This is a genomic window from uncultured Stenotrophomonas sp. (genome assembly GCF_913778665.1).
Taxonomy (GTDB): domain Bacteria; phylum Pseudomonadota; class Gammaproteobacteria; order Xanthomonadales; family Xanthomonadaceae; genus Stenotrophomonas.
Window position 1 is genome coordinate 54,743 of the sequence record NZ_CAJYVQ010000001.1, and the last position, 93,444, is coordinate 148,186.

The window sequence follows — 93,444 nt, forward strand, 5'->3', positions numbered from 1 at the left end:
TCATCAGGTGAAAAAGAATGATCGGCTTCCACACGCCGCCGATCACCGACAGCGTGACTTCCACCGCGCAACCACTCTTGCCGTCCCAGCGCTTGCTACGCATGAATACTCCGGAAAAACATAGTACCTACGGAAAATCATCGTTCTTGTTGCGATAGTGGTGCGAGCCTAGCATGGGTCCATCCACTGAACGTGAGCCCTTCCCATGAGTTTCAAGGCACTACTGACCCGTAAAACCGGCGACGGCGTTTCCACCGAACTGGTCGATTTCGATGAAGCGGACCTGATGGACGGCGACGTGCTGGTGCAGGTCGAATACTCCACGCTCAACTACAAGGATGCGCTCGCCCTCACCGGCACGCGTCCAGTGATCCGGACGTTCCCGTTGATTCCGGGCATCGACCTGGCTGGCGTGGTACTGGAATCGAGCAATGCCGGTTTCCAGCCCGGTGACCGGGTCGTGTTGAACGGGTGGGATCTCAGCATGGGCCACCACGGCGGCCTCGCCCAGCGCGCCCGGGTTCGTGGCGAATGGCTCAACAGGATTCCCGGCAACCTGACCACGCGCGACGCCATGGCCATCGGCACCGCAGGCTATACCGCCATGCTGTGCGTACTGGCATTGGAAGATGCGGGTGTGAGACCCGATAAGGGCGACGTACTGGTCACCGGCGCCAACGGTGGCGTCGGCTCGATCGCGGTGGCGATCCTGTCCAGGCTCGGCTATCGCGTGGTGGCCGCGACCGGCCGGCTTGAGCATGCCGAGTACCTGCACAGCTTGGGCGCAGCGGAGATCATCGACCGCGCGCAGCTTTCAGAACCGCGGGCCAGGCCAGTGAGTGCCGAGCGCTGGGCAGGCGTGGTGGATGTGGCCGGCGGCCCTACCCTCGTCAATGCCATTGCGGAGACGAAGTATCGAGGCGCCGTCGCCGCCTGTGGAATGGCACAGAGCGATGCCCTGCACGGCTCGGTGCTGCCCTTCATTCTCCGCAACGTGACCCTTGCCGGCGTGGATTCGGTGAATGCGCCGCCGGAGGTCCGCCAGCGCGCGTGGGATCGACTTGCCACCGATCTGGATCCGCGGAAGCTGGAAAGCACCGTGCAGCAGATCGGTCTCGCCGAGGTGCTGAACGTCTACGAGCAGATCATTCCGGGGAAGGTGCGTGGGCGCATCGTTGTCGATGTGAACGCCTGAGTTGCGCGTTGAAGTGCGCTGCATACACGGCCCCTCCATGCTGCGCCGAATGATGAACGCGCAGTGAAACCCTGCAGGCGGCGGCGAGCTGAAGCCGCTGCCGCTCGCCTGCGCTCGGGTTCCGATCGCCGCCTATCAGCGCGCCAGGGCGGTGTGTGATCTGCTGGCGCGGAACTACAGGGACAACTGGGATTTCGATGCGCAGGATGCTTTGGCCGCATCGGCAGTGGATCTGGATGAGCGGGTCCGGCGCGGCGATGCGGTGGAGGTGCCGCCAACGAAGCGGGATCGCGCGTTCGAGTGACTCAGTGCTGCAGGTGAGGCCACACGCATCGGCAAGGGCCCTTATCATGTGGGCGTGGGGGCTCTACAAGCCCCATTGACGCTTGCAGGGCAGTATCTGGATGTCTATGGAATGGCGCCCCTCGGGCTGGGGCCGACACGTGACCCGCTCACCGGATTGGTGCCTGCGGCTGGATGGCGAATACGTCGAGTTGAGCATCTTCGGACGGCCCTACCGGCAGCGCGTGGATGACGATCATCGCGTGCAGGTCATTCCAGGGATCTTGTGGTCACGGGTTCAAATGCTGACCGGCAATGCGGGAGTGCTGTCGGTGGACGGGCTTCCGAATAGGCAGGCATCCCGGCTTGCGGCGGCCCTGCGTCAGATGCTCTCTGCGCATACCGCGCGCGGGCGCAAGGCCCTCTTTGACGCAACCCTGGAACAGATCCAGGCATGGCTGAGTGACGCCGACGCGCTCATCGACCGCAGCAATGCCGGTCGCCGCTGGATCACCCATGCGCAGCAGCAGGCACTGCTGGCCGAGCGCACGTGCGTGCGCCTGCAAGCTGCCGAGCTGGACGCGCTGTTCCTTGATGAAGACGTGCACGAAGATCTGCACTCGCACAGCCATCGTGCAGCGCTGGACGCATTGCGCGACTGGAACCTCGATTGGCCGGCAGCCTGGGCCGACGCAAATGAAGCGATGAGCCGGCGCGAGCAGCTGTTGGCCCGGGACTTCCTGGACCGCGTCGAGAGCCAACCGCTGACCGAAGAGCAGGCGCGCGCGGTCATCTGCTTCGACAACCGCGTGCAGGTCGTGGCCGCGGCCGGCTCCGGCAAGACCTCGACCCTGGTCGCCAAGGCGGCTTATGCCATTGACCGCGGCTTCGTCGAGCCGGAGCGGATCGTGATGCTCGCCTTCAACAAGGACGCCGCCCAGGAGTTGGAGGCGCGAGCACAGCGGTCATTCGAACGGCTCGGCATGGCCGGTAGCGTGGTCGAAGCGCGGACCTTCCACGCGCTCGGCCTGGCCATCACCGCCAAGGCAACGGGACGCAAGCCCGATATTCCGGAATGGGCCATCGACGCCACGCTGGGTTTCAACAAGCTGGCCGAACTGGTGGATGACCTCAAAGACCGCTCGACCCACTTCCGCACCCAATGGGACATGTTCCGCCTGGTGTTCGGCCGCGACCTGCCGCCGTTCGGTGCGGAAATGCTGGCCGATGGCTACGACCGCGATGGCACGCCCTACATCCGCTCCCTGCAGGGTGAGCGGGTGAAGAGCCTGGAAGAGTGCGTCATCGCCGATTGGCTGTTCTACAACGGCGTGGCGTATGACTACGAGCGCCGCTATGAATTCGACACTGCCACCGACACTCATCGCCAGTATCGCCCTGACTTCTATTACCCGGACGCGGCGCTGTATCACGAGCACTTTGCGCTGGATGCCGATGGCCAGCCGCCGAAGCACTTTGCCAACTACACCGAAGGCATGCAGTGGAAACGCCAGGAGCACGCATCGCGCGGAACCGCGCTTATCGAAACGACATCGTTTGGGCTGCGCAGCGGGCAGGCTCTGCACCATCTGGCTGAAGCGCTCAGCGGCGCCCACGTCGAACTCGACCCGAATCCAGACCGCGAACTGCCGGATGAGGGTGCCAGGCCCATGCCGGATGCCGATCTGATCGGCCTGATGCGGACCTTCATCGCCCACGCCAAGAGCAACTGCCTGACGCTTGAGGACATGGCCGGGCGCCTGCGCCAGATGCCGGAGGACCAGTTCAAGGAGCGTCACCGCCGATTCCTGGAAATCGCCGGCCCTGTCTTCCAGGCCTGGGACGATGCACTGGCCGGCGAGCGCGGCATCGACTTCGAAGACATGCTCAACATGGCCGCCGGGCTGCTGGAACAGGGCCGGTATGAGTCGCCCTATGACCTGGTGATGGCGGACGAATTCCAGGATGCGTCCCGCGCCCGCGCGCGCCTGTGCCGCGCGTTGGCCAGCGGCCAGGACCGCTTCCTGTTCGCGGTCGGTGACGACTGGCAGTCGATCAACCGCTTTGCCGGTGCCGACGTTTCGGTGATGACCGGATTCCGCGACTGGATGGGGCAAGGACAGGTGCTGAAGCTGGAGCAGACCTTCCGCTGTCCTCAAGCGCTCTGTGATGTTTCCAGCCGCTTCATCAGCCGCAATCCGGTGCAGATCACCAAGCAGGTCCGCTCGCGGGCACCGGCGATCGGTCCGGTGTTGCAGGCCTTCCAGATGAAGCGACGCGAGGAAGTGCAGGATGGCATCCGACAGTACCTTGCCAGGCTGCACCAGCAACTGCTGTCTGGCGCGGTGCCGCGGGGCCGCGATGGGCGCGTCTCCGTCTTCATCCTGGGGCGTTATCGGGCCGACGGCAATTCCGTTCCTTCGGACTGGAAGAAGACCTTCGGCAGCACGATGGAGGTGGAATTCCTCACCGCGCACCGTTCAAAGGGGCGCGAGGCGGATTACGTGATACTGCCGGCAATGGTGAATCGTGGATTCCCCAGCCTGCGGTCGGACGACCCGGTGCTTTCACTGGCGATGCCGGACGGCGATACCTATCCGCTGAGCGAAGAGCGGCGCTTGTTCTATGTAGCACTGACGCGTGCGCGGCGGTCGGTTGTCATGTTCACCCTGCTCGGCAAGCGTTCGCCGTTCTTGGATGAGCTGGTGGAGGACGGCGCGGTGAAGGTGACCAACCTGTCTGGCGAGACCATCAACGAAGAGCGCTGCCCGGTCTGCAAGGTGGGCGTGTTTGTGGACCGGAATGGCCCGCATGGGGCGTTCCGGTCGTGCTCGGGTTATCCGTTGTGTCATAACAAGCCGAAAGATGGCCGCCGGGGGTGAGTGTCTCCATGGCGTTCCCTCGCGATGCGCTGGCCCAAAGCGCTGAGCGAAAGCGGCGCGGTACTTCTTGAACAGGTTGGACGGATCATCGGCCAGTTCCTGCGGCAGTTGCTAACATCCCATACAGCAAGGCCAACGGGCAGGCCGGACCGCTCCTTGACCTCCCTGAACCGTTCCACATTGGTCGATCCGCCCTGCATCCAGATGCACTGCCAGGGCGTATGTGGGATGTCTGCACACCGCAGGCAACTTACCAAGGAACGCACAGTGAACACTCTTAAGCGCATTGCCGCCGCAGTGAGTCTCGCCGTACTCGTTTCAGCAGCTTCGTCCAGCTTCGCCGCCAGCCCAGTCATGGTCGGCGGTGCGGAGATGTATCCGACCAAGACGATCGTCGAGAACGCCATCAACTCCAAGGACCACACCACACTGGTCGCTGCGGTCAAGGCAGCAGGCCTGGTTGATACCCTCAACGGCGCCGGCCCCTTCACCGTTTTCGCCCCCACCAACGCGGCCTTCAACAAGCTGCCGGCAGGAACGGTGGATACGCTGGTAAAGCCAGAGAACAAGGCTCAGCTGACCAAGATCCTGACCTACCATGTGGTCCCCGGCAGCTACAGCTCCGCCCAGCTTATGGCGGACGCCAAGAAGCATGGCGGAAAGGCCACATTGAAGACGGTTCAGGGCGAGCCGCTCACCGTAGCGCTTCGTGATGGAAAGCTGTGGGTGGTCGACGCAAAGGGAGGCAAGGCAGGCATCAGCATTGCCGATGTTGGCCAGTCGAACGGCGTCATTCATGTGATCGACACAGTCTTGATGCCGAAGTAGTCCAGCGCGGGTCGTAGGCACCCCAAGGGTGCCTACGCCTGAGACGCAGGCCAGAAATCCGGCATGAATGGCTTGGCAAGATCCACGCCCTTAACTGTTCATGCTGTATGGTTGACGTATCCGGCTCCTCTCAGGCGCGAAATCCTTCGCTCCCGTGTCTAGCCTCCTACAGGCAAGACACATGACACCCTCAACTGCTTTCCGGGTCCTTAGGATCCGCCCATTGCTGCGCCTGAATGGCACGATCGACCGAATCGACACTCTCCAGGTGAAGTGTGGCGCATGCGGGGACGAATCGCGCATGTCGCGCGGCTGTGGGCTCTCAGATACCGAGAGTGGCGTGCAGCTGACGTGCCCGGCCTGCAATACGACGGGGATATTGACCGTCGATCAAGCATGGATCCTCTGGGGTGAGCAGATGAGAAGGGATAGGATCCTGGCGCTGGCAGGGCTGACGCCAGACGACCTAGATCGGCCCTAGATCTTGAATGACTGCTTTCCCCTCGCGCAGTGCGGCGGCCAAGGCTCCCACCAGCGCGTCTTCAGCGCTTGGACGCGAGGCCCGCCACGTGGCGCTCAACCGCAGCCATGCCGAGCTGCATGGCGTCCCCCTTGCTGCGGATCAGCCCCTCGGGCCGCAACTCAACTTCGACGCCGTCAACGGCAGCTGTGTATGAGAACACCTGGTGGTCGGCGCTGGTGATGGTCAGCACGAAACGGTAGCCATCGTGAAATCCGCGCAGGGTTCTATGACAGCCACGAATAGTCATGTGCCGAGCACGATAGAGGACATGCGCCACTGTACAGCTGAATGCGGAAAGCCAACAGCATCCAGTCTGGCGGCTGGCCCGCCGCTCACCGCTGTACCCGTACGCAACCTCACAAGCGGCAAGTCGCTGCTTCGCCCGGAGCGAGCGTGCTCGATACTCGCTTCCAGTGCTGCCGTCGCTCGATCGCGCGCGCCAGATGACCGGGAGCCCCCCCCCTTTATCTACGGAGAAATCAACGCCGGCCGTTTCCAGCGCTCTGTCGCATCGGTCGCCGGGCACTCTGGATGCAATCCGAGGTGCAGGACTGGGTTCGGCGGCAGATCGCGCAGAACCGACCTTTGCAGGTGAGTGGGTAAGCGGGCGGGCAGCGAAGGCTGTAGAAACGAAAAAGCCCCTGTTTCCAAGAGCTTTTTGCAAGGACTGGCGGAGAGAGTGGGATTCGAACCCACGGAAGGTTTAACCCTTCGCCGGTTTTCAAGACCGGTGCCTTAAACCGCTCGGCCATCTCTCCAATCGGGTCCCGGTCGCCCGGGCAGCGGCGTATTCTCGCACGTGAAGGGCGTTTGCCCAAGACCACCTTGCCCCCGCCCTCCGCATGCGGCACGGTGGGGCCTTCACCGCAACCGGAGCCCCCATGGCTCACCTCGATCTGGCCAACCTGCGCACCACCCTGCTGGACGATGCCCAGCTGGCCGCAGTGGCCCTGCACCGCACGTTCGCCGGCCATCTGCCGGTCAGTAGCGGGCAGCTGGTGGTCTGCGATCCGCTGGTCCAGGCCGACGCGCCTGCGCTGGCCGACTACACCGCTCCGGTCGGGCGGCATCCGGTGGAGATCATCGTCCACAGCGGGCGCCCGGCGCTGGCCGTGGCCTGGTTCACACCGCGCAAGGCGCTCACCGCGTCCGCCCTGCACTGGCAGATGGCGCGCTGGACCACGCAGGACCTGACCGGACTCGATGAAGACAGCTTCATCGGCTATCCGGTCGACGCGGGCATCGGCTGCTTCATGGACACCGACACTCAGCAGGCACTGTTGGCGCTGATCGAACGCGCCGATGGCGACGACGAAAGCGCGTGGTCGGATGCCCTGATCGACCACGAGGGCCTGGATCACGGTGCCGAGTATCGCCCCTGGGGCGAGGGCTCGCCGCACGGACTGGTGGTGTTCACCAGCGGCTGGGGCGATGGCGTGTATCCCAGCTACTGGGCGCTGGATACGTCAGGCCATCCGGTGGCACTGGTCACCGATTTCCTGTGCATCGAGGGTGGTGACGGGCGCGACGAGCGCGAGATTGCCGATCAGGCCTACCGCGATAGCCTGCCCGCTGCAGAAGCGGAGGCCCTGGCGCGACTGGTGGCCGCAGTGGAACGCGACGACGCCGATGCCCTGCGTGAACTGCTGAAGGATGCGCCGCAGCGCGCCAACCAGATCGAGCCCGGCTGCGGCGGTACCGCGTTGCTTGAGGCGATCCGCCTGGACCGGCCACAGGCCTTGCAGGTGCTGCTGCAAGGCGGCGCGCTGCCGGCACTGCCCGAGCGCCTGCACATGAGCAAGGTGACCAGCTATCTGGAGTACGCGCGTTTCCTCAAGAGACCGCGCAGCACGGCATTGATGGCAGTTCTGGAGGCGCCGGTCATTGCAGTCCAGCCAGCTCCGGAACCACACCCGCGACGCAGCTTCTGGGACCGGTTGTTCGGGCGGAAATGATCGGCGCCGGACACAGCAACGCCGGGCATGGCCCGGCGCGGCCGTTGATATCGATCAGCCGGCATCCACCGCCAGCGCTCCCAGCGCACTGGCCTTGATCCGCTCCTTGGCCTTCTCGCAGGCACCATCGCAATGCAGGCGCGAGGCCTCCAGCTGCGGGGGCAGGTGCTCGGCCAGGAAGTCGATGAACACGCGCACCGCCGGCAGCAGGCCGCGACGCGAGGCGAACACGGCATGGCATACGCCCTGCGGCAGCGACCAGTCCGGCAGCACCACTTCCAGCTCGCCATTGCGCACGGCATCGGCGCACACGGTTTCCGGCAGCATGGTGATGCCGAAACCGTCCTTGACCATGCTCTGCAGCAGCGGGAAATCGAAACCGGCCACGCGCGGCTGCAGGTCGACCCGGCGCACTTCGCCTTCCGGGCCATGCAGCTCCCAGCGCTGGCGCGCTTCGTCTTCGCTGATGCTGAGGGTGACGTGCTGGGTCAGCTCCTCCGGGTCCTTCGGGCGGCCGGCACGGTCCAGGTACTTCGGGCTCGCCACCAGCAGTTCCTGCACCTGGCCGAAGCTGCGCATCACCAGGCTGCCGTCGTCGTCCAGCCGCGAACGCACGCGCAGGGCCACATCGTAGCCTTCATTGATGATGTCCACGCGGCGGTTGCTGATGTTCAGCTGCAGGCGGACCTTGGGATACTGCTCGAGGAACTTGGGCAGTAGCTTGGGCAGCTGCATCTGCGCCAGCGACACGGGCACGCTGGCGCGCACGACGCCACGCGGCTCGGCGCTGAGGCGGTCGACCACCTCGCGCGCGGCCTGGGCCTCGGCCAGCATGGTCTGCGCGTGGCGGTGCACGCTGGTGCCGACGTCGGTAACGGCGAAGCGGCGCGTGGAACGCTGCAGCAGGCGCACGCCCAAGTCGGTCTCAAGCTGGCTGATACGGCGGCTCAGGCGCGATTTGGGGATGCCCAGGGCACGTTCGGCGGCAGCGAAACCGCCGTGGTCCACGACCATGGCGAAGTAGTACAGGTCATTCAGGTCATGCATACCCGAGTTCCATATCTAGAACAATTCGTGGCATTGAACCACCTTTATCCCGCCCGTGCAACAACCTATCGTTCTCTCCGTCGGCGGCAAACACCGCCCCTTCCTTACAGAACATAGGTGACTGCCATGAAGCTTCTGCATCTCGACGCCAGCGTGCTTGGCGACAATTCCGTGTCCCGCCAGCTGACCGCTGCCGTGGTCGCCCAGTTCAAGAGCCAGATCGACGGCCTGCAGGTCGATTATCGCGATCTTGACGCCAATCCGGTACCTCATCTGCGCAGCAGTTCGCTGGCCGGTGTCGATCCCGCCGAGGCGACCGACGCTGAGCAGGTGATGCAGCAGTTCCTGGCCGCCGACATCCTGGTCATCGGCGCGCCGATGTACAACTTCAGCATCCCGTCCACCCTGAAGGCCTGGATCGACCGCGTTGCCGTCGCCGGCCGCACCTTCAAGTACACCGAGAACGGCCCGGTGGGCCTGGCCGGTGGCAAGCGCGTGATCGTGGTGAGCGCCCGCGGCGGCATCTACACCGATTCGCCGGCTGACTTCCAGGAGCCCTTCCTGCGCCAGGTGTTCGCCTTCATGGGCATCGACAACGTCGAGTTCGTCCGTGCGGAGGGCATCGCCTACTCGCCGAAGCACCGCGAAGACGCCATTGCCGGCGCGCTGTCGGCCCTGCCGTCGCACGCTGCCGAAGAAGTGGCTGCGTAAGTACCGCGTTCCAGCGATCGGCGTCCTCCCCCCTCCTCGTCGGGGCGCTGACTGCGGGCCGGGAGCCCCTCCCCCATCCCGGCCCATCCCAACGGCTCCGCATTGCGGGGCCGTTTTTTTGTTGTGCGGGGGCGGTAGCCTGGGGGTTATGGACTACATCGTGACGGCTGCACACCGCAGCGAATTTCCGCACCCGATCACCCTGCGCCGCGGGCAGGCGCTGGTGGTGGGCGAGCGTTATGAGGGGCCTGAGGGCTGGGAGGACTGGTTTCTGTGCCAGGCCGAGGGGCAGGAACCAGGGTTCGTGCCGGCGCCGGTGATCGGGCGCGATGCGCAGGGTGGCGCGTTTGCCACGGAGGATTACTGCGCGCGGGAGCTGGATGTGGATCCGGGGCAGGTGCTAAGCGGAGTTCGCACGCTCAATGGATGGGCATGGTGCGTGCCGGAGACGGGCGAGCCCGGGTGGGTGCCGTGGGAGAAGGTTCGGGTTTTGGGGTGAACCACGGACTGGGTCAGAGCCCTTTCCTTCGGAAAGGGAATCTGACCCCACACCCGCCGGGCATGGCCCGGCGCTACCGGGTTCAACCGATGGTTTCGACGCCACCCATGTACGGCCGCAGCACGTCCGGCACGGTGATGGTGCCATCGGCGTTCTGGTAGTTCTCCATCACCGCGATCATCGCGCGGCCGACCGCCACGCCCGAGCCGTTCAGGGTGTGCACCAGCTCCGGCTTGCCGGTGGTCGGATTGCGCCAGCGGGCCTGCATGCGGCGGGCCTGGAAGTCGCCACAGTTCGAGCACGAGGAGATCTCGCGGTAGGTTTCCTGCGACGGCAGCCAGACTTCCAGGTCGTAGGTCTTGATCGCCGAGAAGCCCATGTCGCCAGTGCACAGCAGCACCTTGCGGTACGGCAGGCCCAGCTTTTCCAGCACCACTTCGGCACAGCGGGTCATGCGCTGGTGCTCGGCGTCGCTGTCTTCCGGGCGGCTGATCGAGACCAGCTCGACCTTCTCGAACTGGTGCTGGCGGATCATGCCGCGCACGTCGCGGCCACCGCTGCCGGCTTCGGAACGGAAGCACAGCGAGTGCGCGGTCATGCGCAGCGGCAGGCGCTCGGCGTCGAGGATCTCGTCGCGGGCGATGTTGGTCAGCGAGATTTCCGAGGTCGAGATCAGGTAACGCTTCTGCTCACCCAGCTGGGTGATGAACATGTCTTCTTCGAACTTGGGCAGCTGGCCGGTGCCGTACAGGCTGTCAGCGTTGACGATCACCGGCACGTTGGTTTCCTGGTACTCATGCTCGCCGCTGTGCAGGTCGAGCATGAACTGGGCCAGGGCACGGTGCAGTCGAGCCAGCGGGCCGCGCAGCACGGTGAAGCGCGATCCGGACAGCTTGGCCGCGGTCTCGCCATCGAGCCACTTGTTGCGTGCACCGAGCTCAACGTGGTCCAGCACCTTGAAATCGAACTGGCGGGGCGTGCCCCAACGCGCCTGTTCGACGTTGTCGTTCTCGTCAGCACCGGCTGGCACGTCATCGGCCGGAATGTTCGGGATGCCCATCGAGATCGTGTCGATCTTCTCGCGCAGCGCGTCCAGCGCCACTTCCGAGGCCTTCAGCTCGTCGGCGAAGGCAGCGACCTCGGCCATGATCGCCGAGACGTCCTCGCCCTTGGCCTTGGCCTGGCCAATGGCCTTGGAACGGCTGTTGCGCAGGCTCTGCAGTTCCTGGGTCCGCACCTGGATGCGCTTGCGATCAGCCTCCAGGGACTCCAGGGCAGACACGTCGAGCTCGAAGCCGCGGCTGGCGCGCAGGCGTTCGGCGAGGTCGGCGGGCTGGTGGCGGAGCAGGGCTGGATCAAGCATGGCAGGTGTCGTGGTGGGTATCAGGGATGGGATTATCGCTTGTTATACGGATTTCTGCCGCCTGGTTCATTCCCGCCGTGGCAGAATCGGGGCATTCCGTACTGGTCCGGTCCATGTCTGCACCCCGCTCGTCGTCCGCGAAGTCGTTTACCGTGCATATCCCGCGCAACGCCCTGAAGATCGCCGGCATCGCCTTCGGCGTGGGCGTGCTGCTGTTCGTGGTGGTCTGGCTGACCGGCCGCGACAAGGAATTCTTCCGCGCCGACCCGGCCGCGCAGACGCCGCAGGAGACCGCCCAGATCGAGCCGCTGCCGGAACCGCTGGCCGCAGCGGCCGGCTCCAGCGACATGCCTGATGCCAAGCCGGCACCGGTGGAGGAAGATGCGCCGAAGCTGGTGGAAACCGCCCCGCCGCCCCCGGCCCCGCTGCCTGAAACGCCCCCGGCCGCGCCCACCCAGGCCCCGGCCGCCGGTGGCAACAGCCAGCCGATGCCAATCGCCAACCAGTCGCCGCCGCCGTCCTACCCCGCCGCCGCGCTACGTGCCGGCGCAACCGGCACCGTGGTGGTGCGGGTGGACGTGGACGCCACCGGCTACCCGAACAACGCCACCGTCATCCAGCGCAGCGGCTCACGCGAGCTCGACCGTGCCGCCACCGATGCCGTGCGCCGCTGGCGCTTCACTCCGGCACAGAGCAACGGCCAGGCCGTACCGGGCAGCATTGAAGTGCCGTTCGACTTCAAGACGCAGTAACTGAACGCTTCCCGGCAGGCAACCTGAACCCTGGCGAGGCGTTGACGCAACGCTGACACTTCTCGTCCGTGGCTCGCGCAACACTCTGCACGTCGTCAATTGACGGAAGGAGTTAGCGATGACTGCCACCACCCACGAAGACCTTCATTCGCCGCACCTGCCGCAGGAATCCAGCGAGCAGCACAAGCCTGTGTCGCCCTGGATGTGGATTGCGCTGATCGTGGCGATGTTTGCTGCAGCGTTGCTGTGGCTGCGTCACTCCGGCGAGGACGATGTGGCACCGGCACCGGTCGGCCAACGCCTGCTGTCGGCGCCCGCAGAGGCGCCCGTAGCCGATGCAGCGGCACCGGCAGCGCGCCAGGCGGCGCCGGCTCCGGGCCAGCGAAAGACTGCGCCAACGGTGCGCAATCGTGAGGCGCGTCCGCTCGCCAGCAACCGCATGCCGACCTACCCGCCGGCCGCGCTGCGCAGCGGCGTGCAGGGCAGCGTGATTGCCAGCCTGAACGTGGATACCCGCGGCAATGTCGCCACCGCTGCGATCGTCTCGCGCAGCGGTGAGCGCAGCCGCGATCTGGATCGGGCGGTTCTCAGCACGGTGCAGAACTGGAAGTTCCAGCCGGCCATGCATGAAGGCCGTGCGGTCGCCAGTGTGGTGCGGGTTCCGGTGGACTTCCGTACCGAGCAGCGTTGATCGCGGACGAGGGGTTCGTGATGTTTAGACGGAGGCTTCGGCCTCCGTCCTTTTCTCTGGCGCTTCGAATGTGGAGCCAAGTCATGCTTGGCTCTTCAGGATGTCCACCATGGAGTCAAGCATGGCTCGACTCCCCAGAGCCTTGCGGTCAGGCCAGATCGAAGCCGGCGCTGCGGGCCAGACCGTCGAAATCCGGGAACGAGGTGGCGACGTTGGCGATATCGTTGATGCGCACTTCGCCGTCACTGATCTGGCCGGCAATGGCGAACGCCATGGCAATGCGATGGTCGCCATGGCTTTCGATGGTGCCGCTGCCCAGGCGCACGCCGCCGTGCAGGGTGGCACCGTCTTCGGTTTCGTCCACCTGCATGCCCAGCGCGCGCAGGCCGGTGGCCATCGCAGCGAGGCGATCGGATTCCTTCACCCGCAGCTCTGCCGCGCCGCTGACCACGGTCTGGCCTTCGGCAGCGGCGGCAGCGACGAACAACGCAGGGAACTCGTCGATCATGTCCGGCACCAGCACCTCCGGAATCCGCGCGCCCTTCAGCGGGGCGTAGCGCACCACCAGATCAGCGACGGGCTCACCGCCCTGCTCGGCGGGGTTCTCTTCGGTGATGTCCGCGCCCATCAGGCGCAGCGCGTGCAGCAGGCCGGTGCGGCGCGGGTTCAGGCCAACCTGCTTCAGGCGCAACTTGGAACCGGGAATGATGCTGGCAGCCACCAGGTAGAATGCCGCAGACGAGAAGTCGGCCGGCACCACGATGTCCGTGGCGCGCAGGCGCTGGCCGCCACGCAGGCGGGCCTTGCCCGGTGAGAACTCGATGTCCACGCCGAACGCCGACAGCATGCGCTCGGTGTAGTCACGGGTCGGATGCGGTTCGGTCACCTGGGTTTCGCCCTGCGCGTACAGGCCGGCCAACAGCACCGCCGACTTGATCTGCGCGCTGGCCACCGGCGAGGCGAAGTCGATGCCATGCAGCAACTGACCACCATGCACGTGCAGCGGCGGCGTGCCATCACTCTCGGTATCGATCTTCGCGCCCATCTGCGACAGCGGGCCGGTGACGCGGCGCATCGGGCGACCGGACAGCGATTCGTCGCCGATCAGCGTGCAGTCGAAGGCCTGGCCGGCCAGCAGGCCAGCCAGCAGGCGCATGCCGGTGCCGGCGTTGCCGCAGTCCAGCGCCGCATCCGGCGCCTGCAGGCCATCGATGCCGACGCCGTGCACGATGCGCTGCGACGGACTGGGCGTTTCGATGCGCACGCCGAGCTGGCTGAAGATGCGCGCGGTGGCGCGGGTGTCTTCGCCTTCCAGGAAACCGTCGATATGCGAGGTGCCATCTGCCAGTGCGGCGAACATCACCGAACGGTGCGAGACCGACTTGTCGCCGGGAATGGTCAGGCTGCCCTGCAGCGGCTGGCCCTTGCGGGCAATCCAGTGTTGCGCGTTGCTCATCGTTCGATCATTCCGTAAACGCCGGCCACGCCGGCGATGCATCAGAGGGGCAGCGGGCACGGCCGCCGCGACAGCAGCACTCAGGGTACGGCCACCGGATAGGAGCCGAGCACCTTGATCTGCGCCGAGTGCGCTTCCAGTTCGGCCAGCGCGGCCTGCATCGGCGCGTCGTCGATATGGCCGGCCAGGTCGATGAAGAAGCCGTACTCCCACTTGCCGTGGTGCGACGGGCGCGATTCGATGCGGTTCATGCTGATGCCGTGGCGGGCGAACGGGCTGAGCACGTCGAACAACGCACCGGGCTTGTCATGGATGAACACCAGCACGGAGGTGCGATCGTGGCCGGAGGTTGGGAAGATGTTGCGGCCCACCACCAGGAAACGGGTGGTGTTGTCGGCATCGTTCTGGATCGGCTTGGTGACGACCTTCTTCAGGCCGTACACATGGCCGGCGCTCTCGCCGCCGATGGCCGCCGCGTCGTCGGCGTTGCGCGCACGGCGTGCACCCTCGGCATTGCTCGACACCGGGATCTTTTCGGCCTTCGGCAGGTTGGCACGCAGCCATGCCGAGGTCTGCATGAACGACTGCGGGTGCGCGTAGATGCGCTCGATGTCCTCGATGCGGCCGCTGCGCGACATCAGGTACTGCTGCACGCGCAGTTCCACTTCGCCACAGATCTTCAGGTTCGAGGTCAGGAACATGTCCAGGGTGATCTGGATGGTGCCCTGCCCTGAATTCTCCACCGGCACCACGCCGAAATCGGCGTTGCCCGCTTCCACTTCCTGGAACACTTCCTCGATGCTGGCCATCGGCAGGCCCAGCGCGGAACGTCCGAAGTGCTTGAGCACGGCTTGCTGGCTGAAGGTGCCTTCCGGGCCGAGGTAGCCGATCTTCAGCGGCTCCTGCTGGGCCAGGCAGGCCGACATGATCTCGCGGTAGACGTGCACCAGCAGCTCGTCGCTGAGGGGGCCTTCGTTGCGATCGACCACCATGCGCAGCACCTGTGCTTCGCGCTCGGGGCGGTAGTAGTCGACGGCGGCGGCCAGCTTGCCCTTGGCCTTGCCGACCTGGTGGGCGAAGCGTGCACGCTCGGCGATCAGGTTCTGGATGTCACGGTCGATCTGGTCGATCTTCGAACGCACATCGGCCAGCGCCAGCGGCGCCAGGGTGGGCGCCGGGTTCGACGCGGCCTTGGACGTGCTCTTGCCCTTGGCCGTGGTGGAGGCGCTGTCCTTGGCCGGTTCGGCCTTCTTCGGCGCCTTCTTGCTGGATTTGCTGCTTGCCATCGGAATTCCCTGTTGCGGGGCACGCACCCGACGGTGCGCGCCATTCATTGCTCAACCGTGACGCTGCTGGAAATCGGCCATGAAGGCGACCAGCGCCTCGGCCCCGGCCAGCGGCATGGCGTTGTACAGCGAGGCCCGGATACCGCCGACCACCTTGTGGCCCTTCAGTGCAAGCAGGCCGGTGGCCTTGGCTTGGGCCACGAAGCGGGCGTCGAGTTCGGCATCGGGCAGGAAGAACGGGATGTTCATCCGCGAACGGGCCGCATGTGCGACCTCATTGCGGTAGAAGCCGCCGGAGCCGTCGATGGCGGCGTACACCAGCGCGGCCTTGGCGGCGTTGCGCTTGGCGAACTCTGCCACCCCACCCTCGGCCAGCATCCACTTGAACACCAGGCCAGCCAGATACCAGTTCCAGGTCGGGGGGGTGTTGAGCATCGAGTCGCGGGCGACGTGCGAGCGGTAATCGAAGATGTCCGCGCGCGGCTGGCCACTGCGCTCGAGCAGGTCGCGGCGGATGATCATCACCGCGATGCCGACCGGACCGAGGTTCTTCTGCGCACCGGCGTAGATCACGCCGTAGCGGCGCACATCCAGCGGCTCGCTGGCGATGGACGAACTGAAATCGGCAATCAGCGGGACGTTGCCGGTGTCTGGCACATCACGGAACTCGACACCGTGGATGGTCTCGTTGGCGGTGATGTGCACGTAGGCCGCATCAGGCGAAAGCTGCCAGTCCGCGCGCGGCGGCAGCGTGCGGTAGCCCTCGGCCTCGCTGCTGGCGGCGATGTTGACGTCGACGTAGACCCCGGCCTGCTTGACCGCGGTCTTGCCCCAGTGGCCGCTGACCACGTAGTCGGCACGCTGGCCGGGGCTGGCGAAGTTGAGTGGGATCAGCGCCTGCTGGGTGGTGGCGCCACCGGACAGGAACAGCACCGCATAGTCGTCGGGGATGTCGAGCAGGCGCCGCAGGTCGGCCTCGGCCTCGGCGGCCACGGACATGAATTCCGCGCCGCGATGGCTCATTTCCACGATCGAAGCGCCGGACCCGTGCCAGTCCAGCATTTCCGCCTGCGCCTGGCGCAGGACCGATTCCGGCAGGGTCGCGGGGCCGGCACTGAAGTTGAACGCGCGCGTCATGTCACACCTGTGGGGCAAGACCCCTAGTATGCCGCAGTGCACCAGCCTTGCGGCCTTGTGCCGCAAGGGAAATTTGGTTTCATTGGAATCCATTTGCAGGCACTGGTGTGCATCGTTAGCTGCCAACATTGGTCGGCCTGCGGGGATCGCGCCGACCGAGGTCGGCACCTATCGGAAGCGGGTGGGCACGCGTCACAGAGGTCGCGCCGGGCCGCGCCCGGCGGAGGCAAGGCTCAGCGTGCGCCGAACCAGAGCAGCAGGCTGAGAACCGCCGCCAGCAACAAGGCGCTGGCCAGCAGCCACGGCCAGCGCCGGACCCGGCGCGGTGCAGCCGGAAGGGCCGGCGCCTGCTCGACGTCCTGGCTGGACTCATCCTCGACCGGCAGCGGTCGCCGGCGCGGATCATGTGGCACTTCCAGCACGAAACGATGCTGGCCATCGAACACCAGCTGATCGCCGGCCTGCAGCCAGCAGTGGCGCACGGCCACGCCGTTGACGCGGGTGCCGTCGGCACTGCCGAGGTCGCGCAGAAGCACGCGCTCACCATGCACTTCCACCCGCGCATGCTGTTCGGCGAAGGCCGGATCATCGATGGCGATGTCCGCTTCGCTGCCACGGCCGATCACGCGTGCCCGCGACAGGGTGAAACCCCGCCCATGATGCAGGCCACCGACACCGCGCAGCAGGCGCTGCTGCTCGTCACTGCCGTCCTCGTTCCTGGGCGCCGGCGCCTGCAGCAAGCTCTCGACCTCGCCCTGCAGCACCATTTCCACGCCATCCACGTACACCGCATCGCCTGCACGCAGCAGCGCCATGCGCCGCACGGGGCGGCCGTTCACGTGGATGCCACGGATGCCGTTGCCGACCTGCAGCCAGAGGCCGCGATCATCCATGCAGAACTGGGCCAGCAGCAGGGCGCCATTGCCACCGTCGCCCAGCCGAACGCTGCCGTTGGCCTGGCGCACGATGCGCTGCACCCCGGGCCGCAGTGGCTGGTCGGGCTGTTGTTGTTGACTGAAGTGAACAAGCAGGTTCTGCACGCGGCGCAGCCTAGCAGGTTGCTCGCCAACGCAGAAGAACCGGCGATGAGTGCTTGGCGCGAAGGCCCTCGATGCGCACAATGCTCGCCCTCATTGATCATCCCCGCCCTGCGCCAGGAGCCTGCATGTCCACCATCGATGTCCGCCACGCCCACGCCCTGCCCGACGTACAGGCGCGCGCCGCGATCGAACAGGTCGCCGCCAAGCTGTCCGAGCGCTTTGGCCTGAAGTCGTCCTGGAGTGCCGACGTTCTGAACTTCTCCGGCAGCGGCGTGGACGGTGCCATCGAGCTGCAGCCGGGTTCCGTGCGCGTGACCGCCAAGCTGGGCTTCCTGCTGTCGGCGATGAAAGGCATGGTCGAAAGCGAGATCCAGCGCGTGCTGAAGGAAAAGCTGGGCTGAATCTCGGCTCCGGCCATCACGGTCGTGCAACGCCCGTGCGCGCTACTCTCGGGGCAGGTCCAACTCCCACGGGAAGTGCGATGAACCGCTACCAAAACGATGACCACCGCGACGATGACGCCGCCTTCGGCGACCAGGCCGAGCGTTTTTCGCGCAAGTTGAGCGACTCCGCGCAGCAGGTCTGGCTCGCCGGGCTGGGTGCGCTGGGTCGTGCCCAGGCCGAAGGCAGCCGATTCTTCGATGGACTGGTGAAGGAAGGCGAAGCCTGGGAGTCGCGCCGCCGTCAACGCGCCGGCGAGCAGGGCCCCGGTTGGCGCGACAACGTGGAATCGTCGCTGGACGAAGCCCGCGAAAAGGCCTCCGGCACCTGGAACAAGGTCGAAAAGGCCTTCGACGACCAGGTCCAGGGCGTGCTCAAGCGCCTGCACGTGCCCACCGCCGATGAGATCACCGCGCTGGAAGCCCGCATTGATGCCCTGCATGCACGCCTGGCCAAGCTGGAAACCCGGGCCGCATCGGGCTCTGACGCACCGGCGCCGGGCAGCCATCAGGCGCCGGACAGCGTGCCCTGAGCGCCCGTTGTTGCAATGCAATAAATTTTGATTGAAAATCGCGAGCAACCCGCCAATCGCTTCGGCTGCCGTTTGTTCCCTCCCCTCACGGCTTCAGGATTGGCGGGTTTTTCGTGCCCGGCCTGCACCGATCTGAGCGCTCCATCACGCTTCCTGTCAGGAACCTCCTGACCCAGCGGGGCTACGCGGCCTTTACACTGTCGCCTTCCGCACTCGCCGCTTTCGCGCACCTCCTGCATGCTCCCCTGGATTCTGGCCCTGTTGTCGGCCCTGTTTACCTGTTCCCTGGCCGTTGTCTATCTGTGGTGGATCAAACGGCGGCAGAAGGAGATGCAACTCGGCCTGCAGGCGCTGGCCGGCATGCACTGGCGCGAATTCTCGGTACTGGTCCGGCGCATGCTGCGCGAACAGCGTGGCCTGCATGAACTCAGCGACACCACGGAAGAATCCCGCGAGCCGAGCAGTGACTTCCTGCTCAGCGATGGCCCCAACACCTGGCTGGTGTCGTGCAAGCACGGCCTGGCCTATCGCATCGGTACCGCCGCGGTGAACGAACTGGGTGCCGCCGCGCGCCTGGCCGGCGCCAAGGGGGGCGTGCTGCTGACCGAAGGCCGCATCGAACGCGATGGCCGCAGCGCTGCCGAGAAGCAGGCGGTGGAAGTCCTCGATGGCCCCCGCCTGTGGCCGTTGCTGCAACCCTACCTGCCAGCGGACATCGAATCGCGCGTGCGCACCCGCGCACGCCACGAAGCGCTGCGCCGGATCGCGATTGCCGCGCTCGGTTCGGTGACGCTGGGCCTGCTGGTCGGGCTCGGCCTGCAGGGCCTGCATGTGGAGAACACCGCGCCGGTGGCCGCAGCGCCGGTCGAGACTGCCCCCTCGACGGCGGATGCCGCTGCAGCCGAAGCAGCGCCCGAAGCGAGCGAAGCTGCAACGCCCTCCACTCCGGCGCCCACGCCGACGGCGGCGGTCACCGATGAACGCAGCAATCCCAATCCGGATGCGGCCACCCTGGAGCGCTTCCAGGCCGATCTGGCCCGCGCCCTGGCCGGCAAGCCCGGCATCGCCAGCGGCGTCTGGCTGACCCGGCAGACCCTGGCGATCAACCGCACCGGTGAACTGGAAGCCGTGTGGCCACGCGTGTGCGAGGAAGTGCTGCACTATCCCGCGCTACGCAACGTGCGCATCCAGCTCAATGCCCGCCCCGGCGTCGACGAGCCGGTGCGCTGGCGGCAGTGCGCTACGTACTGATGGGGCAGCATCCACGCATGGCGTGGATCGACCGGGGAACTCGGCTTACCCCTACCGCGCGCCCGGCGCGAACCGTGCCACCAGGTCCCAGGCATCTCCCAGGAAGACCTGCCGCACGCGGGTGATCGGCTGTTCGCCACGCCAGGTCAGGCGCTCGATCACCAGGCACGCGGTGCCGGGCTTCACGTCCAGCAGCCTGGCGCTGGCGGTGTCTGCGCCCCAGGCGCTGATGCGGTGCTGGGCGCGGGTCCACGACACGTTCTGCAGCAGCCAGCTGCCCGGCGCCGTGGTGTTGAAATCAATGTCCAGCACCTCGGGCACGCCCACCGGGCTGATCAGCCGATGTTCCAGCGCCAGCGGGCGGCCATCGGCCAGGTGCAGGCAGCGCATCGCCAGGAGCACTTCCCGCCCCGCCAGCTCCACTTCACCGGCATCGCTGGCATCGGCCAGGCGCAGCTCGCGCTGCAGCAGTCGGTAGCCATACTGATGCCCACGCGAGCCGACTTCCATGGCGATATCCGGGATCTCCAGCGCCACCTGCTCAAGATGCGGCGGCTGCCGCGCCACGAACGAGCCTGCACGGCGGCGGCGCTCGATCATCCCGCTCTCGGCCAGTGCGGTCAGCACCTTGTTCACCGTCATCCGCGAGCAACCGTACTGCTCCATCAGCTCGTGCTCGTAAGGGATACGGAATCCCGGCGCCCACTCCCCGCTGAGGATGCGGCTTTCCAGATCGCTGCGGATGCGCTGGTTGAGCGTGGCGGACTTGCTGGCCTTCACGTAATGGGATCTCGGTGGCGGGAGGCGATCAGCCCAGCACGCTCTTCAGGGCGGCGGCAAAGGCAGTAGTAATTGCCTCGCGCTGCAGGTGGCGGCCTTCGGCCACGCATTGGCGGCCATGCCGCCAGACTGATCGCAGCGCGCCATTACGTGCGGCGAACACCCAGCTGTCAAGCCATGCGTCATCCTGTCGCGCCCGAAGCGCGGGGTGCGCGGCGTCCAGTTCAACCAGATCGGCGCTGGGGCCGACCTGCAGCCCGGCAGCCACACCCAGCGCTTGCGCGCCGCCGTGCAGTGCACCTTCAAACAGGAAACGACCGGTGCTGCGGCGGGCATCCGGGGCCAGCACGTTGCGCCCGCGCAGGGTCAGGCGCTGGCCGTATTCAAGCAGGCGCAGCTCTTCGGTGGCATCGATCAGCACGTTGGAATCGGAGCCAACGCCGAAGCGGCCGCCCTCGCGCGCGAAAGGCTGCATCGGGAACAGGCCGTCGCCCAGGTTGGCTTCGGTGATCGGGCACAGCCCGGCCACAGCGCGGCTGGCCACGATGGCCGCGCGCTCGTCATCGGTGATGTGGGTGGCGTGCACCAGGCACCAGCGCGCATCCACCGGTGCATGGTTGTACAGCCACTGCACCGGGCGCTGGCCGCTCCAGGCCAGGCAGGCCTCGACTTCGCGCACCTGCTCGGCGATATGGATATGCACCGGGCCGTCGGTGAGCGGCAGCAGCGCGCCCAGCTCCTCGCCAGTAACCGCGCGCAGGCTGTGCGGGGCGATGCCCAGCACCGCATCGGGCAGCGCGGCCAACGCTGGCTTCACCGCGTCAAGCAGCTGCGCGAAGCCCTCGACATCGTGGATCAGGCGGCGCTGCGCTGCATTCGGCGGCGCGCCACCGAAATCGGCGTGGGCGTAGAACACCGGCAGCAGGGTCAGGCCAATGCCGGTCTGCGCGGCGGCGGCAGCGATGCGCGTGCTCATCTCGGCACGATCGGCATACGGTTGGCCGTCGGCATCGTGGTGCAGGTAATGGAACTCGCCGACGCGGGTGAAGCCACTTTCCAGCATTTCCATGTAGGCCTGGGCGGCGATGGCCTGCACCGCGTCCGGTCGCAGATGGGCCAGGAAGCGGTACATCAGCTCGCGCCAGCTCCAGAAGCTGTCACCGTCGCCGCCGCCGATCTCGGTCAGGCCGGCCATGCCGCGCTGGAACGCGTGGCTGTGCAGGTTGGGCAGGCCCGGCACCAGCAAGCCAACGCGGGTATCACCGTCCTGCGCGCCCTGCCCGGTGCTGATCGCGGCGATGCGGCCGTCCTGCACCTGCAGGCGGACATCACGGGCCCAGCCCTCGGCCAGCAGGGCGTGGGCGGCATGGAAGCAGTGCGGGGAACGCGAATCGGACATGGCTGGACAACCCGAAATGGACGCCTATATTGTATAGACATATAAGCACAGCCGCGTTGTGGATGCCATGCACGTCGATACCCTCTGGTCCAACGTCCACCTGATCACCCTCGATGGCGAGGGCCTGGGTGTCATCCGCGATGGCGTACTGGCCTGCACCGAGGGACGCATCGTCCACGTCGGCGCCGCCGGCAGCGATGCGCACCTGCAGCCGACCACCCGCATCGACGGTGAAGGGCGCTGGATCTCGCCGGGCCTGATCGACTGCCACACCCACCTGGTCTACGCGGGCAACCGCGCCAACGAATTCGAGCAGCGCCTGCAGGGCGTCAGCTACGCCGAGATCGCCCGCGCCGGCGGTGGCATCGTCTCCACCGTGCGTGCCACCCGCGCCGCCACACCCGAGCAGCTGGCCAGCGAAAGCCGCCCGCGCCTGCTGGCGATGCGCGCCGAAGGCGTGACCACGATCGAGATCAAGTCCGGCTACGGCCTGACCCTGGCCGACGAGCGCAAGCAACTGCAGGTGGCGCGCGCACTGGGCGAGGAATGCCGGGTCAACGTGGTCACCACCTTCCTCGGCGCGCACGCGATTCCGCCGGGTCGCGAGGCGCAGGAATACACCGACGAGGTGTGCAACGTGATGATTCCGGCCATCGCCGCCGAGGGCCTGGCCGAAGCGGTAGACGTGTTCTGCGAGAACATCGCGTTCTCGCCCGCACAGGCATGGCAGGTGTTCGAAGCGGCGCGCGCGAACGGGCTGGCGGTGAAGATCCACGCCGAGCAACTGAGCAACCAGCACGGCGCAGAACTGGCCGCCGGCTTCGGTGCGCTCTCCGCCGACCATATCGAACATCTGGATGACGCCGGCATCGCCGCGATGGCCGCTGCCGGCACCGTCGCCGTGCTGCTGCCCGGCGCCTTCTATTTCACGCGCGATACCACCCTTCCGCCGATTGCCGCATTGCGCGCGGCCGGGGTGCCGCTGGCGCTGGCCACCGACAGCAACCCCGGCACCTCGCCGCTGACCAGCCCACTGCTGGCGATGAACATGGGCGCCACTCTGTTCCGCCTGACCGTGGACGAGTGCATCGCCGGCTTCACCCGTGAAGCGGCGCGTGCGCTGGGCCATGGTGAGCGCATCGGCCGCCTGGCCGTCGGCATGGACTGCGACCTGGCGATCTGGGACATCGACGCCCCCGCCGACCTGGTCTATCGCATTGGATTCAATCCGCTGCACGCGCGCGTGGTGCGCGGTCAGCCCGACCTGCCTGCCTCCTGGAGCAACACATGAGCAACACCCTGGTTCTTCGCCCCGGCCATGTCACTCTCGCCCAGTGGCGGCAGGTCTATCGCGGTGCCCCGCTGTCGCTGGACCCGGCCGCGTTGCCGGCGGTGCGCGCCAGTGCCGCAGCCGTCGCTGCCATCGTCGCCAGGGGCGCGCCGGTGTATGGCATCAACACCGGCTTCGGCAAGCTGGCCAGCATGCGCATCGAGCGCGAGGACCTGGCCACCCTGCAGCGCAATATCGTGCTATCGCACGCTGCCGGGGTGGGCGAGCCGATGCCGGCCAGCGTGGTGCGGCTGATGATGGCGCTGAAGCTGGTCAGCCTGGCGCAGGGCGCTTCCGGCGTGCGCGAGGAGACCCTGCTGCTGCTCGAAGCGATGCTGGTCAAGGGCGTGCTGCCCGTTGTGCCGGCACAGGGTTCGGTCGGCGCCTCGGGCGACCTCGCGCCGCTCTCGCATCTGGCCAGCGTGATGCTGGGCGTCGGCGAAGCGTTCATCGCTGACCAGCGTCTTCCGGCCACCGACGCACTGGCGCGTGCCGGCCTGCAGCCGATCGAACTGGGCGCAAAGGAAGGCTTGGCGCTGCTCAACGGCACCCAGTTCTCCACCGCCTATGCGCTGGCCGGTCTGTTCGAAATCGAAACCGTGTTCCAGGCGGCGCTGGTCACCGGCGCGCTGTCGGTGGAAGCGGCCAAGGGCTCGGACACCCCGTTCGATCCGCGCATCCATGCCATCCGCGGCCAGCGCGGTCAGATCGCCACCGCCGCCACGCTGCGCACCCTGATGCAGGGTTCGGACATCCGCGAATCCCACCGCGACAACGACGTGCGCGTGCAGGATCCGTACTGCCTGCGCTGCCAGCCGCAGGTGATGGGCGCGGCGCTGGACATCCTGCGCCAGGCCGCGACCACCCTGGAAATCGAAGCCAACGGCGTGTCCGACAATCCGCTGGTGTTCACCGATACCGGCGAAGCGCTGTCCGGCGGCAACTTCCACGCCGAGCCGGTGGCCTTCGCTGCTGACATGCTGGCGATGGCGGTGTGCGAGATCGGCTCGATCAGCGAGCGCCGCCTGGCGATGCTGGTGGACCCGGCGCTGTCCGGCCTGCCGGCGTTCCTGACCCCGCGCCCGGGCCTGAATTCCGGCTTCATGATTCCGCAGGTGACCGCCGCCGCGCTGGTCTCGGAAAACAAGCAGCGCGCCTACCCTGCCAGCGTCGATTCGATCCCGACCTCGGCCAACCAGGAAGACCACGTCTCGATGGCCGCGCACGGCGCTCGCCGCCTGATGCAGATGGCCGAGAACGCGGCCAACGTGATCGGCATCGAACTGCTGGCCGCCGCGCAGGGCTGCGACTTCCATGCACCGCTGCGCTCCAGCGCCGCGCTGGAAGCCGTGCGCGCCACCCTGCGTGCGCAGGTGCCGACGCTGGAAGAGGACCGCTACTTCCATCCGGACATGGTGACCGCCACGAATCTGGTGCGCAGCGGCGCGCTGGCGCAGGGCCTAGGAGAGCTGCTGCCCACCGTGGAACCGCAGGCATGAATGCCCTTCCCGAATGGCTGACCGTGCACGAGGGCGATGCCCCGTTGATCGTCAGCTTCCCGCACACCGGCAGCGAACTGCCGCACGACCTGATCGGCCACTACCACTCGGCGTGGCTGGCGCGTCGCGATGCCGACTGGTGGGTGCATGAGCTGTACGACTTCGTGCGCGGCATGGGCGCGACCACGGTGCGTTCGGCGATCTCGCGTTCGGTGATCGACCTCAACCGCGATCCCAGTGGTGTCTCGCTGTACCCGGGCCAGAACACCACCGGCCTGTGCCCGCTGACCACCTTCGACAACCAGCCGCTGTACCACGCCGGGTGCGAGCCGAATGAGGCGGAGATCGCGCGCCGCCGCGACACCTATTTCCTGCCCTACCATGATGCGCTGGCGGCGCAGATCACGCGCCTGCGCGCGAAGTTCGGCACTGTCGTGGTGTACGACGCGCATTCGATCCGCTCGCATATCCCGCACCTGTTCGATGGGGAGCTGCCGCAGTTCAACCTCGGTACCGCCGGGCCGTCCGGCGCGCCCGATACGTCCTGCGACAACGCCTTGAGCGATGTGGTGGAGAACCTGCTGAAGATCAGCGGGATGAGCCAAGTGCGCAACGGCCGTTTCAAGGGCGGCTGGATCACCCGCCACTACAGCAACATCGCCGGCGGCGTACACACGCTGCAGATGGAGCTGGCCTGCCGCGGCTACATGCACGAGCCGCTGCCCGATCAGGTGGACGAACACAGCTGGCCCACCCCGCTCGACCCCGAACACGCCGCACCGCTGCGCCACACCCTGGCGCAGGTGCTCAACGCCTGCCTTGAATTCGCTACGAACCGGAGCGCCGCATGACCCGCAACGACCCGTCCCGCACCATCGCCGCGCCGATCGGCACCACGCTCAACGCCAAGAGCTGGCTGACCGAAGCGCCGCTGCGCATGCTGATGAACAACCTGCACCCGGACGTGGCTGAGCGCCCGCAGGAACTGGTGGTGTACGGCGGCATCGGCCGCGCCGCGCGCGACTGGGAGAGCTTCGATGCCATCGTCGAAACGCTCAAGCGCCTGGACGATGACCAGACCCTGCTCGTGCAGTCGGGCAAGCCGGTGGGCGTGTTCCGCACCCATGCTGATGCGCCGCGCGTGCTGATCGCCAATTCCAATCTGGTGCCGCGCTGGGCCAACTGGGACCATTTCAACGAGCTGGATAAGAAGGGCCTGGCCATGTACGGCCAGATGACCGCCGGCAGCTGGATCTACATCGGCGCACAGGGCATCGTGCAGGGCACCTACGAGACCTTCGTGGAAATGGGCCGCCAGCACTTCGGCGGCGACCTGACCGGCAAATGGCTGTTCACCGGCGGGCTCGGCGGCATGGGTGGCGCCCAGCCGCTGGCCGCCGTGATGGCCGGTGCTTCCTGCCTCGCCGTCGAGTGCCGCAAGAGCAGCATCGACATGCGCCTGCGCACCGGCTACCTGGATACCTGGACCGACAACCTGGACGAAGCGCTGCGCCTGATCGACGAGTCGTGCAAGGCGGGCACACCGAAATCGGTGGGCCTGCTCGGCAATGTGGCCGACGTGCTGGCCGAGCTGCTCAAGCGCGGCGTGAAGCCGGACCTGCTGACCGACCAGACCTCGGCGCATGACCCGGTGAACGGCTACCTGCCGCAGGGCTGGACGGTCGAGCAGTGGGACGACAAGCGTGTATCCGCGCCCAAGGAAGTGGAGAAAGCCGCGCGCGCCTCGATGGCCAACCATATCCGCGCCATGCTCGGCTTCCACGCACTGGGTGTGCCGACCGTGGACTACGGCAACAACCTGCGGCAGATGGCGCTGGAGGAAGGTGTTGAAAATGCCTTCGATTTCCCGGGTTTCGTGCCGGCCTATATCCGCCCGCTGTTCTGCCGCGGCATCGGCCCGTTCCGCTGGGCGGCACTGAGCGGCGATCCGGAAGACATTGCCAAGACCGATGCAAAGGTCAAGGAGCTGATTCCGGACAATCCGCACCTGCACCGCTGGCTGGACATGGCCGCGGAGAAGATCAAGTTCCAGGGCCTGCCGGCACGCATCTGCTGGGTCGGCCTGGGCGACCGTGATCGACTCGGCCTGGCCTTCAACGAGATGGTCGCCAACGGTGAACTGAAAGCGCCGGTGGTGATCGGCCGTGACCATCTGGACAGCGGCAGCGTGGCATCGCCGAACCGCGAAACCGAAGCGATGGCCGATGGTTCCGATGCGGTGTCCGACTGGCCGCTGTTGAACGCCCTGCTCAACACTGCCAGCGGTGCGACCTGGGTGTCGCTGCACCACGGCGGTGGTGTGGGCATGGGGTTCTCGCAGCACGCGGGCATGGTGATCGTCTGTGATGGCACGGACGCAGCGGCGAAGCGGATCGGTCGCGTGCTGTGGAATGACCCGGCGACCGGCGTGATGCGCCATGCCGATGCCGGCTACGAGATCGCGATCGACTGCGCAAAGCAAAAGGGGCTGGATCTGCCGGGGATTCTGGGCTGATCGCAGGGGTGCCGGTCTACGGCCGGCACTACCGCTAGGCACCTGTAGAGCCAGGCCATGCTCGGCTCAATGCGTCCGGGCCCACGATGCCTGACCCGAAGGCAGCCGCGCATGGGCTCGGCTCTACCGGTGCGACAGCCTCCCATACGGCACTCGTGGGTGACGTATTGTCCGCGACCTGTTAACTTGCGCGCCACTTTCGTGGTTTACAGCCTGTCCGCATGTCGCTCTCGTCTTACCGCCCCACCCCGTCGCTGCTGTTCCTGGCCGTCTCCCTCTGCCTTGCCTCCGCCGCCGCCGCGGCCCCCCAGGCCACCACGCTGGATGCGGTGCAGGTCACCGCCGCCGATGCCAGCGCGCAGGCCCGCGAGGCGCTCAAGCGCGTACCCGGCGGCGGCAATGTCATCGACGTCGCCAAGGCCGACAGTCGCCTGTCCAGCACCGCCGATGTGCTGGCCTACCAGCCCGGCATCAGCGCGCAGTCGCCGGGGAATGAGGGCACCAAGGTCTCGATCCGTGGCTCGGGCATCAACCGGGGCCCGGGCGCGCATGCCTCCGGTATTGCAGTTTCGATCGACGGTCTGCCACTGACCGGTCCCGGTGGCACGCCCTATGAACTGCTGGAACCGCTGTGGCTGTCGCGCGTGGAAGTCCTGCGCGGCGCCAACGGCTTCGAGCGCGGCGCGCTGGCGCTGGGCGGTGCCATCGACTACGTCAGTCGCAGCGGCCGTGATTCGGCCGGCGTGCAACTGCACTACGAAGCCGGCAGCCGTGGCTACCAGAAGCGCGCCCTCAGCTGGGGCGGCGTCAGCGGCGATGTCGATTACTTCCTGGCCTACACCGATACCGAATTCGACGGTTACCAGCGCCACGCGCGCGGCGACGGCAAGGGCGCGATGGCGAACGTCGGATGGCAGATCACGCCCGACCTGCAGACACGCTTCTTCGTGCGCTATCGCGAAACCAATCACGAAACACCCGGGCGCCTGACCCGCGACCAGATCCGCAACGATCCGCACGCGGCGAACACGGCCAACCTGGCCATCGATGCCCGTCGCCCACAGCCGGGCAGCACCTGGGTGGGCAATGTCACCGCGCTGCAGATCGACGAGGATTCGTCGCTGCAGGCCGGGCTGGTCTATCACACGTACCCGATGGACTTGAACGAGAGCCTGTACCGGCAGCAGCTGGACTACGCCAACCTCAACGCCACGCTGGACTACCGCCGCCGCCACCGGCTGTTCGGCCTGGACAGCGAAACCACGGTTGGCCTGCGCGTTACCCACGATCTGGACGCCGATGCGCGCGAGTCGCTGCGCTTTGCCAGCAACGGCTATGCCGCCGGTACGCGCACGCGTGACTTCCGCCACCACGGCACCGACAGCACGCTGCACGTCAGCAATACCCTCACCTTCAATGATCGCCTGCGCATGCAGACCGGGCTGGCACTGATCAACACCCGTCGCGACGTGCAGGTAACCTGGCCGAGCAGCGGCGGCCGCCTGCGCGACCACGACTGGGACTACGCACCGCGACTGGGCTTCACTTGGCAGCACAGCGTCCAGACCCAGTGGTTCGGCAACCTCAGCCGCTCGGTGGAGGCGCCGCACCCGTGGTCGATGATCTGGGGCTCGAACCAGTACTTCGGGCCGGGCAATGGCCCGTCCACCGGCCGCCAGCGCGCGCCGGTGCCGATGCAGAACCAGGCGGCCACCACGCTGGAACTGGGCGCGCGCGGTGACGCGGCGCTGGGTCGCTGGGAACTGACCGGCTACTACGCGCACGTCAACCACGAGCTGCTGAGCGTGGAGCTGCAACCGGTACCGAACCTGTTCATCGCCGAGAACAATGCCAGCCCCACCGTGCACCGTGGCATCGAAGCCGGATTGGACAGCACGCTGTGGCAGGCCGCGCCGGGGCGACTGTCCTTGCGCCAGGCGTACACCTTCAGTGATTTCCGTTACCGCCACGACGCGCGCTTCGGCAGCAACCGCCTGCCGGGCCTGCCGCGCCACAGCTACCAGGCCGAGCTGCGCTTCGATCACGCCTCCGGCCTCTATGCTGCGCTGAACACCGAATACGCCTCGCGCATCGCAGTGGACTACGCCAACAGCTACTGGGCCGACAGCCACGTGATCTTCGGCAGCCGCATCGGCTACGAGGCACCCGGTGGCCGCTGGCAGGCCTGGGCGGAGATGCGCAACATCGGCAACCGCCACTACGCCGCCACGGTCACGCCGGGCTATGACGATGCGGGCAAGGATGTGGCGCGCTCGACGCCGGGCGAAGGGCGTGGCGTCTATGTGGGTGTGCGCTGGCGCTTCGATTGAGTCGAGCCACGGCACGGTCACACCCCCCGGAAGACCTCCAGCAGGCTGGCCGCGCCCGGTACCAGCTGCTGGGCCAGCCAGCCCACGATCGCAAAGAACAACAGCAGGCCGAGCAGCGGCCAGATCGTGTGCGTCACGCACACCCGCCACCAGCCCTGCTCCTGCATGCCCTGCATGCGCCGGTACAGGCCACCGGCGATGGCTGCGTCCACCAGCAGCTCGGCCATCAGCACCGGCGCCGACCACACCACCCATACGCTGGCCAGCACGACGGTCGCCACCAGCGCGACGATGCCGAGGATGGCCAGCAACGGCAGGCCCGCTTCGTCTTCAGCCAATCCAGCCAGTGGCAACTCACTCACCTCCGCGCCGCTCGGCGATGCCGAATCACTCCACGACGTCGATGCACCGCCACCGCCGGAGCGCCCCCCCGCGCCGCTCCACGGTGATTCCACGGCACTTCCGCGAGGTGATGGGCTGCCACCGCCCACATCCGGCGACAAGCCATCCAGCACATTGTCCCAGCGCCAGCGGATCCAGATCCACATCAGCAGCAGGAATACGCCGTAGGCCAGCACTACGGCCATCGGGTAGCGAAGCAGCATCGCGTCGATACCGGCCACGCGCAGCAGGTGCGAGGCAAGGAAGCCGGCCGCACCGGTCAGGGCGACGATCAGCGCCATCTGCAATCGCGGCCAGCCGCGCTGCTGCAGGTGCTGCCGCGCGCGCACCACTTCGCTGCCACGGCTGGTCGGCAGTTTGAGCGGGCTGCTGGAAAAGTGGCGGGAACGCTTCATGCGCTCCTCCGGGAACAGGTGACAGCGTGGCCAGCGATCTCGACAACCTGATACAGCATGCGGACATCCTTGCCGGGCACGCGTAAGCGGTGATGGCCGGATTCTACCGCTACGCGGCGCCGCGTCCAGAGCGCGCACAGCATCATCAACCCGGCAGCAGCTGGACCCGCGCGCTCATCCACGCGTGGCGTGGATCTACCTGATAGGGCCGGATCAGGGTGGCGCGGCGGCCTTCAACAACTGCGCGGCCACCTGGTCGAACGGGGAGATGTCCTGCAGCGCGCGGCTCATCGCCACCGCACCTTCCACACTGGCGATCACCAGGCTGGCCAGTCCCGACGCGGTCGCGGGGGCGTGCCCTTCGGCGACGAAGGCGGCGGCCAGATGGCCCTGCCAACGCACGAACACGTCCGCGGCGGCGACGCGCGGCTGGCTGGATGCTGCGTCCACCGGCTCCTCCACGGCAGCGGCCAGCACCGGGCAGCCGGCGCGGAAGCCCGAGCGCAGCAGGCGTTCGCGCCACAGCGCCAGGAACTGCTGCAGGCCCTGCACCGCACCACCCGCCAGCAGCTCCACCAGCAGCGCTTCGACCTTGTCACCGGCCATATGCGTGGCACGCGCCAGCAGTTCCTGCTTGCCACCGGGAAAGTGGTGGTAGGTCGAGCCCAATGGCGCTTCGGCCAGCTTGGTCACCTCGCGGATGCTGGTGGCGTTGAGCCCGACACGCGCAAGCATCTGTGCCGCAGCGTCGATCACGCGTTGAGGCGCATCAGAGGATCGGGGGCTCACGGCAGTCTCCTTGCCAGGACAGTCGTCATAGATTAGCGTACCGGCGATCCTATAACAGTCGTCATAACCATGAATCTCTGGTTCCGCCTGCTCCATCTGCTGCTGTGCAGCCTGTTCCGGCCGAAGCTGGAGGCCCCGTTCGGGGTCTCGCGGCTGCAGTTCCGGGTGCTGCCCAACGACCTGGACAGCAACCTGCACATGACCAACGGCCGCTACTGGAACATCTTCGACCTGGGCCGGCTGGACCTGATCCTGCGCATGGGCCTGGGCCGGGTGGCGCTGCGCGAGAAGTGGGCGCCGATCGTCGGCGCCGGCACCATCCAGTTCCGCCGCGAACTGAAGCCGTTCCAGCGCTTCACCCTGGAAACCCGCCTGGTCGGCTGGGTCGGCTCGCGCGGCATCATGGAGCAGCGCGTGCTGATCGGCCCCGAGCAGAAGATCGCCACCCGCGCGCTGCTGGTCACCGGCATCTACGACCGCCGCGCGCGCCAATTCCTCGGCATGCCGAAGATGATGGAAGCCATCGGCGTGGTCGCGCCGCCGTCACCGCCGCTCAGCGCCGCCGCCGAAGCGCTGCTGGCAGCGGATGCGGCGCTGAAGCGGGATGACGCCTGAGCCGCATCAGACCCTGGGCATGTTCTTGGTCACGCAATGGATGCCGCCACCGCCGCCGGCGATCGCATCGATGTCCACCTGCTCGATCACCCGGCCCGGGTACAGGTCTTCCAGCAGCTCGCGGCAGTAACCATCGGCGGTATCGTCACCGAACTGCGGCGCGACCACCGCGCCGTTGATCGACAGATAGTTGATGTAACCCATCGCCAGGTCATCGTTGTCGCGGGTATGCACGTTGTCACGGCCGTCCAGTGGCGGCGGCAGCGTGTGCACCTGCAGGCGCCGGCCATCGGCATCGCTGGCCCCACGCAGAATCTCCAGGTGCTCGCGGGTCAGGTCGTAGTCGTAGGACGCCGGATCATTGTCGAGGTTGGCGATCACCACGCCCGGACGCACGAAGCGCGCATAGAAGTCCACGTGTGCGTCGGTGATGTCCTCGCCGGCGATGCCGGGCAGCCAGATCACCTTGCGCAGGCCCAGATGATGCTTCAGCTCGGCCTCGATATCCGCGCGCGACAAGTCCGGATTGCGATTGCGGTTCACCCAGCAGCTCTCGGTGAGGATGGCGGTGCCATGGCCGTCCACTTCGATGCCGCCGCCCTCGCCGGCCAGATCACTTTCCAGCAGCGTTGCGCCGGTCACCTGCGCCAGCCACGGCGCCACCACGCCATCATTGCGCGCACTCTGCTTGCCACCCCAGCCGTTGAAATTGAAATCGACCAGGCCCAACCCGCCCTGGCCGTCGGTGACGAAGCAGCCGCCGTAGTCGCGCACCCAGATGTCATCCAGCGGCACCTCCAGGAACTCAATGTTGTCGCGGCCACAGCGATCCTGCGCCAGCTTCCGCTGTGCCGGGCGGCACAGCACGCTGACCGGCTGGTGGCGGGCGATGGTGCGCGCGAGCCGGGCCACGGCGCTGTTTACTGCATCGGCCTGCGCCCCCCACACCCGCGGCTGCGCAGCGAAGGCCAGGAACACGCGCTCCTGTGGTCCGTGCTCGTCGGGCATGCGCCAGGCGCCCGCGGCCGGCACCGCCGCAGATGTGCGCCCCGGCAGACCGGCCAGGCCGAGGGCGGCCAGGCCACCGAGGCCGGCTGCGCCCGCCAGCTGGGTGAGGAAGTGACGACGGGTATGCATGACGGGCTCCAGACCCAGCGAGGGGGTAGAACCATGCTGCGCTTGCTGATCGATAAGGACAAACGATAGATTCAGGCATCAATTGAATAGTTCCTCTTATCTGACATGCTCAAGCACTGGCCCTCGCTGAACGCCCTGCGTGGTTTCGAGGCCGCCGCGCGGCTGGGCAGCTTCCACCGCGCGGCTGAGGAACTGCACCTGACCCAATCGGCCATCAGCCAGCAGATCCGTGGCCTGGAGGCTTCGTTGCAGCAGCCGTTGTTCTTCCGGCAGGGCCGCAGCGTCACCCTCACCGACGCCGGTATCGACCTGCTGGAAACCACCCAGTCCCTGCTGCGGCAGCTGGCCAGTGGCATCCGCCGGCTTGATCAGTACCGAAAGCCCAATCAATTGATCGTCAACACCAGCCCGGCCTTTGCCCGCCACTGGCTGGTGCCGCGCCTGGCACAGTTCCATCGCCTGCATCCCGGTGCCGACCTGTGGCTGCTGATCAGCGAGGACGCGCCGGACATGACCACGCAGACGCTGGACGTGGCGGTACGCGACGACCTCGACGCGCAGGCGCACTGCCAGCACCGCGTGCTGCTGCAGGACCGCCTCTACCCGGCCTGCCATCCAACGCTGCTGGCCACGCCCGCGCACGAGCGCATGACGCTGCATGGCGAGCGCGAAATGGACTGGAGCCAATGGCAGGTGCAGGGCGGCGCGGACGTTGGCCAGCGACGGGACGGCATGAACTTCTCCGAGCCCGGGCAGTTGCTGGATGCCGCCTGCCAGGGCCTGGGCATCGCCCTGGTCAGCGAGCTGCTGGCCGCCGACGCCTGCGCACAGCGCCTGCTGCAAGCGCTGGACGGTGCACGCGTACGCGGCCCGCGCTGGAGCTGGCTGGTGCATGAGGACAGCGCCGCCGAGCCGCTGGTGATCGGCTTCTGCGAGTGGTTGCAGGCCAGCCTGCCCGCCAGCGCTACTGCTGTTTCAGTGCGCGGCTGACGGCCGCTTCTGCCAACGGCGCCATCTGCGCATAGCCCTGCGCTGTGGGATGCACACCGTCCTCGGCCAGCTGCGGATCGAGGCCGCCGGCCGCATTGGCCATCGGCGTGTAGTAATCCAGATAGACCAGCGCCTTCGCCTCGGCGTAGCGCTTCAATGCCTCATTCAAGGCACGCACTTTGGGCGCCGGCGTGATGCCCGGCATCCACGGATAATCGCTGACCGGCAACACCGACGCCAGCACCACGCCAATGCCGTGCGCCCGCGCCAGATCCACCATCGCATGCAGGTTGTCTTCGATCATCGCCTGCGTGGAGGGACCGGTATTGCCGGCAAGGTCGTTGGTGCCGGCCAGGATCACCACCACCCGTGGTTTCAGCGCCAGCACGTCCTGTGGGAAACGCAGCAGCATCTGCGCCGTGGTCTGTCCACTGATACCGCGGTTGAGCCAGCCCTTGCCGGGAAAGAACAAGGCGCCGCCTTCACTGCCCCAGCCTTCGGTGATGGAGTCGCCGTAGAACACCACGCGCGGCTGCCCGGGCACAGCGGCGGGCAGCGCAGCATTGGCGGCGCGATAGCGCTGCAGCTGCGGCCAATCAGCAAGCTGCTGCTGCATGAAGCGCACCTCGTCCGGGCGCAGCTGTTCGACCGGCTTCAGCAGCAGCGGATTGACCGCCTCAGGCTCGGCCGCCTTCAGCGGGCCGCTCAGCGCCATGGCAACGGTGATGGCACCGGCAAGCAGCACGGGTCCACGCATGCGGGTTCTCCAGAAGGCCAGGCCCACAGTCTAGCGCGCTGCGTCCGCTTCATCGCGACGCCGAGCGCGCCGCCACGCCGGTCACCTGCGCCGGCATCCACATGCCCGGCGTCCAGCCACTGGCGGCCAGGATGGTCTTCGGGTTGTCCTGCTGGATCAGCGCACGCACCGCCTCCCGCTTGTCCTTGGCCTGCAGGTAGTAGGCCTTGGCAATGCGGTAGCCCACCCAGTAACCCAGGTCGTAAGGCTCCTGCGAACCGGGCGAGTAGTTGTACAGCCAGGGCGACAGATCGGTGCTGTCCAGGTCGAGTGCGAATGCGCTTTCGATATGCACTTCACGACCGCGCGTCCACGCGGCGTGGCGCGCATTGCCAACGTTGCCGGAGATCAGTTCGGTGATGAACTCGGCAATCCCTTCGCCCAGCGAAATGCGCAGCACCGTCGCGCGCGGGTCACCCGGTTCGAAATCGATCAGGCCAGCCTGCTGGATGTGCACGTACTCGTGCGCGATCACGTGCACGAAACGATCCTGCACGTTGGCATTCATGAAGTCGGCTGCACACAGCGCTTCCAGGCCGATGATCACCCCGCTCTTCGAGGTCAACCCGACCGGCCGGCCGCGGCCCACGGCGATGGTCACCGGAGGGAATGTGGTCTGCGGGTAGATGGCCTGCAGGTTGGCGAACACCTGCACCAAGCGCTGCTTCACCGCCGGCAGCTCGGCCAGGCAGTTTCGTCCCTGCGCATACAGCTCGGGCTGGTGGGCGATGGATTCGGCGATGCGCTCTGCGGTGACCCGGCGCGCCTTGGCCAGCTCGTCCAGGCCGCTCGAGCCCTCGGCCAGGTAGCCGCGCAACTGGGCAACGCTGGGCTTGCCGCCCGCGCTGTCGAAAATCGCATAGAAACGACCGACATCCTCGGTGAGGATCTGCGGCCCCGCCGGTGCAGCCGCCGTGGCCGCGCCTACCGCCCAGGCACAGGCCAGGGCCAGCAGGCGGCGCAGGATCATGTACATCGCTCCGTCCTTGGTGGTGTGCATGCAAGGCGCGCAATTTACCACTCTGCCCGGCCCGCCGCAGCGGGCGGATGCGGCGACCCCGGCGCTGTGCCAGACTCGCTTCGGCACCTGCCATGGAAGATGGAGCACCGCACGATGATGATCGTTCCCGCGTACTGGGCCGAAGCCCGCGTGCAGGCCCGCTTCCGTGGCCGTGCGCTGGTCGTGCGCCGCTTCGGCTGGTCCGACGAAGGCCCCACTGAGGCGCAGGCGCATGCCGATGCCCGCGCCAACGAGGCCCTCAATGCCATCGTAGCCGGGCAGGCGCTGCCGCGTCGCGAGGCGCGCAGCAACTACGGCGTAGAAGGCGTGCCGATCCGTGAGCAGATCGTGCAGCGCGATGGCGACGTCATCATCACCCGCAACAGTTATGGCGCGCTGTGCCTGAACAGCCCGGATGTACTGTTCGCCGACATCGACCACGCGCAGCCACCGGCAGGTTGCGTGATGCCTGCAATCGTCGCAGCAGTACTGCTGTTCGCCGGCGCCATCATCGGCACCCTGCTCTGGCACTGGCTGGCGGGACTGGTACTGGGGGTGGCAGCGGTAGTGCTGGTCAACACCGCGATGCTGATGCAGCGCAAGCGGCGCCTGGCCGCGGCCGGTGGCGCCGAAGGCGTGGCCATGCAGCGGGTCGCGGCCTTCAGCGAACGGCATCCGGACTGGCATCTGCGCGCCTACCGCACGCCGGCCGGACTGCGCGTACTGGCCATGCATGCCACGTTTTCGCCCGAGGACGAGCAGCTGCAGGCGTTTTTCAAGGCACTGGGCACCGACGCCCTGTACGCGCGCATGTGCCGGTTGCAGCACTGCTTCCGTGCGCGTCTGACACCGAAGCCCTGGCGTGTTGGCCTGAGGTACCGCATCCGTCCGCCGGTGGCGGCGTGGTCAGCCGAGCAGGCCAACAACCCGGATCGACTGGCCTGGATTGCCGACTACGAAAAGAAGAGTGCCGGCTTCGCCGCGTGCGCCTACCTGCGCAGTTTCGGTGATACCACGCGCATCCATGCCAAGGCCGAGCACGTGCGCGAACTGCACGACCGGCTGGCGCACGCACAGGACCGTCTGCCGCTGGCGTGAGGGCGGGTACTCAGTCAGCGCTCTGCACGAACGGCTGCCCTGCCAGGGTAGTGCCCAGCCGCACCGCGATCTGTTGACCGTCCTTTTCGAAGGTCGTCGCACACTGCTTTCCGTCCTTCTGGCATCCAACTTCCGGAAAGCCGTCCAGCGATTCTGGCGCGCCCTGCGCAGGTTCAGCCCGCCAGCCTGCGGCATCCAGCAGGCGCTTGGCCTTGGCGTAGGGCATGCCGGCGATGATCCCCAGCTGCACCAGCTCGGTGGGCAGTGGCTGCGCACCTGCAGTTGAGACCAGGAACAACGACAACGTTGCAGCAAGAAGGATGGCTTTCATTGCACCGACCCGGGACGGACTTACAGGTTCAGCCTAGACCATTTGCATGCCATGCGAATGTGCCGGTAACACGTCGTTACCGAGTCTCCACAGTTGATTGCAGAGCACTTGCGGCTGTTTGCAGGCCGACGGGCAGCCGAGCGTGGGCTCGGTGCTGCAGCAGGATGCAGGAAGGCCACCCGGAGGTGGCCTTCCTGTTCCCTTACTTGGCGTTCTTCACATACGTGTCGAACCAGTTCAGCATTTCCGCCACCAGCTGCTCGTTCGATTCCAGCGCGGTGTACCAGTGCGGCTCGTTCGGCAGCATCACCAGGCGGGTGGTACCGCCGTTGCCGCGGATCGCCTGGTACAGCTTGCGCGACTGGAACGGCTCGGTGCCCGGATTGGCATCGTCCTCACCGTGGACCAGCAGCAGCGGCAGCTTGATCTTGTCGGCATAGAAGAACGGCGACGCCTTCAGGTACACGTCCTGCGCCTGCCACACCGAGCGGCGCTCGTTCTGGAAGCCGAATGGGGTGAAGGTCTTGTTGTACGAGCCACTGGTCGCCACGCCGGCCTTGAACAGGTTGGTGTGGGCAATCAGGTTGGCGGTCATCAGGCCGCCATGGCTGTGACCGGTCACGCCAATGCGGTTGCGATCGACCACGCCCATGTCCACCGCCTTGTCCACCGCCGCCTTGGCGTCGGCTTCCAGCTGCTCCAGGTAGGTGTCGTAGGCGTTCTTCGGGTCGCCCACGATCGGGAACGAGGCGTTGTCGATGATCGCGTAACCGGCCAGCAGCATCAGGCGGTACGGCTGCAGACGGGTAAAGGTCTGCTGCGAACCGGACACCTGGCCCGCCTGTGCCGCGTTGGCGAAGTCGGCCGGATACGCGTACAGGATTGCCGGCACGCGCTGGCCTTCCTTGTAGCCGGGCGGCGTGTACAGGGTGAACGACAAATCCACGCCGTCGGCACGCTTGTAGGTCACCAGCTGTTTCTTGATCTGGCGCACTTCCGGCGTCGGGTCGACCAGCCGGGTCAGCGCGGTGGCGCTGGATGCGAACTGCGCCTCGCCGGCCTTCGCGTCGGCCACCGCCTCACCCTGCTGGCGGACGAAGGCATTCGGCGGATCGATCACCGACTGGTGCCAGGTCAGGTAGCGCCCCGGCGTGTTGCTGAAACCGAGGAACTGTTCGTAGGCATCGGCACTGCTGCGGAACAGGCGCTCGCTCTTCAGCGTGCCCAGGTCGAGGCGGTCCAGGAACGGACGGTCACCCTGCGGCGAGGCACCACGGCCGCTGAGAAACACGTGGTTTCCATCCTGACGCACGACCTGCGCGCCATTCGGCAGGCGGGTGAAGACCAGGTTGCCAGGGTTACCGTACAGCTCATCGCTGGACATGTCCCACAGCAGGCGGCCTTCCTTCTTCGGCTGGTCCACATCGACGATGCGGGTCTGCATCCAGTGGCGGTTCTCGTCGTTCTCGTACTGGAACGCCACGGCAGGATCGGCGGTCCACGCGAAGCCTTCGAAGCGCTGCGCGGTGCGGGTGATTTCGGTCGCCTTGCCGTTGAACGGTGCCTTCAGCATCAGCACGCGGTCGCGGTGCGGCACGTTGACCTTCCAGTCGCCCTTGTCCAGCGCTTCGGCATAGACCAGGGTGGCCGGATCGGTGGCACGCCAGTCGAAACCACGCGGGCCTTCCGGCACGCCGTGCACCGGCACGCGGTCGGCCAGCGGCAGGCTGGCGATCGGCGTGGACTTGCCGCTGGCGATATCCAGCACGGCCACGTCGTTGGCGAAGCGCTGGTAGGTCACCGCATGCGAATACGGCGCCTTGATCGACTCGGTCAGCACGTGCACGCCATCGGGCGCGGCGCTGACCTCGTTGAACAGCGCCGGCTGCCCGACCGAGCGCACGCTGCCGGCGGCAGTATCGACCACGGCCAGCTGCGAGGCACCGTAATAGGCGAACAGCTTCTCGTCGTGCACGCTGGTCAGCGTGTCGCGTGCTTCGTAGGTGCTGCTTTCGCCGCTGCTGCCCAGCGACTCCTGTGCATCCGGGCCGGTCGGCACGCCACCGTCGGACGGCGCCGGGCCCTGGTTGGCCGGCACCAGCTTCACCAGCAGGTTCTGGCTGCCGCCCAGCCACTGCACGGTGTTGCCGAAGATCGGGTTCAACTGCACGTTCGGGATCTGCTTTACCTGCCCGGTGGCGGCGTCGCCCACCCACAGCTGCACGCTGGTATCGACCGCATTCTGGAAGGCGAAATGGCTGCCATCGGCCGACCACAGCGCGCCCGTGGCGCAGCCCTGCGGCAGGTTGACCTTGGTCTGCCTGGCGCTGGCGATATCCACCAGGGTGAAGTCGGCCACGCAGGCGGGGATGCCGTAGCCACCCGGGGTGTCATGACGGCTGCGGTTCTTCGGCTCCAGGCGCACGCCGGCCAGTTTGAGGTAGGGCTGCGCGACCCGGCTGATCGAAGGATACGTCTGCGCGGTGGTCAGCAGCAGGCGCTGCCCGCCCGGGGCCACGTTCGGCGTCGGCGGCGGCGGTGCCTTCAGCACCTTGAGCAGGTGTTCCGGCGGCTTCGCGTAATCGGCAAGCGCCGGGCCAGCGGCCAACAGGCCGAAGGTGGCGACGGCAACGGCCGCCGCCAGAGAGGTTCGACGGATGAGCATCCTTATCCCCTGGGGTGTGAATGGGAGCCCGGGACCGGGCAAGAGCCCGAATCTAGCACCGCAGGGGTTGTCGTGAATGGGCCGGAAGGGCTAGTGGCCGGATGGGGCAAAGTGCGCACGCCCGGATAGACCGACGGTGTGCCGGCCTCTGCCAGGCGTGGCCTGCCGTCACTGCTGGGCATGCAGATCCCAGGCGGTGAGGTAATCGGGGTCGACCACGATCATGCCGCTGTTGCGCATGCGGTACTCGCCGGGCTCGGCGCGCTGGTACTGGTCGAGCATCGGCGGCAGGTAGCGCTCATGGCCGTCGTCTTCGTCGGCCAGCACCACACCTTCGTAGGCACTGATGCGCAGCACGGTGCCAGCGTACTGCTCAAGCCCCTGAACCTGGCCGTCGCCGCCATAGCGGGTGACACCGACCAGCACGACCTTGCCGATCATTTCCTCGGCCTTGGCATCGTCCAGGGGGGGCAGCATGGGATTGAATTCGTCGCTCATCGGTGCACCTCCAAAGCCTCTGGGGACATTGTGGATCCGGCGGCCGTCCGCGTTGCCGATGCCGACGGCAACGCAGGGGTTCATCTCGGGGCGCGACCAGCTGGATCGCAGGACCCGGCGGGCAACGCGTGAGTCTCGATGCATGAACGGTGTCTGGAACGGCGGGGACCGCCATCCTTGCCGATGGCGTGACCGTGTCAGGCCAGGGTCAACACCACGCGTTGCGTTGCATACACGGTGAAGCGTGACAGCTGCACTCTAGCGGCATGACGGCCTCCTGTTGAAGGTCACACGCGGGTGTGTTGCTCCGTTGGAACGAATGCTGCCACTGCGCGCGGAAGGAACAAGTGAAGATTGCGGCCGGCCTGTACGAGGCGATTCGGGCGGTACCCGTTCATTAAGTTGGCGCCCGCGCCGCCACGGCGCGTCTGCCGTGACGCCACGCTAGAATGCACGCATGCGCACCGTCCATGCCCTCCGCTACATCACCCCGCTGCGGGAAGGTGGCTCCCTGCCTGCGGTGGTCGAGACCGACGACGACGGCATGGCCGTGCTGAAATTCCGTGGCGCCGGCCAAGGCCCGAAGGCGTTGATCGCCGAGCTGATCGCCGGCGAGATGGCGCGCACGCTGGGCCTGCCGATTCCGGAAATCCTGTTCGTCGAACTGGACCGTGAGTTCGCCCGCACCGAGCCGGACCCGGAGATCCAGGAGCTGATCCGTGCCAGCGAGGGCCTGAACCTGGGCCTGGACTACCTGCCGGGTGCGATCAATTACGACCCCGCCGCGATGCCGGTGGACGCCGACCTGGCATCGCGCATCGTCTGGTTCGATGCGTTCACCAGCAATGTCGATCGCACCACGCGCAATCCCAACCTGATGGTGTGGCACCGCCAGCTGTACCTGATCGACCACGGTGCGGCGATGTATTTCCACCACGACTGGGCCAACGCCGGCGATGCCTGCGAGAGGCCGTTCGTGCTGATCCGCGACCATGTACTGCTGTCTTTCGCCAGCCGCATCGCCGAGGTGGATGCGGAACTGGCTGCACGCCTGACCGATGCCGAGATCGAGCGCATCGTCGGCCTGGTGCCGGACAGCTGGCTGGTGGGCGAGCCGGCGTTCGACAGCCCGCAGGCCTATCGGCAGGGCTACATCGACTATCTCAAGCACCGCCTGAAGGTGCGTGCGGTGTTCGTGCAGGAGGCCATCCGTGCCCACGCTGCACACGTATGACTATGCGGTCATCCGCGTGGTACCGCGGGTGGAACGCGAAGAGTTCATCAATGTCGGGGTGATCGTGTCCTGTCCCGGTGCACGGCACCTCGAAGCAGCCATCGAGATCGATCCGGCACGCCTGCGCGCATTCGCGCCGGCGCTGGACCAGGAGGCATTGCAGCCGTGGCTGGATGCGATCGTGGCGATCTGCCGCGGTGACGCCACGGCCGGACCGATTGCGCAGCTGCCCGCGCGCGCGCGCTTCCACTTCCTCACGGCCAAGCGCAGCTCGATCGTGCAGATGTCGAGCACGCATGTGGGCCGCACCGCCAATCCGGCCGGTGTGGTGGAGCATCTGATGACGAAGATGGTGCGGGTGCCGGCCGCGACCGGGTGACGTCGGCTGGGTAGAGTCGACTATTAGTCGACTGCCGTTCGCGGAAAGATCGAAGCGCCCGCGCTTCGCGCGCTATTCGACCAACGATCGACTCTACATCCATCGGCCCCACGCTCACTGCAACGGCAACCGCCGCGCGATGTAGTTGACCACGTTGCCGATCGCGTCCGGATCAACATTGGCCAAGCCAACGATCACATAACCCTGCGCGGGCATCACCACGATGGCGCTGTTCGACCCCGGCGCACCGCCTTCGTGGCCGTACTGGTGTTCCCTGCCCTCGCCCTGCACCACGAAGCCAAAGCCATACCAGCGCTTGTGGTTCTGCGCCGTGGTGGCCTGCTGCAGCAGTGCCGGCGAGACCAGCTGTCCGCCGCGCAACGCCTCGGCGAACCTCAGCATGTCGGTGGCCGTGCTGTAACCACCGCCAGCGGACATGCCGCGCCAAGGCAGCGACTTCGTTTCACGCGTCCATCGCCCGTTCGTCTTCGTGTAGGCGACGGCACGCTGAGGCACCTTCACCGTTTCTGGTTCGAAGCCGGTGCCGGTCATCCCCGCCGGTCGCAGGATGTGCTGTTCCACATAGGCATAGTACGACTGCCCTGAAACGGCCTCGATGATGCGCCCAAGCACGATGAAGCCATAGTTGGAGTAGCTGTCCTGGCTGCCGGGCGTGAACTGCGGTGCATCCTTGGCGAAGCGTTGCACGTAGTCATCCAGCGTCTTCAGCGACGCCGAATACTGGTCGAAATCATCGCCGAAAAAATCGCCAAGGCCGCTGGTGTGGGTCAACAACTGGCGCACGGTCACCTCAGCGGCGACCGCCTTGTTCGGGTAGTCGGGCAGGTGCTTGCCGATCGTATCGTCCAGCCCCAGCTCGCCGGCCTGTACCAGCTGCAGGATGGCCACCGAGGTGAACATCTTGTTGGACGACGCCAGGCGGAACTGCGTCCCTGCATCGACCGCTTCGTTCGCGCTGCGGTTTGCCAGGCCTGCGTGCCAGTCCAGCAGCACGCGCCCGTTCTGCGCCACCCGCACGCTACCCGACAGCGCATCCTCAGCGGCCAAGGCGTCGAGCTTTGCGCGGGCGTCAGCCATCAGCTGCGGCAAGGCGACGCGTGCGGGCTGGTATTTTTCCGGCGTGGGCATGCCTTCCAGCTGGAACAGCTTCAGATGTTCCGGATGGGCCGGGTCCATTTCCGCGGTCACCAGCATTGCACGCTCGGTCTGCTGCGCCAGCACCAGCAGCTTCGCCTGCAATGGCGTGCTCTCACGCACCTCCAGCACCTTCAGCGCGCCGGTCGACGCGCGGAACTCCAGATAGTCCTGCGGAGTGCTGCCTTCCTTCTTGGCGTAACGTTCGGCGAAGGCCTGCAATTGCTCAAGGCTGCCGGCATTGAACGCAGCCAGCCAGTCATCAGCCGCGCGTCGCGCCTCAGGAGCGGGCGGCGCAGCCTGCGCAGCGCCCATGCACAACAGCATCAACAAGGCCCATAGCAATGGGCGGGCAGAAAGACAGCGCACGAACATGGCGATTCCTTCGCAGACGAGGCGTGGCGCCATCCTAGCCCAATGCCACGGCGGGGTAGAGTCGACCGTTGGTCGACTGCCCTTCGCGACCCGCTGAAACCCCGCGCTGCGCGCGATAGTCGACCAACGGTCGACTCTACCCCCGTCATTTCGGCAGCGCGTAGGCCATCACGTAATCACCCTTCGGCGTCTCCATGAAGTGGTGCCCGGCCGCAACGATCACCACGTACTGGCGGCCGCCCTGTTCGTACACCATCGGGTTGGCCTGCCCGCCCGCCGGCAGCTTGGCGTGCCACAGCTCCCTGCCGGTCTTCAGATCAATCGCGCGCAGCAGATCATCGGTGGCGGCGGCAATGAAGATCAGGCCGCTGGCGGTCACCACAGAACCGCCATTGTTCGGTGTGCCGATCTCGATGGGCAGGCCTGAGCGGATGCCGAATGGTCCGTTGCCGCGTGCACTACCAAACGGGCGGTCCCACAGCAGCTTGCCGGTGCGCAGGTCGATGGCGCGGATGCCGCCGTAGGGTGGCTGCTTGCACAGCAGGCCGGTGAACGGCAGCCGCCAGCCGGCATTGACCTGGATGCCATACGGCGTACCCACCTGGGGATCACCGGCGCCTTCACCCGCGCCCCTGTCCGCCCGGATCTTCTCGCGCGGCAGCCAGCCCAACCGATCGGCTTCAGCACGCGGCACCAGCCGGTTGTAGTTCGGCATGTCGTTGTAGTTGGCCACGATCACGCCACGGCGCGTATCGATGGACACGCTGCCCCAGTCCGAGCCGCCGTTGTAGCCGGGGTATTCGATGGAGTGGCGGTCACTGCTCGGCGGCGTGTAGAAGCCTTCGTAGTAGGCCTTGCGGAACTGGATGCGGCAGACCAGCTGGTCGATCGGGGTCAGGCCCCACATGTCGCGCTCGGTCAGGTCATGCTCGCGGCGCAACGTGTGGTACAGCGAGAACAGCTGGGTGGGCGAGCGCTGCCCGGGCTCGACGCCACCGACCGGCACCTCGCGCTCTTCGGCCGCACTCAGCAGCTGGCCGTTGCGGCGGTCGAGAATGTACAGGTCGCCCTGCTTGGTCGGCAGCAGGATCGCCGGTACCTTGCCCGCCGCGGTCGGGTAGTCAATCAGGCTGGCCTGTGAACCCAGGTCGTAATCCCAAACATCCTTGCGCACGGCCTGGAAATGCCAGACCGGTTTGCCGGTGGCCACGTCGATCGCTACCAGCGAGGTCGAATAGCGGTTCTGGTTTTCGGTGCGCGAGCCGCTCCAGTAATCGCCGGCGGAATTGCCCAGTGGCAGGTAGACCAGGCCCAGTGCTTCATCGCCGGTGGCAGTGGCCCACATGTTCGGCGTGCCACGCGTGTAGGTCTGTTCGCGCGGCGGCAGCCCACTGCGCTCGGGCTGGTCCATGTCCCAGGCCCAACGCAGCTTGCCGGTGACCGCGTCGTAAGCCTGGATCACCCCCGACGGCGCATCACGGCGCTGGCCGTCCAGCACCTGGTGGCCGGTGACGATCACGCCACGCACGATCGCCGGGGGCGAGGTGATCGAGACATAGCCTGGCGGCACATCGCCCATGCCCAGGGTGATGTCGACCTGGCCGTTGTTGCCGAAGTTGGCGCAGGGGCGGCCGCTGTCGGCATCCACCGCAATGATGCGGCCGTCCAGCGTGCCTTCGATGATGCGTGCCCAACAGGCTGGCCGGTTGCCCGGAGCGGCGCTGCGGGTGACCGTGGGCGGCGGCTCGGGCAGCGCCAGATCGGCGGCGGCATCGGCCAGCGCCGCATCGGCGATGGTCGGCACGCTGGGCTGCTCGTAGTAGCTCACGCCGCGGCAGGCGGCGGTGTACGGAATCGACGCATCCTTGACCTTCGGATCGAACCGCCACAGCTCCTCGCCGGTGCGCGCGTCGAGTGCGATCAGGCGGTTGCGTGCCGTGCACAGGTACAGGCGCTCGCCGATCTTCAGCGGCGTGGTCTCCGCACCCCAGCGCTTGTGCGGCAGGTCACCCGTACGGAACTGCCAGGCCAGCTGCAGGGTGCCGACGTTGGCCGGGGTGATCTGCTGCAACGGCGAATAGCGGGTGGCCGCGTTGCTGCGGCCCCACGCAGGCCAGTCGCCGTCGGCAGGCTGGTCGGCCGGCTGCAGGCCGGTGGTATCGCGGGTAGGCTCCAGGCCGGCACTGACCGCGCCTTCGGGGAAGGGTTGGTGCCCGTCCACTTCGCCATGCGGTGCGAAGGCCAGGCCGAACGCCGCCACGAACACCAGCATCAGCACGCCAGCAACGCTGCGCGACAGACGCCTGGATAACGGCGCCTGCAGGGTCGGCGCCAGCAGCGCCAGCACGATGCCCAGCGCGGTCACCAGCCCCAGCCGAGGCACCCAGCGCCAGTAGTCGCTGCCCGACTCCCACCAGGTCCACAGCAATGTGCCGAGGAACACCAGCGCATACAGCAGCGCGCCACTGCGACGGTTGCCGAACAGCAGAATGCCGCTGGCCAGCAGGCCGAACCCAGCGACGACGTAGTAGGCCGAACCTCCCAGGCTGAGCAGCCACGCGCCGAGCCCGCTGATGACCAGGCCCAGCACCACCAGCAGCGCCGACAGCACGGTGACGAGCGGGTGGCGTGGGAGACGGGCGGGAGCTGGCGCGGACTGCGGCGAGGCGGACATCGACAATCTCCGGGGGCAGCATGCGCCCTTATCCCACCGCATATGTGAAGCGCGCGCGTATTTTCCGGGTGGAACTGACGGAGCGATCGTCGACTGGGGAATTGTCGACTGGGCAGAGTCGACTGTTAGTCGACTATCGCGCGCAGCGCGGGCTTTTCATCGTCATGTGCAGAGCAGTCGGCCAACAGTCGACTCTACCGCCGCGATCGGATGACCCGCAGAAACGACGACGCCGGCACGGGGCCGGCGTCGTCGGGTACCTCTGATCGCGGCAGGATCACTCCTGCCCGGCGTCCTCGCTGCTGGCCGCAGCCGGTGCGCCTTCGACCGCGGCCGGGGCGGCAGCTGCCACCTCGTCCTCGCCCTCTTCGATGGAGGCATCCATGCGTTCCACCGCTTGCAGCTTCTCGTCCTTGGACAGGCGGATCAGGGTGACACCCTGGGTGTTGCGGCCGACGCGGCTGATTTCCGAGCCACGGGTACGCACCAGGGTGCCGCCGTCGGAGATCAGCAGCACTTCGTCATCCGACCCCATCAGCACCGCGGCGACCAGCTTGCCGTTGCGCTCGGTGGTCTGGATGCCGATCACGCCCTGGGTGCCACGGCCCTTGCGCGGGTAATCCGGCAGCGGGGTGCGCTTGCCATAGCCGTTTTCGGTGGCGGTCAGGATGTACTGCACGCTGGCGTCGTCGGCGCCGTCGATCACCGCATCGCCGTTGGCCGCGGTTTCCTCGACACCATTGTCGTCCTCGTTCTCATCCTCGTTGCCACCGGCACTTTCGGCCACGATCAGGCTGACCACTTCCTCGCCGGCCGGCATCTTGATGCCGCGCACGCCGGTAGCGGTGCGGCCCATCGAGCGGACCTTGTCCTCGCCGAAGCGCACGGTCTTGCCGTTGGAAGCGAACAGCAGGATGTCGCGCTCACCGTCGGTCAGGCCGACGCCGACCAGCGCATCGCCCTCGTCGAGGTTGATCGCGATCTTGCCGCGGGCCAGACGGAAAGCGAACTCGCCCAGCGGGGTCTTCTTGACCGTACCGTTCTTCGTGGCGAAGAACACGAACTGACCATCGGCGTACTCGCGCACCGGCAGCACGGCCTGCACGCGTTCACCGGGTTCCAGCGGAATCCAGTTGATGATCGGACGGCCTCGGGCATTGGAACCGGCTTCGGGCAGCTGGTAGACCGGCAGCCAGAACACCTTGCCCGAACTGGTGAAGGTCAACAGCGTGTCATGCGTGTTGACCAGCCACAGCTGTTCGATGAAATCCTCTTCCTTGGTCGCCGCCGCACTGCGGCCACGGCCACCACGGCGCTGCGCGCGGTACACGCTCACCGGCTGGCGCTTGACGTAGCCAGCGTGGGACACGGTGACCACCACGTCTTCCGGCGCGATCAGGTCGAGGATGTCCAGGTCTTCTTCGCTGTGGCGGATCTCGGTGCGACGTTCGTCGCCGAACTCGGCCTTGACGCTGACCAGCTCTTCGCGGATCACCTGCAGCAGGCGGTCGGGATCTTCCAGGATGTGGATCAGCCCGGCGATCACTTCCAGCAGCTGCTTGTACTCGTCGGTCAGGCGGTCCTGCTCCAGCCCGGTCAGGCGGTGCAGGCGCATTTCCAGGATCTGGGTGGCCTGGATCTCGGTCAGCTGGTAGCCGCCCTCGACCAGGCCCACGCCCTTGGGCAGGTCTTCCGGGCGCGAGGCTTCGGCGCCGGCGGCACCCAGCATCGCGCCGACCAGGCCCGGCTCCCACACGCGTGCCAGCATGCGCTCGCGGGCTTCGTTCGGGTTCGGCGAGGTCTTGATCAGTTCGATCATCTCGTCGATGTTGGCCAGCGCGACGGTCAGGCCTTCCAGCACGTGGGCACGAGCGCGCGCCTTGCGCAGCTCGAACACGGTGCGGCGTGTGACCACTTCGCGACGGTGGCGGACGAACGCCTCCAGCATCTGCTTGAGGTTCATCAACTGCGGGCGGCCGTCAACCAACGCCACCATGTTGATGCCGAACACCGATTCCATCTGCGTCTGCTGGTACAGGTTGTTCAGTACAACCTCGGCAGATTCGCCACGCTTGATCTCGATGTAGATGCGCATGCCGTCCTTGTCGGACTCATCGCGCAGCTCGCTGATGCCTTCGATCTTCTTTTCCTTCACCAGCTCGGCGATCTTCTCGATCAGACGCGCCTTGTTCACCTGGTAAGGAATTTCAGTGACGATGATCGATTCGCGGCCGTTGTCGGCCACTTCAATATCGGCCTTGGCACGGATGCGCACGCGGCCACGGCCGGTGCGGTAGCCGGCGACGATGCCGGCGGTGCCATTGATGATGCCGGCGGTCGGGAAATCCGGGCCCGGGATGTACTCCATCAGGCCGTCGACATCGATTTCCGGATTGTCGATCAGCGCGATGCAGGCGTTGATCGATTCGCTCAGGTTGTGCGGCGGGATGTTGGTCGCCATGCCCACCGCGATACCGGCCGAACCATTGACCAGCAGGTTCGGGAACCGCGTCGGCATGACCGTCGGCTCCAGTTCCTTCTCGTCGTAGTTGGGCTGGAAATCGACGGTTTCCTTGTCGATGTCGGCCATCAGCTCATGCGCGAGGCGCGACATGCGCGCTTCGGTGTATCGCATCGCTGCGGCGGAGTCGCCATCGATCGAGCCGAAGTTACCCTGGCCATCGACCAGCATGTAGCGCAGCGAGAACGGCTGTGCCAGGCGCACCAGCGTGTCGTACACCGACTGATCGCCATGCGGGTGGTACTTACCGATGACGTCACCGACGATACGCGCCGACTTGAAGTAGGGCTTGTTGCTGTGCGCGTTGAGTTCATTCATCGCGAACAGCACGCGGCGATGCACCGGCTTGAGGCCGTCGCGCGCATCCGGGAGCGCGCGGCCCACGATCACGCTCATGGCGTAATCGAGGTAGCTCTTGCGCATCTCGTCTTCCAGGTTGACCTGGATGATTTCCTTGGCGGTTTCTGCCATTCGGGTTCCGTTGTCTGGTAGCGGTCCAGTCCGGCGCAGCCCTCTGCGGGGAGGGGGTCGTGCCGGAACCTCGATTCAACCTGTGGATACTACCACAACAGGCCGTTTTCCGCCTCCCTTTACGGGGATTTTACCGGCACAAATCAGGAACTTAGGGGGGCAGCCGCCACTGTGGAGCCGAGCCCTGGCTCGGCTGCAGCCGATTCCCCGGCGGGGCCGAGCATGGGCTCGGCTCTACCGACATCCTCGACCCTGTCCCGCCTCAACCGCCGAAGGCGGCGCGCATGTTTTCGGTGGTCGGGTTCAGGATCACGCCGCGTTCGGTCACGATGGCGTCGATCAGCTCGCCCGGGGTCACGTCGAATACCGGGTTCCAGGCAGCAATGCCCTCGGCCACGGTGCGGGTGCCGCCGACGCCGTACAGCTCGCCCGGATCACGCTGCTCGATCTCGATCTGGCTGCCGTCGACGGTGTCCATGTCTACCGTCGACGACGGCGCCACGACCATGAACTTCACACCGTGGTGGCGGGCGGCGATGGCCAGCTGGTAGGTGCCGATCTTGTTGGCGGTATCGCCGTTGGCGCAGATGCGGTCGGCACCGACGATCACCCACTGCACGGCACCGGTCTTCATCAGGTGCGAGGCGGCCGAGTCGGCGATCAGGGTGGCGTCGATACCATCCTGCTGCAGCTCCCACACGGTCAGGCGCGCGCCCTGCAGCCATGGCCGGGTCTCGCCGGCGAACACGCGGGCGATGCGGTGCTGGGCCATGCCGGCACGGATCACGCCCAGCGCGGTACCGAAACCGGCGGTGGCCAGCGAGCCGGTGTTGCAATGGGTCAGCACGCCGCTGCCGGCCTCGATCAGGCCAGCCCCCAGCGCGCCCATGTGACGGTTGGCGGCCAGGTCTTCCTCGGCGATGGCCTGCGCCTCCGCTTCCAGCGCGGCCTTCCAGTCAGTGCCGGCAGCATTCAGGCAACGGCGCATGCGGGCCAGGGCCCAGGCCAGGTTCACGGCGGTCGGGCGCGAGGCGTTCAGGCGCTGCAGCGCCGGCTCCAGCTGCTGCAGTGCGTGTGCCCCATCGGCGGCCTGCACCTCGCGCGCCGCCAGCACCACCCCCCAGGCCGCAGCGATGCCGATCGCCGGTGCGCCGCGCACAGTCAGTGCGTGGATGGCCGCGGCGACCTCGTCACTGTCGTGGCAGACCACATGCTCGACCACGAACGGCAGCTTGCGCTGGTCCAGCAGTTGCAGGGCATCGCCGGTCCACAGGATCGGGCGGATGTGGTCGTAGCGGGCGTAATCGATATCGGAGGCAGTGTTCATGTGTCCATTGTAGGGCCACGCCCCGCGCGGTTGCAGTCCGCTGCGGCTCAATTCACCGAGAATTCGGCGCGGCAGCCGCCGTCCACCCAGACCCCGTTGCGGCTCCAGCCCCAGGTGCTGCCCTCTTCGCACGGCGTGCTGGACAGCTGCTCGAAGACGGCCGCGCCGACCGAGATGCTGGCACCACAGAAACGGCGCTTCTTCGACTTGGATTCGCAGGTCAGGCGGCGGGGCACGTCGACGAAACGCCCCTCGTCGTCCGCCACTTCGAAGTCACCCTGGCAGCCGCGGCTGGTCCACACCTCATTGCGCTTGTAGCCCCAGCCCTGCCCTTCCCGGCACGGCAGCGCCGACAGCTGCCGCAGCAGGCGCACCGGGGAACCATCCAGGCGCACCGGGCAGCTCTGCGGACGACCGTTGGATTCGCAGCGCACCACGCGGCGGACCAGACGCTTGCCTTCGTTGCCGGCCGGCGCCGCACCGGCGGCACGGCGGGCACGGAACTCGGCGCGGCAACCGAGGGTCACCCACACGCCACTGCGGTCGGTACCCCATTCGCTGCCACGGATGCAGCTGCTGTTGGACAGCTGGCGGACCAGATCAACGCCGTTGCTGACATCGATATCGCAGTGTACCCAGCCCATGTCACGCGACTCGCAGGTCACCACTTCGCCGTCATAGCCTGCCTGCTGGGCGGACGCCGTAGACGGCAGCCAGGCACCCCAGAGCGCGATGGAGTACACCGGTGCAGCAACGACCGCAAACCACTTGACCAAAGCCTTCCCCAGCTGGAATGGATGAACTGCGTGCCAGTGTCCGGCATCTGCCGTGATAAGAGCATCATCCTGCTTACCGAAGCAAGCGCGCAGGCGCGGCAATCCGTTCAGTCTTCGATATTCAGAAAACTCTGAAGATCAGGCATGGGCAAAGTCGTACGCCAGCACATCGGCGATGCGTGGCGTGCGATTCATCGCCATCAGCAGGCGATCCACACCCACCGCCACGCCAGCGCAGGCCGGCATCGACGGCAATGCGGCCAGCAACGCTTCGTCCAGTGCCGGCTGCACCTGGCCGCGCTCGTGGCGACGCTGCAGGTCACGCTGGAAACGCGCACGCTGTTCGCCGGCGTCGTTCAGTTCGTGATAGCCGTTGGCCAGTTCCACCGCACCCAGGTACAGCTCGAAACGCTCGGCCAGCGGCGGGGTGCCCGCGCGGATGCGTGCCAGCGCGGCCTGGCTGGCGGGCCAGTCATGCACCACGGTCATCACCGCGTCATCGAAGTCAGGCTGGATGCGGTGGGTCATCAGAAGGTCCAGCCAGTCGTCGCGGGTCAGGCCGACCGGATCGACATGCACGTCGCCGAGCGCGGCACGCAACGCCGCCTCATCGGCATCGAACGGGTCTACGCCTACAGCCTGCTGGAAAAGCTCGCGGTAACTCAGCACGCGCAAGGTGGCACTGCGCCCGACCAGCGCCAGCGCCTGGCCGACCAGCTCGGCGGCTTCCTGCACCAGCCGGTGGTGGTCCCAACCAACGCGGTACCACTCCAGCATGGTGAACTCGGGGTTGTGGCGGCCACCGGCTTCGCCGTTGCGGAACACCCGGCCCAGTTCGTAGCAATCGCCCACGCCCGCCGCCAGCAAGCGCTTGAGCGGATACTCCGGCGAGGTGCGCAGCCAACGGCGACGGCCACCAGCATCGACGTGGCCGCTGAACTCGGTATGGAAGCTGTCGATGTTCGGCTCGGTGTTGCCGGCCACCGACAGGATCGGTGTTTCCACTTCCAGCACGTCGCGTTCGGCGAAGAAACGGCGCAGCAGCGCGTTGAGCGCGGCACGCTGCTGCAGCGCGCGCAGCAGGGCTTCGCTCACAGCATGCCCTCCGGGCGCGGGTGGTCCAGTGGCAGGGTCAGCAGATCACGGGTGTCATCGATGTAACCGCTGGCCAGGTACAGGCGACGGGCCAGTTCATTGTGGTGGTTCACTTCCAGGCGCAGGCGGCTGACGCCACGGCCGCGCGCACGCTGTTCGCAGATCGCCAGTGCCTGCTTGCCGCGGCCACGACCGCGCGCACGATGGGCCAGGTACAGCTCGTCCAGCAGCATGAAATGGCCACCCTGTTCCAGGCTGAAACCCATCGCGATCACCGCATAGCCGACTACTTCAGCCGCCTCGTCCAGCCACAGCAGCACTTCGCCGTTGCGCGGGTCGGCCAGCAGCGCATCCACGCCGCGGCGCACGCGCGCGTCGTCGAAGTCGATCCTGTCTTCGGCGTAGAACTCGCGCATCAACGCGATCAGCAGCTCCTCGTCAGCACGGGTGGCCAGGCGGAAATCCAGCGGGGCGGTCTGCATCGGTGGTCCTTTGTGTTTCATGCCGGGCGCGTGGGCACCCGGCGGGGTCATCATTCGTGTTCTGAGAGATAGGCCAGCAGGCGGTCCTCATCCCACACCGGGACGCCCAGCGACTGTGCCTTGTCCAGCTTGGAGCCGGCTTCGGTACCGGCCACCACGAAGCTGGTTTTCTTCGACACGCTGCCGGACACCTTGGCACCGAGGGCCTCCAGCCGCTCCTTGGCGGCATCACGGGTGAGCTGGGCCAGGGTGCCGGTCAGCACCACGGTCTGCCCGTCCAACGGGCCGGCGACGATCTCGGCCAGCGCCGGTGCCCTGCCCAGGATATGCTGCATCGCCTTCTCGGCCGCCAGCAGCATCACGCCATGGCCGTCCGTGTCCAGCCATTCGGCCAGTCCGCGCGCGGTGTCATCGGGCAGCCCGGCGTTGACAAACTGGCCATGCTCGGCGTCGAGCACCGCCTGCGCGCCGGGCAGCGCCGCAGCCAGCTTCTCCGCGCGCAGGCGGGTGATGCCGGGAATCTCGGATTCGACCAGCAGCTGTGCCAGATCCAGCCCTTCGCGCAGCTTGGCACTGGGCGCATGCACATCACTGATGCGCACCTGGCCGACCTGCAGCAGGTCATCGATGGCCTGCTGGTTGCCCTGCTGCTCGAAGAAGTGACCGAGCGAGCGCGCCACTTCGCCACCGATGTCCGGCACGCGCTTGAACAGCGGCCACGGCAGGTGGCGGATCAGCTCCAGGTCACCGAACCACTGCGCCAGCGCCTTGGCCGTGCTCTCGCCCACGTGATCGATACCCAGCGCGAACAGCAGCCGTTCCAGCGTGGCGGCACGGCTGGCGTCGATCGCCGCGATCAGGTTGTCGGCCCACTTGGTGGCGATCTTCTTCGTGTTCCATTCGAAGCTGGCCCGCTGCGCCAACGCCTGCGCGCGCCAACCCGGATCGTTGCCATCCAGCTTGAGCACCGCATTGAGCACCGCGCCACTGCCCTCGGCGGGCAGGTGCAGCTTCAGCGCCGCGGCCAGTGCCGATGGGTCTTCCGCATCCAGCACCAGCTTCAGGTGCAGCAGCGTATCGCGGCTGAGCCGGTAGAGGTCGGCCACGCTCTTGACGATGCCGGCATCGACCAGGGTTTCAATGTACTTGTCGCCCAGGCCGTCGATGTCCATCGCGCGGCGCGAGGCAAAGTGGGCGATCGCTTCCTTGCGTTGCGCCGGGCAGGACAGCTCGCCCGAGCAGCGCCATGCGGCTGCCCCTTCCTCGCGCACGATTTCCGAGCCACACACCGGGCAACGCGTCGGCATCTGCCACGGCGTGGTGCCCTGCGGGCGGCGGTCGAGGATGACGCTGACCACCTCGGGAATGACATCGCCCGCACGGCGCACGATCACGCTGTCGCCGACGCGCACGTCCAGGCGTGCGATCTGGTCGGCGTTGTGCAGGGTGGCGTTGGAGACGATCACGCCGGCCACCGCCACCGGCGCCAATCGCGCGACCGGCGTAGCGGCCCCGGTACGGCCGATCTGGATCTCGATCGCCTCCACCGTGGTGCTCTGTTCCTGCGCCGGGAACTTGTGCGCGATGGCCCAGCGCGGTGCGCGCGAGACGAAGCCCATCGCCTGCTGGCCAGCGCGGTCATCCAGCTTGTAGACCACGCCGTCGATATCGAACGGCAGGCCGTCGCGGCGCTCGCCGATATCGCGGTAGTACCCCAGCAGGCCATCGGTGCCTTCCACCACCTTGCACAGTGCACTGACCGGGAAGCCCCAGGCGCCGAGCTGGGCCAGCGTGCCCGAATGGGTGTCGGGCAGCTCGCCGCCCTGCACCTCGCCGGTGCCGTAGGCGAAGAAGCTCAGCCTGCGCTGCGCGCTGATCTTCGGATCGAGCTGGCGCAGTGAACCGGCCGCCGCGTTGCGCGGGTTGGCCAGCACCTTGCCGCCCTGCTGGCGCGCACGCGCGTTGTAGGCCTCGAAATCGGCGCGGGCCATGTAGACCTCGCCACGCACCTCCAGCACGTCCGGCCAGTCCTTGCCGTGCAGGCGCTTGGGAACGTCGCCGATCTCCCGCAGGTTGGCCGTCACGTCCTCGCCGGTGCTGCCATCGCCACGGGTGGCGCCCAGCACGAAGTGCCCATCCTCGTAGCGCAGGCTGATCGCCAGGCCATCCATCTTCGGCTCGGCCGAGAACTGCAGGCTGCGCCGCCCCAGGCGTTCGTCGATGCGGCGCACGAAGTCAGCCACCTCTTCATCGCTGAAAGCATTGGACAGCGACAGCATCGGCACCGCGTGGCGCACTTCCGGGAAGCGACCGGACGGGCGCGCACCGACCTGCTGGGTCGGGCTGTCGGCACGGGCCAGTTCCGGGTACTCGCGCTCCAGCGCTTCCAGCTCGCGCACCATGCGGTCGTAGTCGACGTCGGGGATCTCCGGCGCATCCAGCTCGTGGTAGGCACGGTTGGCCTGGGCGATCTGCCGGCGAAGGTCTTCGGCGCGTTCGGCGGGGCTGGGGCTCATCGGGATCCGGTGGTTCTGGGATGGCCGGGAATTCTACCGCGCCCGGCCGTCAGCCCCCGTAACACCGCGCCGCTCGGGGCCGGATCCTAGAAGGGGTTGTGACCCCGCCTGTGGACTGCCGCCTTTGCAGCGTCGAGCCATGCTCGATTGCTGCACCGGCCCAGTCGAGCACGGCTTGACTCTACATACCCGACTTGCCGCCCGCTCCCACCAGCGCTAGCGTGCGGCGGTTGCCCTTCGGAATCCTGCCCGTGTCCCTGCCCGCTTCCCGCCGCCACTTCCTGCAACTGGCCGGTGTCGGCCTCGTCGCCGCTGGCAGCGGCCTGCCCCGCCTCGGCCAGGCCCGGCCCGGCGCGGCTCCAGCCGGCGGCCCGGTCCTGCTCAACTTCAACGAGTGCCCTTACGGCCCCTCGCCCGCCGCCCAGCAGGCTGCACGCGACAGCATCGCCGGCAGTGGTCGCTACCAGTTCTCTCTGGCGGGACAGGTTCGCGATGCCTTCGTCGCCCAGGCCGGCATCCCGGCCGACCACGTGCGTCTGTACCCCGGCTCCAGCGAGCCCCTGAACCGTGCGGCCATCGTCTGGACCGGCGCACAGGCCGGCCTGGTCGTGGCGGACCCGACCTTTGAGACGCTGGGTGACGTGGCCGCCGCGCATGGCGCGTCCGTGCACAAGGTGCCGTTGCGCGAGGATGGCGCACATGACCTGCGCGCAATGGCCGCCGCCGCCCACGCGCGCCCGACCGGGCTGCTGTACGTGTGCAACCCGAACAACCCGACCGGTTCGATCAGCCCGCCGGCCGAGCTGGCGTGGCTGCTGGCCAACAAGCCGTCCGCCACCCGCGTGCTGGTGGATGAGGCCTATCTGCAGTACAGCGATCAGCCCAGCCTGATCGCACAGGTTGCCCAGCGCGATGACCTGATCGTGCTGCGGACGTTCTCCAAGCTGTATGGCATGGCCGGCCTGCGCCTGGGCGTGGCGGCTGCGCATCCTGACCGCCTGCGCGAACTGGCCAGCCAGGGCGACAACCCGTTGCCGGTGCCGGCGCTGGCCGCCGCGCTGGCCAGCCTGCAGGACCCGCAGTTGGTCGCGCAGCGCCGGTTGCAGAATGCCAAGGTGCGCCAGGCCACCATCGCCTGGTTGGGCAAGCGCGGCTTCAGCTGCGTGGCCTCCGAAGCGAACTGCTTCGTGGTGGATGTGCAGCGCGACGGCAACGCGTTCGCCAAGGCGATGGCGGACAACGGCGTGGTCATCGGCCGCAGCTGGCCGATCTGGCCGCAGCGCGTACGGGTGACGGTGGGCACCGAAGAGGAAATGGCCGCGTTCCGCCAAGCGTTCGCGAACGTCGCCGGCGTACCGGCGTAACCCCATCCGGGTGGGTCCCGACCTGGCCCTGCGTAGAGTCTTGCCATGCTCGACTGGGGTTTGCCCGCGGATCCAAAAGTCGAGCATGGCTCGACTCTCCCTTTGGGCCTTTACCAGCGCGGAGTCTTGGTCAGCGGCGGCGCCTGGTGCTGGCGGTCATAGGCACGCAGCTCGTCACGGATGTGCGCGATGCGCTGTCGACCGAGTGCATTGCGGCTGTCATCCAGCACCACGCCGTCGAGCAGTTCGGCCATGCGCTGCACGGTCGGCAGCATCTTCTCCCAGGCGTCCAGCGCGGTCAGCGGCGCCGGCAAGGTCAGGAAGAAGGCAATGGCCGGGGTTTCCATGGCGCGGATGTTGGCCATGTCGAAGCTGCCCGGCTTCATGATGCTCGCCATCGAGAAGATCGGGCCGCGCTCGGGGTGGCCCTCGACCAGGCGGTGGAACACATTCATGTGGCCGAACACCAGCCCGGTCTTCTCCGCAGCGACCACGATGTCCTCGCCACGCAGCTGCTCGCCGGCGCGGGCGGCCACGAACAGCGAGACGATCTTGTCGAAGTCCTGGCTGACGCGCTTGCCGAGGTCGCTGGCCGCATCGGTGTCGGCGAGGCCAAGTTCGGCCTGCTCCCCTTCCGCACCCATGCCCGGCTCGACGCGGCCGTCGGCCACGGCAACGCCGTCTTCGCCCAGCACCGGCTCGCGGCGCTCGCCACTGTTCGGCTCCGCGCTCTCCACGCGGCGCCCCTGGGGCTTCTTCTTTGGACGGCCAAACAGGAAGATCGCAGCGATCAACAGCAGGCCGGCGGCCATGATGCCGATGCGCAACAGTGCCGTGTCGGACATTCGATAGGTTCTCCGGCTAGTTCGTTCAGGTAACTAGGATGGCACGTCAGGCCGCGCCCGCCAATCGCGCCGCTTCTTCCAGGTCCACGCTGACCAGCCGGCTGACGCCCGGCTCGCGCATGGTCACGCCCGAAAGCTGGTGCGCGGCCTCCATCGTCGCCTTGTTGTGGCTGACGAACAGGAACTGCACCTTCTCGCTCATTTCCTTGACCATGCTGGCCAGGCGGCCGACGTTGGCTTCGTCCAGCGGCGCATCTACTTCGTCCAGCAGGCAGAACGGCGCGGGGTTGAGCTGGAAGATGGCGAACACCAGTGCCACTGCGGTCATCGCCTTTTCGCCACCGGACAGCAGCGAAATGCTGGAAACGCGCTTGCCCGGCGGGCGCGCCATGATGGTCACGCCAGTGTCGAGAAGGTCTTCGCCGGTCAGTTCCAGATAGGCATGGCCACCACCGAACAGGCGCGGGTACAGCGCCTGCACGCCGGCATTGACGCGGTCGAAGGTGTCCTTGAAACGGCCACGGGTTTCGCGGTCGATCTTGCGGATGGCGTCTTCCAGGGTCTCCAGCGCCGTGGTCAGGTCCACATGCTGGGCATCCAGGTACTCCGAGCGCTGCGAGGCCTCGCCATACTCGTGGATGGCAGCCAGGTTGACCGGCTCCAGGCGACGCATGCGGCCATCGATCTGATGCACGGCCTGCTCCCAGTCGCCCAGGCGGGCCTCCTCGGGCAGTGCGTTGAGCACGTCCTGCATGACGAAACCGGCTTTCTCAACGGCACCCTGCAAGGTCTCGGCGCTGAGCACCAGAGCCTGCTGGTCCAGCTTTCGCTGGGAAATGCGTTCGCGCTGCGCCAACGCCTGCTCGTCGCGCTGGTGGCGGGTCTGTTCGTAGTTGCGCAGCTCGGCGTCGATGCCATCCAGCAGCGTGCGCGCCTCGGTCAGCGCGCGATCGGCTCGCACGCGCTCTTCCAGTGCGTTCTGATGTTCGGCCTGCAGCGATTCGACCGGCGAATCGCCTTCATCCAGCTGCAAGTGCAATTCCCCCAGGCGCGAATCGAGCTGGCCGCGCTGGGTGCTCATGCGCTCCAGCGCCTGGCCCAGTGACGACAGCTGTGCGCGCTGCGATTCCAGCGTCAGCGCCAGCGAATGCGAGCGCTCGCGCACCGCGCGTGCAGCGTCGCGGGCCAGGTCGCGGGCCTCGGTCAGCTGGCGGCGCTCACCCTCCAGCCGCTGCCGGGTCGACTCCAGGTCGCCCATGCTGCTGACCGCGCTCTCCAGCCGCGAACGCGCCTCACGCGCCTGTTCGCTGTTGGCGTCCAGCGCTTCCAGCAACTGCTTCAGTTCACCCTCGATGCGATCGATGCGGGTGCGCGCGGCCTCGACCTTCCCCTGCTGGCTCTGCAGCTGGCCGGCCAGTTCGGACACTGCACGATGCGCCTGGTACAACGTGCGCTGCGCGTCTTCGCGCTGCTGTTCGGCCGCCTGCAACTGCTCGCGGAAGCCGGACAGCTGCTCTTCCAGTGCAGCCTCGCGGTCCTGCAACTGCTCGATCTGTTCGCGCAGTTCATTGATTTCACGTTCGCGCAGCAGTGCGCCCTGCTGGGCGGCACCGGAGCGCGACACGCGCAGCCAGCCCTGCCCCAGCCGCTCGCCGCCCTGGGTGATGATCGAATCCCCCTCGGGCAGGCCGGCCTGCAGGGCCTTGGCCTCGGCCAGGTTCTGGGCACCATGCAGATGCGCCAGCAGGCGACGGATCGCCGCCGGGCCACGCACGCGTGCGGCCAGCGAGGTAGGCGCGACCTTGAGGTCGGCACTGTCATTGGCGACCAGCGCGATGTGACCTTCGCCGAGGTCACCCAGTGCATCGACCAGGCTGCCCGGGTCATCGACCAGCACGCCTTCGATCAGCTCGCCGAGCGCGCTTTCCACCGCGTTTTCCCAGCCGGCATCGACATCCAGGCGCTCGCCGACGCGTGCCGCCGAATCCAGCCCACGCGCCTTCAGCCAGGCGACGGCTGCGCCCTGCTCCTGGCCGAATGCGGCCTGCTGCAGGGTTTCCAGCGAGGCCAGGCGGCCACGCAGGCCGTTGGCCTGCTTGCGCAGTTCGGCCAGTTCATTCTGGCCGTTGCGCTGCTGTTCCTGCACGGCCGCCACGCCCTGTTTGCGCAGCTCGACCTCTTCGCTCAATTCATCCAGCGCGGCCTTCTGCGTGTCGTGCTGCAGGTGCAGCTGTTCGAAGGCCTCCTCCAGCGCGTCCACGTCCAGCCCCGCGCGCTCGGCGACCAACGCTTCGCGACGACGGTCGGCGTCGAGGATCTGCTTGTCCAGGTAGTCCACGCGCGTGCGCTCGACATCGCCGGCGCGCGAGGCTTCCGAACTCTGTGAGGTGTGCTGCTCCCAGCGCTGCTGCCAACTGGCCAGCCGGTCTTCGGCCTCACGCAGGCTTTCCTGCTTGATCTCATTCTCTTCCTGCAGCGCTTCCAGCTGCGGGGTGGCGGCCTCCACGGCCTCGCGCAGCACCCTCAGCTTGGCCTCGTCGCCGCTGATATGCAGGCCCAGTTCGGCCAGGGCCTGCTGGGTTTCATCGCGCGCCTTGTGCAGGCGCTGCGACAGCTCCCGCTGGTGCTGGATCTGCTGCTCAAGGCGGGCCAGCGTACTGCCGACCTGGTAGACCGCGGCCTGCGCGGTGTTGAGCGCATCGGCGGCCTCTTCGCGACGCACACGCGAGGTTTCGATGCGGGCCTCGGCATCGCGCTGATCGGCGATCAGCTGCTGCAGCTTGGTCTCTTCCTGCGACAGCCCTTCGCGCAGCTTCGACAGACGCCCGTCGAGGCCCCGGAATTCCAGCGCCTTCCATTCGGCATCCTTGACCCGGCGCTCTTCCTGCAGCGCCTGGTACTGCTCGGCCTGCTTGGCCTGACGCTTGAGGTGGTCAAGCTGCTTGCTGATCTCGTCGCGCAGGTCGCCCAGCCGGTCGAGGTTCTCACGGGTATGGCGGATGCGGGTTTCGGTTTCCTTGCGGCGCTCCTTGTACTTGGAGATGCCGGCGGCCTCTTCCAGGTACACGCGCAGGTCTTCCGGGCGCGCCTCGATGATCTGGCTGATCATGCCCTGCTCGATGATCGAGTAGCTGCGCGGGCCCAGGCCGGTGCCGAGGAACAGATCGGTAATGTCGCGGCGGCGGCACTTGGTGCCGTTGAGGTAATAGTTGCTGGTGCCGTCGCGGCTGACCGTCCGCTTGACCGAGATTTCGTTGAACGAGGCGTACTCGCCGGAAATCGTATGGTCCGAGTTGTCGAAGATCAGCTCGACAGTGGCCTGCGAGACCGGCTTGCGGGCGTTGGAACCGGAGAAGATCACGTCGGTCAGCGAGTCACCGCGCAGGCGGCTGGCCGAACTCTCGCCCATGACCCAGCGCACGGCGTCGATGATGTTCGACTTGCCGCAGCCATTGGGCCCCACCACGCCGGTCATGTTGGTCGGCAGGTGCAGGGTGGTCGGATCGACGAACGACTTGAAGCCGGACAGTTTGATCGTGGAAAGACGCATAGAGGTTCCGGACGGGGGCCGGCAAGCGGCCTATTGCCCTCCAAGTCATTGATCCTGTTGGAATCAGCAACCGTGGAACGGGGATGACGCCCTGAGTATACCGATGTGGCCGTGTTCTACGAATGGGCGTGGAACATTGCCCGGCCGTGCCTGTCGGCCGGCCCCGGCCCGGTGCCACCAAACCGGGGCCGCAAAACAAAACGGGCACCCTTGCGGGCGCCCGTTCTGCGGAGATGCCAGGCCTTGCGGCGTGGGATCAGGCTTCGGCCACGACGACGACCTTGACGGTGGTCTCGACGTCGGCGTGCAGGTGGATCAGCACGTCGTATTCGCCGATGTTGCGGAAGGCACCTTCGCCCAGGATGACTTCGCTCTTGCTGACCGGCAGGCCGGCAGCGGTGAAGGCATCGGCGATTTCACGGGCGCCGACCGAGCCGTACAGCTTGCCTTCGGTCGAAGCGTTCGCCGGGATGGTCACGCTCGCACCTTCCAGCTTGGCCTTGCGTGCATCAGCGTCGGCGTGGATGGCCTGGGCCTTGGCTTCGTACTCGGCGCGCTTGGCTTCGAACTCGGCCTTGTTGCTCTCGGTGGCCGGCACGGCCTTGCCCTGCGGCACGAGGAAGTTACGGCCGTAGCCCGGCTTCACGTCGACCAGGTCGCCCAGGTTGCCGAGGTTGGTGACTTTCTGCAGGAGGATCAGCTGCATGGTATTGCTCCAGATAAGTTATTCGTTAGCGAGGCTGCAGCCCCGCAACAAAGGCTGTCCGAATAGCTGGCACAGCGGGGGCGGCACGTGACCGCCCCGCCGGCATCAGACGTCGTGGTTGTCGGTGTACGGAATCAGGGCCAGGAAGCGAGCGCGCTTGACGGCGGTCGCCAGCTGACGCTGGTACTTCGACTTGGTACCGGTGACGCGGCTCGGCACGATCTTGCCGTTCTCGGTCAGGTACTGGCGCAGGGTGTTGAGATCCTTGTAGTCGATCTCCTTCACACCTTCAGCCGTGAACTTGCAGAACTTGCGGCGACGGAAGAACTTGGACATGGGAAGGCTCCTTAGGCGGCAGAAGCGGCGTCGTCGCCGGCTTCGTTGTCAGCGGTGGTGGTGGACTCGCCTTCTTCGTCGTCACGACGACGGCGCTCACCGCGCTCCGGCTTGTCACCCTTCTCGTCCTTGCTCTTCATGATCAGCGACTGCTCGGTGTCAGCCTCATCACGCTTGATGACCAGGTTGCGCAGCACGGCGTCGTTGAAGCGGAAGCTCTCGGTCAGTTCGTTCAGAACGGCCTGGTCGGCTTCGATGTTCAGCAGCACGTAGTGCGCCTTCACCAGGTTCTGGATCGGGTACGCCAGCTGGCGGCGGCCCCAGTCTTCCAGACGGTGGATGGTGCCGTTGCCGTTCTCGACCAGCGACTTGTAGCGCTCGATCATGGCCGGGACCTGCTCGCTCTGGTCCGGGTGGACCATGAACACGATTTCGTAATGACGACTCATGTTTTTCTACCTTTCGGATGTGGCCTCGCGGCCGGACAGCCCCCCGCCGTTGATACCGCGGTGGGGCAAGGATTCCCGCCAGGAAGGCAGGAAGCCGCGCATTATGGCGCAGTTGGGAATGCCGGGCAACCGGCCAGGCCGGAGGAAGCTGAACCCGGTAGCGCCGGGCCACGCCCGGCGGATGCTGAACGAGGCGTCAGGCCTTGTCGGCGTCGGTGGTGAAGCTCTCGCCGCAGCCGCACTCGGCGGTGGCATTGGGGTTGCTGAACGTGAAGGTCTCGCTCAGGCCGTGCTTGCCGAAGTCGATCACGGTGCCGTCCACCAGCGCCAGGCTCTTGGCGTCGACGTAGATCTTCACGCCATCCTGGTCGAACACGGTATCGCCCTCGCGCTCGTCACGGGCCAGGTCGGTCACGTGGCCCCAGCCGGAACAGCCGGTCTTGGTCACGCCGAAGCGCAGGCCGAGAGCACCCGGGGTCTGGGCGACAAAGCGCTGCACGCGTTCGAAGGCAATGGGGGTCAGGCTGACAGCCATGGGGCTACTCCAAGGGTACGGGGACATTATAAGGAGCCGTTGCCATGAAAAATGCCTCGCAAGCAGAACGCTGCAACCGGTAAACTCCCGTGTTCACAGATCGAGTCGATCAGCAGAGGATTCAAGTCATGACGGTGGTCAGCGTTGAACATGCGCTTGCCGGGAAGATCCCGGAAGGCGGCGAAGTCACGGTACGCGGATGGGTGCGCACGGTGCGCGGTTCAGCGAATCTGGCTTTCGTTAATGTGAGCGACGGCTCCTGCTTCGCCCCGATCCAGGTCGTGGCCAACGACGCCCTGGCCAACTTCGACGAGATCAAGCGCCTGACCAGTGGTTGCTCGGTCATCGCCACCGGCACCCTGGTGAAGTCGCAGGGCAAGGGCCAGTCGTTCGAGATCCAGGCCAGCGTGCTGGAAGTAGTGGGCTGGGTCGAGGACCCGCTCACCTACCCGATCCAGCCCAAGCCGATGTCGCCGGAGTTCCTGCGTGAAGTGGCGCACCTGCGCCCGCGCACCAACCTGTTCGGCGCGGTCACCCGCATCCGCAACTGCCTGGCCCAGGCCGTGCACCGCTTCTTCCACGAGAACGGCTTCAACTGGATCAGCACCCCGATCATCACCACCTCCGACGCCGAGGGCGCCGGCCAGATGTTCCGCGTGTCCACCCTGGACATGGTGAACCTGCCGCGTGACGAGAAGGGCGCGATCGATTTCAGCCGCGACTTCTTCGGCAAGGAAACCTTCCTGACCGTATCCGGCCAGCTGAACGTCGAGGCTTACTGCCTGGCGCTGAGCAAGGTCTATACCTTCGGCCCGACCTTCCGCGCCGAGAACAGCCACACCACCCGCCACCTGGCGGAATTCTGGATGATCGAGCCGGAAATCGCCTTCGCCGACCTGGCCGAAGACGCACGCCTGGCCGAAGAGTTTCTGAAGTACCTGTTCCGCGCGGTGCTGAACGAGCGTGGCGACGACCTGGCCTTCATCGCCGAGCGCGTGGACAAGAACGCGATCACCAAGCTGGAAGACTTCATCAACGCGCCGTTCGAGCGCATCGACTACACCGATGCGGTCAGCCTGCTGCAGAAGTCCGGCAAGAAGTTCGACTTCCCGGTCGAATGGGGCCTGGACCTGCAGACCGAGCACGAGCGCTGGCTGACTGAGGAACACATCGGCCGCCCGGTGGTGGTGACCAACTACCCCGAGCACATCAAGGCCTTCTACATGCGCCTGAACGACGACGGCAAGACCGTGGCCGCGATGGATGTGCTGGCCCCGGGCATCGGCGAGATCATCGGCGGCAGCCAGCGCGAAGAGCGCCTGGACGTGCTGGACGCGCGCATGGCGCAGTTCGGCCTGGACCGCGAGCACTATAGCTGGTACCGCGATTTCCGCCGTTATGGTTCGGTACCGCACGCTGGCTTCGGCCTCGGCTTCGAGCGCCTGGTGGTCTACGTCTGCGGCCTGTCCAACATCCGCGATGCGATTCCCTACCCGCGTGCCCCGGGCAGCGCGGACTTCTAAGCCACAGCACACGACCACGGAGGTACTGCCCCCATGACCCTGTTCTTCGCCCTCTGTTTCGTCGGCGTCGCAGTGGCCGGGTTCAGTGCCTTCGTGATCTTCTGGCCGCTGACCCTGGTGCACGTGCGCGACCGTCATCCGGCGCTCGCCGCGCGCTTTGGCAGCGGCGCCTTCCTCAAGCCCGACGCCCTGGGCTGGCTGTTGCGCCGCGACTATCGGCAGCAGCCGGACCGCTCGCTGTCCGGGCTGGCGACACCGGCCTGGGTATCGCTGCTGACCCTGCTGGCCGGACTGGGCATGGCCGCCCTGCTCTGGCTGGCCTCGTTCTGGTAATACGCTCATGAATGACATCTCCGACTCGCGCGACAGCTGGTGGCTGGCCAGCCTCGGCAACACCCTGATCTGGGCACGCCTGCGCGTTCGTCCGGCCGGCACCGCCGAGGTGCTCGACAGCGACGGCAACACCCTCAGCTACGACAGCGAGGACACTGCGCGTTCGCAGTTGTTCGATGCCGAATTCGTCGAGTACGACGGGCTGGACGAGGAAGACGCGCTGGTGCGCGGCTTCAGCCTGCACGAAGTGCGGCCGCCGCAGGCCGACAGTGACGAGGGCCTGCGTGGCCGCATGATGCAGTCGCTGGGCGGGCGCGCCTGAGCCCAGCATGTTCACCCCGCGCGCCTTCGCCGAGACCGACCTGCTCTGGCTGGACCGCCTGCTGGCGCGCGATCCGTTCGTCACCGTGCTTACGACCGGCAACGACGGCCTGCCGGAACTGACCCGCATGCCGGTGCTGTACCAGCGTGACGGACAGCAGATCGAGTTGCGCGGCCACTGGGCCCGCGCCAACCCGCAGTCGCTCCACGACGGTGCGGCCAAGGTGCTGGTCGACGGCCCGCACGGCTATGTCTCGGCCAGCTGGTACCCGGACAAGGAATCTGCCGCGCGGGTACCGACCTGGAACTACGCCGCCGCCGAACTGCGCGGCCAGCTGCAGACCTTCGACGACGCCGAGGCGCTGGCCGGACTGGTCGGCGAGGTCAGCGACCGTTTTGAAGCCAGCGTCGGCCAGGCCTGGCAGTTCGACGCCACGCGCCCCGAACATGGCCCGGAGCTGCGCGCCATCGTCGGCTTCCGTTTCCAGGTCGAACACGTGCAGCTGAAGATCAAGCTGAGCCAGAACCATCCCGAGGCCAACCAGCGCGCAGTGATCGCCGAACTGGAACAGCTGGGCACCCCCTCTTCCACCGAGCTGGCGCAGTGGATGCGCTGGCACCGTGAACAGGCCGCTACCGGCGGCTGATCACCTCAGATTCCCGCAAGGGCGCGACCGGATCGGCCGCGCCCTGCCCCCACCCGACGCCAGGGATACCGCACATGAAAGACATTCACCGCTTGCTGCAGAACAACCGCGACTGGGCCGATCGCATCGCCAAGGAAGACCCTGAGTTCTTCCAGCAGCTGTCCAAGCAGCAGCACCCAGAGTACCTGTGGATCGGCTGCTCCGACTCGCGCGTGCCGGCCAACCAGATCATCGGCATGGCCCCGGGCGAAGTCTTCGTGCATCGCAACGTCGCCAACGTGGTGGCACACAGCGATTTGAACTGCCTGAGCGTGGTGCAGTACGCGGTGGACCAGCTGAAGGTGAAGCACATCCTGATCGTTGGCCACTACGGCTGTGGCGGCGTGCATGCCTGCCTGCACAACACCCGTGTCGGCCTGGCCGACAACTGGCTGCGTCATGTGGGTGATGTGGTGCAGAAGCACCAGGGCATCCTCGATGCGATCGAGGATGACGAGCTGAAGCACGCGCGCCTGTGCGAACTGAACGTGATCGAGCAGGTCGCCAACCTGTGCCGTTCGACCATCGTCGAGGACGCCTGGGCGCGTGGCCAGAAGCTGATGGTGCACGGCTGGGTCTACAGCCTGAAGAACGGCCGCGTCAGCGAAATGGGCATCGATGTCGGTGCACCGGAAGAGTTGAAGCCGGCCTATGAAAAGGCGCTGTCCTATGTTCCGCGCCAGGGCCGGCGCGACTGACCTCCCTACGGACCACGACCATGCTCGCCTCGCCGATCAACCTGCATGCCTGGATCGAAGAACACCGCCACCTGCTGAAGCCGCCGGTGGGCAACAAGATGATCGACAACGGCGACTTCATCGTAATGGTGGTGGGCGGGCCCAACTCGCGCACCGACTACCACTACGACGAAGGGCCGGAGTGGTTCTACCAGCTTGAAGGCGAGATGGTGCTGAAGGTGCAGCAGGACGGCGCGGTGCGTGACATACCGATCCGCGCCGGCGAAATCTTCCTGCTGCCGGGCAAGGTGCCGCACTCGCCGCGGCGCCCGCCCGGCGGGATCGGTCTGGTGGTCGAACGCAAGCGCCTGCCGCACGAAATGGACGGCGTGATCTGGCACTGCGAACGCTGCAACCACAAGCTGCATGAAGAATTCTTCCAGCTGCAGAACATCGAGACCGACCTGCCCAAGGTGTTCGCGCGCTATCACGCCAGCGTCGAGCTGCGCACCTGCAGCGAATGCGGGCACGTGGACCCGTTGCCGGCGCCCACGGTGGGCTGATCACCTGCCCTTGCAGAGCCGAGCCCGTGCCCGGCTGCGGGGCCGCGAAGCCGAGCACGGGCTCGGCTCTAGAGCAGGAGCGTTACGCAGGCGTTCCGGGCGGCGGTCGCACCATCCCAGGCGCTACACTGGCGGTCCCGTTGCAGCCTGTTGCCCGCCCATGTCCGACCTGCTCAGCCGCACCCACGCCATCGCCCTGGACGCCGCCGATCCGCTGCGCCCGCTGCGCAGCGAATTCCTGATTCCGCGCCACGGTGGCGGCGAGCAGACCTACTTCGTCGGCAACTCGCTGGGGCTGCAGCCGCGCGGCGCACAGGCCGCGGTACAGGAAGTGATGAAGCAGTGGAGCGAGTTGGCGGTGGAAGGCCACTTCACCGGCCCCACCCAGTGGCTGTCCTACCACCGCCTGGTGAGTGCGCAGCTGGCCCGTGTGGTCGGCGCACTGCCCAGCGAAGTGGTGGCCATGAACACGCTGAGCGTGAACCTGCACCTGATGATGGTCAGCTTCTACCGGCCCACCGCGCAGCGGCCGGTGATCCTGATGGAAGCCGGTGCCTTCCCTACCGATCGCCACGCGGTGGAAGCGCAGATCCGCTTTCATGGCTTCGACCCGGCCGACTGCCTGGTGGAAGTGCAGCCGGACGAAGCCAACGGCACGATCTCGCTGGAGGCGATCGAACGTGCCATCGCCGAACACGGCTCGCGCCTGGCGCTGGTGCTGTGGCCGGGTGTGCAGTACCGCACCGGCCAGGCCTTCGACCTGGATGCGATCACTCGTGCCGCCCGCCTGCAGGGCGCGCGCATCGGCTTCGACCTGGCGCACTCGGTGGGCAACCTGCCGCTGCGCCTGCATGACGTGGCTCCCGATTTCGCGGTGTGGTGCCACTACAAGTACCTCAACAGCGGCCCTGGCGCGGTCGCTGGCGCCTTCGTGCACGAGCGCCACCACCGCGACACCACGCTGCCGCGCTTTGCCGGGTGGTGGGGCCACGAGGAAGCCACCCGCTTCCAGATGGCACCGCAGTTCACCCCGGCCGTCGGCGCCGAAGGCTGGCAGCTGAGCAATCCTCCGATTCTCGGCTTGGCGCCGCTGCGCGCCTCGCTGGACCTGTTCGAGCGTGCCGGAATGGACGCGCTGCGCAGCAAGTCACTGGCACTGACCGGCATGCTCGAAGCGCTGGTACGTGCACGCCTTTCAATCGTGCTGGACATCATCACGCCCGCAGATCCGCAGCGCCGTGGCTGCCAGCTGTCGCTGCGCGTTATCGGGGGACGCGAGCGCGGACGCGCACTGTTCGAGCACCTGCGCAGCATCGGCGTGCTCGGCGACTGGCGCGAACCCGATGTGATCCGCATCTCGCCCACCCCGCTCTACAACCGCTACCTGGACGTGCACCACTTCGTCGAGGAAGTGGAAGCCTGGGCCGGCCTCTGAGCCGCCCCCTCCCCTACTGCTGGACAGTTCGTTGATCGCACACGCTTCCCGCTCGTTGAGCATTATCGGTGCCGGCCTTGCCGGGTCCCTGCTGGCCATCCTCCTATCAAGGCAGGGCTGGCGCATCACCCTGTACGAACGCCGTGGCGATCCGCGCATTGCCGACTACGAGAGCGGTCGTTCGATCAACCTGGCACTGGCCGAACGCGGGCGCAACGCACTGCGCCAGGCGGGTGTGGAAGACGAAGTGATGGCGCGCGCGGTGATGATGCGCGGCCGCATGGTGCACCCGCGCGAAGGCGAACCGCAGCTGCAACGCTACGGCCGCGACGACAGCGAAGTGATCTGGTCGATCCATCGCAGCGACCTGAACACCACGCTGCTGGAACTTGCCGAACAGGCCGGTGCCACCGTGCACTTCCACCGCCGTCTGCACACCGTGGATTTCGATGCCGGCTACGCACGCTTCATCGACGACCGCGATGACAGCCCGCATGACATCCACTTCGACACCCTGATCGGTGCGGACGGCGCTGGCTCGGCGCTGCGTGCGGCGATGAACCGGCGCGCGTCGCTGGGCGAGGACATCGCCTTCCTCGACCACTCCTACAAGGAGCTGGAGATCCCGCCGGCCGCCGACGGCAGCTTCCGCATCGAGCGCAATGCGCTGCACATCTGGCCGCGCGGCCACTACATGTGCATCGCGCTGCCCAACCACGAAGGCACCTTCACCGTCACCCTGTTCCTGCCCAACCAGGGCGAGCCCAGCTTTGCCACGGTCAACACCGGCGCACAGGCCGAAGCGCTGTTTGCACGCGAGTTCGCCGACACCCTGCCGCTGATCCCGGACCTGCGCGCGGACTGGGAACAACATCCCCCCGGCCTGCTTGGCACGCTGACGCTCGATCGCTGGCACCAGCAGGGCCGCGCCGTGCTGATCGGCGATGCCGCGCATGCGATGGTGCCGTTCCACGGCCAGGGCATGAACTGCGCGTTCGAGGATTGCGTGGCTTTGGCCCGCCATCTGATGGAAGCGGACGACCTGGAAAGCGCTTTCGCCGCATTCGAGGCCGAGCGCAAGCCGAACGCACGCGCCATCCAGCAGATGGCGCTGGAGAACTACCTGGAAATGCGTGACCGCGTGGCCGACCCCGCCTTCCTGCTGCAGCGCGAGCTGGAACAGGAACTGCAGCGGCGCTGGCCGACCCGCTTCGTGCCGCATTACACGATGGTCACCTTCCTGCATACGCCGTATGCCGAAGCGCTGCACCGTACCGAGCTGCAGCGCGACATGCTGGTGGCGGCAACCGCCGGCCACACCACGCTGGACAACATCGACTGGGCCGCATTGGAAGCACGAATCCATGCACAGCTGCCGGTCCTGGAGGGTGCGCACTGATGGCTGACAGCTTCCTGTTCTACGACCTGGAAACCTTCGGCCAGGACCCGCGGCGCACGCGCATCTCGCAGTACGCCGCAATCCGTACCGACGCCGACCTCAACGAGATCGACACACCGGTCAGCTTTTTCGTGCGCCCGGCCGATGACCTGCTGCCTTCGCCGATGGCCACACTGGTCACCGGCATCACCCCGCAACAGGCGCTGGCCGAAGGCATCAGCGAGGCCGAGGCCTTCGACCGCATCAACGAACAGCTGTCGCGCCCCGGCACCTGCGCACTGGGCTACAACACGCTGCGCTTCGACGACGAGTTCGTCCGCTACGGCCTGTTCCGCAACTTTCACGATCCCTACGAACGCGAATGGCGCAACGGCAATTCGCGCTGGGACCTGCTGGACATGCTGCGGCTGATGCGCGCGATGCGCCCCGATGGCATCCAGTGGCCGCTGCGCGAGGACGGTGCCACCTCGTTCAAGCTCGAGCACCTGGCCGAGGCCAACCACGTGCGCGAAGGCGATGCGCACGAAGCGCTATCCGACGTGCGCGCCACCATCGGCATGGCGCGCCTGTTCAAGCAGTCGCAGCCGCGCCTGTGGGACTACGCACTGAAACTGCGCGACAAGCGCTTCGTCGGCAGCCTGCTGGACGTGGCCGCGCTGAAGCCGGTGCTGCACATCTCCATGCGCTACCCGGCCAGCCGCCTGTGCGCGGCGCCGGTGCTGCCGCTGGCGGTGCACCCGACCATCAACAACCGGGTGATCGTGTTCGATCTCGACGGTGACATCGACGACCTGATGGAACTGCCGGCGGAGGTGATCGCACAGCGCCTGTACATGCGGGCCAGCGAGCTGCCCGAAGGCGTGGCACGGGTCCCGTTGAAGGAGGTTCACCTGAACAAGGTGCCGGCACTGATCGCCTGGAACCACCTTCGCGCCGACGACCACCAGCGCCTTGGCCTGGACGTGGCGGCGATCGAAGCCAAGGTCGAACGCCTGCGCCCCTTCGCCGCACAGCTGGCCGAGAAGGCGCGCCAGGTCTACAACCAGCCACGCGCGGTCACCGTGGCCGATGTCGACGCCTCGCTGTACGACGGCTTCCTCGGCAACGGCGACAAGCCACTGCTGGCGCTGGCCCGTACCACCGCGCCAGACCAGCTGGCCGCGCTGGAAGGCCGCTTCCGTGACCCGCGCCTGCCCGAGCTGCTGTTCCGCTACCGTGCGCGCAACCATCCCGACAGCCTCGCGTCGGCTGAACGCCAGCGCTGGCAGGATTACCGCCGCCAGCGCCTGCTCGGAGACGGCGGCCTGGGCGAAGTCAACCTGCCCCAGTACCAGCAGCAGCTGGATGCACTGGCCGCCGAAGCGCCCGATGACACCCGGCGCCAGGTCCTGCTGCAATCACTGCGCGACTGGGGCCAGCACCTGCAGGAGACGCTGTGAGCACTTATTTCTCGGACGCCAGCTTCAAGTTCCTGCGCAGCCTCGCGCGGCACAACGACAAGGCCTGGTTCAACGATCACCGCCCGCAGTACGAAGACCACGTGCGGCAACCGTTCCTGCGCCTGCTTGGCGACCTGCAGCCGGCGCTGGCCGAGGTCAGCGAGCACTTCCGCGCCGATACCCGCGGCGTCGGTGGCTCGCTGTTCCGCATCCATCGCGACGCGCGTTTTTCCAACGACAAGTCGCCCTACAAAACCTGGCAGGGCGCCCGCCTGTTCCATGAGCGCCGCCGCGAAGTGCCCGCGCCCTCGTTCTACGTGCACCTGCAGCCGGGCGAGAGCTTCGTCGGCGCCGGCCTGTGGCACCCCGAGCCGGAAACCCAGCGCCGCGTGCGCCATTTCATCCTCGACAACCCAGGCAGCTGGAAAGCCGCCGCGCACGCCCCCGCGCTGCGCAAGCGCTTCGACTTCGACGAGAGCGAGAAGCTGGTGCGGCCACCGCGCGGTTTCCCGGCAGATTTTGAGTTCATCGACGACCTCAAGCACCGGAACTGGGTGATGTGGCGTTCGCTGGACGACGCCACCATGACCGGGTCGCGCCTGCTGTCTACGCTGGGCAAGGACCTGGCCGCACTCGGCCCGTTTGTCGACTACCTGTGCGCGGCACTGGACCTGGAGTTCTGACCTGCATCACCCGGCGTTCACCCCCGGGCCGAGCACTTGCGGCAGTCTGGGCGGCATGAAGAAGCGCATTGCACTGCTGGTGCTGGTGGTCCTGGCCTTGGCCGCCTGGTGGTTCGGCGGTCCCTATGTGACCGTGCACGGCCTGTCCAGGGCCATCGAACAGCGCGACACCGCCCAGTTGGAACGTTACGTCGATTTCCCGCGCGTGCGCAGCAGCCTGCGCGCGCAGCTCAATGACTATCTGGTGCGCCAGGCCGGCACGGACGTAGCCGCCAGCCCGCTCGGCGCCCTGCTCTACGGCCTGGGCGACCAGCTCGGCGGGGCGGCGGTGGACACCCTGGTGACCCCGACCGGGATCGGCGCAATGCTGCAGGGCCACGTGCTGTGGAAGCGCGGCCGCAATGAACTGCAGGGCGGCGATGCGTTCGGTCCGACCGAGCCGGCGCGGCCGCTGAAGCATGCCGAGCATCATTTCGAAGCGCTGGACCGCTTCGTGATCGACGTCGACCGCGGTCCCGGCCAGCCGCCGCTGAAGGTGGTGCTTGAACCGCAGGGGCTGCGCTGGAAGGTGGTGGACCTGCAGCTGGGGATGTCGGGCAGCCCGTAGCTCCGCTCTGGTAGACGCCCCCCCCTGGTGGGCGCGGCTGCACCGCGATGCCAACCAACCTTGGCAGCTACCGGGCTCAGCCCTCGTTGGCCACGCCGTGCGGAACGTGTCCGGCGGCCACGTGTTCACGCGCACTGTCGATGTTGTGCTGCGAATCGTCGAAGAAGATGTCCGCGCCAAAGGCCTGCAGGAACGGGCCCTTGTGGCGGCCACCGAGGAACAGCGCCTCGTCCAGGCGCACGCCCCACTCACGCAGGGTGCGGATCACCCGCTCGTGCGCCGGTGCCGAGCGCGCGGTGACCAGCGCGGTGCGGATCGGCGCGCTTTCGCCGGCCGGGAAGACTTCCTGCAGCGTATGCAGGGCCGACAGGAAGCCGCGGAACGGACCGCCACTGAGCGGTTCGCGGGCACGTTCGCGCTCGTGGCGGCCAAACGCTTCCACGCCCTGCTCGCGCGAAATGCGCTCGCTCTCGTCACCGAAGATCACCGCGTCGCCGTCGAAGGCGATGCGCAGCTGGCCGGCCGGGCGCCCAATATCAATCTGGTCGGCCGCCGCTGCCGCGGTCTCGCCGGGCGGCTTGGGCAGGATCGTCGCCGCGGCGATGCCATGCCGCAGCGCGCTGCGCACCGACTCCGGGTTGGCCGAAAGGAACAGGTCGGTACCGAACGGCTTCACATACGGCCAGGTCGGCTCGCCGGCAGTGAACGTGGCGCGGATGATGCCAAGGCCGTAATGCTGGATCGAATTGAAGATGCGCAGGCCGGTGTCGGCGGAATTGCGCGACAGCAGGATCACCTCGACGCGCGGGTTCTCCGGGCTGGCGCCCTGGTTCAGTGCCAGCAGCTTGCGCACCACCGGGAAGGCCACGCCGGGGCCGAGGATGTCGTCCTCGTGCTGGCGCTGGAATTCGGCATACGCCGCCACGCCATCACTCTCGAACAGCGCATGGCTTTCCTCTAGGTCGAACAGCGCGCGCGAGGTCACCGCGACGGTCAGCAAACGGGGGGAGTTGTCGCCCATCGGTGGGGGTCCTTCAAGCGGTCGGCACGGCCGGCCGCCCATTGTCCTCAAAAAACGAACTGTTCGCTCAGGATCCTGTCTTCCAGGTTGTGCTCCGGGTCGAACAGCAGGGTAACGCGGCGGTCCTTCGACTCGCGGATGGTCACTTCCACCACGTCGCGGGTCTCATGCGAATCGGCGGTGACGCTTACCGGGCGCTTGTAGGGGTCGAGCACGCGGAAGCGCACTTCGGTGTCGGCCTTGAGGATGGCACCGCGCCAGCGCCGCGGCCGGTACGGGGCCAGCGGCGTCAGCGCGATGGTATGCGAGCCCAGCGGCAGCACGGGCCCGTGCGCCGAATAGTTGTAGGCGGTGCTGCCGGCCGGGGTGGCCACCAGCACGCCATCGCCGATCAGCTCGGCCACCCGTTCCTGGCCGTTGAGGTCGATGCCGATATGCGCGGCCTGGCGGGTCTGGCGTAGCAGCGAAACATCGTTGTAGGCCAGCGAGCCGGTACTGGTGCCCGACTCGGTCAGCGCCACCATTTCCAGCGGGCGCAGATGGGCCGGCTCGGCGCGGGCGATGCGGGCGTGCACGTCTTCGTCACCGCGGTACTGGTTCATCAGGAAACCGACCGTGCCCAGCTTCATGCCGAACACCGGCTTGCCCAGGTGCCCATGCCGGTGCAGGGTCTGCAGCATGAAGCCGTCGCCGCCCAGTGGGCACAGCACGTCGGCCTGGTCTGGCGCGTGGTCGCCATAGCGGGAAACCATCGCCGCGCGGGCCATCTGCGCCGCTTCGGTGGTGCTGGCCAGGAAAGCGATGCGGGGGGTGTCGCTCATCGGTGGATCCGGGTGGGTATGCCAGCAAGAGCATACCCGGTAGTGCCGGCCGCTGGCCGGCAGCTGCATCTGGTTGCGGTTCATGCGGTTGCCGGCCAGCGGCCGATACTAGCGTGCAATGCAGAACGGCCCCGCTTGCGCGGGGCCGTTTCTCCAACGTCTGCAGATCAGGAGCCCCCCTGAGTCAGGGGGGCGCGCCAACGGCGCGGGGGTCCGGGAGCATGGTTGGCATGGGTCCCACGGTCTGCAGGGCAAACCGTGGGGCGTCAGCGCGAATGCGCTTACGCACCATGCGCCGCCAGCTGGCCCAGGCGCTGCACCGCAACCGAAACGGTCGGGTAGTCCAGGGTCTTCTGCTCGGCCAGTTCGGCCAGCATTGCCAGGGTGAAGCGCAGGCTGTTGTCGTCACGACCCATCCAGGCTGCAACCTTGGCCTCCGCGCTGCTGCCCTTGGTGCCCAGCACCTGGCCAGCCAGGTTGCGATGGTTGGCCGCCAGTTCGTCACGCAGCACGCCACGTGCCACGGCGTGCCAACGACCGTTGACCTCCAGCGCGTCGACCTGCTCGAACAGCCACGGCAGCTGCAGGGCATCGCCCAGGCGGAAGTGGACCTTGGACACGTCCACCGGCTTCAGCTTGCGGGTGCGGGCCAGTTCGATGATGTCAAACGCCGGCTCCAGGAAGTGCAGTTCGGCCAGCTGCTGAGCCAGCGCGGACGGCAGGCCCTTTTCCTTCCACTCGGCCACCAGGGCTTCGTAGGTCGGACGCTGCGAATCCGGCAGCACGCCCGAGGCGACGCGGATGTCGTTGAACGGCCCCTGGTAGCGGTTGACCGCTTCGGTGATGCCCGGCATCGCGCCCGGGCGCGACAGCAGCCAGCGCACGAACGAGCGCTGCAGCTTCCAGATCACTTCCAGCGCGTCGATCTGCACCGACTCCGGCACCTTGCCGTCGAGCGCATCGATCTGCGCCCACAGCGCGCGTGCATCCAGCGTTTCGCGGCTGATGGTGTAGGCCTTGGCGACCTCGGCGATGGAACGGCCGGTGTCTTCCTGCATGCGCATCAGGAAGGTGGCGCCCATGCGGTTGATGGTCTGGTTGGTCACGGCCGTGGCGATGATTTCGCGCTTCAGGCGGTGACGCTCCATCGCGTCGGCGTACTTCTTCTGCAGCGGGGTCGGGAAGTAGCGCTGCAGTTCCTTGGACAGGTACGGATCTTCCGGGATGTCCGAATCCAGCAGCTGGGCGAACGCCACCAGCTTGGAGTAGGACAGCAGCACCGACAGTTCCGGACGGGTCAGGCCCTGGCCGCGTGCCTTGCGCTGCGACAGCTCGGCATCGGACGGCAGGAACTCGATCTGGCGGTCCAGCAGGCCCTGCTGTTCCAGGGTGCGGATGAAGTGCTGCTTGGAACCCAGGCGCTTGACCGCCATCCGCTCCATCAGGCTCAGGGCCTGGTTCTGGCGGTAGTTGTCGTTGAGCACCAGGTCGGCCACTTCGTCGGTCATCGACGCCAGCAGCTTGTTGCGCTGTTCGACGGTCAGCTTCTTGGCCCGCACCACATCGTTGAGCAGGATCTTGATGTTGACTTCGTGGTCGGAGGTGTCGACGCCGGCCGAGTTGTCGATGAAGTCGGTGTTGAGCAGCACGCCAGCCTGGGCGGCTTCGATGCGGCCCAGCTGGGTCATGCCCAGGTTGCCACCCTCGCCCACCACCTTGCAGCGCAGCTCGCCACCGTTCACGCGCAGGGCGTTGTTGGCGCGGTCGCCGACATCGCTGTGCTGCTCGCTGGCGGCCTTGACGTAGGTACCGATGCCGCCGTTCCACAGCAGGTCGACCGGTGCCTTCAGGATCGCGCTCATCAGATCGTTCGGCGACAGCGCCTTGACGCTGTCGTCCAGGCCCAGCGCTTCGCGCACCTGCGGGGTGATCTCGATCGACTTCAGGCTGCGCGGATAGATGCCGCCGCCCTTGCTGATCAGCTTGGCGTCGTAGTCCGCCCAGCTCGAACGCGGCACGGTGAACAGTCGCTCACGTTCGACGAACGTGGTGGCCGCATCCGGGTTCGGGTCCAGGAAGATGTGGCGGTGATCGAAGGCAGCGACCAGGCGGATATGGCGCGACAGCAACATGCCGTTGCCGAACACGTCGCCGGACATGTCGCCGACGCCGACCGCGGTGAAGTCCTGGGTCTGGCTGTCACGGCCCAGCGCACGGAAGTGGCGCTTGACCGACTCCCACGCACCGCGTGCGGTGATGCCCATGCCCTTGTGGTCGTAACCGACCGAGCCACCGGAGGCGAACGCATCGCCCATCCAGAAGCCGTGCGCGATGGCCAAGCCGTTGGCGATGTCGGAGAAGGTCGCGGTGCCCTTGTCGGCGGCGACGACCAGATAAGGATCATCGCCGTCATGGCGTACCACGTTGGCAGGAGGCGCGACTTCGCCTTCTTTCAGGTTGTCGGTGATGTCCAGCAGGCCGCTGATGAAGATGCGATAGCAGGCGATGGCCTCGGCCTGAATCTCGTCACGGCTGCCACCCAGCGGCAGGCGACGCGGCACGAAACCGCCCTTGGCGCCGACCGGCACGATCACCGCGTTCTTGACCTGCTGGGCCTTGACCAGGCCGAGCACTTCGGTACGGAAGTCCTCTTCACGGTCCGACCAGCGCAGGCCACCACGGGCCACGTTGCCGAAGCGCAGGTGCACGCCCTCGACGCGCGGCGAGTAGACGAATATCTCGAACTTCGGCACTGGCCGTGGCAGCTCGGGAATCGCGCTGGGGTTGAACTTGAAGCTGAAGTAACTCTTCACCTCGCCCAGGGCGTCCGGCTGGTAGAAGTTGGTGCGCAGGGTGGCTTTGATCAGGTCCAGATAGCGACGCAGGATGCGGTCTTCGTTGAGCACCGCGACGTTGTCCAGAGCGCCGAGAATGGCCTGCTCGAGCTTCTGCTGCTTATCGTTAAGGTCATTGGCGCTGAGCTTGCGGGCCAGATAGAAGCGTGTGCGGAACAGGCGCACCAGCTCGCGGGCGATGTCGGCATGGTTGAGCAGCGTGTTGGCGATGTAACCCAGGTCGAAGCCCAGACGAATCTGCTTGAGGTAGCGGGCATAGGCACGTAGCAGCGCCACGTCACGCCAAGCCAGACCGGCGGTCAGCACAAGACGGTTGAAGGAGTCGTTCTCGGCGTCGCCGCGCACGATATGCACGAAGGCGTCCTGCAGGGTGTCGTTGAGCTGCTGGATATCGAGATTGACACCTTCGGCGTAGGTGAAGGCGAAATCGTGAATCCAGAACTCGCGGCCGCTCTGGTGCTGCAGGCGATACGGGAACTCGCCCAGCACGCGCAGGCCGAGGTTCTCCAGCACCGGCAGCACGTCGGACAGCGCCAGCGGCGTGTCGGCGTGGTACAGCTTGCAGTGCAGCTGACGCTCACCGGGCACCAGCGGCTGGTAGAAGCTCATGACCAGCGGGCGATCCTCGGAGAGGCTGCGCAGGTGCTGCATGTCGACCACCGCCGAGTGCGGCGCGAAGCGCTCGCGGTAGCCGGCCGGGAAGCTTTTCGGGAAGTCGGTGAGCACGCGGGTGCCCTTGGCTTCGCCGAAGTTCTCCACGGCCAGGGCGGCGTAGTCATCGGTCCAGGAACGGCAGGCCTGAACGACTTCGCGCTCGAGCTGCTGCGGGTCGATGTCCAGCTTGTTCTTAGGATCCACGCGCAGGATGAACTGCACGCGGGCCAGCACGGATTCGGAGAAGTAGGTCCAGAACTCGCAATCGCTGGCCTGCAGGCGATCGACCAGCACCTGCTGGATGCGCAGGCGGGTTTCGGTGGAATAGATATCGCGCGGCACATACGCCAGCGCATAGACGAAACGCCCGTAGGGGTCGAAGCGCAGGAACAGGCGGACCTTGTTGCGCTCCTGAATCTGCACGATCGACAGCGCCGTGCTGGCCAGCTCGTCGACCGGCGTCTGGAACAGGTCGTCGCGCGGCAGCACTTCGAGAACCTTGACCAGCTCCTTGCTCAGGTGGCCCTGGGAGATGAAGCCGGAGCGTTTCTCGACCTCGGCGACCTTGCGGCGGATGTAGGGAATCTCGCGCACGCTCTCGCTGTAGGCGGTCGAAGTGTAGATGCCGAGGAAGCGGCACTCCTTGACCACCTTGCCGGAGGCATCGATTTCGCGGATGGAGACGAAATCAGGGTAAGCCGGGCGATGCACGCGGCTCGGCTGCGCGGCCTTGGCGAACGACAGCAGGGTCGGCTCGCGCAGGTAGGCCAGCGCGTAGGGTTCGATGTGCAGCTCGTCCTGGCTCAGGCCGCTGCGCAGGCGTTTGGACAGCCCCAATAGGGAGCTTTCGTCGTACTGCAGGTGGCCGCCGTCGGCCGCGTCGTGAACGGTGAATTCTTCGTAGCCAAGGAAGGTGAAGTGGTTGTCCTGCAACCAGGAAAGAAACACTTTGATCTCTTCCACTTCGGCCGGGTCGATGGCGCCGTGGCCGAAGCTGCCGTCACCGAGCTTGCCCAGCAGTTCCTGGGCCTTAGCCTTCATCGGCTGGAAGTCGGCGACGCTCAGGCGCACTTCCTCGAGCACTTCGAGCAGGGTCTTCTGCAGCGACTTGATCTCGGCGTTGCTGGCGCAGCGGTTGATCTCCAGGAACATCAGCGATTCGAGGCTGACGCCCTCGCCCGTGCTGCCCTTGGGCAGCAGTTCGAGCAGCGCGCCCTGGGCATCGCGGCGCACGCTGAGCACGCTGTTCTGCAGGGTATGAATGCTGTAGCCGCGGCGCTTGAGTTCGATACGTACGGAATCGACCAGGAACGGAATGTCCGGATGCAGCACCTCGATGCCGGTGTGAGTGCTCTGCCAGCCGTGCTTTTCATAATCGGGGTTGAAGACGCGGACCTGCGGCTGGCTCGGGTCGAACTGGGCCAGCAGGCGCCAGGCCGAGAGGGTGCAACCAACGAGGTCGGACAGTCGCCGCTGCGTCAGTTCTTCGAGTGCGATGATGCCAAAGAACTGTTCAGCGAACAGGGCCACTTGTGGCAGGTCCTGCTCGCTGACGTGCTGCGCCAGGGCCGCTTGCAGTTGATGCTGGAAGTCGGCTTTGCTGGCCGCGGTGAAGAACGCCATGCTTGTACTCCGTCTGTAGGCTTGGTAGGTGCGATTGTTGTTTCCGTACGTAGTTCAACCTTAGACCGGCTACCTGCAAACGCTACCCGTTGTACAAATGACGCGCCGGTCACAGGCGCCGCACGAGCTTAACGAGGCGGTGGCAGTGCACGCTTGCGGTGCAGCGACATTTTCGTTCACGCTGCCCGCCCCATAGCAGACATCGTACAACCCTCTTGCGCTGTGCTGGCACAACGCCTAAAGTCTGGCGTCAATAAAAATAAAGCCAACCTGGACACCCGCCATGTCACTGTTCCTTTCCTGGAAACAGAAGTTTCGCCTTCTTATCCTTATCACCCTGTCCAGCCTGGCGCTGATGACGGCGGCTTCGTTCTGGGCCAGCCAGACCCTCGACAACGCCCTGCAGGCCCGCGAACGCGCCACCGCCTACGCAGGCGATTCAGCCACGCTGATGAATCAGTGGCTGAAGCTGAACGCCGAACGCCGCCAGCTCACCCCCGATGGCGAAGCCGAGTTCCAGACCGCACTGACCGCGCTCGGCGATCTATCCCGCCAATACGTACAGCGCGCAGAATTGCTCGACGATGCCACCCTGCTCGACAGCTCCCGGCGCCTGGATGAGCTTTTGCAACAGGACATCGCCGTGCAGCAGAACTGGCTCAAGCAGTCCCACGCACTGGGCCTGACGCCCTTCAGCGGCCTGCGCGCCAAGCTGGCGGAAAGCGGCAAGGAGCTGGAGCGGGTCAGCATCAGCCTGATCCAGGCATCGATTGCCGAGGCGCTGAGCAACCAGCGTGATTACCTGTCCACCTTCGATGCCAAATACGCCGACGGCGTGCGTGCGGCACTGGGCAAATTGCAGGCGCAGATCGTCGATCTGGAATGGCAAGAAAGCCGGGTGGGCAAAGCATCCAGCGCCTTCACCGACAACTTCACCGCAGCCGATACGCTGATCCAGCAGATCGTGGCCAGCGAGAAACAGCTGCAGCAGCAGGGCCAGCAGATCGAGGCCAGCATCGAGGCGCAGAACAAGCACCTGCAGGACACCGTGCTGACGGGCGCCACCCGACAGGCCGAGCAGGCGCGCAGCACCGCACGCTGGATGATGGGCCTGACCTTCGTGCTGGTCTCGGCCTTCATGCTACTGACCCTGGGCCGCGCCTCGCGCCTGCTGATGGCGCAGCTGGACCGGGTCAACCGCCTGCTCGCCCAGGTCGCGGCGGGCAACCTGACTGCGCGGATCGACGTCGGCGCAAACCACCGCGACGAATTCAACCAGCTCGGCAGCGCCTCGAACCAGATGACCCAGGGCATCGCCGGGGTGATTCGCCAGGTGCTGGACGGCAACAAGGAACTCAACCAGTTACACCACTACCTCAACGACGCCATGCGTCGCCTCGAGGAAAACAGCACCCAGGTGGAGATGCAGACCGAACAGGCCGCCTCGGCCTCTCAGCAGATCTCCGCCACGGTCAATGAAATGGCCCAGCGCACCACCGATGTCGGCAACGCCACCCAGGCCGCCTACCAGTCGGCGCGCGACGGCGCTTCGGTGATCAATGCCAGCGCCGACAACATGCGCCGCCTCTCGCAGCTGATCCAGGACACCCACGCCCAGGTCAGCGCCCTTACCCAGTCGAGCACCAAGGTCACCAGCATCATCGACGTGATCAACGGCCTGGCCGACCAGACCAACCTGCTGGCGCTCAACGCCGCCATCGAAGCAGCCCGTGCTGGCGAGGCCGGCCGCGGCTTCTCGGTGGTCGCCGATGAAGTGCGTTCCCTGGCCCAGAAGACGGTGGCGGCCACCACCGATATCGCGGTGATCGTCAACGAGTTGCGCGAGCAGACCCAGCAGATGGACCAACTGATGACCAGCGGCCTGAACCTCGCCACCCAGGGCGAGCGCAGCTCCGGCGAAGTGGCCCAGGCCATCGACGGCATCACCGGCTCCATGGAGCACCTGAGCGCCGAGATGAGCCAGGTGGTGGTGGCCATCGAGCAGATTTCCTGCACCACCGAGGAAATCGCCGCCAAGGTCGAGGACATCAACCTGCACACCGGCAAGACCAAGACCCTGCGCCTGAGCCTGGACGAACACACCCAGGGCCTGTCGCGCCAGGTCGAGGCGCTCAACCACAGTGCCGGCCAGTTCCGTATCGTCTGAGGCAGTGCCGGCCGCGCGCGGCGCTGGCCGGCTGGCAACCCGGTCACAGGCCGGGCAGCCCCGCATGGCTTACGCCCCTGCCTTCGATTATCATGGGCGGCCCTGACGAGCGGGGTTCGTCGCTCGCGATTCGCATCTGGACAGCCCCATGGAACACAGAGACGCGCTGCTCGCTCTTCGCCACTTTCTCGCCAGCCAGATCCTCGGTCAGGAAAAGCTCATCGATCGCCTGCTGATCGCCCTGCTCGCCGACGGCCACATGCTGGTCGAAGGCGCTCCCGGCCTGGCCAAGACCAAGGCGATCAAGGAACTGGCCGAAGGCATCGAAGCCGAATTCCACCGCATCCAGTTCACCCCCGACCTGCTGCCCGCCGACATCACCGGCACCGAGATCTATCGCCCGGAAACCGGCAGTTTCGTGTTCCAGCAAGGGCCGATCTTCCATAACCTGGTACTCGCCGACGAGATCAACCGCGCGCCAGCCAAGGTGCAGTCGGCACTGCTCGAAGCCATGGCCGAGCGCCAGGTATCGGTGGGCCGCAGCACCTACGACCTGTCGCCGCTGTTCCTGGTAATGGCCACCCAGAACCCCATCGAACAGGAAGGCACCTACCCGCTGCCCGAAGCCCAGCTCGACCGCTTCCTGATGCACGTGAAGATCGGCTTCCCCGACGCCAGCGTGGAACGCAAGATCCTCGCCCAGGCCCGCGGCGAAGCGCTGCACGGCGAGACCAAACCCGATCACCGCCTCAGCCAGCAGGCGATCTTCTCCGCCCGCAAGGAAATCCTCGGCCTCTATATGGCCGATGCGGTGGAGGAATACCTGGTGCAACTGGTGATGGCCTCGCGCACCCCCGGAAAGTTCGACGCCGAGCTGGCCGAATGGATCGCCCACGGCTCCAGCCCGCGCGGCTCCATCGCCTTGGACCGCTGTGCGCGGGCCCACGCCTGGCTGGCCGGCCGCGACTTCGTCAGCCCCGAGGACATCCAGGCCGTGCTGTTCGACGTATTGCGCCACCGCATCATCCTGTCGTTCGAAGCCGAGGCCTCGGGCATCGACCAGGACCGCGTGGTCCAGCGCATTCTCGACGTGGTCGCGGTAGCCTGATGCTTTCGCATGCGGATAACCCTGAGCTGCAGGCGGGCATCCGTACCGATCTCAAGCAACTGATCGACATGCGCCACCGGGTGCGCGAGGTGCAGCTGTTCTCCACACCGGGCCGTCGCAGCCCGCTGATCGGCCTGCACCACTCCAAGCTGCGTGGCCGCGGTGTCGACTTCGACCAGGTGCGCGTCTACCAGCCGGGCGACGACGTGCGCACCATCGACTGGCGCGTCACGGCACGCACCCAGGAGCCGCACACCAAGCTGTTTCACGAGGAACGCGAGCGCCCCATCTACCTGCTAGTCGAGCAGAGCCGCCAGCTGTTCTTCGGCTCGGGCCTGATGTTCAAGTCGGTGCTCGCCGCCCGCGCGGCCGGGCTGATCGGCTGGGCCGCTCTGGGCCACAACGACCGCATCGGCGGGCTGGTCTTCGGCGGCCAGGACCACCACGAAATCAAACCGCGGCGCAGCAAGCAAAGCCTGCTGCAACTGCTCAGCCGCCTGGCACGCGCCAACCAGGCGCTGTCCGCCGACACGCCGCTGGTGCGCGACAGCTTCGGCCAGGCCCTGCGCCGAGCCCGGGAAGTGCTACGCCCCGGGAGCCTGGTGGTGATCCTCTGCGACGAACGCACCCTGGGCGACAGCAGCGAACAGCAGCTGATGCTCTTGGCCCGCCACACCGACCTATTGCTGCTACCAGTTTCCGACCCGCTCGACCACGCCCTGCCCGCCTCCGGCCTGCTGCGCTTCGGCGAAGGCGACGCCCAGCTGGATGTGGATACCGAAGACGCCAACCTGCAACAAAGCTACCGCGACCAGGCCCAGGCGCGCCGCGCCCGCTGGCAGCGCCTGGCCAACAAGCTCGGCGTGCCGCTGCTGTCGCTGTCCACCGGCCAGGAGTTGGTCGAGCAGTTGCACGAGCACCTCAACAACCTGCGCCCCGGCAGGTCCGCATGAACCCGCTGGACCAGCTCGAACCGCTAATCGCCCCGGCCGCCATCAACTGGTGGCCACCGGCGCCCGGCTGGTGGCTGCTCGCCGCCCTGCTCCCGGTGCTGCTGTGGGGCGCCTGGCGCCTGGTGCCGCGGTTGCCACGGCCACGCCGCAAGCAAGCTGTCGAACAGCCTTTGGATCCGATGCGTGAGGCAGCCCTGCAGGAGCTGCAACGCCTGAGCAAACCCTATGACGGCGCCCCGGCCGGCCCCTGGCTGCAGCAGCTAAACGGGCTGCTCAAGCGCCTGTGCCGAGAGCGTTACCCGGACAGCCACAGCCATACCCTGAGCAGCCGCGCCTGGCTGGCGTTTCTCGATAACCGCTGCCCGGCCGCCGGCCTGACGCGCTGGATGATCCTCGTCGAGGGCACCTACAAGCCGCATTGCACCCTGGATGACAAGGCCATCGAGGGCCTGCACCAGGCGGTCGCCACCTGGATCCGCAAGCATGTTTGAGTTCGCCTGGCCGTGGATCTTTCTGCTCGCGCCGCTGCCCTGGCTGCTGCGCCTGTGGCTGCCGGCCGCCGACAGCGGCGAAGCGGCGCTGAAGGTGAGTTTTCTCGGCGAACTGGAAAATCTCTCCGGGCGCCGCGCCCGCCTGCAGCTGCCGCCCTGGAAGAAACAGGTGCACTTCGCCCTGCTCTGGTTGCTCCTGCTGATCGCTGCGGCCCGTCCGGAATGGGTCGGCGAGCCCCTGCCACTGCCGGCCAGTGGCCGCGACCTGCTGATCGCCGTGGACGTTTCCGGCTCCATGGATTACGCCGACATGCGCCTGGGCGAAGAGGACGTCAGCCGTCTGACGCTGGTCAAGCAGCTGATCGGCGAGTTCATCGACGGCCGCACCGGCGACCGCGTCGGGCTGATCCTGTTCGGCAGCCAGGCGTACCTGCAGGCGCCGCTGACCTTCGACCGGCAGACCGTGCGCACCTGGCTCGACGAAGCGGTGATCGGCATCGCCGGGCAGAACACCGCCCTCGGCGACGCCATCGGCCTGGCGGTCAAACGCCTGCGTCAGCGCCCCGCCGACAGCCGCGTACTGGTGCTGATCACCGACGGCGCCAACAATGGCGGGCAGATCGAACCGATGACCGCCGCCCGCCTGGCCGCCGAGGAAGGCGTGACCATCTACCCAATCGGCATCGGCTCCGACCCGCAGCAGGGTGGCAACTTCGCTGCCTTCGGCATGAACCCGAGCCTGGACCTGGACGAGCCGAGCCTGCGCGCCATCGCTGAACTGACCGGCGGTGAATACTTCCGCGCCCGTGATCAGCGCGAGCTGCAGCACATCGAAGCGACCCTCGACCGCCTGGAGCCGGTGGCCCAGCAACCGACACTGGCGCGCCCGGCCCAGGCGCTGTACGCCTGGCCGCTGGCCGCCGCGTTGCTGCTGAGCCTGCTGCTGGTGTTCCGCTGCCTGTGGCCTCAACTGCGCCAGCAGGCCTTGAGCGCCGCACAACGTGTGGGGCGCAAGACACCATGAGCGACTATCTGCCCCACCTGCTGCGCCCCTGGTGGCTGCTGGCGTTGCCCGTGCTGGCCTGGCTGCTGTGGTTGCTGGCGCACCGGGAAACCCGCAGCGGCCGCTGGCAGGCCCTGCTGCCGGCGGCCTTTCACGCTGCCCTGCTGCGCGGCGGCCGCGGCCGGCGCAGCCGCCTGCCGCTGATCATTCTGGTACTGGCCTGGCTGCTGACCACCCTGGCGCTGGTCGGCCCGAGTTGGCAGCGCATCGAACAGAACGATGCCAAGCCGGCCGACCCGCTGGTGGTGATGCTCGAGCTGACCCCGCAGATGCTCGCCGGCGACGCCTCGCCCAACCGCCTGGCCCAGGCCCGTCGCAAGTTGCTCGACCTGCTGAAGGCGCGCGGTGACGCGCAGACCGCCATCGTGGTATACGCCGGCAGCGCCCACACCCTGGTGCCGCTGTCCGATGACCTAGGCACCAGCCGCAACCTGCTCGAAGCCCTCAAACCGTCGATCATGCCCGAGCCCGGCAAGCGCGCCGACCTGGCGGTGGCAAGGGCGCTAGAGCTGCTCAAGAACGGCGCACAGGGCCAGGGCCGCCTGCTGCTGATCACCAGCGGCCTGGACGAAGGCGAGTTCAGCGCCATCGCCAAACTGCTCGGCAACCGCGGCAAAAATCTACGCATTCTCGGCGTGGGCAGCAGCGAGGGCGCGCCGATCATGCAGGAAGACGGCACCTTCATGAAGGACGAGCGAGGCGCCATCCTCATACCGCGCCTGGATGTCAGTGGTTTGCGGCAGTTCGCCAGGGATACCGGCGCCCAGTACCGCAGCATCAGCCTCGATGACCGCGACCTGCGCAGCCTGGGACTGCTCGACGGTCCCAAGGCGCTGCGCGACAACGGCCACAAGACCCAACTGCGCAGCTGGGCCGACCAGGGTTACTGGCTGCTATTGCCGCTGTTGCTGCTGGCCGCCTGCGCCGGCCGCCGCGGTTGGCTGCTGTGCCTGCCGCTGCTGTTGCTCGGCACTCCGCAAACCGGCATGGCGATGAGCTTCGACGACCTCTGGCTGCGCGCCGACCAGCAGGGCCAGCGTCTGCTCGACGCCGGCCGCCCCAAGGAAGCTGCCGAGCGCTTCGAGGACCCGCACTGGCGCGGCATGGCACTCTACCAGGCCGGCGATTACGCAGCGGCCGCCGAACAGTTCGCCAAGGACGACAGCGCACCGTCGCTCTACAACCGCGGTAACGCCCTGGCGCGCAGCAACGAGCTGGAAGCGGCCATCGACGCCTACGACCGCGCCCTGGAAATCGATCCGCAGTTGCAGCAGGCCGCGAAGAACAAGGCCCTGGTCGAGGAACTGCTGCGTCAGCGCCAAAAGCAGGCCGAGCAACCGGACGAAGGCGAAGACCCGCAGCCCGACGACAAGCCGGATGAGCAGCAACCGCCCGGCCAATCCTCGGCCGCCAGCGAAGACGAGCAGAGAGGCCAGGGTCAGCCAGCGACCGCCCAGGAGCAGCGGCCGCCTGCCCAGGAACAGCCGCAGCCGAACCCGACCGGCGAAGGTGCACCTGCAGACAAGGCCGAGCCGACGCAGAACGCGCCGTCTGAAAAAGCAGCCCCCGAAGCCGATACGCCGCTCGATGGCGAGCGGCGCCAGGCTCTGGAACAATGGCTGCGGCAAATTCCCGATGACCCGGGCGAATTGCTGCGCCGCAAATTCTGGTACGAACAGCAACAGCGTCAGGAACAAGCCCGATGACCCGCCTGCTCTGCACCCTGCTCTTCTGTTTGCTGGCATGGCAGGCCAGCGCGCAGGAGTTTACCGCCAGCGTCGACCGCAGCCGGCTGAACCTGGGCGAAAGCCTCGACCTGACCCTCGAATCGACGGACGCCACCGAATTCGGCAAACCCGACCTGACCCCGCTCAACGAGCTGTTCGACGTGCTCGGCACCCGCCAGGTCAACCGCCTGACCAGCCTGGAAGGCAAGGCGCGCGCCAGCACCCGCTGGATCGTCACCCTCAAACCGCGCCACAGCGGCTTCGTGGTGATTCCGCCGCTGCGCCTGGGCGACGCCCAGAGCCAGCCGGTCAGCCTGCATGTGGTAGAGGCCACCAGCCAGAACAGCGACGAGCAGATGGCGCCGATATTCATCGACGCCAGCCTGGATCACGAGAGCGTCTACGTGCAGGCGCAGAGCGTACTGACCCTGCGCATCTACCACTCGGTGTCGCTGTACGACGACAGCAGCCTCACACAGCTGGAAATCCCCGATGCGCGGGTCGAATCCCTCGGCGAGCCGCGCACCTACGAGCAGGACATCGGCGGCGTGCGCCACGGCGTGATCGAGCTGCGCTACGCCATCTTCCCGCAGAAAAGCGGCCAGCTGGCCATCCCCAGCCAGGTGTTCAGCGCTACCCTTGCCGACCGCAGCAGCCGCAACGGCTACACGCCGTTCGGCCCGCGCCCGGGTAAGGTCACCCGGGTGCGCTCACCGGAGATTCCGCTTACCGTGAAGGCCAAGCCGGCCGACTACCCGGCCGATGCGCCCTGGCTGCCGGCCCGTGCCCTGAGCCTGGCCGAGGCCTGGAGCCCAGAGCCGGGCGAAATCAAGGTCGGTGATTCGCTGACGCGCAGCCTGATGCTCAAGGCCGACGGGCTGTCCAGCGCCCAGCTGCCGCCATTGCCGGCAACCGAGATGGAAGGCCTGCGCCGTTACCCTGATCAGCCGCAGCTGACCAACGAGAGCAGCGAGCGCGGCGTTATCGGCAGCCGTGAAGAGCGCGAGGCGCTGGTCGCCAGCAATGCCGGCACTCTGGAGCTGCCGGCGGTGGACGTGGTGTGGTGGAACACCCACGAGGATCGCCTGGAGCACAGCAGTTTGCCGGCGCGCACCCTGAAAGTGGCCGCCGACCCGGCACTGAGCGTCGAGCAGCCGGTGGAAACCCGCCCGCGCGAGGGCGCCGCCAGCGACGTATTGCTGTGGCCCTGGCAGCTGAGCACCATGCTGTTGGCGCTGACCACCCTGCTCGGCTTCGGCCTCTGGTGGCACGCGCGCAGCCAGCCGGCCGTGCAACGCAGCGCCCAAGTCGGCCCCAGCCCGCGCACCCTGCTCGACGACCTCAAGCGCGCCTGCCTGGCCAACGACAGCCAGGCCACCCGCCAGGCCCTCGACGCCTGGGCACGCCAGCAACCGGAAACCCTGGCCGACATGGCCGCTCGCTTCGCGCCGCTGTCCGAAGCGCTGGACGGTCTCAACGGCGCGCTGTACAGCGAAGCCGGCCAGCATTGGCAAGGCAAGCAGCTGTGGCAGGCCATCGGCGAACTGCCGGCGGCGGAAAAAAACCAGGACAACGGCCAGGACGGTGGTCAGCTGCCGCCGCTCTACCCGCGCTGAACGGAGACTGCATGGACGCTCGCCCCGCTTGCCCCCACTTCTGGCGCGACGCCGCCCTGCCCTTTATCGAGCTGCGCTCCATCGAGGATGGCCGCCAGGTCTGCTACGGACGGCACAGCCACGCGTTCTTTTCCATCGGCGCGATCACCAGCGGCCAAAGCACCTTCAGCAACCGCGAGGTGGATCGCCAGGTGAGCCAGGGCACGGTGGTGCTGATGAACCCCAGCGACGTGCACGCCTGCAACCCCATTGACGGCGAGCCCTGGTCGTACCTGATGTGCTACGTCGACCCGCACTGGCTGGGCGAGTTGCAGCATGCCCAGGGCTTTACCGACGTACCCGCGTTCCAGCGCTTCGCCTCCATCGCCAGCGACGATGCCGAGCTGTATCAGGGCCTGCTGGCATTGCGGCGCAGCCTGCTCGATCCATCGGCCAGCATCGCCGACAAGCGCGCCGAGGCCGAGGCATTCTTCGGCCTGGCGCTGCAGCGGCTGGTGCTCGAGGGCGAGCGTGACGACAGCCTGAACCCGCGCCTGGAACTGGCCGCCGAGCTGATCGAGCAGCACTGCGGCGAGCCGTTGCGCCTCGATACCCTGTGCGAAGCGGCGCAGCTGTCGTCATCTCAATTGATTCGCGGCTTCAAGCAGCGCTACGGCCTGACGCCCCACGCCTACCTGCTCAACCGCCGCATCCAGTTCGCCCACGCCCGCCTGAAAAGCGGCGCGGCCCTGGCCGAAGTCGCCCAGGAAGCCGGCTTCGCCGACCAGGCGCACTTCCAGCGCACCTTCAAACAACTCCTCGCCGCCACGCCCGGCCAGTATCGCGGCTAGTGACAAGCAACCGTAGCCTGGCGTTGAGCGCAGCGATACCCAAGAATCACCCGCGAAGATGCCCACGGGTATCGCTACGCTCAACCACGGGCTACGGTTCTGTGGCGCTCCAAGAAGCTGCTCATAATCTTTCAACCCAGGCTCGCCGATTTTTACAGCTATAAGTGGTGGAAGTGGCAGGTCGGCCGCTTTGCCTTTTTGGTACTCCTCATGCCACACAATTAGCAGGTGACACCAAATCGCCCCTTCAGGAGGCCGAGCGGAGTCGTTGTGGAGAGGGTTGAGCGACATGGATGTCGCGAGAGCCGCGATGGGCCAAGGATGGCCCTTCGCGGCGGACCCTCGGAACAATGATGGAGCGAGGGAACCCCAGCGAACTGGGGCCGTATGTCGGGGCTAGACCTTTTGGTTTCTTTTGGGGCGATGCCAAAAGAAACCCGCTCGACAGAGCGGAACCGAACGTATGAACAACGCGAAAACGCTGGCATGCCCAGCTCTCGCATCGCAAGAACTCGCGGCTAAAGCCGCTCCCACGAGGTCGCTGAAAGTCAGCTTCTGTCTTGTAGTTGCCTCTGCATGAGCATAAAGATCGTGACCAGGTTCTAACGGCTTACGCCAATACCAGATACCCCGCACTGGCCACCAACAACCCCGCCAACACCCGATTGAAAACCCGCACCCGCTGCGGCGCCTGCAGGTACGGCTGCAAACAAGTCCCGGCAATAGCCCAGCAAGCCAGCGACAAATAACAGACCACGCAATAGATCGCCGCGAACAGCCATACCCGCCCCGCATCGCCATCGGCGGCAAAAGCACCCGTGCCGGCAATCGCTGCCAGCCACGCCTTGGGGTTAAGCCACTGCATCAGCGCACCGCCAGCAAAGGACGCAACTGGCCCGCCTTCAGCGCTGTGCAACGCGCCGTTATCGACCGCCAACCGCCAGGCCAGATACAGCAGAAAGGCCACGCCAGCCCACTGGATCGCCGTCGTCAGCCAGGGCAACAGCACCAGCAACTGATGCAGCCCAAGGCCAATCAGAACCAGCAGCAACGTAAAGCCCAGCGTCGCCCCGGCGACATGCCGCATGGCCACCGGCAGGCCATGGCGAGCCCCCGTGCTCAGCGACACCAGATTGACCGGCCCGGGTGAAATGGAAGCAGCCAGCGCGAACGCCGCCATGGACAGATACAGACTTTTCATCACACCTACCTCACTGCTGATCGAGTGAGGCACATTACGCAGCGCCAATGCGGGCGTATTGAAAAAAATTTGCATCATCTGAAACGGAAAAACCGCGGGTAGGCCGCGGTTTTTCATTTAGCGATCATCTCGAAATAAGGGGAAAGATTGAAATAAGGACAGATTTATTTTTAGACCAGTGGCGCTGCGCCATAAATCTGTGCCCTTTTCCAGTGGTTGTGGTGAGCAGCAGCACTGTCGGAACAGGCGAGTCCTGCAGCGGAGCAAGGCCGATAACAATGATGATCCCAGGGATCGATTGAACGCTTGGCCCCCGCTGCGCGAACTACAGAATGGCCAAGGCGCAATAGCCCAAAACAGGCCGGATATACGAATGCAACCGCGCTGACGACAGGTGCAAAAAGCAAAGCTTTGCTCACTACTTGTGGGGAGAGTCCATATACCAATTGTTATGCTTTGCGCCATAGCTAGAACCAATGTTTCTTCATGGCAGAAAGAAATTCGCGGTTAATCTGAAACCCAGAAACAGACCAATTACCGAATCAATTCCGCAACTGGGGCATAAAGCAGTATCTCCATCATCGATCCAGTCTTCGATGTTTTTGTAGTCAAAAATATCAAGGCAATAAAAGCAGCCGCAGGTCTCGCTATCTTTGAGCTCGCCGCGGTGCCGAATGGAATACTTGTGGGCTTCTTTTATGTCGGCTGAGTCAAACATGTTTGGCATGACTTCGTTGGAGTTATTCGATAAACGGACCTGGACGAATTGTTAGATGGGGTGTTAGCTCTGTAACCAGACATTCTTTAAGACTCTCGTATATTCGGTCAGGTCATCGGAGTAGTGCTTCCGCCCAAGATCTTTGAGAATACCGGCACCGACCAACTCAGCTACTACTCGATCGGTAACGTCCACATAGGACGCAACATCAGACGAGCTTCCGCCGGGAAATGGCCACTCTCCATAAGTGTCCGACACAAATGCCATCTGGTCGCCTGCACATTCCAGCATGTACCAGGTGCTCATCGCTGCTGCTGCAGCATTGCCTGCAAGCTCTAATTTCGTGGACGCCGGTATGTGCGTGAATGTGAGCACCTCACGACGAGTGAAATTTACGAGTTCGTATCCGACGGTCATTTATCATTTCACCTAACGTTTGGTTAAGGGGCAGGCTTTAGCCAGTCCCAGAAAGCGAAGCGAACGATTTGAACCACTTATCAAGCTATATAGTTATAGTTGGCTGTTAGCTTTTTTGTACTCCAATTCAACGCCATCTTCTGAATCATTGTGCCAATGAATAAACGCAGGTGGCGTTTGCTGTGCTTGAAAAAAATGCAGTGCGTGCTCAATTACATCAACAGGGTAGGCCCACGATGCTGGGTATTCGTCGTGCTGACCATTATTAAGCCGATATTCAATAGTTGATTCTGTCGGCCCTTTATAATTAGTGCTGCGTGAGCTAAAGCCCGCGTCCCCGCTATACCTTAGGTACATCAACCATCCCCACTCACCGTTGATAAGTGCGCACATGGACTGGCCGTCCGGGATCTCGATCCACACTTCCGGAATGGTGATTTTTCCATTATGAATGCCTAACGCTTGGTTAAAAGACGATAAGGGGACAGATTTATTTTAGACCAACAGCACTGTGCCATAAATAAATCTGCCCCCTTTCCGAGCGATCCGTTAAAGCATTTTTGACTTTTATTTATTTATCAAACCAGATAGCGTAATAAAAATTAATTGCAGTATAAACTTAGAAAAACTAGTTACTCGTATATTTTTCCGCAATAAAGAAAAACAGCGAATTGCTTCCATTTGTTTTTGGCTAGCTCTGATTCTTGATTGACGCCAAAATTTGAATCTTCTGCCCATGAAACTGCAGACTCAAGAAAGCTTGATATACTGTTATTCGCCCAGTCCTCTACGAAACCAACTTCGTCTATTGTTTTTCCCTCGTGCTGCTCACGATCAGCAACCAGCGCTTTGACGAAAGCCAAGAACGAGCCTTCGTCTTTTACTGCTTCAAGAGCATGATCAAGTTCTTGCATTTTGCCTCTACTATTTTTCAACGTTTAGTTAAAGAGCGGGCTTTAGCCCGTCCCAGTGAGCGAAGCGGGCGACACTGACGACTTCCACTTTACACTGCCTGCAGTTGCCACTTTGGCTGAGGCTCCCGCCCCCAGTTTACATTTCTGACGGAACTTGCAGGTAGTGCCACTAGCCGGGTTGTGCTCTCTTGATTGAGCGATAAGGGGACAGATTTATTCTTACCCCAGTGACGCTGCAACACAAATAAATCTGAGAATCATCTAGCCGGCCTCCTCACTCCCGAGTAGGCGCAAAATTCAAAGTGCGAACATTGTCTTTTGCTGTGAGGAGGCCGTGATGAAATTCTGTGGCATAGACCTGCACTCGAA

Annotated in this window: 82 protein-coding genes and 1 tRNA gene (1 of these 83 running past the window's edge); 42 read left to right on the forward strand and 41 right to left on the reverse strand. The window is 66.2% G+C overall.

Annotated elements, in window-relative coordinates:
• On the reverse strand, window positions 1-103 hold the beginning of the coding sequence (locus QZ853_RS00315; protein ID WP_295569804.1) for a winged helix-turn-helix transcriptional regulator. The gene continues 236 nt to the left of window position 1, outside the view; 103 of the gene's 339 nt are visible here — the first part of the coding sequence; its start codon is at window positions 101-103; its stop codon lies off the left edge, out of view.
• 102 nt (window positions 104-205) lie between these two features.
• On the opposite strand from QZ853_RS00315, the gene QZ853_RS00320 reads away from it, so the two are divergent.
• The 4 genes from QZ853_RS00320 (at window position 206) to QZ853_RS00335 (ending at window position 5,187) form a co-directional block, all read left to right on the forward strand.
• A complete protein-coding gene (locus QZ853_RS00320; RefSeq protein ID WP_295569806.1) occupies window positions 206-1,195 on the forward strand; it encodes an MDR family oxidoreductase in 990 nt (329 codons plus the stop codon).
• Window positions 1,196-1,346: 151 nt separating this feature from the next.
• A complete protein-coding gene (locus QZ853_RS00325; protein WP_295569808.1) occupies window positions 1,347-1,499 on the forward strand; it encodes a hypothetical protein in 153 nt (50 codons plus the stop codon).
• A 106-nt stretch (window positions 1,500-1,605) separates the two neighbouring features.
• Complete coding sequence (locus QZ853_RS00330) at window positions 1,606-4,359, forward strand: UvrD-helicase domain-containing protein (RefSeq protein WP_295569811.1); 2,754 nt, start codon at window positions 1,606-1,608, stop codon at window positions 4,357-4,359.
• Between the two features lie 228 nt (window positions 4,360-4,587).
• Window positions 4,588-5,187, forward strand: a complete 600-nt coding sequence (locus QZ853_RS00335) for a fasciclin domain-containing protein (RefSeq protein ID WP_295569951.1) — start codon at window positions 4,588-4,590, stop codon at window positions 5,185-5,187.
• Window positions 5,188-5,729: 542 nt separating this feature from the next.
• On the opposite strand, the gene QZ853_RS00340 is transcribed toward QZ853_RS00335, so the two are convergent.
• Both QZ853_RS00340 and QZ853_RS00345 read right to left on the reverse strand, forming a co-directional pair.
• On the reverse strand, window positions 5,730-5,957 hold the full coding sequence (locus QZ853_RS00340; RefSeq protein WP_295569814.1) for a hypothetical protein: 228 nt from the start codon (window positions 5,955-5,957) through the stop codon (window positions 5,730-5,732).
• 421 nt (window positions 5,958-6,378) lie between these two features.
• Window positions 6,379-6,468: transfer RNA gene (locus QZ853_RS00345), tRNA-Ser, on the reverse strand.
• A gap of 123 nt (window positions 6,469-6,591) precedes the next feature.
• On the opposite strand from QZ853_RS00345, the gene QZ853_RS00350 reads away from it, so the two are divergent.
• Window positions 6,592-7,665 (forward strand): DUF4241 domain-containing protein, encoded by a 1,074-nt coding sequence (locus tag QZ853_RS00350; protein WP_295569816.1) that lies wholly within the window; start codon window positions 6,592-6,594, stop codon window positions 7,663-7,665.
• 54 nt (window positions 7,666-7,719) lie between these two features.
• Here QZ853_RS00350 and QZ853_RS00355 read toward each other — a convergent pair whose 3' ends face one another.
• Window positions 7,720-8,712: a LysR family transcriptional regulator gene (locus tag QZ853_RS00355; RefSeq protein ID WP_049429058.1), complete on the reverse strand. Its 993-nt coding sequence runs from the start codon at window positions 8,710-8,712 to the stop codon at window positions 7,720-7,722.
• Window positions 8,713-8,838: 126 nt separating this feature from the next.
• Between QZ853_RS00355 and QZ853_RS00360 the strand changes: the two genes are divergently transcribed.
• Window positions 8,839-9,423: an NAD(P)H-dependent oxidoreductase gene (locus QZ853_RS00360; protein ID WP_295569819.1), complete on the forward strand. Its 585-nt coding sequence runs from the start codon at window positions 8,839-8,841 to the stop codon at window positions 9,421-9,423.
• Between the two features lie 148 nt (window positions 9,424-9,571).
• Window positions 9,572-9,922 carry a ligand-binding protein SH3 gene (locus QZ853_RS00365; protein WP_295569822.1) on the forward strand — a complete coding sequence of 117 codons (351 nt, stop codon included), beginning with the start codon at window positions 9,572-9,574 and terminating at the stop codon, window positions 9,920-9,922.
• Window positions 9,923-10,004: 82 nt separating this feature from the next.
• Here the strand turns inward: QZ853_RS00365 and serS are convergent, their stop codons facing one another.
• Window positions 10,005-11,285 (reverse strand): serine--tRNA ligase, encoded by a 1,281-nt coding sequence (gene serS, locus QZ853_RS00370; protein WP_295569825.1) that lies wholly within the window; start codon window positions 11,283-11,285, stop codon window positions 10,005-10,007.
• A gap of 113 nt (window positions 11,286-11,398) precedes the next feature.
• On the opposite strand from serS, the gene QZ853_RS00375 reads away from it, so the two are divergent.
• Both QZ853_RS00375 and QZ853_RS00380 read left to right on the forward strand, forming a co-directional pair.
• On the forward strand, window positions 11,399-12,037 hold the full coding sequence (locus tag QZ853_RS00375; protein ID WP_295569827.1) for an energy transducer TonB: 639 nt from the start codon (window positions 11,399-11,401) through the stop codon (window positions 12,035-12,037).
• 118 nt (window positions 12,038-12,155) lie between these two features.
• Window positions 12,156-12,728, forward strand: coding sequence for an energy transducer TonB (locus tag QZ853_RS00380; RefSeq protein ID WP_295569829.1), 573 nt, complete (start codon window positions 12,156-12,158; stop codon window positions 12,726-12,728).
• Window positions 12,729-12,876: 148 nt separating this feature from the next.
• Here the strand turns inward: QZ853_RS00380 and aroA are convergent, their stop codons facing one another.
• The 4 genes from aroA to QZ853_RS00400 all read right to left on the reverse strand — a co-directional run bounded on the left by aroA (window position 12,877) and on the right by QZ853_RS00400 (window position 17,647).
• Window positions 12,877-14,184 (reverse strand): 3-phosphoshikimate 1-carboxyvinyltransferase, encoded by a 1,308-nt coding sequence (gene aroA, locus QZ853_RS00385; RefSeq protein ID WP_295569831.1) that lies wholly within the window; start codon window positions 14,182-14,184, stop codon window positions 12,877-12,879.
• An 80-nt stretch (window positions 14,185-14,264) separates the two neighbouring features.
• Window positions 14,265-15,476, reverse strand: coding sequence for a prephenate dehydratase (gene pheA, locus QZ853_RS00390; protein WP_295569953.1), 1,212 nt, complete (start codon window positions 15,474-15,476; stop codon window positions 14,265-14,267).
• Window positions 15,477-15,521: 45 nt separating this feature from the next.
• A complete protein-coding gene (serC, locus tag QZ853_RS00395; RefSeq protein WP_295569833.1) occupies window positions 15,522-16,607 on the reverse strand; it encodes a 3-phosphoserine/phosphohydroxythreonine transaminase in 1,086 nt (361 codons plus the stop codon).
• A gap of 233 nt (window positions 16,608-16,840) precedes the next feature.
• Window positions 16,841-17,647 (reverse strand): FHA domain-containing protein, encoded by an 807-nt coding sequence (locus tag QZ853_RS00400; protein WP_295569836.1) that lies wholly within the window; start codon window positions 17,645-17,647, stop codon window positions 16,841-16,843.
• A gap of 125 nt (window positions 17,648-17,772) precedes the next feature.
• Between QZ853_RS00400 and QZ853_RS00405 the strand changes: the two genes are divergently transcribed.
• The 3 genes from QZ853_RS00405 to QZ853_RS00415 all read left to right on the forward strand — a co-directional run bounded on the left by QZ853_RS00405 (window position 17,773) and on the right by QZ853_RS00415 (window position 19,871).
• A complete protein-coding gene (locus QZ853_RS00405) occupies window positions 17,773-18,048 on the forward strand; it encodes a polyhydroxyalkanoic acid system family protein (RefSeq protein ID WP_295569838.1) in 276 nt (91 codons plus the stop codon).
• An 80-nt stretch (window positions 18,049-18,128) separates the two neighbouring features.
• Window positions 18,129-18,620, forward strand: coding sequence for a phasin family protein (locus QZ853_RS00410; protein WP_295569840.1), 492 nt, complete (start codon window positions 18,129-18,131; stop codon window positions 18,618-18,620).
• A gap of 237 nt (window positions 18,621-18,857) precedes the next feature.
• On the forward strand, window positions 18,858-19,871 hold the full coding sequence (locus QZ853_RS00415) for a restriction endonuclease (protein WP_295569842.1): 1,014 nt from the start codon (window positions 18,858-18,860) through the stop codon (window positions 19,869-19,871).
• 51 nt (window positions 19,872-19,922) lie between these two features.
• Here QZ853_RS00415 and hutC read toward each other — a convergent pair whose 3' ends face one another.
• Together hutC and QZ853_RS00425 are read right to left on the reverse strand one after the other, a co-directional pair.
• On the reverse strand, window positions 19,923-20,651 hold the full coding sequence (hutC, locus tag QZ853_RS00420; protein ID WP_295569844.1) for a histidine utilization repressor: 729 nt from the start codon (window positions 20,649-20,651) through the stop codon (window positions 19,923-19,925).
• 28 nt (window positions 20,652-20,679) lie between these two features.
• The gene (locus tag QZ853_RS00425; RefSeq protein WP_295569845.1) at window positions 20,680-22,050 is read right to left on the reverse strand and encodes a formimidoylglutamate deiminase; all 1,371 of its coding nucleotides are present in this window, start codon (window positions 22,048-22,050) and stop codon (window positions 20,680-20,682) included.
• A gap of 67 nt (window positions 22,051-22,117) precedes the next feature.
• Here QZ853_RS00425 and hutI point away from each other — a divergent pair, with 67 nt between their 5' ends.
• The 5 genes from hutI (at window position 22,118) to QZ853_RS00450 (ending at window position 29,724) form a co-directional block, all read left to right on the forward strand.
• A complete protein-coding gene (gene hutI, locus QZ853_RS00430; RefSeq protein WP_295569848.1) occupies window positions 22,118-23,341 on the forward strand; it encodes an imidazolonepropionase in 1,224 nt (407 codons plus the stop codon).
• A complete protein-coding gene (gene hutH, locus QZ853_RS00435) occupies window positions 23,338-24,879 on the forward strand; it encodes a histidine ammonia-lyase (RefSeq protein ID WP_295569850.1) in 1,542 nt (513 codons plus the stop codon). Before hutI ends, hutH begins: the two co-directional genes overlap by 4 nt.
• Entirely contained in the window at window positions 24,876-25,730 is an 855-nt protein-coding gene (hutG, locus tag QZ853_RS00440) for an N-formylglutamate deformylase (protein WP_295569852.1), read from the forward strand. The genes hutH and hutG overlap by 4 nt, the downstream gene beginning before the upstream one ends.
• The gene (gene hutU, locus QZ853_RS00445) at window positions 25,727-27,394 is read left to right on the forward strand and encodes a urocanate hydratase (protein ID WP_295569854.1); all 1,668 of its coding nucleotides are present in this window, start codon (window positions 25,727-25,729) and stop codon (window positions 27,392-27,394) included. Before hutG ends, hutU begins: the two co-directional genes overlap by 4 nt.
• Window positions 27,395-27,615: 221 nt before the next feature.
• Window positions 27,616-29,724 carry a TonB-dependent receptor gene (locus QZ853_RS00450; RefSeq protein ID WP_295569856.1) on the forward strand — a complete coding sequence of 703 codons (2,109 nt, stop codon included), beginning with the start codon at window positions 27,616-27,618 and terminating at the stop codon, window positions 29,722-29,724.
• Window positions 29,725-29,741: 17 nt separating this feature from the next.
• Here the strand turns inward: QZ853_RS00450 and QZ853_RS00455 are convergent, their stop codons facing one another.
• Both QZ853_RS00455 and QZ853_RS00460 read right to left on the reverse strand, forming a co-directional pair.
• The gene (locus QZ853_RS00455; RefSeq protein ID WP_295569858.1) at window positions 29,742-30,521 is read right to left on the reverse strand and encodes a hypothetical protein; all 780 of its coding nucleotides are present in this window, start codon (window positions 30,519-30,521) and stop codon (window positions 29,742-29,744) included.
• 213 nt (window positions 30,522-30,734) lie between these two features.
• Entirely contained in the window at window positions 30,735-31,310 is a 576-nt protein-coding gene (locus QZ853_RS00460) for a TetR/AcrR family transcriptional regulator (protein WP_295569860.1), read from the reverse strand.
• A 69-nt stretch (window positions 31,311-31,379) separates the two neighbouring features.
• On the opposite strand from QZ853_RS00460, the gene QZ853_RS00465 reads away from it, so the two are divergent.
• Complete coding sequence (locus QZ853_RS00465) at window positions 31,380-31,925, forward strand: thioesterase family protein (protein WP_295569862.1); 546 nt, start codon at window positions 31,380-31,382, stop codon at window positions 31,923-31,925.
• A gap of 6 nt (window positions 31,926-31,931) precedes the next feature.
• On the opposite strand, the gene QZ853_RS00470 is transcribed toward QZ853_RS00465, so the two are convergent.
• The gene (locus QZ853_RS00470) at window positions 31,932-33,062 is read right to left on the reverse strand and encodes an agmatine deiminase family protein (RefSeq protein WP_295569864.1); all 1,131 of its coding nucleotides are present in this window, start codon (window positions 33,060-33,062) and stop codon (window positions 31,932-31,934) included.
• 105 nt (window positions 33,063-33,167) lie between these two features.
• Here QZ853_RS00470 and QZ853_RS00475 point away from each other — a divergent pair, with 105 nt between their 5' ends.
• Window positions 33,168-34,052 (forward strand): LysR family transcriptional regulator, encoded by an 885-nt coding sequence (locus QZ853_RS00475; protein ID WP_295569866.1) that lies wholly within the window; start codon window positions 33,168-33,170, stop codon window positions 34,050-34,052.
• On the opposite strand, the gene QZ853_RS00480 is transcribed toward QZ853_RS00475, so the two are convergent.
• Both QZ853_RS00480 and QZ853_RS00485 read right to left on the reverse strand, forming a co-directional pair.
• Window positions 34,027-34,809, reverse strand: coding sequence for an SGNH/GDSL hydrolase family protein (locus QZ853_RS00480; protein WP_295569867.1), 783 nt, complete (start codon window positions 34,807-34,809; stop codon window positions 34,027-34,029). The two genes, QZ853_RS00475 and QZ853_RS00480, sit on opposite strands and share 26 nt — an antisense overlap.
• A 49-nt stretch (window positions 34,810-34,858) precedes the next feature.
• Complete coding sequence (locus tag QZ853_RS00485) at window positions 34,859-35,824, reverse strand: DUF2268 domain-containing putative Zn-dependent protease (protein ID WP_295569955.1); 966 nt, start codon at window positions 35,822-35,824, stop codon at window positions 34,859-34,861.
• A gap of 138 nt (window positions 35,825-35,962) precedes the next feature.
• On the opposite strand from QZ853_RS00485, the gene QZ853_RS00490 reads away from it, so the two are divergent.
• Window positions 35,963-36,946 carry a hypothetical protein gene (locus tag QZ853_RS00490; protein WP_295569868.1) on the forward strand — a complete coding sequence of 328 codons (984 nt, stop codon included), beginning with the start codon at window positions 35,963-35,965 and terminating at the stop codon, window positions 36,944-36,946.
• A 10-nt stretch (window positions 36,947-36,956) separates the two neighbouring features.
• On the opposite strand, the gene QZ853_RS00495 is transcribed toward QZ853_RS00490, so the two are convergent.
• The 3 genes from QZ853_RS00495 to QZ853_RS00505 all read right to left on the reverse strand — a co-directional run bounded on the left by QZ853_RS00495 (window position 36,957) and on the right by QZ853_RS00505 (window position 40,440).
• Window positions 36,957-37,277, reverse strand: coding sequence for a hypothetical protein (locus tag QZ853_RS00495; protein ID WP_295569870.1), 321 nt, complete (start codon window positions 37,275-37,277; stop codon window positions 36,957-36,959).
• Between the two features lie 202 nt (window positions 37,278-37,479).
• The gene (locus QZ853_RS00500) at window positions 37,480-39,942 is read right to left on the reverse strand and encodes a prolyl oligopeptidase family serine peptidase (protein ID WP_295569871.1); all 2,463 of its coding nucleotides are present in this window, start codon (window positions 39,940-39,942) and stop codon (window positions 37,480-37,482) included.
• Between the two features lie 168 nt (window positions 39,943-40,110).
• Window positions 40,111-40,440, reverse strand: coding sequence for a hypothetical protein (locus tag QZ853_RS00505; protein WP_295569873.1), 330 nt, complete (start codon window positions 40,438-40,440; stop codon window positions 40,111-40,113).
• A gap of 457 nt (window positions 40,441-40,897) precedes the next feature.
• Here QZ853_RS00505 and QZ853_RS00510 point away from each other — a divergent pair, with 457 nt between their 5' ends.
• Both QZ853_RS00510 and QZ853_RS00515 read left to right on the forward strand, forming a co-directional pair.
• Window positions 40,898-41,674, forward strand: coding sequence for a HipA family kinase (locus tag QZ853_RS00510; protein ID WP_295569875.1), 777 nt, complete (start codon window positions 40,898-40,900; stop codon window positions 41,672-41,674).
• A complete protein-coding gene (locus QZ853_RS00515; protein ID WP_295569877.1) occupies window positions 41,652-42,053 on the forward strand; it encodes a DUF3037 domain-containing protein in 402 nt (133 codons plus the stop codon). The genes QZ853_RS00510 and QZ853_RS00515 overlap by 23 nt, the downstream gene beginning before the upstream one ends.
• A gap of 114 nt (window positions 42,054-42,167) precedes the next feature.
• Here QZ853_RS00515 and QZ853_RS00520 read toward each other — a convergent pair whose 3' ends face one another.
• The 8 genes from QZ853_RS00520 to ligA form a co-directional block, all read right to left on the reverse strand.
• The gene (locus QZ853_RS00520; protein WP_295569879.1) at window positions 42,168-43,523 is read right to left on the reverse strand and encodes a serine hydrolase domain-containing protein; all 1,356 of its coding nucleotides are present in this window, start codon (window positions 43,521-43,523) and stop codon (window positions 42,168-42,170) included.
• 205 nt (window positions 43,524-43,728) lie between these two features.
• Entirely contained in the window at window positions 43,729-46,257 is a 2,529-nt protein-coding gene (locus QZ853_RS00525; protein ID WP_295569880.1) for a membrane-bound PQQ-dependent dehydrogenase, glucose/quinate/shikimate family, read from the reverse strand.
• A gap of 277 nt (window positions 46,258-46,534) precedes the next feature.
• Window positions 46,535-49,249 carry a DNA gyrase subunit A gene (gyrA, locus tag QZ853_RS00530; RefSeq protein ID WP_295569882.1) on the reverse strand — a complete coding sequence of 905 codons (2,715 nt, stop codon included), beginning with the start codon at window positions 49,247-49,249 and terminating at the stop codon, window positions 46,535-46,537.
• Window positions 49,250-49,511: 262 nt separating this feature from the next.
• Entirely contained in the window at window positions 49,512-50,576 is a 1,065-nt protein-coding gene (gene mtnA, locus QZ853_RS00535; RefSeq protein ID WP_295569884.1) for an S-methyl-5-thioribose-1-phosphate isomerase, read from the reverse strand.
• 47 nt (window positions 50,577-50,623) lie between these two features.
• Entirely contained in the window at window positions 50,624-51,352 is a 729-nt protein-coding gene (locus QZ853_RS00540) for a DUF3011 domain-containing protein (RefSeq protein WP_295569886.1), read from the reverse strand.
• Between the two features lie 138 nt (window positions 51,353-51,490).
• On the reverse strand, window positions 51,491-52,447 hold the full coding sequence (gene epmA / locus QZ853_RS00545; RefSeq protein WP_295569888.1) for an EF-P lysine aminoacylase EpmA: 957 nt from the start codon (window positions 52,445-52,447) through the stop codon (window positions 51,491-51,493).
• Window positions 52,444-52,929 (reverse strand): GNAT family N-acetyltransferase, encoded by a 486-nt coding sequence (locus QZ853_RS00550; protein ID WP_295569890.1) that lies wholly within the window; start codon window positions 52,927-52,929, stop codon window positions 52,444-52,446. The genes epmA and QZ853_RS00550 overlap by 4 nt, the downstream gene beginning before the upstream one ends.
• Before the next feature lie 50 nt (window positions 52,930-52,979).
• Window positions 52,980-55,451, reverse strand: coding sequence for an NAD-dependent DNA ligase LigA (ligA, locus tag QZ853_RS00555; protein WP_295569957.1), 2,472 nt, complete (start codon window positions 55,449-55,451; stop codon window positions 52,980-52,982).
• A gap of 245 nt (window positions 55,452-55,696) precedes the next feature.
• On the opposite strand from ligA, the gene QZ853_RS00560 reads away from it, so the two are divergent.
• On the forward strand, window positions 55,697-56,809 hold the full coding sequence (locus QZ853_RS00560) for a pyridoxal phosphate-dependent aminotransferase (RefSeq protein ID WP_295569892.1): 1,113 nt from the start codon (window positions 55,697-55,699) through the stop codon (window positions 56,807-56,809).
• Window positions 56,810-56,919: 110 nt separating this feature from the next.
• On the opposite strand, the gene zipA is transcribed toward QZ853_RS00560, so the two are convergent.
• From zipA to QZ853_RS00590, 6 genes are all read right to left on the reverse strand, one after another.
• Window positions 56,920-57,654, reverse strand: a complete 735-nt coding sequence (gene zipA, locus QZ853_RS00565) for a cell division protein ZipA (RefSeq protein WP_295569894.1) — start codon at window positions 57,652-57,654, stop codon at window positions 56,920-56,922.
• Window positions 57,655-57,700: 46 nt separating this feature from the next.
• Window positions 57,701-61,204 carry a chromosome segregation protein SMC gene (gene smc, locus QZ853_RS00570; protein ID WP_295569896.1) on the reverse strand — a complete coding sequence of 1,168 codons (3,504 nt, stop codon included), beginning with the start codon at window positions 61,202-61,204 and terminating at the stop codon, window positions 57,701-57,703.
• A gap of 256 nt (window positions 61,205-61,460) precedes the next feature.
• Window positions 61,461-61,910 carry a 50S ribosomal protein L9 gene (gene rplI, locus QZ853_RS00575; protein ID WP_049408589.1) on the reverse strand — a complete coding sequence of 150 codons (450 nt, stop codon included), beginning with the start codon at window positions 61,908-61,910 and terminating at the stop codon, window positions 61,461-61,463.
• 105 nt (window positions 61,911-62,015) lie between these two features.
• Window positions 62,016-62,246, reverse strand: coding sequence for a 30S ribosomal protein S18 (gene rpsR, locus QZ853_RS00580; protein WP_002804494.1), 231 nt, complete (start codon window positions 62,244-62,246; stop codon window positions 62,016-62,018).
• A gap of 11 nt (window positions 62,247-62,257) precedes the next feature.
• A complete protein-coding gene (rpsF, locus tag QZ853_RS00585; protein ID WP_049445625.1) occupies window positions 62,258-62,695 on the reverse strand; it encodes a 30S ribosomal protein S6 in 438 nt (145 codons plus the stop codon).
• Between the two features lie 196 nt (window positions 62,696-62,891).
• Window positions 62,892-63,230 carry an iron-sulfur cluster assembly accessory protein gene (locus QZ853_RS00590; RefSeq protein WP_006452998.1) on the reverse strand — a complete coding sequence of 113 codons (339 nt, stop codon included), beginning with the start codon at window positions 63,228-63,230 and terminating at the stop codon, window positions 62,892-62,894.
• A 128-nt stretch (window positions 63,231-63,358) separates the two neighbouring features.
• On the opposite strand from QZ853_RS00590, the gene asnS reads away from it, so the two are divergent.
• The 11 genes from asnS to QZ853_RS00645 all read left to right on the forward strand — a co-directional run bounded on the left by asnS (window position 63,359) and on the right by QZ853_RS00645 (window position 72,896).
• Window positions 63,359-64,753, forward strand: coding sequence for an asparagine--tRNA ligase (gene asnS / locus QZ853_RS00595; protein WP_295569899.1), 1,395 nt, complete (start codon window positions 63,359-63,361; stop codon window positions 64,751-64,753).
• Window positions 64,754-64,786: 33 nt separating this feature from the next.
• Complete coding sequence (locus QZ853_RS00600) at window positions 64,787-65,086, forward strand: hypothetical protein (protein WP_295569900.1); 300 nt, start codon at window positions 64,787-64,789, stop codon at window positions 65,084-65,086.
• 7 nt (window positions 65,087-65,093) lie between these two features.
• Window positions 65,094-65,408, forward strand: coding sequence for a hypothetical protein (locus QZ853_RS00605; RefSeq protein WP_295569902.1), 315 nt, complete (start codon window positions 65,094-65,096; stop codon window positions 65,406-65,408).
• A gap of 7 nt (window positions 65,409-65,415) precedes the next feature.
• Complete coding sequence (locus QZ853_RS00610; RefSeq protein ID WP_295569904.1) at window positions 65,416-66,054, forward strand: FMN-binding negative transcriptional regulator; 639 nt, start codon at window positions 65,416-65,418, stop codon at window positions 66,052-66,054.
• Between the two features lie 74 nt (window positions 66,055-66,128).
• The gene (can, locus tag QZ853_RS00615; RefSeq protein WP_295569906.1) at window positions 66,129-66,791 is read left to right on the forward strand and encodes a carbonate dehydratase; all 663 of its coding nucleotides are present in this window, start codon (window positions 66,129-66,131) and stop codon (window positions 66,789-66,791) included.
• Between the two features lie 20 nt (window positions 66,792-66,811).
• Window positions 66,812-67,333, forward strand: coding sequence for a 3-hydroxyanthranilate 3,4-dioxygenase (locus QZ853_RS00620; protein ID WP_295569908.1), 522 nt, complete (start codon window positions 66,812-66,814; stop codon window positions 67,331-67,333).
• A gap of 160 nt (window positions 67,334-67,493) precedes the next feature.
• Entirely contained in the window at window positions 67,494-68,768 is a 1,275-nt protein-coding gene (kynU, locus tag QZ853_RS00625) for a kynureninase (protein WP_295569909.1), read from the forward strand.
• A gap of 31 nt (window positions 68,769-68,799) precedes the next feature.
• On the forward strand, window positions 68,800-70,167 hold the full coding sequence (locus QZ853_RS00630) for an NAD(P)/FAD-dependent oxidoreductase (RefSeq protein WP_295569910.1): 1,368 nt from the start codon (window positions 68,800-68,802) through the stop codon (window positions 70,165-70,167).
• Complete coding sequence (sbcB, locus tag QZ853_RS00635; protein ID WP_295569912.1) at window positions 70,167-71,606, forward strand: exodeoxyribonuclease I; 1,440 nt, start codon at window positions 70,167-70,169, stop codon at window positions 71,604-71,606. Before QZ853_RS00630 ends, sbcB begins: the two co-directional genes overlap by 1 nt.
• On the forward strand, window positions 71,603-72,289 hold the full coding sequence (locus QZ853_RS00640) for a DUF2461 domain-containing protein (RefSeq protein ID WP_295569914.1): 687 nt from the start codon (window positions 71,603-71,605) through the stop codon (window positions 72,287-72,289). The genes sbcB and QZ853_RS00640 overlap by 4 nt, the downstream gene beginning before the upstream one ends.
• Before the next feature lie 55 nt (window positions 72,290-72,344).
• Window positions 72,345-72,896 (forward strand): DUF2939 domain-containing protein, encoded by a 552-nt coding sequence (locus QZ853_RS00645; protein WP_295569916.1) that lies wholly within the window; start codon window positions 72,345-72,347, stop codon window positions 72,894-72,896.
• Between the two features lie 76 nt (window positions 72,897-72,972).
• Here the strand turns inward: QZ853_RS00645 and QZ853_RS00650 are convergent, their stop codons facing one another.
• From QZ853_RS00650 to QZ853_RS00660, 3 genes are all read right to left on the reverse strand, one after another.
• Window positions 72,973-73,917: a 5'-nucleotidase gene (locus QZ853_RS00650; RefSeq protein ID WP_019660382.1), complete on the reverse strand. Its 945-nt coding sequence runs from the start codon at window positions 73,915-73,917 to the stop codon at window positions 72,973-72,975.
• A gap of 47 nt (window positions 73,918-73,964) precedes the next feature.
• Window positions 73,965-74,738 (reverse strand): NAD kinase, encoded by a 774-nt coding sequence (locus QZ853_RS00655; RefSeq protein WP_295569919.1) that lies wholly within the window; start codon window positions 74,736-74,738, stop codon window positions 73,965-73,967.
• Between the two features lie 281 nt (window positions 74,739-75,019).
• A complete protein-coding gene (locus QZ853_RS00660; RefSeq protein ID WP_295569921.1) occupies window positions 75,020-79,870 on the reverse strand; it encodes an NAD-glutamate dehydrogenase in 4,851 nt (1,616 codons plus the stop codon).
• Window positions 79,871-80,153: 283 nt separating this feature from the next.
• On the opposite strand from QZ853_RS00660, the gene QZ853_RS00665 reads away from it, so the two are divergent.
• The 8 genes from QZ853_RS00665 (at window position 80,154) to QZ853_RS00700 (ending at window position 89,825) form a co-directional block, all read left to right on the forward strand.
• The gene (locus QZ853_RS00665; protein ID WP_295569923.1) at window positions 80,154-82,037 is read left to right on the forward strand and encodes a methyl-accepting chemotaxis protein; all 1,884 of its coding nucleotides are present in this window, start codon (window positions 80,154-80,156) and stop codon (window positions 82,035-82,037) included.
• 148 nt (window positions 82,038-82,185) lie between these two features.
• Window positions 82,186-83,145 (forward strand): MoxR family ATPase, encoded by a 960-nt coding sequence (locus tag QZ853_RS00670; protein ID WP_013790950.1) that lies wholly within the window; start codon window positions 82,186-82,188, stop codon window positions 83,143-83,145.
• Complete coding sequence (locus QZ853_RS00675) at window positions 83,145-84,098, forward strand: DUF58 domain-containing protein (protein ID WP_147177792.1); 954 nt, start codon at window positions 83,145-83,147, stop codon at window positions 84,096-84,098. The genes QZ853_RS00670 and QZ853_RS00675 overlap by 1 nt, the downstream gene beginning before the upstream one ends.
• Complete coding sequence (locus QZ853_RS00680; RefSeq protein ID WP_147177794.1) at window positions 84,095-84,589, forward strand: DUF4381 domain-containing protein; 495 nt, start codon at window positions 84,095-84,097, stop codon at window positions 84,587-84,589. Before QZ853_RS00675 ends, QZ853_RS00680 begins: the two co-directional genes overlap by 4 nt.
• Window positions 84,582-85,613: a VWA domain-containing protein gene (locus tag QZ853_RS00685; protein ID WP_147177796.1), complete on the forward strand. Its 1,032-nt coding sequence runs from the start codon at window positions 84,582-84,584 to the stop codon at window positions 85,611-85,613. Before QZ853_RS00680 ends, QZ853_RS00685 begins: the two co-directional genes overlap by 8 nt.
• A complete protein-coding gene (locus QZ853_RS00690) occupies window positions 85,610-87,358 on the forward strand; it encodes a VWA domain-containing protein (RefSeq protein ID WP_147177798.1) in 1,749 nt (582 codons plus the stop codon). Before QZ853_RS00685 ends, QZ853_RS00690 begins: the two co-directional genes overlap by 4 nt.
• On the forward strand, window positions 87,355-88,995 hold the full coding sequence (locus tag QZ853_RS00695) for a BatD family protein (protein ID WP_147177800.1): 1,641 nt from the start codon (window positions 87,355-87,357) through the stop codon (window positions 88,993-88,995). Before QZ853_RS00690 ends, QZ853_RS00695 begins: the two co-directional genes overlap by 4 nt.
• An 11-nt stretch (window positions 88,996-89,006) precedes the next feature.
• On the forward strand, window positions 89,007-89,825 hold the full coding sequence (locus tag QZ853_RS00700; protein WP_147177802.1) for an AraC family transcriptional regulator: 819 nt from the start codon (window positions 89,007-89,009) through the stop codon (window positions 89,823-89,825).
• 610 nt (window positions 89,826-90,435) lie between these two features.
• Here the strand turns inward: QZ853_RS00700 and QZ853_RS00705 are convergent.
• The 5 genes from QZ853_RS00705 to QZ853_RS00725 all read right to left on the reverse strand — a co-directional run bounded on the left by QZ853_RS00705 (window position 90,436) and on the right by QZ853_RS00725 (window position 93,075).
• Window positions 90,436-91,143: a LysE family translocator gene (locus tag QZ853_RS00705; RefSeq protein WP_295569935.1), complete on the reverse strand. Its 708-nt coding sequence runs from the start codon at window positions 91,141-91,143 to the stop codon at window positions 90,436-90,438.
• Window positions 91,144-91,510: 367 nt separating this feature from the next.
• Window positions 91,511-91,744, reverse strand: coding sequence for a cytoplasmic protein (locus QZ853_RS00710; RefSeq protein ID WP_295569937.1), 234 nt, complete (start codon window positions 91,742-91,744; stop codon window positions 91,511-91,513).
• Window positions 91,745-91,807: 63 nt separating this feature from the next.
• Window positions 91,808-92,161 (reverse strand): hypothetical protein, encoded by a 354-nt coding sequence (locus QZ853_RS00715; protein ID WP_288354855.1) that lies wholly within the window; start codon window positions 92,159-92,161, stop codon window positions 91,808-91,810.
• Between the two features lie 93 nt (window positions 92,162-92,254).
• On the reverse strand, window positions 92,255-92,584 hold the full coding sequence (locus QZ853_RS00720) for an Imm1 family immunity protein (RefSeq protein WP_295569941.1): 330 nt from the start codon (window positions 92,582-92,584) through the stop codon (window positions 92,255-92,257).
• Window positions 92,585-92,793: 209 nt separating this feature from the next.
• Window positions 92,794-93,075 carry a hypothetical protein gene (locus QZ853_RS00725; RefSeq protein ID WP_147178127.1) on the reverse strand — a complete coding sequence of 94 codons (282 nt, stop codon included), beginning with the start codon at window positions 93,073-93,075 and terminating at the stop codon, window positions 92,794-92,796.
• Window positions 93,076-93,444: the final 369 nt, after the last annotated feature.

Coding starts and splice junctions, on each gene's coding strand:
- QZ853_RS00320 (WP_295569806.1), top strand. CDS start 206: ATGAGTTTCAAGGCACTACTGACCCGTAAAACCGGCGACGGCGTTTCC.
- QZ853_RS00330 (WP_295569811.1), top strand. CDS start 1,606: ATGGAATGGCGCCCCTCGGGCTGGGGCCGACACGTGACCCGCTCACCG.
- QZ853_RS00335 (WP_295569951.1), top strand. CDS start 4,588: ATGTCTGCACACCGCAGGCAACTTACCAAGGAACGCACAGTGAACACT.
- QZ853_RS00340 (WP_295569814.1), bottom strand. CDS start 5,957: ATGACTATTCGTGGCTGTCATAGAACCCTGCGCGGATTTCACGATGGC.
- QZ853_RS00350 (WP_295569816.1), top strand. CDS start 6,592: ATGGCTCACCTCGATCTGGCCAACCTGCGCACCACCCTGCTGGACGAT.
- QZ853_RS00355 (WP_049429058.1), bottom strand. CDS start 8,712: ATGCATGACCTGAATGACCTGTACTACTTCGCCATGGTCGTGGACCAC.
- QZ853_RS00360 (WP_295569819.1), top strand. CDS start 8,839: ATGAAGCTTCTGCATCTCGACGCCAGCGTGCTTGGCGACAATTCCGTG.
- QZ853_RS00365 (WP_295569822.1), top strand. CDS start 9,572: ATGGACTACATCGTGACGGCTGCACACCGCAGCGAATTTCCGCACCCG.
- serS (WP_295569825.1), bottom strand. CDS start 11,285: ATGCTTGATCCAGCCCTGCTCCGCCACCAGCCCGCCGACCTCGCCGAA.
- QZ853_RS00375 (WP_295569827.1), top strand. CDS start 11,399: ATGTCTGCACCCCGCTCGTCGTCCGCGAAGTCGTTTACCGTGCATATC.
- QZ853_RS00380 (WP_295569829.1), top strand. CDS start 12,156: ATGACTGCCACCACCCACGAAGACCTTCATTCGCCGCACCTGCCGCAG.
- aroA (WP_295569831.1), bottom strand. CDS start 14,184: ATGAGCAACGCGCAACACTGGATTGCCCGCAAGGGCCAGCCGCTGCAG.
- serC (WP_295569833.1), bottom strand. CDS start 16,607: ATGACGCGCGCGTTCAACTTCAGTGCCGGCCCCGCGACCCTGCCGGAA.
- QZ853_RS00405 (WP_295569838.1), top strand. CDS start 17,773: ATGTCCACCATCGATGTCCGCCACGCCCACGCCCTGCCCGACGTACAG.
- QZ853_RS00410 (WP_295569840.1), top strand. CDS start 18,129: ATGAACCGCTACCAAAACGATGACCACCGCGACGATGACGCCGCCTTC.
- QZ853_RS00415 (WP_295569842.1), top strand. CDS start 18,858: ATGCTCCCCTGGATTCTGGCCCTGTTGTCGGCCCTGTTTACCTGTTCC.
- QZ853_RS00425 (WP_295569845.1), bottom strand. CDS start 22,050: ATGTCCGATTCGCGTTCCCCGCACTGCTTCCATGCCGCCCACGCCCTG.
- hutI (WP_295569848.1), top strand. CDS start 22,118: ATGCACGTCGATACCCTCTGGTCCAACGTCCACCTGATCACCCTCGAT.
- hutH (WP_295569850.1), top strand. CDS start 23,338: ATGAGCAACACCCTGGTTCTTCGCCCCGGCCATGTCACTCTCGCCCAG.
- hutG (WP_295569852.1), top strand. CDS start 24,876: ATGAATGCCCTTCCCGAATGGCTGACCGTGCACGAGGGCGATGCCCCG.
- hutU (WP_295569854.1), top strand. CDS start 25,727: ATGACCCGCAACGACCCGTCCCGCACCATCGCCGCGCCGATCGGCACC.
- QZ853_RS00450 (WP_295569856.1), top strand. CDS start 27,616: ATGTCGCTCTCGTCTTACCGCCCCACCCCGTCGCTGCTGTTCCTGGCC.
- QZ853_RS00455 (WP_295569858.1), bottom strand. CDS start 30,521: ATGAAGCGTTCCCGCCACTTTTCCAGCAGCCCGCTCAAACTGCCGACC.
- QZ853_RS00465 (WP_295569862.1), top strand. CDS start 31,380: ATGAATCTCTGGTTCCGCCTGCTCCATCTGCTGCTGTGCAGCCTGTTC.
- QZ853_RS00470 (WP_295569864.1), bottom strand. CDS start 33,062: ATGCATACCCGTCGTCACTTCCTCACCCAGCTGGCGGGCGCAGCCGGC.
- QZ853_RS00475 (WP_295569866.1), top strand. CDS start 33,168: ATGCTCAAGCACTGGCCCTCGCTGAACGCCCTGCGTGGTTTCGAGGCC.
- QZ853_RS00480 (WP_295569867.1), bottom strand. CDS start 34,809: ATGCGTGGACCCGTGCTGCTTGCCGGTGCCATCACCGTTGCCATGGCG.
- QZ853_RS00485 (WP_295569955.1), bottom strand. CDS start 35,824: ATGTACATGATCCTGCGCCGCCTGCTGGCCCTGGCCTGTGCCTGGGCG.
- QZ853_RS00490 (WP_295569868.1), top strand. CDS start 35,963: ATGATGATCGTTCCCGCGTACTGGGCCGAAGCCCGCGTGCAGGCCCGC.
- QZ853_RS00495 (WP_295569870.1), bottom strand. CDS start 37,277: ATGAAAGCCATCCTTCTTGCTGCAACGTTGTCGTTGTTCCTGGTCTCA.
- QZ853_RS00500 (WP_295569871.1), bottom strand. CDS start 39,942: ATGCTCATCCGTCGAACCTCTCTGGCGGCGGCCGTTGCCGTCGCCACC.
- QZ853_RS00505 (WP_295569873.1), bottom strand. CDS start 40,440: ATGAGCGACGAATTCAATCCCATGCTGCCCCCCCTGGACGATGCCAAG.
- QZ853_RS00510 (WP_295569875.1), top strand. CDS start 40,898: ATGCGCACCGTCCATGCCCTCCGCTACATCACCCCGCTGCGGGAAGGT.
- QZ853_RS00520 (WP_295569879.1), bottom strand. CDS start 43,523: ATGGGCGCTGCGCAGGCTGCGCCGCCCGCTCCTGAGGCGCGACGCGCG.
- QZ853_RS00525 (WP_295569880.1), bottom strand. CDS start 46,257: ATGTCCGCCTCGCCGCAGTCCGCGCCAGCTCCCGCCCGTCTCCCACGC.
- gyrA (WP_295569882.1), bottom strand. CDS start 49,249: ATGGCAGAAACCGCCAAGGAAATCATCCAGGTCAACCTGGAAGACGAG.
- mtnA (WP_295569884.1), bottom strand. CDS start 50,576: ATGAACACTGCCTCCGATATCGATTACGCCCGCTACGACCACATCCGC.
- QZ853_RS00550 (WP_295569890.1), bottom strand. CDS start 52,929: ATGCAGACCGCCCCGCTGGATTTCCGCCTGGCCACCCGTGCTGACGAG.
- zipA (WP_295569894.1), bottom strand. CDS start 57,654: ATGTCCGACACGGCACTGTTGCGCATCGGCATCATGGCCGCCGGCCTG.
- smc (WP_295569896.1), bottom strand. CDS start 61,204: ATGCGTCTTTCCACGATCAAACTGTCCGGCTTCAAGTCGTTCGTCGAT.
- rplI (WP_049408589.1), bottom strand. CDS start 61,910: ATGCAGCTGATCCTCCTGCAGAAAGTCACCAACCTCGGCAACCTGGGC.
- rpsR (WP_002804494.1), bottom strand. CDS start 62,246: ATGTCCAAGTTCTTCCGTCGCCGCAAGTTCTGCAAGTTCACGGCTGAA.
- rpsF (WP_049445625.1), bottom strand. CDS start 62,695: ATGAGTCGTCATTACGAAATCGTGTTCATGGTCCACCCGGACCAGAGC.
- QZ853_RS00590 (WP_006452998.1), bottom strand. CDS start 63,230: ATGGCTGTCAGCCTGACCCCCATTGCCTTCGAACGCGTGCAGCGCTTT.
- asnS (WP_295569899.1), top strand. CDS start 63,359: ATGACGGTGGTCAGCGTTGAACATGCGCTTGCCGGGAAGATCCCGGAA.
- QZ853_RS00600 (WP_295569900.1), top strand. CDS start 64,787: ATGACCCTGTTCTTCGCCCTCTGTTTCGTCGGCGTCGCAGTGGCCGGG.
- QZ853_RS00605 (WP_295569902.1), top strand. CDS start 65,094: ATGAATGACATCTCCGACTCGCGCGACAGCTGGTGGCTGGCCAGCCTC.
- QZ853_RS00610 (WP_295569904.1), top strand. CDS start 65,416: ATGTTCACCCCGCGCGCCTTCGCCGAGACCGACCTGCTCTGGCTGGAC.
- can (WP_295569906.1), top strand. CDS start 66,129: ATGAAAGACATTCACCGCTTGCTGCAGAACAACCGCGACTGGGCCGAT.
- QZ853_RS00620 (WP_295569908.1), top strand. CDS start 66,812: ATGCTCGCCTCGCCGATCAACCTGCATGCCTGGATCGAAGAACACCGC.
- kynU (WP_295569909.1), top strand. CDS start 67,494: ATGTCCGACCTGCTCAGCCGCACCCACGCCATCGCCCTGGACGCCGCC.
- sbcB (WP_295569912.1), top strand. CDS start 70,167: ATGGCTGACAGCTTCCTGTTCTACGACCTGGAAACCTTCGGCCAGGAC.
- QZ853_RS00645 (WP_295569916.1), top strand. CDS start 72,345: ATGAAGAAGCGCATTGCACTGCTGGTGCTGGTGGTCCTGGCCTTGGCC.
- QZ853_RS00650 (WP_019660382.1), bottom strand. CDS start 73,917: ATGGGCGACAACTCCCCCCGTTTGCTGACCGTCGCGGTGACCTCGCGC.
- QZ853_RS00655 (WP_295569919.1), bottom strand. CDS start 74,738: ATGAGCGACACCCCCCGCATCGCTTTCCTGGCCAGCACCACCGAAGCG.
- QZ853_RS00660 (WP_295569921.1), bottom strand. CDS start 79,870: ATGGCGTTCTTCACCGCGGCCAGCAAAGCCGACTTCCAGCATCAACTG.
- QZ853_RS00665 (WP_295569923.1), top strand. CDS start 80,154: ATGTCACTGTTCCTTTCCTGGAAACAGAAGTTTCGCCTTCTTATCCTT.
- QZ853_RS00670 (WP_013790950.1), top strand. CDS start 82,186: ATGGAACACAGAGACGCGCTGCTCGCTCTTCGCCACTTTCTCGCCAGC.
- QZ853_RS00675 (WP_147177792.1), top strand. CDS start 83,145: ATGCTTTCGCATGCGGATAACCCTGAGCTGCAGGCGGGCATCCGTACC.
- QZ853_RS00680 (WP_147177794.1), top strand. CDS start 84,095: ATGAACCCGCTGGACCAGCTCGAACCGCTAATCGCCCCGGCCGCCATC.
- QZ853_RS00685 (WP_147177796.1), top strand. CDS start 84,582: ATGTTTGAGTTCGCCTGGCCGTGGATCTTTCTGCTCGCGCCGCTGCCC.
- QZ853_RS00690 (WP_147177798.1), top strand. CDS start 85,610: ATGAGCGACTATCTGCCCCACCTGCTGCGCCCCTGGTGGCTGCTGGCG.
- QZ853_RS00695 (WP_147177800.1), top strand. CDS start 87,355: ATGACCCGCCTGCTCTGCACCCTGCTCTTCTGTTTGCTGGCATGGCAG.
- QZ853_RS00700 (WP_147177802.1), top strand. CDS start 89,007: ATGGACGCTCGCCCCGCTTGCCCCCACTTCTGGCGCGACGCCGCCCTG.
- QZ853_RS00705 (WP_295569935.1), bottom strand. CDS start 91,143: ATGAAAAACCGCGGCCTACCCGCGGTTTTTCCGTTTCAGATGATGCAA.
- QZ853_RS00710 (WP_295569937.1), bottom strand. CDS start 91,744: ATGTTTGACTCAGCCGACATAAAAGAAGCCCACAAGTATTCCATTCGG.
- QZ853_RS00715 (WP_288354855.1), bottom strand. CDS start 92,161: ATGACCGTCGGATACGAACTCGTAAATTTCACTCGTCGTGAGGTGCTC.
- QZ853_RS00725 (WP_147178127.1), bottom strand. CDS start 93,075: ATGCAAGAACTTGATCATGCTCTTGAAGCAGTAAAAGACGAAGGCTCG.